This is a genomic window from Chryseobacterium soli (assembly GCF_000737705.1).
Classification (GTDB): Bacteria; Bacteroidota; Bacteroidia; order Flavobacteriales; family Weeksellaceae; genus Chryseobacterium; species Chryseobacterium soli.
In genome coordinates this window covers 1-115,343 of the sequence record NZ_JPRH01000007.1, presented here as the reverse complement: position 1 = coordinate 115,343, position 115,343 = coordinate 1, and the positions used below count along the sequence as shown (strand labels likewise).

Below are 115,343 nucleotides of genomic sequence, written 5' to 3'. Positions count from 1 at the left end.
ATCTGACTGTTTCCTTCCGGGATTTCATACACTGCAGTCACAATATAATTTTTATTATCAAATTTTATTGATTCTCCGGCAGCATTGGTTGTTCCAAATAATTTTTTAGCCGTTTGTTTAGAAACAGCAATGGAAGTCTCTGTTTTCAGAGCACCTTTTGCTGACCCTGAAATAATAGTAAAAGGGAAAAAATTAAAGAAGTTTTCCGATACAGTAATACCATCCTGTTGAAAAGCAGTAGTGTATTTTGTAGCCATCTTATATCCGCCTCCCACATTAGTGAAAAGAAGATAATCTTCCATTTCAGGAATCCTTTTTAAGGCATTAAAAGCTATAGGATAGGATATCCCTCCTCCATATGCTTTATCTTTTTTATAATAAGCCTGATAGGTATAGATCTGGTCTTTTTTGGGATTCCATTTTTCATAGGATTCCTCGTCATTCCAATGCATCAGGATCAGCATAAATCCTGTAAGTCCTATCGTAAGTCCAAAGAGATTAATGAGGGTGGACAACGCATTTTTTTTATAATTGATCAAAGCAATTTTGAGCCAGTTTTTGAGCATACTTGTAGTGTTGTAATGAGTGATATTTGACCTTAATCGTTCTTGATGGATTCGAATTCTTTAGCATCTGCTTTTGCAAAGACATCTTTTCTCTGGGAAGCATGCTCTTCGTTAAAAATTTCGCCGTCTTTCATATTGATAATCCGGGATGCAAATCCTGCATCGTAGGAAGAGTGCGTCACCATCACAATCGTAGATCCTTCCCGATGAAGTTCTGCGAGAAGGTTCATCACTTCATTTCCGTTGGAGCTGTCAAGATTTCCGGTCGGCTCATCGGCAAGGATAAGTCTGGGTTTCGTTACCAAAGCTCTTGCTACGGCTGCCCTTTGCTGCTGTCCACCTGAAAGCTGCTGAGGATAATGCCTGGCACGGTGGGCAATATTTATCTTTTCCATAATTTCTTCCACCTTTCTTTTTCTTTCGGAGGAAGAAATTCCGTTATAAATCAAAGGCAGTTCAATGTTTTCATATACGGTAAGCTCATCAATCAGGTTGAAATTCTGGAAAATAAAGCCTATATTTTTTTTACGGACGTCGGATTTTTTTCTTTCACTCAGTCCTATCATTTCAGCTCCTTCAAACTGGTAAGAACCGGCAGAAGCTGAGTCGAGAAGCCCGAGGACACTTAAAAAAGTAGATTTCCCGCAACCGGAAGGTCCCATTATGGCCAGAAATTCGCCTTCTGTAATATTGAGATTCACTTCGTTTAAGGCATGGGTCTGTACATCTTCTGCTTTATAAATTTTTGAAAGATTATGGATATTGATCATTGTAATGTATGTTTAAGGGTAATGTTTAATAATATTGAGGATGGCTTTTTATGACCGGTGGTTATCGAGGTCTAAAATATTCATCTTTTTACTTTTTAATGGTAAGGATTTCATATTTTTTCAGATCTGAATAATCTGAAGTAATTACGGTTTCTCCAGCCTTTAGCCCTGATATCACTTCATAATACAGTGGATTTTCTCTTCCTAGGCTGATGGTTCTTTTTTCAGCCTGATTTCCTTTGACGACAAATATCCATCTTCCGTTAGTGTCTTTGGAGAAACTCCCTTTAGGAATCATCATGCTTTGGGTATCGGCTGAAAGTTTTAATTTCACTCCGAAAGTCATTCCTATTTTCAGGTTTTCAGGTTTTCTTTCGGTAAAGGTAAGCTCTACTGAAAACTGTCCGTCTTTTACTTCCGGCAGAATTTTCGTAATCATCACTTCGTCAGATTTACTGTTATTATCAAGCGTTCCTTTGATCCCGGTATGAAGTTTATTGATGTAGTATTCATCCACTTTCGCTACAAGTTTGTATCCGTCCATCAGGTCGATTTTCCCGATGCTCAATCCGCCCGTCAGGTTCTCTCCGAGTGAAATATTGAATGATGAAAGCCTTCCGGAAGCCGGTGCCGTGATAAGGAAATTATTTTTGTTGGAACGTAAAATCTGAAGACTTTTCTCCATCTGTCCTATGGATGTATTAACCGCAGACATCTGGGCATTCCTGGAGTTTTTCTCCGTTGAAAACCCTTTTTCTATAATCGATTTTCTTTGTTTCTGGTACGTAAGGTTCTGCATACTGATATCGTAATCTGTTTTTTTACCAATCTCGGCATCGTAAAGACGTTTCTGAAGATTAAAGTTCTGCAATGCCGTATTATAATCATTCTGGGCTTGCAGCAACTCCTTATCCTGAGTAAATTCCTGATTCTTCATTTCAAGAAGCGTACTCCGCATCTGGCTGATCTGCTGCATAATCCCAGTTTCCTGGTTCATATAATTGAACTCAGTATTGGGATTGTAGACCCTGGCAATAGGCTGACCTTTCGTCAGCATAGCTCCATCCTCGGCGAAAATTTCCTTCACTACTCCACCTTCCAGTACATTCACCAGTGAAGAATTAAGAGACTGCGTCTGTGCTGTAACCATAAGCATATCTTCAAATTTTCCATAGGTTACCTGGTCTGTCCGGATATCTTCTGCGGAAACATTGTACGTTTTTTTCTGTCTTATAAAATACAGGCTGCAAACCGGTATAATGACTACAACTGCCAATCCGATTAAAACAAATTTTAATTTCGATTTCTTTTTTACTATTTTCGTATCCATATTGAAGATAACTCATTTTGTTACAATGAATTACACAATGCAAGTGCCAGAAAATTATAAACCCGTAAGTCTCTGACAATCTGCAATACTTGTATAAGCAACAGAAAGCTTACTGTTCATTATCGGACACTTTTTGTCCGGAAGTGAACACTTTAATGAAAAAAGAATTAGTTTTAATACAGTCAATACAAAACATGCGTAAAAAAGAAGCCCACATTCTGATTGTGGATGACGAAGAAGATATTCTATTCTCTGCAAGAGTCTGGCTTAAAAAGTTTTTTTCAGAAGTGAGCTGTCTCAGCAAGCCTGCCCAGATTCTGAAATTCATGACTGAAAACCAGGTAGATGCTGTCGTTCTGGACATGAACTTCAGAAAAGGTTTTGAAAGCGGACAGGACGGTCTTTACTGGATGAATGAGATTAAAACCCTCGACCCCAACCTTCCTATTATCCTGATGACGGCTTATGGTGAAGTGGAACTGGCTGTAGAAGCGTTAAAAAACGGTGCTTCAGATTTCATTCTAAAGCCCTGGAACAATGAAAAACTCTATGCTTCGGTAAACCTTGCTGTAGATATTTCAAGAAAAAACAGAAAGCTCAGCCAATGGGTGAATGTGAACCAGAAAAGTAACCAATACCAGCTGGAGACTTATTCTTCAAAAATGAAGGAAGTACTTGAACAACTCAGAAAGGTAGCCCCTACAGAAGCCAATGTTCTGCTGCTGGGAGAAAACGGAACCGGAAAATATGTACTGGCAGAATCCATTCACGAACAATCGGAACGAAAGAATCAGCCTTTTGTTCATATTGATCTGGGGAGCATTTCCGAAGGGCTTTTTGAATCTGAACTGTTTGGATATAAAAAAGGAGCTTTTACGGATGCCCATCAGGATTATGCCGGAAAAATTGAAAATGCCCAAAACGGAACGGTATTTCTCGATGAAATCGGAAACCTGCCGGTTCATCTGCAGACGAAACTTTTAAGTTTAATTCAAAACAGAAAATTATCCAGGTTAGGAGAATCGAAAGAGCGTTTATTGGATGTCCGTTTTATTTTTGCGACTAATGAAAACCTTAAAAAAGCAGTTGCTGAGAACCGTTTCCGGCAGGATCTCTATTACAGGATCAATACAGTGGAAATTCAGATTCCGGCTTTAAGGGAAAGACCGGAGGATATTGGTTTGTTAGCCCATTATTTCCTGGATCGCTACAAGCAAAAATACCACCAACCGAATCTCGAACTCACGGATGATTTACTGCTGACCTTGGAAAATTATCCCTGGCCGGGAAATATCCGCGAACTGGATCACTGCCTGGAAAGAAGTGTTATTTTATCTAATGATAATCATCTCCAGCTGCTAATGCCAAAGCATGAGGAATATGAAAATACCATCGTCAACCTCAACATTGAGGAAATGGAAGAAGTTCTGATCAAAAAAGCGTTAAAAAAGCATATGGGGAATATTTCTTCAGCTGCAGAAGACCTGGGACTTTCGCGGGCTGCATTGTACAGGAGAATGGAGAAGTTTGGGTTGTAGGATAATAAGGAGCCAAGATTTTAGATTTTAGACTTTAGACTTCAGATGTCAGATGTCAGACTGTTGGTTAAGGAAAGTATTGTTACATTGTTACATTGTTACATTGTTACATTTAAAAAATATATAGAAATTTATGAATAAAAACGGGTATCTGTGGGTGATTTACAACCTTCTTGCCATTACTAGTGGTATTGCAGCATATCATTTCTTTTTAGAAGGAAAATGGTTTAATACCTTGCTTTTTGTAGGGCTTATAGTCGTTTTTGTGACTATGGTTTATTTTTCGCTTACTTCACAGGCTTCCAAAGCAGAAAAAATCATTCTTTCCATCAGGAGAAAAGATTTTTCGTTATTTCCCACGGAGGAAGGTAATGAGCTTGTGGACAACAGTATCCGTTTATATTACCAGAGCAAAGAGGAGCAGCTTTCCCTATCTTCCTATAAACTCCTGTATGAAAGTATCCTCGATCATATGGAAACAGGGTTGATGATTCTTTCTGCACAGTATGAAAAGTGGAATGTATTTTATGTGAACGGGGCTTTTCTCGAAATTTTACAGATTCCCAAGTACAACAGCTGGGAGTTATATGCCTCAAAAGTTCCGGAGTTTTATAAGATTATTGAGGATACGGGCTATAACAGTTCTCAGGATTTTTTTGATATTTCTATCCACGGAAATTCCAAACAGTCTTTTTCATTAAGGACAAAACAGGTAAAAAATACGCAACATCATTTCTATATTATCACCTTAGAATCCGTACAGAAAATTATCGAACAGAAAGAAAAAATGGCCTGGAACAACCTAATGAAAGTGATTTCGCATGAACTTCTGAATACACTAACCCCAGTCAACAGCCTGATCCAGAACCTGGAGTACATCAGCAACCAAGAAAGCATTGATAAAGAGGACCAACAGGAGATGAAAGACAGCCTGATGATCATCAATTCCAAATCCAAACAGCTTTTGAATTTTGTGGATGATTACCGCCAGGTAGCCGAACTTCCAAAACCTATCCTGGCTCCTGTATCGCTTAAAAATGTGATAGATTCTGCTGCCAGTATTTTAAAATCTACACTTACACAACACAATATTCGGATGATGATGGATATTGAAGATTTCAGGGTTTCTGCAGACGAAAAAATGATAGAGCGCAGTCTTATTAATCTTTATCTGAATGCTATCTTTGCCGTTTCCGAAAAGGAGCATAAGGTTATCAAAACCAGTGTAAGATCTCACAATAACAGGATTGTAGTAAGCATTACAGATAACGGGACCGGTATTACAACTGAAATTAAGGACAAAATATTCCTTCCTTTTTTTACTACGAGAGCAGGAGGCTCCGGAATTGGGTTAACGCTGACTAAAAGTATTATGGAAGCGCATGGCGGATACCTTAACTATCAGGCACTGGAAGAAGGAAGTGCTTTTGAATTATGGTTTTTGAAATAAGCAATCCCAATGATTATCAATACTTTACAAAAGATCATTCGTAACTAGTTGAAAGAAGTTCTATCGTATATTGGAAATCGCAAAGGCGCAAAGCTATATTTTCTAATGTTTTAGTGTTAAGGCGCGAGAAAATCAAAGATTTTCAGCAAAATGGTATGCAAAATTTGCAGGTATGTACAATTAATCTCTGATACAACTTTACCTTTTAAAACTAGTTTCAACAAAAATCTACGATCCTGCTGACATACTGTTGTCACAGCTCTGCTCTACTTTTGTATCAATATTTACATGATCAATTCCAAACCGTATGAAACTAACTTCATTAAGAATTATTACAAAAGACATCCAACAATCTGTTGCATTTTATGAAAAAGCAATTGGATTAACGGCTCAATGGTATACCGAAGATTTTGCAGAGCTTTCTGCCAACTCTATCACCTTAGCCATTGGAAGTACCTGTACTATGAAAATGTTCGGGGAAAATCTGACAGCATCAACTGGTAGTAAAAACAGTATTATAGAATTTCTAGTCGCCAATGTTGATGATGAATATGAAAGGATTAAAGAGATCACAACCGACATCATTCAGCAGCCGACTACTATGCCGTGGGGCAACCGATCGCTTCTTTTTTGTGATCCGGATGGAAATTTAATTAACTTTTTCACTCCTGTAAGTTCCGATGCGATTAAAAAATTTAACTAGCATTTTAGCCTCTTGAAAATTCCGTCTCAGAACTGAGGCGGAATTTTTATTTTTTAAAAGAGACAATTGCTAGGAGTTAGTGTTATATGAGTTTTTTATCAAAAATGAAAAGATAATCAATATGTTTCCTTTTATTTCTTAACATTCCCCCTCATAGAATCATATAAGATCAGCTTATTCCTGGCAGCTTTATAAAAATATACGGGATACATCGTATCATCTATCACAAGATCTTTGAATGTAAACGTATCCAAATTTCTTTGTTTATATTCTTTAATAAAGTTCTTCCCTATCTTATTTTCATCAATAATATAAGTTGGTTTTAAATTTTTGTCTGAATAAATCCCATATGAACTATTTTCCCGTTTCACTCCTCTTGACTCTAAAGTAACAGATAGCAATGTATCTTTTTCATTCTTATCTATGATTACTTCAAAAACATATTTTGCGTCTTTCGGATTAATAAATATTCTTTTTTTCTTTATTTCATCATCAGAAGGAATAGGATTTTTTTTCTGATAATCAAGAAGTACAATATATAAATTATCATTTAATCCTGATTCGTTTTTATGTTTTTTCTGGCAGTTGAAAAGGAATACCCCCCCTATCAGTAATATCATTTTTTTCATTTTTTAGTATTTAATTATGCATACTGATTCTTTTCACATAAATGATCCGTTATTTAAACATGTGAATCCTCTACCGATTAAAGGTTATTCAATTTAAACACTGAGTTTCTTCAATGCTTCCATCGCCCTTCCCCCATCCTCTTTCGCTACAAAAATATGATCATGAAAGTAGGCAGCTACGACATTACAGCTGATGTTTTCGTGCTTCAGTGCATTGGCAAAAGCGGCTGTTAATCCTACAGCTTCCAGTGAAGAATGTACATTGAGGGTAAGCCAGGATGAAATATAATTGTATTTTAAATTCCATTCATCAGCAATAGATTTCTCCAAAACCACTGTAACAGCTTCTTTTTCTCGAAAGAAAAACAACAGCTTTTCCATATCTGGAATTTGGCTTACGTTTTCCACGGTAGAGAAAACATAGTCACCATCATTCAATACAGGTTCCATGTTTTGCAACAGTACGGTAAGATTTTTTTCTCCTGACATTTTTTTCCTAAAAGTAAAGATTATGGTTCAGGATTTATTTATCAATTGATAAAAAATACAGTTTTTGAATTAAAATATTCCAAAACATAAAAATGCATCGCTATTTTATCGTACTTTTTCAATTCATCCATTTTGAGTATTTTCGTTTCTTTGAAATCGTATTTTGAACCCTACTTCCGGAATATTTTATCATTAATTACCCATGAAAATCCATTTGAAAAAATTTAACGAAATTCAAAATCTTTTACAATTAAAATTGGGTGCAAAAGTAAAAGTTGAAGAAGAAAACGGAAGCACATTTCTATCTATAAAAGATTCTAATTTATGGCTTTCAGTAGATCATTCAGAATTTACCGTTGGATTTGGGCTAAATCACACCCATTTTAGTGAAGAATATGGAAATTTACAAAACGGAATCAGGCAGGTTTTTGATTTGCTGACCAGTGAAGTGAGGGTAACCAAATATATAAAAGGGGAAACGGTTTATAAAGCAATCACTGAAATTAAAACGTCTGATTCCAACATAGAAAACTTAGGAATAACAGGTATTTTGATATATCCTTTTTGGAAGAAAACCAGAATTGAAACTTCGTATTTTGAAAGAATAATTAATAGGGATGACCTTATCCCTGAAATAGATCTGATTTTAAGATAATAAGCTTAAACCTACTATTCTTGAGATCCCTTGTGAAAAAAATATAAAGATTTGCTAAAATAATCTTCAAAAACTTAAAGGATAATCAATGATTTATCCTTTAAGTTTACTGTTCAATACTTTTACTGATATTGTTCAATCTTAGCCTTAGGTCTGTACTTTTTATCCAGCTCACGAACAAGTTCTATTGTCGTTGCAGAGAGAACATAGGCATTTTTGTCTTTTTTCGATGCTTTATCGTACAGGTAGATAAACTTGAAAGGATCTTCAATATGCTTGATCAGTTCTTTTTTATAACCTCCTTTTTCGATGATATTAGACATATAATATCCCGGAACGTGCCCGCTGGTGTTCCAATTATTAATGAGTTTATTCATCTTTAACTTAGACCGGTCTAAAGGTTTTACAGATAATAAAGAATCAATATTTTTAAGCACCTTTGCTCCGTCTGTAATGAATTCTGCAGCAGTTTCCCGCTGAAATGGCAATAGCTTTACCGCGTCTTTGCCCATATATCTTTTATCTGTTAAATCAGCACTTCCTTCATTCAGTATTTTCTGAAGTAAGTTTACAATAACAGCATCCTGATCTTCCGCTTCAAATACAAGCTGAGGCCTCAAAAAATGATGAAATTCGTGACCTCCCATTGCACCCATCTTATTGGTATCTTGAAAATAGGCCGCGATAAGGGTGAATATCATCCAGTCATTCTTAATGTGAGCATCATTATGTATCGGAATGATGGTCACTTTGTGTTCAGGAACTGTTTTGTGGTTTTGCTTGGGAAGCATCTGATAGGTATATTGATAGCACGTTTCAAAATAGTGCTTAGGATCTTTCTTGATATCGGTGAGATAAGCCTTCATCTGGTCTTCATTCACCTTATATTCATTCACAATATAGATCCACCAGTTTTTTAGAGGCTCTTTCAGTCTTTCCTGTAATGCCACACTGTTTTTTGGCATATAGACTATTTCCATGCTCTTTCTGTAATTTTCTATATAAGCACTGTCGACTCCCTGATCATTCAGATATACTTGTATTGCTTCATTTTTTAAAAAGGTATTCCAGGTTTTTTTGTCAAGAGGTTTATTATTTTTTAAGTCTGCCGTAATTTTAAAATATTCCCAGCAGGAAGTATCATCAAAAGTTTGAGAATACATCGTCTGAGAAGATAAGAAAGCAAACAAAATGAATATAAATTGTTTAATCATTGATTTATTTTTTAATGAAATGTTATGTAGTTAAAGTATAATAAAACACACTGAGACTGTAAGTATGTTATCTGAAATCCAGCATCTGACATCTAAAATCTATTACAATCTTTTTAAAACTCTAGCAGCATTCGTATTGTTGGGATTTATGTCCAGTACTTTTTGATAATTCTGTTTCGCTTTTTCCTTTTCTCCAGCTTCCAGATACGCTTCCCCCAAACTGTCAAATACATTTTCACTGTTAGGATATAGCAGGGTATTTACACGAAATATGTCAATTGCTTTTGTAAGTTCTTTCTGTTGAAGTAAAGCGTAACCTACTCCATTCAGATAGTTTTCAGAAAGGAGATGATGATAAGTATCTTTCGTTTTAGCTCTACGGTATGCCTCTGATCCTTTCTCAAAATGGCCTTCCAAAATCATTTCTAAAGGAGTTTTTTCATTATCCGTCATCAGCGAATTTGATGAGCGTATCGTTTTATCGCCCAGAACCTGTACCAATTCTTTTTTTCCTGTTTTTTTATTTTTTTCAAATTTCACGGTATAGTCCCAATCACGAAGAGTAAACGTATTATCCCCTACTTTAATCAATTCTGCAGGAGCTTCTACATTATTCACTGCCATCAGTTTTCCTTTTTCACGGTAAATTTTGTAAAAACCATAGGTATCAGATTGGTAGCGCCCAATGTTGTTGGTAAAATCCTGCTGGGTTACCGACATCACTTTATAAACGGGAGGCACAAAATTCGGCCATTCATAAACCGTTGCCACAGAACGGATCAGCTCTTCAATAAACATAGGCTTATTGGTATTGGTTAAAATCACCATTCCATCACCGTTAGTTTTATTTCCGATGAATTTGCCGGAAAAACCTTCATTATCACCTCCATGGCTGAAATAGACCTCTCCGCTTCTATTTTCGATGAAAATACCTAATCCCATGAATGGATCAATGAAAGGAGTGGTAAATTCTTCTGCTATTTTTTTTGAAATAATGGTATGGCTTTTATCGTTCAGCGTATTTTGAAGATCAATAACAAACTTTGCATAATCTTCAGCGGTCGTCCACAATCCTGCGGGTGCCATCTCAGGATAGGTGTGGTATTTCCCCTGAACTTTAGACCCATTTGCTGAATAGGCGGTAGCAGCCCATTGAGACAGCGCTTCCGGCAAAGGCTGGGTGTAGGTGCTGTTTTTCATATCCAGCGGCACAAGCACTTTTTCTTTCATAATCGTGGCAAAATCTTTCCCCTCAATATCTATGAGCATTTGCTGCATGACGCAATATCCGCCGCCACCGTATCGGTAAGGACTTCCGGGTGCTTTATCCACTGTAATACCAGGAGAATTGGCCGGACTTTGGCCGTTCAGTACCTGAAGCAACGTAGGAACAGGTTGGCCAGCTTCATATCCTAAAAATCCACTCACGGTAAGACCCGCCGTGTGGCTTACAATATTTTTAAGGGTAACTTTCTTTTCTTTGGTGAATTCATTTTCAGGAACTTTCCAGGATTTCAAATAGGTATTTACATCAGCATCAGGATTTATTTTTCCCATTTCCACTTCCTTTAATGCGGCGTAGGCACTTACCGGTTTGCTCATGGATGCAGCCTGAAAAAGGGTTTTTGAATTAACAGGAATCTTAGTATCCTCATCGGCTACCCCATATGTTTTGCTCCAGATTACTTTAGAATCTTTAATAACGGCGATGCTCACTCCGGGAATATGATAATATTTCATCCGTGATTCAATCGTCCAGACCGGATCGCCTTCAAAGCGTACGGCAGGCATTAATCCGGATTCTACTTTAGAAATTTCGTTTTTTAATGAAGACTCATTCTGTGCAGAAACCTGTTGTATCATTATTCCGAAAACGAGCGTAACATAAAAAGAAGTTTTAGCCTTCATTGTATTTCATGGTTTGTTGGGCTAAAAGTAGATAAGTTTTATGGATATATCTGTATGCAATTTAACAATTAGTAATGAATTAATAATATGAGTGTTATGTACTCAAAAATGGAACATTTTCAATAACTATAAGAGAAAAAGTTCACTTTACAAGGATAATTAACACAACTTTAACTTCTATTGTAAGGTAATTCAGCATTTATATCAATACATAAAACCATACTTTTGTAATCTAATAAAAGAATGAAAAAGATGGGGTTATTTGATATGTTTACCCAAGAGATCGCAATGGATCTTGGAACCGCTAATACACTAATTATACATAATAATAAGATCGTTATCGATCAACCCTCTATCGTCGCTATTGACCGTACTACAGGAAAACCCATTGCAGTTGGTGAACAAGCCAAGCTTATGCAGGGGAAAACCCATGAAAATATTAAGACCATACGTCCGCTAAAAGATGGAGTGATTGCAGACTTTCATGCTTCTGAGCATATGATTAAGGAATTTATTAAACAGATTCCAGGTATCAGAGGTCGGTTTATACAGCCTGCACTCAGAATTGTGATCTGTATTCCTTCCGGAATTACCGAAGTTGAAAAAAGAGCTGTAAAAGATTCTGCACTGAAGGTAAATGCCAAGGAGGTAAAACTGATCTATGAACCGATGGCTGCTGCAATTGGAGCAGGAATTGACGTTCAGAATCCTGAAGGAAATATGATTATTGATATAGGGGGCGGAACAACTGAAATTGCAGTAATAGCACTTGGAGGAATTGTTTGTGATAAATCTCTGAAAATAGCAGGAGATGTATTTACCAACGATATTGCTTATTTTTTAAGATCGAATTACAATCTGTATGTTGGGGAAAGAACCGCCGAAAGAATAAAAATAGAGATCGGTTCGGCACTGGAAGAACTGGATTATCCTTTGGAAGATATTCCTGTACAGGGAAGAGACCTGATTACGGGTAAGCCAAAAGAAATCATGGTGAATTATAAAGAAATCTTCAAAGCGCTGGACAAATCTATCATGAGAATTGAAGACGCCGTTTTGGAAACCCTTTCTCTTACTCCACCGGAACTTGCCGCAGATATCTATAAAACCGGGATCTATCTTGCAGGAGGAGGTGCCCTGCTTAATGGTTTAGCCGATAGAATACACAGAAAAACAGGACTGCCTGTATGTGTAGCCGAAGATCCTTTAAGAGCAGTAGTCCGTGGAACGGGTATTGCCCTTAAAAATATCAATAAGTTCAGGTTTTTGATGAGCAGTTAAAACTCGTATCATTAAACAGTACTAAAAATCATCATTTCATCGGATATACCCTATCCGATGAGATGTTGTGGATACTTATATCATCTGTTTTCAAACCTCAAAAAACACCATTATTTTTGCCGATAAGAAGTGTTTAAAAAACCCTTTTATGCCGGCTCATTGAGGGATATTAATTATCTTTGTATACTTTTTTAATCCATTATGAATTCTCCAGATTATATCCTTCCTGAACAGCTATTGAGTATACTTTTCAGGTCACCCAATGCCACAGCGGTATATACTGGTGATGACATTACCATTATCAGTGCCAATGAAGCTATGCTCAAATTTTGGGGGAAAGATCGTAACGTTATTGGTGAACATTTCATTAACGCTCTTCCAGAACTTTCAGGACAACCCTTTCTTGATATTTTAAAAGAAGTATGGAGATCCGGGGAAACATATATTGCCAAAGATTATCCTGCCATTATTGAAATTGATGGCGAGCTTCAGCACTTTTATTTTGATTTTGAGTACAAAGCAATATGTAATGACAATGATAAAACGGCTTATATCCTGCATACCGCTTCTGAAGTATCAGAAAGGATGGAAGCCAGAAAAATGGTCAAAGAGAAATCAAAAGCAGAACAACAACTCACTCAGGATCTTGTAGATCTGAACGAAGAATATATCGTAACCAACGAAGAGCTTTTACACATCAATGCCAAACTTGAGGCCGTCAATAAAGAACTCGTTTATTTTAAAAACCAACTGCAGGAAGTCAATGATACCCTGGTTCAAAGTGAAAATCGTTTCAGATCGCTTGTAGAGCACTCCCCTGTTGCCATGGCATCGCTTAAGGGAGAAGATTTTACAGTAGATGTAGTGAATGGTACTATATTGGAAATCTGGGGTAAAGACCGTTCTGTAGTAGGCCTTCCTCTGCGTATAGCGCTTCCTGAATTGGAAAAACAGCCTTTTTTGGGGATCCTCAAAGAGGTTTATGAAACTGGCAAGGAATTCTACGGACAGGAACTTAAAGTACAGCTGATGGTAGACGAAAATCTCACTGAGCGTTATATCAATTTTGTGTATAAGCCCATCTCCGGCACAGATGGAAAAACGACTACCATTCTCGTGGTAGCCTCTGATGTTACCGATCAGATTAATGCCCGGGAATCCGTTCGTGAAATCAATACCCGTCTGGAAATTGCAATGGATGCAAGCAGCCTGGGATCTACCGAAGTAAATCTTGCAACAGGCATCATGCTGAGCACCGATCAGTTCAAGCGTAACTATGGTTTTTCTCCGGAAGAAAATTTCACATATGCCGACCTGTTTGAAGCCATATTCCCAGAACACAGAGAAAGAGTCAGAGGATTGGTGCAGGAAGCGATCAAGGTAAATGGTATTTATAAAACCGAATACCCAATTAAATGGAGGGACGGCTCTTTGCATTGGATAGAGGCCCACGGACGTCCTAGGTATGACGAAAACGGAAATGCTGACCGGATGGTTGGGATGACGGCTAATATCACAGAAAAAAAGCTTTTTGAACAGCGTAAAGATGACTTTTTAAGCATTGCCAGCCATGAACTGAAAACTCCGATCACTTCGCTTAAAGCATCGCTTCAATTGCTGGACAGGATGAAAAACAAACCTTTTTCAGAAACCCATATCAGGCTCATTGAACAATCTGGAAAGAGTGTAGAAAAAATAGTTGTCCTTGTCGATGACCTTTTAAATATGAGCAGACTGAGTGAAGATCAGCTGAAGCTTGAAAAAACAACGTTTAACCTTCATGATATGCTTTCTATGAGCTGCAACCATGTCAGAATGGAAGGCAAATATGATCTTATCATCCAGGGAGATCAGCATCTGGAACTGTATGCCGATGAACACAGAATTGACCAGGTGGTGATCAACTTCGTGAATAACGCTGTAAAATATGCGCCCCATTCTCAACAGATCCATATCACAACAGAATTGCTGGATGGTTATGTGAAAGTGTCTGTCCGGGATTTTGGAAACGGAATCGATGCCAAGGTACTTCCCAATCTTTTTGACCGTTATTTCCGGGTAGATCATTCAGGGAAATCCTATTCAGGGCTTGGTTTAGGGCTGTATATCTGTTCAGAGATTATCCGAAAGCATGGAGGCCAGATTGGTGCTGAAAGTGTAATTGGCGAAGGAAGTACATTCTGGTTCACGATTCCTGTTTAATAATGTTCTCTATGTGGAAGAAGGCGGTAACCAACAATCTTTTCAAAACCTTATCGGCATTGCAATGCCCGGTCTACTTCATAGAAGGAAACGGCGATCAGCAAAAATCCCATTATCTTGTTGAAGATTATTATAAGTTGTTAAAAGCACCGAAAAAAGATCTTTTTTGGTTTGAAAAATCAGGACATACTGTTTTTAACAGCGAACCGGATAAACTCCAGCAGGTCATCATTGAAAAAATACTTCCTGAGACTTTTCAATAACTCTTTCAATATTCAATAATAAAGAAATTCACTATTGCGGTATTGGCGGCGGAATAAGTCTTTGGGTTTTGGTCGATAATGTTCCAAGAAATGCCTCTAACTGTCTCATTTCTTCATCTGTCAGTTCCAAAAGCCTTACAATCTCAGATTTATGAGAGGTCAGCGTAATTCCGTCATGAACCGTCGAGCGATATGGAGAGGGTTCTGGATTTCCTTTATTATACAATTGTATCACCTCAGCAAGCGAAACCATAGATCCGTTATGCATCCAGGGTCCTGTTTTCGTCACTTCTCTTAAACTAGGAACCCGGAATTTCCCGGCGTCTTCAGGATTTTTTGTTACAAGATATCTTCCCAAATCTTCCTGTGGTGAGCCTAATAAAGAAGTTCCTATATTCTCAAAACGGCTGTCGGAAAAATATCCGGAATTATGACAGCTGATACAATTGGCCTTGGTACGGAAGATATGAAGTCCCATTACCTCATCATCAGAATAACGATCTATTTTACCATCTATAAATTCATCAAATTTAGTCGGCGGGCTTTTAACCGTTCGTTCAAAAGTAGCAATAGCCTGGGCAATTCTCTCTTTGGTCACGGTTTTACTGCCAAAAGCTTTCTCAAATAAACTTTCATATCCTTTGATCTTGGCAATTTTTCCGGCAGCTATTTCAATGTGACCATTCATTTCCCGCTGATCCTGGATCGGCATATGAGACTGTTCTTCCAGCGAGCCGGCACGCCCATCCCAGAATAATGATGTGGCATAGGCAGCATTAAGAATCGTCATTGAATTTCTTGTTCCCAACTGTCTGTCATGACCATAAGACAAAGCTCTGTTATCGGTCCAGCCCAGTTCGGGATCATGGCATGAGGCACAGGCAATCTGATTGGAACCTGAAAGTCGCGGATCAAAGAAAAGGGTTTTTCCTAATAATGCTTTCTCACTGGAATATGGATTATCTGCCGGAAACTGAACTTCCGGCAAATGTCCTATCTCTGAAAAATAAGGTTTTGCTTCCGGATCAACCAATGGTTTAGGCCATTTTGAAGTATCTCCTGAAGCATATAATTTTCTGAGTTCGGCGATAAAAGAAGCTTTTTGGGTAATATCTTTCTGAACCTTACTGCTGAAACAGTTGTTCAGAAGGAATACCATAATCAATACAACCAAAACCCAGCTTAATATATTCTTCATTTGAGCTTCGCAAAAAAGGAGTTATTGTTAAAATTAAATTTTAACAAAGAAAAGCATTTTAAAGCATAATTACTGGTGTAAGAATATACAATTTACACCAGACTTTATGGCCTCATTATTCTGCTGTTATTCTGAATATAACGAAGGAAATGAATAATCTAATCTATGAAAGAGGTTTCTCCTTCGCCAGAAGGACAATCCATGTACATAATCTTATTGATTGTTTAATCAGCTATTCTTACTTATACTTCACTCCAATACCCATAAAAAAATTCCTCCGTTTTAAGAGGAATTTATCTTACTGCATCTCTGCAAGGATGTTTTTAAGCTGTCTGATGTATTTTCCAAAATAGTACGTAAAAGTATACTTGCTCACCACATAATGGAGTCCGAAAATTCCGGCATAGATCAGGACCCGTAATGGAAAAACAATATTTTTCAACGTTTCAAGACCCGGAACTAAATCCAACCTGTTATTTCTGATCAACCCTTCAATTCCTATGATCAACAGAGCAAAAATTACCCGGTTGACAATAAGATAGATCCGATTGGTGCTGATGAGTTTTTTTATTTTATTTTGAATATCATCTTTCACGGAGCCATTCATTTCTTCCAAATCAGTTATTAATTTTAGATTAAAATAATAATACAGGGTTGTCAAAGGCAGGATCACTAAGCCCATCCAAATCAAAATATGATGTTGAGCATCCGGCATTTTAACGGCTACAATCACTAAGAAAGCGAATAAAATCGGTAACATTTTAATTTGCTTCTGTACTTTTTTCTTCAGGCCGGCTAAGGGAGATTTCATTTCTTTTTTCGTGGCAGAAATGATGTCGAACTGATCCCGGTTTACATCTACGGAAATGGTATTCCAGCTATTTTTCAAGGTATCTAATTCCATATTATTTGTTGTTGGTAAGGGTTCTTAATTTGTCTTTAATTCTGTTCATTTTTACTCGAAGAGTAGCATTGCTGATTCCTAAAATTTCTTCCATCGCATCATAAGATTTATCTTCCAGATACAGGATCACGATGGATTTTTCAACATCATTAAGCTGTTGGATAGCGGTATGTAATTGCTGATGCTGCTCTTCTTTGAGCCCAATATCTTCTTCATACGGCATTTGGATATTGTACAGTTCTACTTCGCTGGTTTGTATAGCCCGTTTTTTCCGGGTAAAACTTGCCAGGGCTGTATTAATGGCAATCCGGTAGAGCCAGGTACTGAATTTTGCTTCGCCTCTGAATTTGGGATACGACTTCCACAACTGTATGATAATATCCTGATATAAATCCTGAATATCATTGGGATCATTTTTATACATCCGGCAGACTTTATAGATTACAAGTTTGTATTCTTTGAGTCTGGCTTCAAATTCTAGTTCTAGATCTGTCTTTTTCAAAAGATATTGATTTGGCTATTTGTTTCCCATTCCGAAAAAATGTTACAGGATTGGAAAAATTAATGAAATAATTATTCATGAAATTAAAACTTCGGAATCTTTCACCTCAATTTCAAAGCAACAAAAAAACCTTTACTTAATTGCTAAAGGTTTTATATATTCCGAAAATTTCCAATCAGTAATTTTTCTGATTATTCTGAATCAAGATATTTTTTAAGGTCTGATATACTTTTGATATGGAGTTCCTCAGCCTGTTTTTTACGCATCATCAGAGCATAGGAATTATTAAATCCCAGTGGCTGCAGCCATTGAATCCCGTACTGTTTCTGAAATTCTTCACTGACGTACTGATAGGTTTTTTCAGGACTTTGAGTAACGGTATGAATGGTTTGTTCTGTGGGTTTCAACAAGACTAATAACCCTGTCCCGGTATATTCGGGATAGAAATCTATGCCGTCGTTCAGTAAAGCATCGAAACAGATTTTCGTACCTCCCAGTCCTGTTTTGGTTTCTACTTTATAGTCTGTATAGCCTTCAATCAGCATCTTATAAATTTCTGTGAGAATATATTGCTCGCCAAAAATCTTTGATCCGATCCGTATCGTTCCGGCATTTCCCTGACGGGATATTTTGTATAGTTTGGTCTTCAGTAAGAAGTCTTTGGCTATTTTTTCAGGAGTCTGATGAAGATAATCGGCTCTGTAATTGAGATCTGTCATCACAGTATCGCTGAACTGACCTGCTAGCAGGTTCAGTGTTTTTTCAAGATCAGGAAATTTCTGTAATGTTTTCGTTTTAATGATTGGAGCTGCAAAATAGGGAGGAAAGATTTTTTTATCATCTTCCAACACATATAGGTCAAAGGCTTTGATTCTTCCATCCGTAGAATATCCGCTGATGAGATCCAGCTTATTTTCATAGGCTGCTTTGTACATTACGGCATCATTCACAACCTTGGGATGGGCATTGAGTCCATATACAGACCGTAATCCCAGATCACCATCCTGTCTGCCCATAAATTCAGGGGTAAATCCGGCTTTAAGCTTATCTTCCGAGCGTGTTGTCAGCCAATACGCTGCTCCTACGATTACAAGAACCAATGGCACGATATACCACAGTTTACGGAATTTCTGATATCCTGACCGTTGCAATAATGCAATCATCTGATCTAATATAATCGCAAGTAATGCTGCGGGAATGGCCCCTGCAAGGATCATATTCGTATTATTAAGAGAAATTCCTCCAAAAATAAATTCTCCTAATCCGCCTGCGGCTACAAAAGAGGCTAAGGTTGCTACCCCGACATTGATGACTGCCGCCGTTCTTATGCCGGCAATAATGACGGGCATTGCCAAAGGGAGCTCTACTTTTAAAAGCATCTGCTTTTTGTTCATTCCCATTGCTTTTGCCGCTTCAATCACGGCAGGATCTACTCCTTTTATTCCTGTGTAGGTATTCCGGATGATGGGAAGAAGCGCATAAATCAATAATGCAGCAATGGCAGGTGCAGCACCGATTCCTAAAACCGGTATCATAAAACCCAGCAGCGCAATGCTTGGAATGGTCTGCAAAACACCGGCTATTCCAAGGACAGAACTGGATATTTTTTGTTTTCTTGCAATGAGGATTCCTAAAGGCAACCCGACCACAACCGCCAGCAATAAGGATAAAAAAGTAAGCCCAAGATGTTGAATAATCTGAGTTCCTAATTTTTCCTGCTGTTCAGCAATAAAGGTCCAAAAGCTTTGATTTGTCATGCTACCTGTAATTTTCTGTACTCACTGAATGCTTTGGTCAAAGTATCATACCATTCTATATTGTTGTGGTCCGCACTCAGCTTTTGTAAAGCGGCCCAGACACTTGTATCCTTAGTGAATTTATAGGTATCATACAATTGTTGCCCATTGATAAGAAAAGGATGCAGATCCTGTAAAGCAGCCACCTTATATTCAAGTAAAAGCCGGCTTTCCTCAAAAAATTCTTTTACAAAATCATTTTTGGAATGATAAAGCATTTCTTTTGGAGTGCCGATCTGTACAATTTTCCCTTTATCCATCAGGCATATTTTATGACCGAGCTCAAAGGCTTCCTGCACATCGTGGGTAACGAGTACAATGGTTTTGTTTTTAAGTTCTTCCAGGGATTTGAATTCTGAATGAATTTCAGCTTTCGTAATATTATCTAACGCTCCAAAGGGTTCATCCATCAACAGAACGGGGGTATTGGCAATTAATGCCCTTGCAATGCCTACGCGTTGTTGCTGTCCTCCGCTCAATTCATGAGGAAATCTGTTGAGAAGATCACCGGAAAGATGCAGTTTATCCATCAGTTCTTCCGTTCTTCTCCGGATATCTTTTTGATTCCATTTTAATAATTCCGGAACCACGCTGATATTCCTTCCAATGGTATAATGAGGAAACAGCCCTGAGTTTTGCATCACAAAACCGATGCTCATGCGAAGGTCTTCTATCTTTCTATTACGAATATTTTCACCATCAATCAAAATAGTCCCTGAATCTGATTCTATCAGACGATTGATCATTTTAAGGGTTGTTGTTTTCCCACAGCCACTGGTACCCAGCAATACCATTATTTCCTTATCATTGGCCTGAAAGGAAATGGTATCTACGGCAGCTCTTCCACCAAAATATTTAGAAATGGATTCTACTGTAATCATAAGCTGATATTATCTGGCAAGCCTGATTCCCGTAAACTGCCACTGCAGCCTGGCATGAAAGAAATTACGGTAGGTATTTCTGCTGTGTCCGGAAGGGGTCGCCTCTGATGCACCGCGCAATACCATTTGATTGATCATAAATTTTCCGTTGTATTCTCCTACTGCTCCGGCTTCTTTTTTAAACCCGGTATAAGGCAAGTAGGCACTTCCGGTCCATTCCCAACGGTTTCCCCAGTTAAAATGGTCCGATGCTACCTCCCACTCTGCTTCTGTAGGCAAACGCATCCCTTTCCAGGAGGCATATGCTGATGCTTCATAGAAATTGATATGACAAAGGGTTTGCTCAAGATCGAGTTCCTGCAATCCATATAAGGTATACTGCATCCATTTTCCGTCTATGGAATGCCAATACAACGGGGATTCTGCTTTGTTTTCTTTTACCCAATCCCAGCCCTCTGCATGCCAGTGTTTAAAATCATGATAGCCGCCAGCTTCCATAAATTCAAGATATTCTCCATTGGTTACGGGATGGTTTGCGATTTCGAAATCATGAAGGAACACTTTATGTCTGCCCAATTCATTATCAAAACAAAATCCATCTCCCTGAAAACCGATTTCATAAATACCTTCGGAGAATGGGATCATTCCGGAAGCTTTGCTTATTTCTGCTTCAGGACTTTTTTCTTTTGTATAAGCTGGAAACAGAGGATTATGTCCTAAAATATATTTAATATCGGTCAATAATAGTTCCTGATGCTGCTGTTCGTGATTGAGACCCAGTTCCAGTAAAGGTTCAAGGGCTTGTTTCATGTGCTCGCTTTGAAGAAATATTTCCATTTGCTCATCGACATATTTCCGGTAACGATAAACCTCAGAAACAGAAGGACGGCTTAAATTTCCCCTATCAGTACGGATTACCCTAGCCCCGATGGTTTCATAGTAACTGTTGAACACAAAGTTATACTGAGGATCAAAAACCGTATACCCCGGAAAATTCGGAAGCAATATGAATGTTTCAAAAAACCAGGTCGTATGGCCTAAATGCCATTTTGGAGGGCTTACATCTACTATGGGCTGTACGACGTAATCTTCAATTTCCAGAGGAGCACAAATGGCTAGAGAATGATTACGGACCGCTGTATATTTTTTTACGGCATCAATATTTTTGGGACTTGCTATCATCTTTTTATATTTAATTGTTTACTGTACTTTCCATACGGAATCTATGAACCATTTTTTAGAGTCTTTTATTTCTCCTGCAATGGTAAAGCCTGACCTTTCTGCCAGTTCTTCTATATCTGATTCGGAAAATTTCTGGGAAACTTCCATATCAATAAGTTCGTTTTCCCTGAATGTTATGGTCGTATCATCAATGGTTACCTGCTGGTCTGTAAGGCTTACCAGATAGCTTCTGCAGGCTCCGCTCACCGGATCATAGGTTTGGTAATGCTGAAAACTTTTCAGATCAAAATCTGCTTCCAGTTCACGGTTGATACGGGTCAGAAGATTAAGATTAAAATCTGCAGTGATCCCGGTTGTATCATTATAAGCATCTAAAATGGTATGGGGATTTTTCTTCAGATCAAAACCTACCAGTACACGGTCTCCGGAAGTGAGACTGCGGTTCAGGTGCGTACAGAAATCATGGGCTTCCCGTACTTCCATATTGCCGATATTGCCTCCTAAAAAAAGGACTACTTTTCTTCTGGAAGAAAGTGCTGCTGCTTTATCAAGCATGTCAAAATACTCACCTTCTAAGCAGACAATGTCTAAACCGGGTATTTCCTTTTTTAATTTCTGATCCAGAATTGATAAAATATTTCCTGAAATATCAATCGGCATATAGGTATAGTCTATTCCATTTTCAACGAGGTATTTCAGCAGATAGGAGGACTTCATGGCATCGCCTGCTCCAAGCTCGATCAGATCAAAAGGTTCATCATCTATCGTGATAAGACTGGCAATTTCGGCTGTTTTATTTTTGAATATATCCAGCTCGCACTGGGTGAGATAATATTCGGGCATTGCCATAATTTTCTGAAACAGATGGTCGCCTTTCTTATCATAAAAGTACTTTGAAGACAGTCGCTTAGGATCTCGTGTTAAACCTTCCAGTATATCCAGACGGAAGTTGGTAACGCTAGGACTGCTATTTTCTATTTGAGAATTTATATTTCGTTTCAAATTCATTTTTTGCGATTTTCATATGGTTTGGTAAGTACTACTACAATCTTGCCATCCCCTTCATTACTTTGATAAAAGTATACCGCTACATTCTCATTAAGATAAATATACGTTTTATTCCTGAACCCCTGCTTGTGCTTTACGGCCGTGCTAAATATAATATAAAACACTGATTATCAACAAATATAAAAATAAACCCTCTGTATTTCCAATATTTTTTTACTGTTAATTACCTTCTGTTCCGGATAGTAATTATTAATAAAATAATCGGACGTGATATTATAGAAATAAAATATCCTTGCTGGAGTTTTTCAAAAGTTTTTCAAGCAATGAATTAAACTTTCAAGCAAAAAGAATAATGTTTTTGCCTGAAATATTGTTTTGTTATGAAAAAACTTAAACTTTTTTACGACATATCGGATACAAGTTACTATGTTCTTTATAGAGCTCCTGGCAAAGATTTATTTTTTAAGTTAATTAGGTTAATCCAACAATGCTTTCCAGAGAAATAGAGCATGCAATGTTTTTAACGAAACATGAAAGGGATAAAGCAATTGAAGAAATGGAGGAGTTTGTTAAAAACGAATTTGAAAAATTAAAAGATGGATTTTAAAATTAAAGCACCTACTAAGGTGCTTTAATTTTATTTTTTTAATAGATCAAGTTCAATTATATTATTGTCTTTTTTTATTCTTTCTTTATTTAGCTTTTCCACTAACATCATATGTTCAATTCTTTTTTCTTCAGATTCATAATATATTTTACCACTCATGGCATTTTGTTTAAATTCTTTTACAGGATCTTTTCTATACTCCTTATAAAATTTAACAAAATCGCTAAAACTAAGATTTTTAGTATTTGTTCCTTTATCTACCTTACTTTCATATGGGTTGTTATTATTCTTTTGTACTCCTTTTAATTGGAAAACATGATACTCTTTTGAATCTCCAATTTGAACAATTAATCCCGGTAAGCCTCTAAATTTATATGGACCATCACTAAATGGTATTTCCTCAGTAAACCAAGCCGTCCATTGTCTACCTGCAAAATCTAGTACTGCTTTTTGACATTGATACTCCCCAATCATCTTTTTTTCAGGGAGAATTTTCCAATTTAAAGGTCTTTCATCAACTATTACAAATTTATAAGAAGTGGAAAATTCTTCTGTAATTAATCTTGTCTTTACATCTGAATATTCTTTTGTAACAATATATTTAGTCTGAATACTAGGGTCTGGCATGGTCATAATCCCTTTTTTAGCATCAGCAATCATTACAGAATCAGAAATGATTTTTTTTTGACTTAGAAAAACAGATTTATTGTCTCTAACCTCTAGAATCATATCTTCATTTATTATATTATTTTTATTGAGAGTATCTGGTATTGATCTATAATTATAGGTAAAACGATAGTTTTGACCATAAATAATAGAAAAAGAACAAAAGATTCCAAGTATTAGACATTTCAAAAATTTCATATTTACTTTCTATTAAAAACACCCTAAAAAAAATTCTAGGGTGTTAGTGTTAATTTTTTAGCATGCTACCGCATATGATCCTGTACTACAAACAGGATTACTATTAATATGGACACAAGCGCTACACGCATCACTATTGTTTGAGCAGCATTTATAATTCCCTCCCTGCCCTTCTAAACCAGCTCTTGGTCCTCCATTAATAATTTCACCACCACTTAAATTTTTAAGTTGAGATCTAGATAGTTTTTTTAAATTTTTCATAATAATTCTGTTTTTGAATTCTGGATAAATATATATATAAAATTTTATTCTCCACTACGGGAATCCGTATTTACTAAAACTTTGTTATTGTGTAGAATACAAGCAAGTTGAAATAACGTTTTTGCTTTATATTTTTCTTTAATTTGATTTAATTTCTTTTCAACTGAACTTTGACTATTTGGGTTAATAGCACTTTTTTTTAACTGATTTGCAATTTCAGCTTGAGTTAATCCTTGCTGCAGGTTCTTAACTCTTCTATTTCATCCATGAGATAAAATTATTAATGTGTTACACAATATCCTTATGGTTAACCTCATACAATAGAAAAATCCTTGCTGTTTCCAGCAAGGATCGTAAGGAATAACTGACCTTTTTTTATGTATTCAAAAAAATAGATCACCAGATTTTTTTACTGTACAATTTAATCTTTCATGTATTTCGCTACCTTTTCTTCCAGATCATCCAGATTGAATGGTTTTGCAATATAATCATCTGCCTGAGCACTTTCCGCCAATGCAGTGATATCGCTATTGGCCGTAATGTAGATCACCGGAATTTTCTTAAATTCTTCATTACTTTTCAACAGCTTTGTAGCTTCTACCCCACCAATATTAGGAATCCAGTTGTCCATCAGAATAACATCCGGCTGAAACTGAGAAACTTTCTGTATAATATCGTGTGATGTTTCTGAGATTTCCACTTCGTAACCACCCTCTTCAAAAATGATCGTTATTACTTCCAGAATAACTTTGTCATCGTCAAAAATTAAAATTTTCTTCTTGCTCATATCAGGCTATTTTTAAATCTTTAGGTATATTATATTGTTTGTAACTGATTAATGTGTGCTGCCAACTCATCGGACATAATGATAAGATCGTGGATGCCTGCTGCTACGGCATGTTTTGGCATATAACTGACTTCTGCTGTCTCCGGATCCTGGATCCAGACTCTTCCGTTATTTTTTTTAATGTATTCCAAACCTTCCACACCATCAGCGTTGGCTCCTGACAACAGGATACCGACAAGGCTTTCTCCATATATCTCTGCTGCTGATTTGAAGGTGACATCAATGGAGGGCCGGGAATAGTTTACTTTTTCTGAACTGTCCAGAGAGATAATTTTTTTATCTTCAAATAAGACATGATAATCAGCGGGGACTATATAGATCTTATTTTTCTGAATTTCTGTTTTGTCTTCAGCTTCAATGACCTCCATGGATGAGAACTGCTGTAACAGCGTAGGTAAAATACTTACCGAATGTGCCTTCCGGTGCATCACCAGCAGAATAGGAAAACCGATCTCTTTATTGAGTTTTCTGGTCATATCCAAAATGACCTGCAGACTTCCTGCAGACCCTCCTATTATGACCAATTCGGTATTCTTCGTTTCCATTCTTTATTAATAATTAACTATGATCTGCTTTTTTCCATATTTTCTGATCTTCAATCTGATGATAAAATTTCCCTAAATTAGAAAATCTCAAAGTTTCTTTGGAACCTAAAGCCAGATAGCCTAAGTTTTCCAAACTTGCGTCAAAAAGATTGAATACGCGCTCCTGCAGTTCTTTATCAAAATAAATCAATACGTTTCTGCAGATAATCAGCTGAAAGCTGTTAAAAGAACTGTCTGAAACCAGATTATGGGTAGATAAGATCAGTTTTTCCTGCAGGCTTTTGTCAAACCTTACACTGTCATAATTGGCGGTGTAATAATCTGAAAAATCCTGTTTGCCACCTGAAAGCATATAGTTTTCTGAATACAATTTCATCTGCTGCAACGGAAAAACCCCTGCTCTTGCTGTTTCCAGAACGGAGGGATTGATATCTGTCCCGTAGATCAGTGATTTGTGGTACAAATTGGCTTCTTTCAGTAAGATGGCCATGGAATAGGCTTCTTCTCCTGTAGAACATCCGGCTACCCAAATCCTGATGAGCGGATAGGTCCCTAATTGCGGTAATATTTTCTCGCGTAATACTTTGAAAAAATAAGGATCACGAAACATTTCCGTTACATTCACTGTGATTTCTTCCACAAAATGTTTCAGGTATTCCGGGTCATTGAGTATAGTGTACCGCAGCTCTGCAAAGCTGGTGAATTTATCAATCAGACAGATACGGTTGACCCTTCTTTTAAAGGAAGCTCTACTGTACAGGGAAAAATCATACCCATACAGTCTGTAAACGTCTTTTATCAGGCATTCTACCTCTTCGTCTTTTACAATACTCGGCTCCAGCATCTAGGATAATTTTTGGATAGCAGTTATCAACTGATCTACATCAATCGGTTTTTTCACATAATCCTGTGCTCCTGCGTCCAGGCATTTCTGACGGTCTTCCGGCATTGCCTGCGCCGTCACTGAAATAATCGATACATGACTGATTTCCGGTGTATTGCGAATGATACGGATTGCTTCATAGCCATCCATTTCGGGCATCATCATATCCATCAGCACAACTCCAATCTGGGGATCTTCCTGTAAAATCTTAATGGCTTCCTGAGCCATTGTACAGCTTTCCATCTTATAACCCCGGGCTTTCAGGGTTAATTTCAGTGCAAATATATTACGTGGATCATCGTCCACAATCAAAATTTTCTTATTCATCAGAATTGATCTGTTTAACTTTCATATAACCAAACACGCAGCAATGATAACAGCTGATCAAGATCTACAGGCTTCGAGATATAATCTGAAGCTCCGGCTGTAATGCATTTCTGGCGGTCGCCAATCATGGATTTTGCGGTTACGGCAATAATCGGCAATTTGGCAAACATCGGTTTTTTTCTTATTTCCTGTATGGTTTCATAACCATCCATTTCCGGCATCATCATATCCATTAAAATAACATCAATATCCGGATGGGCTTTGATCTGCTCCAATGCCTGTTTTCCGTCCATGGCCAATACGACTTCTACTTTGTATTTTTCAAGTGCTTTGGTGAGTGAAAATATATTTCGGACATCGTCATCGGTGATGAGTATTTTCTTTCCACTCAAGACTTCAGTTAATGATCCTAATGTTTTATTTTTAATGGTTTCTATCGAGCTGTTCTTTTCCTCCACCAAATGTAAAAATAATCCTACTTCATCCAGGATACGCTGATAAGAATGCGCTGTTTTTACGACAATCGAATCTGCATACTGCTTGATTTTAAGCTCTTCTGCCTGGGATAAATTATTTTCGGTAAAGATGATAATCGGAAGGTTTTCTAATCCTTCATAGCTTTTAATGGATTCTACAATCTGATAGCCATGTCCTTTGGAAGCTCCCACTTCTAAAATTACGCAATCCACATCGTTGGAAGTCAATGCTTTTACACTGTCTTCTACATTATTTTCTACTGCTAATGAAATATTGAAGTTGCTTAAGAAATAGGATAAAGCACTGGCGTGTTTAGAATTTTCCTCTACAATCAGAACCTTTTGAGGGGATCTGCGAAGGGCTTCTTCAATTTTCCTGAAGACATCAGTCATCTGTTCCAAAGCTACCGGTTTGTTGATGAAATCAATAGCTCCTTTCATCAGACTTTCTTCTTTTACATGCAGTGATGACATCATATGCACGGGAATATGTTTGGTCTGAGCATTGGATTTTAATGCGTCCATTACCTGCCAGCCGTCTTTTACCGGTAACTGAACATCGAGTAAAATGGCCAGCGGATGATATTGCAGCGCAGCAGATAAAGCATAATCTCCTCTCACGACCACTACTCCTTTATAATCCTGTCTGTGGGCGTATTTTAATAATGCTTTAGCAAAATTGGTATCGTCTTCTACAATTAAAATAACTTTATCCCCATCCTGTATATTATCGCGGTCATCTGCTACATCTTCCGGTATTTCTAATGCATTGACAGAAAGTGAAGCTTCAGTGTTCGGATAATCGATGATGTTTTTAATTTCTTCTACATCTTCGCGGATAATTTCCACCAATTCCTGGTCCTGCTGGATATGAACAGGCTCTAATTTCCCGTCAACCGGAATGATCAGGCTAAACTCACTTCCTTCATCAACCTTACTTTCCAGCAATAATTCTCCGCCTAATAGTTTGGCAATTTCACGGCTGATGGACAGTCCTAATCCTGTTCCCCCGAATTTTCGTCGGGTAGATCCGTCTGCCTGCTGGAATGCTTCAAAAATGATTTTCTGTTTATCTTCTGCAATTCCGATTCCTGTATCTTTTACACTAAAAATAATAAAATCTTTATTCTTAGGGTCTTTTTTAATCGTAAGGGCAATGCTTCCTTCGGTTGTAAATTTCAATGCGTTTGACATCAGGTTGAGCAATACCTGGTTTAGTCGTAGTGGGTCTGTTTCAATGCTTTTTCCCACCTGCTCTTCTATCTGAATATCAAACTGAATTCCTTTTTCTTTCACCAGAGGATTGAATAAATTCTGAAGATCTTTTACAACATCCTCAATCACAACATTTTGATATTCCAGGGTCATTTTCCCTGATTCTATTTTAGCAAGATCTAATATTTCATCAATCAACGTTAACAGACTGCTTCCGGAACTTTGAATTACTTTCGCTGATTCTATCTGGTCTTCGTTTAGGTTCTCGTCAGGGTTTTCAGCCATTAAACGGGAAAGAAGAAGGATCGAGTTCAGCGGAGTACGCAATTCGTGTGACATATTCGCCAAAAACTCAGATTTGTACTTGGTACTTAATGCCAGTTCTTCTGCTTTTTTCTGGATTTCTATATTTCGTTCCGCAATTAGATGATTTTTCTCTTCTAATAATTTCGAGCGCTCTTCCAGTTCCGCATTGGTCTGCATCAGCTCTTCCTGCTGTACTTTGAGTTCTTCTTCTGAAGCCTGCAGTTTTTGGGTTTGTGCTTCTAATTCTGTATTCAGATTTTCAAGTTCAGAATGCTGTACCTGAAGTTCTTCAGACTGAGCCTGTGTTTCTTCTAATAGGCGCTGTTCTTTTTCACGGCCTCTTGCGGCATTCAACGCAATAGCAATATTTCGGCAGCCTTCTGTGAAGTAATTAATTTTATCCTCGTCAAAATTATCTGCAGCACTTACTTCCAGCACGCCGATGCTTTGCCCGTCCAAAATAATCGGAACCAATAGAATTCCGTTAACTTTCACTCTGCTGCTTGCAAAAGTAATCGCAAAATCATTTTCGTTAAGGTCATTGTATACCTTTGCCTTTCCTTTGATAAAGGTTTGTCCTACCATTCCTTCTCCCGGTTCGAAGAATTTTTTCATGGTATTTTCCAGACCGAAAGCAGACTCCAGTTTTAATTTTCCATCATCTAACAAATAAATGGCTCCATTGCTGCAATTTGCATATTCAATGATTTGATATAGAGAATCGTTCGTAACGTCCTTTACGGATCTGTTTCCCACCAAAGTTTCATTTAACAAGGCAAGACCTTTCTGATGCCAGTCGCTTTTATTGATTTTATCGAAAGATTTTTTCAGAGAATCGGTCATATGGTTAAGAGAATCTACCAGATCTCCAAGATCATCCTGCGAGTTGTCTTCGGCTCTCTGGCTGTAATCACCATTCGCTACTCTGTTGGCCACCTGCTGAATAACACTTACCCTTCTGCTAATTTCCAGATCTTTCGCCTTTAATGCTTTTTCAAGCCTATCTCTACGGATCAGATCTTTACGCAACTTAATGTATAAAAACAGAGTCACAGCAATTGCTGCCAATGCAGAAAAAATGATAAACAGAACGGTAGTATCAGATGAACTGTTAAGATTTTTATTCTTTCTATCCACCTGGTTTTCTTCGTACTTTACAAAATCCCGGACCAGCATACGGCATTTGTCCATATAAGCTTTACTCAGCAACATCTGCTCCTGAGTCATTACAACTCCTCTTCGCTTATTTTCAACAAGCTGTTTCAGATTACTGATACTGGTGACCACATTTTGCTCTAAAGCACTGATCCTGCCCAGCTGGCTTTTATCTGTAATCCCTATTGTTTTAGCACGCTCAATTGCCTTAGGACATTCTGTTAAACTGCGATTATAAGGTTCTAAAAAACTATCTTTCCCTGTTAACTGATATCCTCTGTTACCCGTTTCAGCATCTAAAAGAGCGATTAACACATCTTTTACTGCGGTTACCGAGCGACGGCTTTTGGACAGGTTTTCCCTATGCTCCATCTGCCTTTGGATACTGATATATGATGCGGCTGAACTTGCCATTAAGATTAATAAAGACAGTCCAACCCCAATTTGTAGATTTCTTATGATTTTTTTTGGCATAAAAAATTAGTTTAATGGTAAGGTAAAATAAAATGTAGACCCTTCACCTACGATACTGGATAAACCTATGGTCCCGTGATGCTGTTTGATAATTTCGGAACAGATATAGAGTCCTATCCCCATACCCTGAAATTGTAGTGATGATTCTTCTACACGGTAAAATTTACGGAATACGGCATCCTGTTTAAAATCCGGGATTCCAATTCCGAAATCGGTAATGCTTACTTTCACTTCATCTTCATCCGCAAATGTCGTTACGATGACCTGGTTATTCTCAGGTGAATATTTAATTGCATTCGTTAAAAAGTTGATCAGTACCTGTTCGATACGGATTTCATCGAAAGGGATAAGAAGATCCGGTACTACTGCATGATGCTGTATTCTGACTTTATTTTCTTCGTGGGTCTGCAGAATGGTCTCAATGGCATTATCGATCACCTTTTCAATATTGGTAGGCTTTTTATTGATCTTCAGCTTACCGTTTTCTATCTTGGAAACATCCAGTAAATCGGTAATTAAAACATTCAGTTTTTCGATCTGATCCTGCACCTTTAGTACGTAGTTTGCTTCCGGGCTTTCTTTATCAAGCTTCAGTTTACGGTCCAGCAGCTGCATATAAGCCTTAATGCTGGTAAGAGGTGTTTTCAGCTCGTGGCTGGCAATACTCAGGAATTCATCCTTTTCTTTTTCCACTTTCTTTTGATCGTCGATATCGGTAAAGGTTCCTACCCAATTTTTAACAATATCACCTTCGTAAACGGGAGACATTCTTAGTAAATGGTAGCGGTAATCACCCGTTTCTATATTTTTGATCCGGACTTCTAATTCCAGCGCTTTGCCTTTCTTTCTGCACCGTTCAAATTCTTCCCTGATATTGAGATCATCGGGATGAGCTTCCGGAAAGTCCTTATCGGTAGCTGAATATTGGTACCATCTGCCATTGACAAAATCTACAATGCCTTCTCCGTTTAAGGTAAATGCTATTTGTGGCAGCCCTTCCAGCATTAAATGAAAGTGATCAATTTCAGATTTCATGGTGACCTGCGATTCTCTTCGCCCCTGTACTTCCAGTTCTAAACTCTGCTGAGTTTTTTTCATCGCAAGACTTTGTTCCTGCAAATTGTAGAATGTTTTGACTTTGAGTAAAAGAATTTCCGGGTCTACCGGTTTGGTTACATAATCCATCCCCCCGGATGCATATCCGCGCGTGATGAATCTTTTTTCGGTATTTACCGCAGATAAAAATATAATGGGTATTTCTTTCGTCTTACTATAGCCTGCAAATGTTTCTGCGACCTCAAATCCATCCATACCAGGCATTTGAACATCCAAAATAATCAATGCATAATTATTTTTCAATGCTTTACCCAGTGCTTCTTCACCAGAATTAGCTGTATCAACAGGGAAATCTTTGGATTCTAATAATTTCTTTAACGAATAAATATTGTTCTGGTTATCATCAACAATTAAGATCATAAAACATAAAATAATCTAGTGAATAGTTCATACTTCCTTAAGCCATCAAAAATACTGACAAAATTCCAAAAAATGGGTTATTTTTTCAATATTATTAAGCATAAAAGAATATAATACAATAAAAAATACTAGTAACTATTTTATTTATTGAAATTAATTTAAATTAATGATTATTTAATGATGATAAGTTAAAATGTTTACCGATACGATCTTTAATGGCAAACTTTATGCATTAATGATAATTATCCGGTTTTGCTTCTTAGAGAGATTATGGAAGAATAAAAATACATATTACGGTTCTTCAGCTTATGGATCAAAGTCCCAATGAGGGTTGTCCGGCTCCAGCTGATATTTTAGCTTCTTTACAGAATTTCTTGTTACTGTAAATGGTTTTAGCGTATAGCTTTTTCATAACAATTGAATACTCCTTTGCGAAAAATCACTGTTCCCACAAATTCATATCTTTTTTTCAGATAGACTAAATTGGCCGTTTCATTAAGAGAGAATGCATCTAACCGAATTGATTGATAGTTGTTTTCAAATGCATACTGTTCAGCATATTGTATCATGGTACTGGAAACTCCCTTTCCCTGAACTAACGGGCTGACAAACAGACGGTGGATAATAAGGAAAGGTGACGCGTACCTCCAGCTTAAAAGATTGTATTCTTCATCACAGGACTCGTTCAAAACCATGTAGGATACTATTTCTCCATTTTCAGTCAATACCCATCCTACCTGAGATTCAATATCTCGTTTAAGTATGTTCTTATTGGGATATTCTGCGTCCCATTGGTCAATGTTATTGTTATGCATGTCAGCCTTTACAGCTTCTAATACTTTTTCGATTTGAAACAAATCAGCGGGTATTGCTTTTCTAATCATAGATTGCCAGGTAACTTAATTAATACTATCCTATTTCTATCAGCTAATTTAGGGAATAATTAAATGCTCATCATTAATATTCAGTTTTTATCAAACCAAAAGCAGGATTTATTTTAAAGTGCAATCATGCTTTGAAATGTAAAATCAAATTTTGATATGTTGTACTCATTTCATGATTCCAACATTAGTCTATTGTTTTGTCTATACTATTTTAACAATGGCTTTTAGTGACTGTAAAATTGGATTGTCTTACCGCGTTATTTTAACTATTAAAAATGTTGAATAAAATGTTACTGTTACTTACAAATATAAAATGATATACTTCACGAAAAACAATCAGTATATTTGTATAAGACACTTTCTTAAAATGCTGACAGACAAATTCGGAAGAACAATAAATTACCTAAGACTGGCCGTTGTAGACCGGTGCAATCTCCGCTGTACCTACTGCATGCCGGAAAATGGTCTTACGTGGATTAAACAGAAAGAATTAATGACTGATGAAGAAATGCTCAGAATATGTTCTGTTTTTGCAGAATTGGGAGTCGATAAAATCAGAATAACCGGCGGAGAACCTTTTGTAAGAAAAAACATTATTAATCTTATTGGCAACCTATCCCGCTTGGAAGGGATTACTGATCTCAGTTTAACGACCAACGGTCTTCTTACTGAACAGTATATTCCGCAGCTCAAAGAGTTTGGCGTAAAATCGGTCAACCTCAGTCTTGATACTTTGGATGAAGAACGTTTCTTTACCATTACCCGCAGAAAAAGCTTCAATACCGTAATGAAAACACTGGAAGCATTATTGGAACATGACATCAAAGTAAAAGTCAACACTGTGGTAATGGAACATCAAAATATTGAAGATATCATTCCCCTGGTATTGCTCACTCAACAACTTCCGATTGATGTACGTTTCATCGAAGAAATGCCTTTTAATGGAAATGATGGTGATATTTCCCTGAAATGGAACTATCCTCAAATTTATAAACACATCCGTGAACATTTCCCTGAAATAGAAAAAACAGCAGATCCTAAAAGTTCCACATCATACAGCTATAGAATTCCTGGATTTACGGGCAATATAGGAATTATTGCAGCATACACCCGTTCATTTTGCGGAGACTGCAACAGGATCCGAATCACTCCTTCCGGCGTTCTCAGAAGTTGTTTATACGAAGGCACAGGCATCAATTTGAAAGATGAAATGCGTTCCGGGAAAACAGATGAAGAACTCAAAAACAGTATTATCAACTGTATACAAAACAAATCCAGAGACGGATGGGAAGCTCAAAAACTGAGTTTAACCGAGTCACAAATTCATCAATCAATGGCTACAATAGGAGGATAAAATGGAAATGATCACCGTACAACAGGCAGAAGATATCATCATGTCTCAATATCAGGATTTTGGTAATGAACCAATTTCTTATGAAGCTGCATTGGGAAGAGTGCTGGCAGAAGACCTTTTTGCAGACCGGGATTTACCGCCTTTTAACAGACCTACTGTAGATGGTATTGCGATCAGGTATGCTGCTTATGAGAAAGGGATCCGATCTTTTGCTATTAAAGCTGTACAATCTGCAGGCGAACCTTCTTTATCTGTAGATTCAGAAAATGAATGTATCGAAATCATGACCGGAGCGGCACTTGACCATTCAGTAGATACTGTTATCCGATATGAAGATATTTCAATAGAAAACGGCATCGCCAGCGTCAATATTGATATTAAAAAAGGTCAGAACATTCATCTGAAGGCAAGAGATAAAAAAATGGGAGACATTCTGGTGACAGCTAACCAGATTATTACTCCTGCCATTATCGGCATAGCTTCATCTATCGGAAAAACCATTTTATCGGTAAAAAAACTTCCAAAAATTGTCATCATTTCTACAGGAGACGAAATGGTAAGCGCAGCATCTGTTCCTACTCCATTTCAACTGAGGCGTTCCAATGGAATCACCATTCAGACTGTGCTGGAAAAATATAAAATTCAGGCAGACATTCTTCACCTGAACGATGATTATGAAGACATAAAAAAAGAAATTTCCCGCTGTATAAATGAATACGACGTACTTCTTATGAGTGGCGGAGTTTCCATGGGAAAATTTGATTATTTACCCAAAGTATGTGAAGAACTGGGAATAAAGAAACTGTTTCATAAGATAAAACAAAGGCCGGGAAAACCTTTCTGGTTTGGTAAAAGCCAGCATCAGAAACTTGTTTTTGCTTTTCCCGGAAATCCAGTCTCTGTATTTATGTGTTTACACCGGTATTTTATTCCCTGGCTGGAAAAATCGCTGGAAATTCCGGATTCCGGATTCCAGTTTGCTGTTTTACAGAATGATATTGATTTTCCTTTTCCGCTTCAGTATTTTGTACAGGTAAAACTCAGTGTAAATTCATCCGGCCAGCTAATTGCCAAATCAGTTGACACTAACGGATCCGGTGATTTTTCACATCTTGCGGACACCCATGCTTTTATAGAACTGCCTATGGAACAGACTAGTTTCAGAAAAGGAGAAGTGTATACCATATGGAAATATAATTTTTAAAAAAATTTATGAAAGATTTTTCTCATCTCAATAAAAAACTGGAACCTGCCATAGTTAATGTAAGCGGAAAAGCAGTTACCCATCGTAAAGCTATCGCTAAAGCAACCGTAGAACTTCCAGAAAATATTTTACAAAAACTAAAGGAAGGTGATTTTAAAACCCCGAAAGGATCCGTTTTTCAAACTGCTATCATTGCGGGAATAATGGCTGCAAAAAAAACGGGCGAACTCATTCCGCTTTGTCATCCGATAGGTCTTGAAAACTGTGAAATAGATATTGAACTGACCGACAGCCATGAAATTGAAATTTACTGCACGGCAGAAGTAGAGGCTAAAACAGGAATTGAAATGGAAGCGCTTACAGGCGCTTCTGTAGCTGCATTAACTATTTATGACATGTGTAAAGCCATGAGCCATGATATCATCATTAAAGAAATTAAATTAATCGAAAAATCCGGTGGGAAAAATGATTTCAGAAGAACATAACAGCATTCCTTCCATTAACGGTTTGGTACTGGCGGGTGGGAAAAGCAGAAGAATGGGAAAAGCAAAAGACCTGCTTCACTGGCATGGAAAGGAGCAGCGTTATTTTGCAGCAGATCTGCTCGCTTCATTTTGTGATGAAGTTTTTATTTCGTGCCGACAGGATCAGCTGGAAGACTTCGATGAAGAATACAATGCGCTTACTGATACTTTTCTGAATATGGGCCCTTTTGGAGGTATTCTTTCTGCACTGCGCTCTCAGAGGGATAAAGCATGGCTGGTTGTTGCCTGTGATATGCCTTTACTGGATGAAAAATCATTGCAGATCTTATTAGAATCACGGGATCCTGAAAAAGTGGCGACTACCTATAAAAGCCCTTTTGATGGTCTACCTGAACCATTAATTACGATCTGGGAACCCAAAAGCTATCCTCTTCTGCTGAATTTTTTAGGAATAGGAAATACCTGTCCCAGAAAGGTTTTAATCAATAGTGACACCCTTATTTTAGAACCGCATAATCCTGATGCTTTAATGAATGTGAATACTCCTGAAGAGGCTGAAAAAGCACAGGAATTTCTGAAAAAACAATAAAAAAATCCATTAATTCACGAATTCAGTTACTGAGATACTTTCGTGAGCACGAGGTAACAAAAAGAAATAAGTATGAATCACCCGTTTGAACGCTATCAATGCCAGATGGTTTTACCGGAATTTGGTATTTCTTCCCAGGAATTACTTCAAAATGCCAAAGTTCTGATTGTTGGTATGGGAGGTCTCGGCTGCCCTTCAGCACAGTATCTGGCCTCTTCCGGCATAGGTACGATTGGCATTGCCGATGATGATATTGTTTCTCTAAGCAATCTGCACCGGCAGATTTTGTATACTCCGGATGACGTCGGATTGTTTAAAGTAGACGTTGCTGCTAAAAAATTAGAGCAACAAAATCCGTCTGTTTCGGTTCAGCCTTATCGTTTGAGGGTTTCTTCTTCTAATGTAATGGATTTGATTTCAGAATTTGATCTGATTATTGAAGGAACGGATAATTTTGAAACGAAATGTTTACTGAATGACGCCTGTGTTTTGGCTGGAAAACCCTTAATCTACGGGGCTATTTATCAGTATGAAGGTCAGGTAAGTGTTTGGAATATGTTACAGAAAGATGGTTCGTATTCAACGAATTACCGTGATGTATTTCCTAATGTTGAAGAGTCACAGGTTCCCAACTGCAGAGAAGGCGGAGTGATTCCTACCCTTGCCGGAATCGTCGGTTGTATGCAAGCCAATGAAGCCATCAAATATGTAACCGGTTCTGAAGGTATTTTAGCCGGAAAATTATGGATGATGAATGTGATGAGCGGCAGAACTCAAATTATTAAGTTAAGAAAAACCTCAGCCGCAATTACAGAACTGCAACAAACTATTCCTTTGATAACCTTTGAATATTTTAAAGAAAATCAGGGAAATTTTAAAATTATAGATGTACGGACAGCACAAGAACATCAGGACTTTAATATAGGCGGGGACAATATTCCCGTGGAAAATCTACATGACCATTTTCAGATTATTTCTGCTGTATCCCAACCTATTGTAGTCTATTGCCAGTCCGGAAAACGCAGTGCAGAAGCTGCCAGAAAAATTAAAAAAACCTTTCCGGAAAAAGAAGTATTTTCCCTGAAAGGCGGTATCGGAAAACTCCATCCATAATCAGTCTATAATATTTTGAACAGGTTTTTGTGAAGTAATAATCTGCTCTCCGGCCAGTTCATGCATGGTTTCATCAATCATATGACACATACTGTTCAATGCCAAATCATTTGCTTCTGTACCAAACGGATCTTCAATTTCATCTGCGATGGCTTCAAAGGCCACGAATGTATAGGCTACAAATATCACAATAAACGGCATGAACCAATCCAGCGTATCAACCAATCCAAAAGGCAGCAGCGCACAGTAAATATAAACTGTACGATGTAATAAGACCCTATAGCTGTAAGGAATGGGAGTAGAAACAATTCTTTCGCATCCGCCTACTATATCTGCAAGTTTATCTAAATTTTCATCAAAACGGGCCTGTTGTATGGTATCAATTTCACCTTCGTCTTTTGCTTTCTGAACCCATTCTGCCATCAATCGCATAAGGACAATAGGCTTATATTTTGCTTTCATGACCAGTTCCAACTTCTCTTCATCCAGTCTTTGCTTTAAATCATCATAAGAATCTGTTTTCCTAAGCTGATGTTTGAGGGCAAATATAAAAGAGCTAAGCATCTGAATAAATTCAGAAACCGAAGATAGATCTTTTCTTTTTTTCAGGGTCAGCGTCTGACGTGTCAGTGACCGGGCTACGTTTAGTAATGCCCCCCATAATTTTCGTCCTTCCCAGAATCTGTCATAACTTACATTATTACGAAATCCTAAAAATAAAGCCAGCACAAAACCAAACAACGTTAATGGGGCCGGATTGAGCGGAATTTTAAATGAAAAAATAATCCCATGAAGATAGGCTACCCCCAGAGATAATACAAAAAGTAGGATAAGGCGTGGCAACAGCCGTGGTAATACAGATCCATGCCAGACAAAAAGCATTTTGAACCAATGTTCTTTTTTTCTTATAATCATATGATTTCTATAATCGCGTCTGGAAATTAATCTTTAACGTGTCCTATTATTAGTGATTCTACCTGGTAAGAGCTGCGGGCAGGCTTTTTCTCGCCCTCTGCAATCATACGAAGCGGACCTTTTTTCTCCAATAATGGTTTGCCGTCTACTGTATCTGCAATAATGACATTTTTTTCTGCAATAGAAGCGTCAAGTTCTGCCAATGAAAATAAAACCCGGTATCCATCTGTGCACTTTACAAGCAGATATTTTGAAAGGTTTTCTCCATGAAGTTCTTTCCCTGAAGGTACTCCGGCTTTTGCAAGAATATCGGAAACAGCTACCCCAGTAGATGTATGTACATTTCCTTCTTTATCTTTTAATGAAGCTTCTTTTCTGGGCATTTTTGAAAGATCTGATAAAGAAAGTTCCAATGGTTGCTGCACTTCACCACTGACCTTTAATTTGTATGAAGACTGGGTAAAAGCAATCCCTGAAGCTAAAAATAATGGTAATAAAAATATTTTTTTCATGTATTATTTTTTTTAAAACTATGAACGTTGAACAGCTCCTTTATAGAGCATTTCGTCCACTTTTTTGTACACTTCCGGATCATGTTTTTTTATTTTGATCTTCACATATTTGGAAGCAGGCATATTGCTGTCTTTCACTACATTATTTACTGATACCAATACATTGGTTTCCGGGAAATAAGTGACTGTATTCTTTTCCGGGATCTTATAGGAAACAATAATAAACAGAGGTGCCACCCTTTCTATCCCATCATCATAATTATAAAGATCTACTTTATCTCCAGCTTTAAATCCAGCCTTATCAATATCTTTTTGGTTCATAAATACGACACGGCGCTCATTCTTAATACCCCGATACCGGTCATCTAATCCGTAAATAGTGGTGTTAAACTGATCATGGGTACGGGTGGTAGCCATCATGTATTCATCATCGGCCAGCTTATTATCCGGTATTTCCGTTAATGTAAATGGAGCACGCCCTCCCAGTTCCTTAGAGAAATATTGTTTATCCCGTGCAGCATTGGGAAGATAGAAACCTCCTTTTTGACGAACACGAACATTATAATTTTCAAAACCCGGAATACATTGCTCGATGTCATCCCGTACTGCATCATAACTATCGTGGTAACGTTGCCAGTTGACCACAGATCTTTCGCCTAAAGTAGCCATTGCCATGCGGCAAACGATCTGGGTTTCATTCACCAGATTATCTGATAAGGCATCCAGCATTCCTTTTGAATCCTGCACCACTCCCATGGAATTTTCTGTCGTCACAATCTGTATTTCACCATTCACGATATCTTTATCACTTCGTCCGTAGGTTGGCAGGATAAGTGCTTCCTTCCCATGAACAAGGTGCCCCCGGTTCAGTTTGGTGGAAACCGATACAAGTAAATTCAGTTTTCGTAGTGCGTGTGCTGTATAGGTAGTATCCGGCGTTGCTGACACGAAATTACCTCCCATACAAAACATCACTTTTATTTTTTCTTCATGAATCGCTTTGATAGCTCTTACCACGTCATAACCATGTTTACGAGGTACTTTAAAACCATAGAACTTTTCAAGACGGTCAAGCTGTTCATCTGTGGGCTTTTCATCAATCATCATGGTTCTGTTTCCTTGTACATTGCTATGACCACGAACTGGGCAAACCCCTGATCCGGGTTTTCCTATGCTTCCTTTCAGTAAGAGTATATTGAGAATTTCACGGATCATATCTACGCCATTCGGCTGTTGGGTAAGTCCCATTCCCCAGCTCACAATGATTCTTTTTCTGGACGCTATCATTTCTGCTGCCTTATAAAGATCTTCTTTGGCAACTCCTGAAAGCGTGGCCAATTCGTCCAGATTATAATGATCAAACTGTTTCAGGAAATCAGTATATCCTACCGTTTTTTCTTTAATAAACTGATCATCGAATACTGTACCCGGATTTTTATTTTCAAATTCAATTAATATGAGCTCAAGGGCTTTCAGCAGTGCCATATCACCGTTAATCTTTACCGGCAGATAAAGGTCCGCAAGCTGGACGCCTCGTTTAAGGATATCTTTAACACTTTGTGGATTAACAAATCCCATCAAACCGGCTTCCGGCAGTGGATTAACAGCAATGATTTTAGCTCCGTTTGCTTTTCCTTTGGCCAGAGCGCTCATCATTCTCGGAGCGTTGGTCCCCGGGTTTTGTCCTATGATTATAATAAGCTCGGCTTCGTAAAAATCTTCCAGGGTTACTGTTCCTTTACCAATTCCAATCGTTGGACGCAATGCAGATCCTGAGGTCTCATGGCACATATTGGAACAGTCGGGCATATTATTGGTTCCAAACTCTTTTGCAAATAACTGATACACGAATGATGCTTCGTTACTCGTTCTTCCGGATGTATAAAAAGCGGCTTCGTCCGGAGATTCCAGTGCATTGAGATGTTCTGCTATTTTTTTGAAGGCATGATCCCAGCTGATCGGCTGATAGTGGGTAGCTCCTTCCGGTAAATACATTGGATCTGTAAGCCTTCCCATTTTACCAATCTGATAATCATCTAATTTAGCAAGATCATAAACCGAATTTTGTTTAAAAAACTCTGGGGTAACTTTTTTAGTGGTTGCCTCTTCTGCCAGTGCTTTTGCTCCATTCTCGCAATATTCACCCAGTACTGAACGTTCATCGTCAGGATCCGGCCATGCACAGCTGGGGCAATCGAAACCTCCCATCTGATTCATTTTAAATAAAGCCCGCATTCCTCTGACAGGTGTTTTTTCTTCTAATAAATCACTAAAAGCAGCGATCACAGCAGGAATTCCTGCCGCTGATGTTTCAACATGACTAAGCTTTAGGTCAAGTAATTCATAAGGGTTTTCGGCACTGGGCTCCTTATTTATTTCTTGTTCTATTTTATTTTCATCAATTTCTTTCATTGCTTTTTATTTTGGGATTATCAGCATTTAAGATTTGGGTTTGGATAGTTATCACTTTGGTCCTCCAGCGTATTATCAATACACACAAAGTCCTTTTCCACAAGCAGTTTAATCTCGCCCGTTTGTCCGTCAAAGCCTACCCTGTCTGTTGATACAAACTCTTCAACCATTCGCTTAGGCATTTTCATCACCATTCTATTTTCAATAAATTCGGCAGACAACACTTCATCATCTGTTCTTTCTATTGCGTAAATGAACGGTCTCTCCACAAACTGGGTAAAGCTGGAAACTATTCCGCTTTCTCCTAATTCTGCAACTTCTGACTGCGTCAGACGAAATCTTATTGAGTTATCTTTAATTCTTATTTTCATTTGTTTATTCTTTTGACATGTATGCAGACTACTTTTGGATAATCTCGAGGCTACTGCTTTTATGATAGATATTAAAACGGTTATCTCTTAAAAATCCTAATAGTGTAATATCAAATTCTTTTGCTAAATCCACTGCGAGACTGGATGGAGCTCCTATTGCTGCAACTATAGAAATACCAGCCATTGCCGCCTTCTGAATCAGTTCAAAACTGGCTCTTCCGCTTAACACCAGGATTTTCTGTTGAAGTGGAAGCATATGGGTGAATAAAGCATGTCCAATAAGTTTGTCTAATGCATTATGTCTTCCGACATCTTCCCGTAAAGCAAGCAGATTGCCTTCTAAATCAAAAATACCTGAAGCATGTATTCCTCCTGTTGCACTGAAGTTATTTTGAAAAGACTGTAGTTTTTCCGGTAATTGATATAAGGTCTCAAACGTTACTTTCTGATGAGATTTTTTGAGATTTTGAAAAGAAGTCACCGTTCGTATTGATTCAATAGATCCTTTTCCACATACACCACAACTGGAAGTCGTATAAAAGTTTCTGTCTGCTTTCATCAATTGAGGAATGAAACCGTCCGCAAGCTCAACAATTACAATGTTTTCACGGTTTCTGGAACATTCTGCCTGAGAATGATTTACACTTTTGACTTGTTCACCGCCGGAAATAATGCCTTCTGTAAATAAAAAACCTACGGCAAGTTCATTATCATTACCTGGTGTTCGCATCGTCACCGATATATTTTTGCTTTCTTTCCGGTCTTCAGTACGATAGGAAACCCTTATTTCCAAAGGTTCTTCTACAGAAATATCATCAGCATAGAAAAAACTTTTGTTGTCTTTAACTTTGATAATCTCGATCTTCTGTACTGATTTATTTTCCGATGTATTGGCTTTCATCTACATAAAGGACTTGTAGAGTAAATATACGAAATTTTATTTCTCAAAATTATGGATGGGCAGAAACCCATTCATCCCCATCTTCAAAAACTTCTTTTTTCCAGATGGGAACTTTCTGTTTTACGGTATCAATAATATAACGGCAGGCATCAAAAACAGCATCTCTATGTCCGTCACTTACAACTATGATCACTGCAGCATCACCGGGATATAAGATTCCGATACGGTGATGTACCACTACATTCCGTACGGAAAATAAAGAAATAGCTTTTTCCACTATTTTTTGTATTTCTTTTATTGCCATAGATTGGTAGCATTCGTATTCAAGACGGATAACAGGTTTATCTTTGGTCTTGTTACGAACCGTTCCTATAAATGTTGCAATACCTCCGCTGCCCAGATCCTGAGCTATCTCAAGACAGTGAATGATAGAAAGCGGATCTTCTGTTATTTTTATATCAATCATACCTTTATCCTCCACTTACAGGAGGAATTATTGCTATTTCGTTTGTACTGGTTATCACCTGATCTTCTTCTGCATATTCTTCATCAATGGCAATAAAATAAGAATTCAGCTTTTTAAGCCCCGGAAAATCTTCTTCCAGGATATTTTTTAACTGACTTACAGTCAACCATTCATCTACCTCGATTTCTTTTTCTGAGGTTCCGAAAATATCTTTTGTTATTCCGAAAGCTAATATTTTTAGTTTCATTGTTAATTTTTTAACCCGGATTTACCAGTATTTTATTAAAATATTTATCCCCGCCACCAAAACAAGAACCGCTGTCATTCTTTTGATGACTAAAAGATTCCATTTCAGAGACATTCTAGAGCCTATCTGCCCACCAGCAAATACGGCCAGACATAAACTCAAAATTCTGAAATAATCTATATCTACAGATAATTTCGACATCTGTCCAAAAATACCTGATATAGAATTCACCAGTATAAATACACTGGACGTTGCTGCAATTTTCCGGGGTGTATCCCATTTCAGCAGATTAAGTAAAGGGGAGAGAAAAATTCCGCCGCCAATTCCTACCAATCCGGATAAAAATCCTATCCCTCCACCCAGAAAACTATTTCTAAGAATTGATGGTTTGGAAGCTTCTGCCAAATTCTCTTCTTTCTTCACATCTGTTTTCACCCATAATAGTACAGCAGCGATTACTAAAGTGATTCCCAAAATTAAAAAAAAGGTTTCCTGACTGATTTTTAGTATAGCTCCCAAATAGGCCATAGGCACACTGGCAAAGGTAATGGGAAGTATTTTTTTCCAGTCAATCTGTTTGTTTTTAATATAAATATAAACACCGCCTACTACCACGATAACATTACAGATCAATGCTGTTAAACGTATCTCCTGATACGGAAGACTGTACATCGCCAAAACAGCCAGATAGCTGGATCCGCCGCCAAACCCTACAGAGGAATATACGAAAGCAATGATTAAAAAAAATAAAAAAATCTCCCAGTGCCCCATAACATTTCACCAATTATTTCTATTACAATAATACTGATTTTACTATTTATTTTATGTAAATCCACCAAAACTAAATGGGGTAATTTTCAAAAAAGCAATCGAAAAAAAAGATTCGGCAAAATAAAATGTAAAATTTCCGACTTCTATGTTCTTTTATACCTACAAGATCAATAGTCCGATGTCTATTTTTCCTAAAAAATAAAATATCACAAATAAATATTTTTAAGATAATTTCACTTCAGTTAAAGAAAATTTATTAATTTCGGATAGAACTAAACCGAAATATTATGAAAAATTTAAAAAAAATCGAAAGACAGGAAATGAAAGCAATTAGCGGAGGTATTAACTGCCCGGGTGGTCAGCTCTGTTTAATCAGCGGGAAATGGCAATGCATGCCGTACGACGGATGTGGTGGTGGAAACCAGCCCTAATTTTTAAGTTTACCTAAATTATTTGATTATGAAAAATTGTAAAAAAATTTCAAGAGATCAGTTGAAAAGTATCAATGGCGGAGCATTAACCTGCTCTGAAGCATGCTGTCCGCCTCCGGGAATAAAAAGATGTCCCTGGGTGGTTTGTGTAGCACCGTGTGATATATTAAGTTAAGAACTAAATTCATTACCTAATAAGTGAATTAGTTGATGAAAACTTTCATACCTAATTAGATATGTATTTACAAAAAAATGCACATCATTCAGGAATAAAAAAGGCTTAGAATCAAAGATTCTAAGCCTTTTTTAGGAGTGTGATATTCGAAACCAGATTCATTGACCATCTGAAAATATTGTTCAGATGCTCCGAATATTTTTCCAAATCTCCGGTAATATCGCCGTGTTGAAAATATCGAAAAAACATTATCACGGATAAAGTATGTTTAGAAATAACATTCCAGGATCAACAAATAGTGGAACACCTCCCATTCTATCTCCGTTTTCCATTGATGAATTAGGCTTCACGTTTATGCTAACTAAAAAAGTAACAATAAAATGTAAAATAAAATGGTTACCATACCTATACCTACATAGAGCTTGTTTCGCTGGTATTTTATCAAAGCAGTTATAAATAGGATCAAATTGATAACCATGATGAAAAAAATAGTTAAACCACCTATTTTTTCTCCAAGAGTATAGACGTAAATTTCAGTTAAATAGCCAGTTTCAGAATGACTTTCATTGTCTAACTTCAAGTATATATAAGGTATTTTCACCGCATTATTCATTCTTTGCTGATCGGCCCTGAATATATAAAAAGACGCTTTCCTTTCTTCAGCAGGCTTAAGTGTAGGATTTTCCCAATAGATATCTGGTAGTATACCGGCAGGTGCGGGCAAATAAATATTTTTTAGTTTATCTGCTCTGAACATACTCCCCAACCCTGAAAAAGTTCTGCTGAAAGTAGCCTTGCATTCCGTAAACTTCTGAATATATTCCACATCAGATCTGGCTCCCCTACTGATTTTCTTGGATACACTCATAGTAGCCGTCATTTTTATCAGTTCTTTATCTACATCCTTTGTGCACCCGATGGTATATACCAAAAACAAAACAGGTAACAACAAGGATGAGATAAGGCAAATGGTATATTTCATAGGCAATTGCAATTATAGGTTCTCCAGCTAAATTTTCAGTATTATTTAAAAGTCACTAATTTATCCAATCATACTGCTTACCACCGATATGTCTACTTTACAGTATTATAATCTTATCCTTACACCTCCAATCTTTAAGAAACCTGCGTCTACAGAGTGTAAATAATTCTGTTTTAAACAGTTAATTATTTACAACTTCTTGCAATTTTCGCACCACAAAACGCCCACAATAGTAACTATTACTGCTTCAATTCAAAGATGTTAGGTAAGTCTTATACTCCAATTTGAGTATTCATTTTGATGATTATTTTAATAATGGTTTAGATATGTATTATCGTTTACATTAACATCTGATTATCTTTTGCAGTTGGTAAACTCAACTATACTCACTAACCCAAAGGTAACAATTAACAAAAAAATGTCTTTTTAATTTTTTTATCATTTCAATATAACTATTAAAATCAATGTATTATATTTAATGTAGAAATTTTTTATAAAATATGTAAATATTTTTTGACAGTTAAATTTTAGAATAAATACTTATACAATTGATAAATGGAGCGGGTAATAGTTGTCAGCCACCTCAGGACAATAATTATTGTGCTTCCCTTAATATGTGTATAGATCAGGTTGCATTTTTTAGCCTAAAATACTGTGCTCGTATATGCCCTGTACCTTTGGAATGATAAAAACATATTCTAAATGACAACGTGACCCAAAAAGCTTAAACAGAATAGAAAAATCCAAAATACCATTTATTATGAAAAATTTAAAAAAATTAAGCAGAGTCGCACAAAAAGAAATTATTGGGGGATATAACCAATGTGGTGCACCCTGGGCACCAAATCAGGGATGCGGACCCAATCAATGCTGCATAGGAACTGCTTGTCATCCTATTTCTGATGCGGGCCAGCAATGGGGTCTATGTAATCCACCAGTTGAACCACCTTGTTGTGAGTCTTAAAAAAAATAGAGCTTATGTTGGTAAGCTCTATTTTTTTAGATATATGGTAGATATGATCCTTTACAAATTTGTATTCCGCCTGTAGTATTTTAGTTTCTTCACTTCTTTCCTATAAAATCGTCCCACGGGAATAAATTCTGTCCCAACCTCAATTTTGATAACAGAAAATGAGGAAATTTTCCGCTATTAGCAATGTAAGAATAGTGAAATCTTATCAATATATTTCCAGGAAGCAAAATTCTGCAGAGCCGAAATAGTATAGCGTATGAGCAACTCTGAGTTAACCAGCTTTATTTTCACGTAGTTTCTTGGGCTCTCATTTTTTCATTCTTTGCCGAAGAATAATAAATCCCATTATAATAACAGCTACAGCTAACCCATAAATAATATAATTTTCTAACATTTCTAATTAACTTAAAATTTAATATTTTTATACAAATTGCGTACTTCATTAAATTAATGGACCTTACTTTTAATTAAGGTAAATGATAGATTCCTTACGGATAATACTATAAACCAAAGCCTTTATATTCATCCCAACACCTATTGAAACGGACAAAAAGGTGGCTAAGGTAATTTGAACAGCCTAGCTTGTCTAGATCAACTTTTTATTAAAAATATAATAAAAGACTTTATAATCAACCACTTTCCCACATAAGAAATTTACATATAATTTTTTCTCATAAATCCCTAATAAATGACGGGAAAGTATATAAACAATCTGTTTTTCTTCAGTATAATCAGGTATGCTAATTTTATAAAACTCTTCTATTTCAGCTTTAAGAAGATGTAAAAAACTATCTTTAGATGTAAGCATAGCAATTATTTAGGAATGAGTTAATATTTTTTTCTGAAATTGATGCCCTATAATGAAAATATAGATTTTATCCCAATTGTGAATTTTCTACAAAGCTTTCCGATAATGGTGTATTTTGATAGGATTTTTTTTACTGCCTTATTTTAATCGTCTTACAGAAACCTGTGTAATAGGACCAGAACCTGTAGAACCTGTGCTTAAATACTTGAGTGTGTAATCTTGTGTATTTATAGCTCTAAACGAATAGGTATTTGCTGCCAACATCGGAATTGAGGTAATTAAAGTATAAGTTTGCAATCCGCCGGTCGGCGATACATAATTGTCATTTACTCTTGCCACCCACAGTCCAGTGGTATTGTTCCATATTCCAATAACGGGTGATGTTCCATTGGTCGTAGAAATCTGCACATTCATATTAATCTGATAAACCCCGTCAGCAGAAACTTTAAAAGAATTGGTTGTAGCCGTTCCAGCATAAAGATTTTCATTATCAATAATTTCATTATTGAGGTTACCAATGGGATTAGCTACAGTAGCCCCGGGAGACCCAACGGCTGTAAAGTCAGCAGTCATTTGAACAGTAATTTCCTGTGCAACTAAAAACTGTCCATTAACAGCTATTACTGTCCCTGTTGATGTGGGAACACCTGCTAAAGTTTGCCATGAGGGTGCTGCGCCTGGTCCATTTGATTTTAGAACTTGACCAATCAGGCCTGCCGAACCTGCAGTATTACTATTACCTCCAACATTAAGTTCATTTGTAACTTGTAACGAACCATTCACATGAAGACTTTTTTGAGGGGTTGCTGTACCAATACCCACTTGAGCATACATGGCCGAATAGATTGAAAGGATTAATAAAAAAAATATTTTTTTCATTTTTAATGTATTTTGATTAAAATAAATTAAGATTAAAAGCAGTCTCCATTTTTCTTACCATTTTGAGGGATCAACAAGAATGAGGAGGAGACTGATTACATTATTCATTTATGTTTTCAGAATTTAATGTCTCTTATAGAGTTATATTCCAGTATTTATATTTCAGTATCATTAATTTATATGGATTATCAACCTTGCCTATTATTTGCATGTAATTATCATTGGTCATTTGACAACAATTAAATATTTTATAATGCAAAAAAGCTATTTTAATTGATTTTTTTATGTCCCAAAGTTCCGGCATTTCGATTTAAAATAACTTCAAATACCCATCGAATTATATCGATAAACAGGCAGATATTTGTCGATATAATTATAGTTAGTTCGTACACCATTGCCCTACGTGATCCATTCAATTGTTCTTTTTCATACATTTGCATTACAAATTGACTGTTATGAAAAAAAAGGTTGTCCTTATTCAGGATAACGAAGATATCCTGGACATCATGGAACAGGTATTGGAGGACGAAGGTTTTGATGTTACTCCTTCGTTAACTACTGAGCCTATTGATAAAATTGATGAGATTGAACCTGATGTCGTTATTGTAGATGACCACATCAAAGGAAATAAGAAAGGATCACAGGTTATTGAAGAACTAAAATCTGATGCTGAAACGGAAGATGTATCGGCAGTACTGACTTCAACATCTCCTGACGTTCCAAAAAAGGCAAAGGAATGCAAGGCTGACGATTATATCGAAAAACCCTTTGATATTGACCATATGATAGATGTAGTTAAAAAAAATACTTAATTGTAACTAATGATTTCGCCTTATTTCATCTTTAAGTTTTAATGTAGAGCGCATCATAATTCTTTCCTTGTTTTATGATACAGCTTGACCATTGGTCGTTGCAGGATTCTCACCATTGGAATAATAGATAATTCACTGCAAGACAGTTTATAAACAGAGGATTATTTTTTACCTTCTTATGCCTGTAAGCACAATAAATTCTTAAAAATGAACGTGATAAATTGGCTAATTCATTAAATTAACAAATAATAACGGGAACACAGACTACATAATATGAAACTACGTACAATATCAATTTTGGCGGCCAGAACAATCTTTCTGGCCATCATCCTTTTTTCTTGCAGAGGAAAAGCGAAAAGTACAAGTCAGGAAGGCAAATCGGAAGTTCCTGTTTCTTTTTCTAAAAAAGAATTTGAAACATTTTTCCCGAACAGAAATCGATTTTACAGCTATGAAGATTTTGAAAGGGCGGTATCACATATGTCAAAAATTAAGGTCAAAATTGAGACAAGAGGAAAATGGATATATAAAATAACCAGAACGGATAAGCCTACAGGTGAATCAAAAGTGATCAGACAAGATAAAGAATGGGATGAGCCATGGGCTAAGGACAAAGGCTATGACTCATATACGGTTGATTATGCTGATTTCGGTACAGTAAAAGGTTCTGATTATCAGAAAAAAGAAATAGCAGCGTTTTTCGCCCACATTGCCCATGAAACCCGGAATGGAACGAACGGTAAATTTGATGATGGTCTGATGCTTAAAAATGAAATTGACACCACTTTAACATACATCGTTCCAAATGCAAATTATCCTGCTGTAGATGGGCAGAAATACTACGGTCGTGGCCCTCTTCAACTGAGTTATAATGGGAATTTCGGTTTTGCCTCTGAATGTATATTTGGTGATAAGAATATTTTATTAAAAGATCCCGGAATGGTTTCCCGCAAGGCAGATGTTGCCTTTGAAAGTGCAATATTTTATTGGATGACGCCTCAGGCATCGAAACCATCCTGCCATGATGTTATCATAGATAACTATAAAACATCCAGTGATAATGGTAGAAATGGATTTGGTTTAACTATCAATATTATTAATGGTGCTTTGGAATGTAACAGGGGAGAAAATAATGAAGCTATGCAGGATAGAATTTCTTTTTACAAGCACTTTCTTAAGTTACTGGGAATAGATGATAAGAACTGTGAATGCTCATGTGGCAAGATGAAACCATTTCCAGCATAAACAAGAAGCAAAATGGACAATTTTGAATATTTGAGTAAAAAATAATAGTTTACCCTGCTGAAAATGACTTACTTTTTACAGGATACGCTCAAATAAAGCTGGATAATTCTCTACAAAACCATCCTTATCAACCACTAGAACCGCTTTAAAATCCGTATCGGTATTTTCATACAAATAACGGTTGTCATCTAATTGAGTATAGCACTGACGAACGATCTTAAGTTCATTTTTTAAAATGTCTATATACAAAACTTTAACCTCCTGAAGCGTGAAAAACTCAGTAAATAATTTCTTAATCGGCAGTGTGTTAGTTAATGGGGTTAACGAAATATCAATAAATTTAAAATCAGCGAAGTCAAGGATGTTATTTATTTTCCATTTATCATCATGCTTTTTACCCGTGATTTTCCATGGAACACCATTAATATCGGCATCAATCATAAAACTTTGAAGGTTCCACTGTTGATCTAAGGAGATAACATAACGAACCTCATAGGTTTGCTCGTGGGCACAACCAATGATTGTAGAATTAATAATGACCTGATTATCGGATTGCTCGATTCTGCAAAGTTCCAATGACGTATTATCCTGCCCTTTCCAAAGTATCCTCATATTGTTCTCTGTTCACTAGAATCCACAGATAGAATAGTGATTCCAGCGAATACTTCTTTTATCCAGTAGGTTGATCTGTTGGGAATTTACTCATATCCATGAAGAAAACCTCCCAGGTATGACCGTCAAAGTCTTCAATTGTACGTTGTACCATGAAGCCATAATCCCGAACCTCATTAGGTTCTATTCCACCAGCCTTTAATCCGTTAGACATAATATGATTTACTTCGTCGACACTTTCAGCCGATAATGAAAAAAGCCCTGCAATTTTTGATTTTGTATCTGCAATAGGTTTTTTTGTAAAACTTGCGAATTTTTCATGCGTCAAAATCATTACAAAAATATGCTCGCTCCAAACCATACATTTTCCTGTATCATCTGAAAATTGAGGGTTAATTTTAAAGCCCAATGCAGTATAAAAATCCGTAGATTTTTGTAGATCCTTTACTGCGAGATTGATAAAAATTTGTTTCGCCATTTTTAATGATTTATTATTTTATTTTCTTCAATGTATCAAGGTATTTTTCTTCACTCTTTGCCTTTCTTTTTTAATAAAGCATAAGCAATATAAATTAACTTGTCTAAAGTTACAAATAATTACCATATGGACTAACATTGAAGAAGTTCCCTTAAAATCAGACTTTTGAAGTGTGCGACGATTTTTTATGATTCAAGATAATTATTAACAAGATTAATTTCATCATGTAAGGGTACTAATCTCCCCACATTACTGTTTAAGGAACTCCTCAGCAGTTCAGCCAAAAGGTCAATTGCCCCGTCTTGCAGAATTTGGGGTTTCTAATACGAGAAATTTTATTCTTATTTTCCAACTAAAATTACCTGTAAAAAATGCTGAAAACCCCCAATAAAAGGAAGCTAAAAATCATCCAATCAGCTGAATCTTCCAATAGGTCGTTATTCTTCTAATTATTTTCAATACACAAAGTTTTTAACGCTTTAGTAAAGATATTCCTCTAATGCAGATTGAGCAAATAAAACTACATGAACGAAGAATAACAGCAGATGAGTGCAGCCTGCTTTTTTGATCTAAAAAAAGGAATGTTTTTTTTAGAGAAGTTGTTTTTAATATCTAATTTCGAATATATGGGAGCCTTAACCTAAATAACCTCCGTAAGATTTTTGAATCATCGATTGGGATTTTGGATTTTTCTTTAATACATAATTAGATTACTATAATTGAGTCACTTGAAACATTTAATTGGGAGCTTAATCAGTAACATGCCATTTCATGCAGGTTGTTTCCTCCCAATTTTCCTCAAAATATTTTTGCTTTGATAATAAAAATCAACAAAATAATAAGCAACCTAAATAATTTTTCATGTTTTTATTAAAGTTTAAATGTAAGATGTAATGGGGTTGAGATATTGAAACAGCGACAGACAACTGCCGGAATTTTTGCGCACAAAATTTGGTATTGCTATAATTCTTAAAGTAATCTGTCACTGTGTAAGGTATAAGTATACCTTTTTACAATATCCACTATCGAAATGATCTGTTGTGTTCAATTTTAGGGGAGCTAATAGCTTACTGATGTTGCCACAACATCCCTGACTGACTTGGGAATTAACTGGCTTATCGATTTGTTTTGAGTACCTAAAATTTCTTTTTAATGAACTTATTAAGCAAGGAAGATAGATTTTATTTTATTTTTTATTTCCGTTCATCATTTTGTTTCTGAAGCAGTAGCTACTTCTGAAAGGTCAGTAGTACGGTACAAATACTCTACCGGAGTATTATTTCCTTCTTCAGAATGAAATCCCGGTACTTCCATGCCTTTTATGATACCGTTTTTTATACTTTTAAAATTAATTTGTCTTTCTGCAAGATCACCTCCTCTATCAAATGAATATTTATATTCAAGAACACCATTATTATTGATGAAAATAGCATAATGTGCATCCCAATTATTCCCACCCTGGCGTCCTTCTATAGAAAAAGGCATAATGGCATCATCCTGATGATCACCATTCAGGTCACCAATCAGAATCGGCCGTTCCGAATCAAAAATTGAACCACCCAAACCATCCGCCTCAATACCTAACTCTTTAATAAATTGGTCAGTTGTTACCGTTTTCTTAAAAGCAGTAAGCACTGCAATAGTGTCAATAACAGGAATTTTAACATCCGTTACGAGACTATCTTTTTCTTTTACGGCCGTTTCCTTGGTAATAATGGTATCAGTAACCTTCTTATTTTGCTGACTTCCCTTTTCATTGGGGCTGCAGCTTAAAATAGTTACAGCCAATAGCAATGAAAAACATATGTTGTTTAAGCTCATTTGATAATGATTTAATAAAGCGTACTGTTCAATATCGTTACTACAAAAGTATGTAAAACTACTACTGTAGAAAATCCCTACTTTCAGCTAATTTATGCAATTATAATTTCGAGATAAAAATAGACTGCGATCGAATCCACTTTTTATTGTTGTTGTAAATTAGATAACATTCACTGTCTTCTGGATCTATTAATTCAAATTGCACTTTCAATTTGGAGTTGCTACACGGATAACTCATGAGGATTAAAATTAAATGATAAGTAGTTACGGCGCTTCGGATTACATTTTTGCCTCGTTTTCTACTTCGAGAAACAGAAACAAAATGGCTTTCGTTTTTATTTTTTTGTTCGTTCAGTTAAAACTTCTTTTAACATATTGGTTCCGTTAATAGCCGACGGAAATCCTGAATAAATACTCATCAAAATCATAATTTCTTTTATTTCGATTTCGGTAAGACCGATGTTTAAACCTGCGTTGATATGAAATTTCAGTTGCGGTTTTGCGGTTCCTAAAGCTGTTAAAGCTGAAATTGTTGCAATTTGCCTGTATTTCTCACTCAAATTGTTTCTTGAAAATATATCTGCATACCCGTACTCAAGCATGAATTTTACCAAATCGGGTGAAAAGTCATTATATGCAGATTTTAACTTCTCTACCTGAAGACTGTCTAATTTTGTTAATTCTTGTTCTCCTAATTTTAACCTGTCCATTGTTATTTTGTCGGCGGTTTTTCCCACTTCGTCTTTTATTCCGTGCTTTTGCCTTTCTTCTAAAACTCCTTTCAAGGTGTTCATTGCATTTATGCAACTCGGAAAGCCCGAATAAACGGACATTTGCATAATCACTTCCTTTACTTCATTAATTGAGCTTCCTGTATTTAATGCTCCATTGATATGTACTTTTAGTTGCGGTTCAGCATTTCCCATTGCTGTTAAAGCTGCAACAACGGCAATTTCTTTGGATTTCAGGTCAAGCCCGTTTCTCGAATAGATGTCCCCAAAACCATATTCGATAATGTACATTCCTAAATCTGGCGAAATATCTTTAAGACTTTCGATTACTTTTTCTCCTGCTTCTCCATCAATTTCCTGGAGTTTCCCCCAACCTTTTTTAAATCTTTCTGATTGCATATTTTCCGATAATTTTATTTGTCCGTTTACTTTCACTATTAATAAAAGTAAAAACGAAATGATTATAGTATCTTTCATTCTTTCTTCCAAAATTAGCGGTAAAGTGGTACATGATGTTAGGACTTCTATCGGTTTTTCAGGTACTTTTCCTGAAAGTTTGAAGGTGAAAGATTGGATTTCTTTTTAAAAATCCTTGAAAAATAAGAACCGTCTTCAAATCCAAGCTGGAAAGCAATTTCACTTGTATTTAATGATGAATAAAGCAAAAGTCTTTTGGCTTCCGTTATTTTAAGATCCAATTGAAGTTGTTTGGCAGTAAATCCTGTTTCTTCTCTGCATAATTGGTTTAATGTTTCGGTCGAGATGTTGAGCTTTTCTGCATATTGCTCAATTGTAAAATTTTTATCATAATTTTCAGTAATCAGTTTCTTATACTGAATAATTGTATTGTTTAGTTTGTGATGATGTGTTTCGAAATTGAATAAAAGTGAAAACAGATAAGGAATAGCAACTAATTGATTGTTGTTTAAGGACATTCGTTTGAATATTTCTTCAATAAAAGGAATGTCATTTGTTGTTAAATCAACAAAAGGGAATGAAAAATCAATGTTCATTTGTTTCGCAAAATGTTCTTCGATTAATAAGAAATATCCCTGACTGTCAATTGAATAGTTCCAATTGTGAATTTGTACCGGATTAATTGTGAAAATGCGGTTTGGTAGAATTTCGTATTCATCAAAATCGATTACATTTATTCCGCTTCCTTGTGTAAACCAAATCACTGAATAAAAGCTGTGCTTGTGCGGCCATTCAATATCAGGGTCAGGTGTATCTTCAAAAACGCCGACATAGTATGCTGCTGGTTCCGCCAGGTTAGTAATTATGTCGTTAATTTGATAGGTTTTCATTTTAGTATGGCATTCTGTTGCAATAGCTACTCACTTCCTTATATCCTTTTCGAGAAATTGTCATTCTCTCGTTTAGCATTTTAAATATCATTTGAATAGTTCATTATGGGTCTTGCCGGGCAATTGTCAGCCGGGTTACATGCTGTATTTATTCTTTCCATTTAACGTAATTAATTGTTCCGTTTTCGTTCCAATCTATTTTCAAAGTATCTTTTGTCACTTTTTTAATTATTCCAACACTCACAAAATCATTATAGTATACTTTGAGAGAATCTTCGTTTATGATGTATGGCATATCTCCATTTCCATCATAATCTACAACATAAAAGGATTTTTTATTTAAGTCAAAGTCAGCGTGAGGTCCTTCAGGATCATTTGTCCAAATTCCGAAAAGTAATTTTATATCAAATTTCGATTTGATTATTTTACTCTCATTCGGACGGTCAACATGTTGTACACTTTCAATATCTTTGTTTTTTTTAGAAACGATTTCTACAATTCTATTTTCTTTTTTTGGTCGTATTGAATGCTCAATATTTATTTCATTAGCAGTTTCTTTTTTCTCGCAAGAAATTGCAGTTAATACACAAATAATTAATACGTATTTCTTCATCATTCTTTATATTATAGCTTGCAATGTTTACAGCTTGATGGTACAGAGGAAAATCGAAGCATAAAACTCTTATTGGTAATATTTATTTCTGTTCTGCCAATTCTTTCAGCTTTTTATTCATTTCTTCAAATCCTCTTTTTGTGTTGTTATCAAGTTGTTTTTTAAATAATGGGACAAGTATTCCTTTAAATTTTTCACTTTGCCTAAAAGTTATTGTTCCGTTTCCGTTGTCAATAAGTTCAAATTTATGTTCGCCGTCAAAAAGTCCTGCAAACAGTAAATGACCAAGCCAGCTTAATTCTTTATCCTTTTTAAATGTAAGAATTTTTGGGTTAAAAGTCATTCCTTTTGATTCTGGTGGTTCTATAGTTACTGTAATTTTGTTTCCTACTTTTACTTCGCCTTTTATTGATTTTATGAATGGATTCCAATTCGGATAATTGTCAAAGTTGGTGAGAATTGACCAACTTTTTTCAGGAGTGGAATTGATTAAAATTTCTGTTTTTATTTCTTTTTCCATTACTGTTGTATTTAATAATGTGATTAAAATAACTATTGTTAAAATAATGGTTGTTAAAATAATTGTCTTTAAATATTTCATTTTATTTCGTCTTTGAGATACGTTACAAAGATCTAACAGAAGAATTATTCTGCTCTTGACAAAAATCAAGAAATTACGAAAGTTGTCTTCTGTTCTATGAAATTATCTTACCAAACAGCCTTAAGCAGATTTGATTAAATGGAGCATTCAACAGTTCCATATTCCATCAAAAAGCATAACATTATCTCAGCGCCAAAGAAAAAGATGCAGACCGTTTTATCTTAAATTATATATAAATTAAGCGAAAAATTAACCTATTTATATGGTGAAGAATACCTTGAAAATCTATACAAGCCATAGACTAAAGTAAAGAAAAAGTAATTTTTAAAATAGTTTTTTTTAAAGTAAATTATTCTGATGATCAGTGATAGCTCACATCTTTTACCTTTGTCTTAAATGATTAGAGCCGATTATCATTCCAGCGGTGCTGCATAAAGTCACTACATTTTTTATGTCGTATTCAGGATTACTTACAATAACTTTATAAGAATAAGAAATCCAAGAATTTCATCATCAAACGGATCTACTCCAAACTATAAAGTATCTATCCACTTGTAAAGATCTGTATCAGCAGATATTCCGAATGATTTCCTCAGCCTGCTTTTCCTTGTCTGAACGGTACGCACAGAAATATGATTGTATTCTGCTATATCTTTTGTAGTGAAGCCTAGCTTGAGAAGAGCACATAATTTAAACTCCTCGGAAGTAATATCAGGATTTATTTCCATGAGGTTATCATATAAATTTGGAAATGAAGATTTTATTTTGGGTATGAAAGCAATATCATCATTCATGGCCAGTTTTACCAGATTCTCCAAATCCATATCGTCTTTTCTGTTAAGCTTTGCACGCATATCAGAGATTATTTTTTCACTCCTAAGAACCTTCTGATATAATTCCAAGACTATAAAGTGTTTTAATATTATAAAATATCCGAGAATCGACAGTCCTGAAAACACTATTATAAAAGTAACAAGTCTCTGGTTTTTTAAAAACTCTAAATTTCCTGCCTTTCCAATACTGAATATCCTGAAATCATAATAATGACTTATGAGAAATAAAACAAATGCAGTAACAAAAACAATTATGATGTACTTCGATGTTTTTCTTGTATTAAAAATAAAAAGCGAAGCAGTAAAGAGCAAAAAATAATATAATGATAAACCATTTTCAAAACCTGAAGTGGATGAAAAAAAGAAAACCAACAGCATGGACAGTTCTATACCGACCAAGCATACCAGCATATTTTGGCGAGCCTTTGTAAAAAAGAAAAGAAGGAGAAAAATAGCCCCCAGTACAAACAAAATCCAAAAATAACTCTTGAATCCAAACAGTAAATCTCTGAATCCGCTCAAAAGCAAAACAACACCTATAGAAAATGCAAATAAATTTAATCTTCGGGCGTCAAGTCGCTGAAATCTGTCCGCATCGGGATCAATATGTAGATTCTCTATATAATTCAATATTCGACGTAGCATTTTTTATAAATAATTGTAAAAAGATAATACTTATTTATTGATAAACTTTAGGTTTTAAAATTAATTTTCTGTAAAATCAAAAAAAACGCTACAATTCATAGACTACTATATATCAATAAATTATGATTAAAATCTTTTTTAAGAAACTTCAAATAGCATTCCCAGGATGCTTTCTATTAAAGAAAAAACCACGTGCTTTTTTTATACGACAAAGCGTTTTTTCCATTTGGTTACTGTATTACGGCTTAATTTAAAATGGAGGGCAAGCTGCTTATTGTTGAGTTGATTTTTTTTCTGATAATCAAGTATTTTAAGAATATCTGTTTTTCTATATGAACGGTGCCTTTGGTTGGCTGCAAAAGTTTCTTTGTCCGGGAAACCGAAAATTTTTTCATTCAATTCTATAATATCCACAACAGATAAGCTTTCTTTCTGTAATAATCGCATACAGCAATCTCTTTTATCCGGAAAATCTTTTATAATGATGTCAGTATAGATTCTCTTATAATCAGGGATTAATTTTTCCATAAGTAGTTTTTATTTTAACTTCATATACCTTTTCTTCTTTGAAATATATCAATAATGCCTTTGTTCTTCCTAACCAACTCTTAGACAAAATATAGAACCAGAAATCGGCGGGATAGTAGTTAAAGTCCTGTTCAAGAAGTTCTGTTATCTCTTTTTTGGATTTTCCCATCAGATAACTATATTTATTTTTTTTCATCTTTATACTTGCTCATCCACTTATAAAGAGTTGTTTTTGGGATTTTATAATGCTCTATTACTTCAATTTTTGACATTTCTCCTGACTGCATTTGTCTCAGAATGAAATTAATAACTTCTTTTGTATACATGTTTTTTCGGAACTGAGGTAAGATTGTTTTTTTATATTTCTTACTTTCTGCACTTTTGTTTGCCGGAGCATACAAGATCAAATGCTGTGAATACAGTCTGAAAAAATCATATTCTAATAGCTTGCTCCATTTCAACAGATTTTCTGTTTCTATACTTTTTGCTTTGTACATTCCCTTTATTTCCTGTTCTGTACATTTCATAAAATTACAGATACGGGAAAGTTCTATCTCGCGTGCTGCAACTTCTTTTTCAATCAATGGTCCTATTGGAATCTCTTTAAAGTTCATTTGCTTGTGTTTTAGAATCCTACAGATTTTTAGTCTATCCTTATTGTATAGATGTATGTTTAAACCGGAAGATGAATGCATCTGCCGGATAAACTAAATTTAAGGAGCCTTAATTTGTTCTATTTTTATATATACTTTCATATCACTAGGATTAGTTCCGGTTGGCCCGCTATTAGCTCCTGCCATTACAGTTACAAGATAAGCAGTTTTTGTAGCTCCTTGCTCTATCCAGCTGTAATATCTAAATTCCGGGCCGTTATTAGATCCCTGATAAATACCCGGATCTGCCCAATTTCCTCTGACTGATGTTGTGGCTTGATTCCATGTATTATCAGTTGTTCCTCCCCATTGATTTGGAGGAAGCATAACAGAATTTCCAGAATCATTTGTAGTTCCGCCTCCATAACCTCCAAGCTGATTATACATCAGAATTTTGTTTGCTGTTGCATTATTTCTTATCTGTACATCTGCATTTTGTACCTGATTGGTATTATTGGTAGCAGTTCCTGAAGTCTGGTCACTATGTCTCAGAAATGCCCTCACAGTATAGAGACCATCAGGAGTAGTAAGGGCTACCTGAAAGCCTCTGGTATTAGTGCCTGGATCTACAACATATTTCAGAAAATCCATTGTTGACAACACCTGTATATCAGCCCTAACTTCCTTCCCTACTGTAACACTGGAGCAGGAATTGGTAATTGATGGATTTGCCGTATAAAAAGGGGTAAGGTCAAATGATATCCCTGTAGGGGCCTGTTGTGCCGCAGTAGGTGTTCCGCTTATATTGAAAACCAACGAGCCTGATCCTTGTTCGAATGTTCCCGCGCTTAGAGTTGATGTTACTGAAGGATTCCCAACAGAAGTTAGAGTCACACCATTATAGCTTCCACCGTTACCGAGAACATACGGAATTTTGAGGATTGTTCCTGCCCCAATAGCAGTTCCACCTGTGATTGACTGTGCTGGATCCAGATAGGCTTGTGTACATTGTAATGTCGCATTAGGTGCAACAGAAGATCTATTGTCGATCCTTCTCCATTCCATACCGTTCCAGAAAAAATACCCCTCTGTAAGCGAAGTTGGAGAGCTTGCTGTATTATATACCAATAATCCTTTTGGCTGATTGGCAATATTGTTATCTCCATCTGCATTCAGATCCAAAGTGGCAGATGTTAAGTCAATTCTTGGTATCAAAATACCTTTGTTGGATGCACTCACATCTAACGCAGCATAATTGTTTGGCAATGTACCAATACCTGTAGCAGCTTTGTTAGTTACAATAAAATCATCTGCTAGTTGTGCTGCAGTGGGAGTTCCTGTGGCAGCATTGTTTTTGCCACCATCTATAATTGAAAACGCCCTGTGGATTTTGTGTATTAATACCCACCTGTCCGAAAGCTAACGAAGCAATCGTTAATGCAAAGATTGTATAAAATTTATTTATCATTTTGTGTAATAATTTTTAGAAGAATGGAAAAGAGTGTTATAATAACTCCTTTCCTGAGTTGATATATTTGACTTTGTGTTTTTATTATATAGTGTATTTAAAAGAAGGAGGAGTAACAGGAGGAGGACGGATCTGTATCCCTAATAGAAAAGTCCTTTCGAATAATCCTGCTTTGAAATATTTTTTTGGAAAAACTTTATTTTCGTATACAGCAAACATCTTATATTTATTCTGTAGTACTCCTTGTTTTTCCTTAAAAGGATTGGTTATGATAATGGCAATATTTCCTGATTTCTCATGAGAAACTATAACAGAGCTTTCATTTTCAGATATAGAGATTTCCTATTTAGCAATCAATTTTAAAACCTTCTTATCTGTTTTCTTGTTTTTAGATTTTCTTACTGCTTTAGCAAAAGAGGCCGGTGATGACTTTTCTTGAATTGGAGAAGAAAGCACAACCACTTTTATATTGGAAATTAGTTCCGGATTATGTACTGTAGTGATGTCTTCTACATAGAATAAAACCGGACTATTTTTTTTCTCTGTTTGAAAAAGAATACTGTCTTTTACATGTAGACTACCACCTGTTCCGATGTATAATTGTGCATTGATATTAAAAAAAGAGCATAGTAAAAGAAGCATACCTGATGCTTTTTTCATACTGTAACTGCTTTTCTTTAAATACATTTTCACCTCTTGAGAACTAAGGTGCAAGATTAATTCTATTTTGACCTGTAATAAAGGAATGAGATACGCTGCAGATACTTTATCAGTATACTTGAGCATACTACACAGATACGATCAAAAATCCAACAAAAACACAAAATACTCATTATCAATAATTTAAACCATGTAACGTATTTTAATTTTGAACTTATATGATATTCTCAAAATGCTGACCTAGACAAGAATCTTGTAGAAGTATATTCTATTTCAAGATAATAAAGACTCAAATTTATGGTATCCGGAAAATCAAACTTATTAGTAATTTCTGCTGAAGAGGCTATTTTATATTCCCGATAAATTGGGCAATTCACTTGAAGTAGTATGATATACATAAAACAATATGATTTTCAAAATAGTACAATTCATTGCTACAAATAATATCCCGTATTGCGTTTTAAACAATAGAATTTGATGTGTCCCGGTTTTCTTCAAAAAAATAAAAGAACAATTTCACCTTTTGAGGTTACCAATTATATAAATCTTTATAGACTAATAAAAGCCTTCAAATATAATTTGAAGGCTTTTATTCTTATTTTTCATAGAAAGAATAATTTTCATTTTTTAACAAAACAAGCTTTTTCTTACTAGAATCATTTAATTCCTTTTTTAGTCTCATTTACCCATTTTTCAATTTCCGATTGATCAGACAGCGAAAGTTTTGCCTTCTGGTGAATAGCTGTGTAAGAAGTAAGCGGCATTTCGCCCTCTTTTACCGTTTTTACGATTTCATCTAGTTTCTCAAGCTTTTTATCAGAGCTATAGGTATTGAATTCATCAAAATTCAAATGTCTTTTTCCGGAATCCACATGATCAGACAACCACCATTTCACCGGCTGCACCTTACTGTACCAAGGATAAGAGGTATTGTTGGAATGACAATCATAGCAGCTCGTTTTCAAAATGGTTTGAACTTTAACAGGTATTGTATAATAATTTTCAATGGCATTGGCAGAGTGGTTCGGACTGACATTTCTTTTAACATCAATAAACTGAATACCAATGAACAATAACAATAGTATGATCAATATATTTTTTGTAGTAAAAAAGGATTTATTCATTATTTCTTAGATTTTTGGATTTATATTTTTTTTATTATGCAAGCAGAATTATTCTTCTTCGCTTGCGGTGTTTTTAAGTTTCATCAAAAGTGTGTATGCATTTTTGGAAACAATTTTTCTGTTCTTAAAAACCTCGACATTTTTAATTTGGACAAAACCGTTTTCAGATTCTCCCAACATTACAGGAATCATTTTATAAGTTTGCTTCTTTTCCTGAACAAAAACATAGTTTTCACCTTCAAAACTGACAATACTCTCTTCAGGAAGTGCATTGGAAAATGATGTTTCAGTCTGAATCTCAGCGTTCATATACATTCCTGGAGTCAGGTTCTGATCATACTGCTCAAAATGGCAATGTACATCTGCTGTTCCGTCTGCATTGATATCTTTGCTGATCAGAATGATTTCTCCATCATATTTTTTATCCGGCTGTGTATTGGTATATGCTGTAAATCTTTGTCCTATCTTCAACATTTCAAGGTCTTTTTCATACACTTTAAGATTCAGATGAATATCATTGGGATTAATAAGTTCAAATAAAACATCAGACGGATTGACAAACTTCCCTATATTCACATGTACTTTGCTCACAAAACCATTGATTGTACTGTATACCGGAACACTTTTCCTAATGTTTCCTGATGTTAAACTTCCCGGATTGATATTGACGAGCTGAAGCTGCTCTGCCAAAGTATTCATCATGATCCTTTGGCTGTTCATTTCAGACTGAGCCTGCTGCATTACTTTATCACTGCTTGCCTGGCTCTGGTTTAGCTTTTTCTGTCTGTTATAATCCAGTTCTGCAAAATGAAGTTTTGATTTTGCCATCAGATAATCCTGCTGAAGCTGGATAAACTGAGGATTTTCAATAACAGCAATCACCTGCCCTTTCTTCACCTGCATTCCGGGCAAGAGGTCAGTACTTTTCAGATACCCTCCCAATGGAACGCTTACAGAAATCATATTCTGTGGCGGAACATCTATTTTCCCGTTAACTTTAAGTATTGTGGAAATATTCTTTACAGAAAGCGACATTGTTTCTATGGGAGTATTACTGATCTGCGCATCGGTAAGTACAACCCTACTTTCATCTTTGGGAGAGGCCAGCTGCACTACAGCTTCTTCTTTTTTATTGCACTGGACCGCAAAAAAGAGGAAAGCCATCAATAAAACTGAGTATTTATTTTGAATTAATTTTGACATAATTTATTGATTTAAGGTGATGTATTCCAGTTCAACAATGCTTGTATTAAGATTCCAAACTGCATCTGTATAATTATTTTTAATACTGATCGCCTGATTGGCAAGCATTACAAATTCCAGATAATTGATTTCTCCGTTGATGAACTGTTTTTGAGCAGTTTCAAGAATGGTATCAGCATTTTTCAGTTCATATTTCTCGTACTGAGAAACAATTTCCAGGTTTTTCTGCTGAATCTCTGAGAGTTTTTTATACTGATTATTTAATGTAAACTGCGCATTTTGCCAATCATTTTGAATGACCGATTCAGCAATTTTTGAAGCTTCAATTCTTGCTTTCTGGCTTCCCGAAAATATAGGAACAGAAACTCCCAGCTGAAAAGAGTGAAATTGAGGTGACGCATTGTACACTTTGTCATCCGCACCCATTCCGCGAAAGCTATTCAGGTTATAGGCGAGTTGCAGTCCCGGTAATAATCTGGCTTTTTCCAAAGCAGTTTGTTGCACAGATATATTTTTTTGCTGTTCTAATATTTTTAAAAATGGATTACCGGAAACATCACTTTGCAAACCGGAAGGAGAAAAAACGCGGTCTCCCTCGGGAATTAATTCTGTTTCTGAATTAAGAAGCCATTGCAACTGCAGCTGCAAAGTTCTAAGTTCCTGTTTTACCTGCTTAATCTGGATTTCAATAGCTGATTTTTGATTGGCAGCAGTCGCTTTTTCTAAGACATTACTCTCTCCACTTTTCAATCTTAAAGTTGCTTTGTCCAGAAATTGAGAATAAAAATCTAATGATTCATTCAGAATTTTTACCTTTTCCTGCCAATACAGCATATTGTAGAATGTAAGGGTTACCCCTTTTTTCAGCTGATATTCTTTCAATGAAATATTGAGTTCACTTTTTTTCCATTCCTCAGTGTACAGATTTTTCTGTCTTTTGTAAACGGTGGGAAATGCAATGTTTTGGGAAATCCCGAACTTCATATCACGATACGCACTGTTAATCTGTCCGTAATCTGCAGAAATTCCCGTCTGAGGAATATCTGAAGAAGATTTGATCAGTGCTTTGGCATATTCTGCTTTTAATTTTTCACTTTTCAGGCCTCTGTTATTTTTCAAAGCTATATCAACAGCTTCATTTAAAGTGATTTTAGTTTGAGATTTCATAGTACTTCCTGTTAAAACAAGAAAAATGATAAGAACGGGTGTTATTCTATTTTTTCGATTATTTTTCATCTTAAATCCTTTTTCAATAGTTACATAAAGCAGAGGAAGCACAAAAAGAGTAAGCAAAGTTGCAATCAACAGACCCCCAATTACCACCGTAGCGAGTGGCCTCTGAACTTCTGCTCCTGCTCCGTTACTTACTGCCATCGGGATAAATCCCAGTGAAGCAACAAATGCAGTCATCAGAACAGGTCTTAATCTTGCTTCTCCCCCATCAACAACAATTCTCACAATATTTTTAATTCCGTTTTTGTACAATCTGTTGAATTCTGAAATCAGTACGATTCCATTAAGGACAGCCACTCCAAAAAGAGCAATAAATCCTACACCGGCACTGATACTGAAAGGCATTCCTCTGGCAGCCAGCAAGAACACTCCTCCAATAATAGAAAGTGGAATCGCCGTATAAATCAAAAGACTTTCTTTAACCGAATTAAAAGCAAGAAACAACAGCACGAAAATTAAAACCAAAGCAATCGGTACTGCAATCATCAGCCTGGTTTTGGCATTTTTAAGGTTTTCAAAAGAGCCTCCGTACGTGACGTAATATCCCGGAGGAAGCTTCAGCTGTTTGTCCACCTTAGCCTGAAGTTCTTCTACAATCCCCTGAACATCTCGGTTTTTGATATTAAAACCTACCACAATTCTCCGCTGTCCGTTCTCACGCTGGATTTGGTTAGGACCATCTTTGATGTCGATATTGGCAAGCTGTGAAAGCGGAATCTGGTTGCCAGCTGGCGTGGGAACCAGTAAATTCTTTACATCTTCCAGATTCTTACGGTCATTGCTGTTTAATCTGACCACCAGATCAAAGCGCTTTTCCCCTTCAAAAACAAGGCCCGTGCTTTGCCCTGCAAAAGCGGTATTGATAACTCTGTTAATATCTCCAATAGACAGATGATACTGCGCTATAACAGCTCTGTTGTACTGAATAATAACTTGCGGAAGACCTGAAACAGGTTCAATATAGAGATTTTGGGTTCCCTTCACTGTATTTATTATTTTCCCAAGCTGATTGGCATTTTTAACCAATGTTTCTAAATTTTCTCCGAATATCTTCAGAACAACATCCTGTCTAGCTCCTGTCATCAATTCATTAAAACGCATCTGAACGGGATATTGAAAGCCGACTGTAATCCCCGGAACATCTTCTAAGGCTTTACTCATTTTCCCGGAAAGCTCCGGAAAGGTTTTGGCGGAAGTCCATTCGCTTTTATCTTTCAGAATTACCATCATGTCAGAAGCATCCATAGGCATTGGATCGGTGGGAACTTCCCCACTTCCTATTTTGGTTACCACTTTCTGAACTTCCGGAAACCGGGTTTTAAGAATGTGTGCTGCTTTTTGTGTACTTCCAATCGTGGTTTTGAGATTACTTCCAGGCAAAACTCTGGTATCTACAGCAAAATCACCTTCCTCCAGGGATGGAATAAATTCACCTCCCATTCTGCTCAGAACCACAACGGCAAGAATAAAAAGAACCATGACAATACTGAAAATGGTTTTCGGAACTCTTAATACCTTCAACAAAGTCTTACGATACATTCTCTCAGCTTTTGCCATCAAACGGTCTGAGAAGTTCATTTTGTGGTTTATTTTTTTGCTTAAAATAATAGAACTCATCATCGGAATATAGGTAAGCGAGAGAAGAAATGCTCCTAATAAGGCAAAGGCCACGGTCTGTGCCATCGGTTTAAACATTTTACCTTCGATACCCTGCAGCGTTAAAATTGGCAGATAGACAATAAGAATAATGATCTGTCCGAAAACAGCACTGTTCATCATTTTTCCAGCAGAATCTATGACTATGGTATCCATTTCCTGTTTTGAAACTGACAGCGCTTTCCGGAATTTGGCATTATGGGTAAACTGATGCATGACCGATTCTACAATAATCACAGCTCCGTCTATAATCAATCCGAAATCAAGTGCTCCCAGACTCATTAAATTACCACTTACCCCAAAAAGATTCATCATACATACTGCAAAAAGCATCGACAGAGGAATGACTGAGGCTACTAATAAACCTGCACGGAAATTTCCTAAAAACAAAACAAGTACGAAAACCACGATCAAGGCACCTTCCATTAAATTTTTTTCAACAGTACCAATGGCATTGTTTACCATTTTAGTTCTGTCTAAGAAAGGCTCTATCACAACTCCTTCGGGTAAAGTTTTCTGGATCTGCAGAATCTTAGCTTTTACATTTTTAATAACCTCGCTGCTATTTTCTCCTTTGAGCATCATCACAATAGCACCAGAAACTTCACCATTATCATTATAGGTCATTGCTCCAAATCTTGTTGCATACCCATACCTCACATCTGCAATGTCTCTTATAAATAAAGGGACATCATTGTTCTTGGTGGAGATAGAAATATTCTTGATATCGTCAAGATTTCCAACTAACCCTTCGCTTCGTATGTATAGAACCGTAGGTCCTTTTTCTATATAAGAGCCGCCCGTATTCTGATTATTGGTTTTCAAGGCATCGAAAACATCCGTAATGGTAATTCCGTACGCATTCAGTTTATCAGGATTTACTGAAATTTCATATTGCTTTAGCTTTCCGCCAAAACTGCTGACTTCCGCAACTCCTTTTACTCCAAGCAACTGTCTCCTGACAATCCAGTCCTGCAGGGTACGAAGCTCCGTAATATCATATTTGCTTTCATATCCCTTTTTGGGGCGGACAACATATTGATAAATTTCACCCAGTCCTGTTGAAATAGGTCCCAGCGTGGGGGTTCCTATATCCGGAGGGATTTGATTCTGCACCTGCTGCAGCCTTTCTGCAACCTGCTGTCTCGCCCAGTAAACATCTATATCATCATCAAAAACGATAGTAACCAGTGAAAGGCCAAACCGCGAGAAACTGCGGATTTCTTTTAACCCTGAAATATTACTATTGACCTGTTCTATGGGAAAAGTAACGAGTCTTTCGATATCAGTCGCTCCGAATGAGGGAGCGGTTGTTATCACCTGAACCTGATTATTGGTAATATCAGGCACTGCATCTATTGGCAACTGGGTTACCTGATAGGTTCCTACACCGATCAGTCCAAAAACCAATAGTATTATAATGAGTTTATTCTTTACAGAAAACTCAATGATTTTTGTAAGCATAAATAATTCTGTTAATCTTATTTGAAATAAATAGTATTTGCTCCTATTCCTGCCAGAAAAGCATGTAAACTCCTATTCTTATCAAAAGAACAAGAAAACATGAGGTGATTAAGTCCAGCCAAATCACAGCAGGATAAGAGCCCAACGCAAATGTGTTGAACCGTAAAAACATACGGAAATGATTAACAGTATTTAGGAGGCTGCCATATAGAATTTATAGCATCTTTATCATAAAAAGGTTCATCATAAGAATAAATTTTCTCGTGATGATCTGTTATGATCTGCTTTTTGACCTCAAATGTGATATTAGGACTTATGGTAAAAAGAAGAGTAAGGGGAGAAGAATGAACGATGAAAGGTAGCTTTTGATCGGTCTGATAGTCCGCATCTTTGACAGGATGGTCATAATGCATCTTAAGAAAAGACATAAGAGTCATTTCTGCATTCTGTTCCTTGTGTTCCATAAAATGCTCTATAAGGACAGGAATTTTCAGCAACTGATATAACTCAGTTGTCGAAACCAGATAAAAGGAAAGTAATATTATGGAAATGAACTTTCTCACAATACAAAATTAGTTTTTTTTCTTTTCAGAATGATTTTAAATAACCTCTTTATTCATGTCAGATATCAGATTTTCATTAACGTTAAAAGATATAATCAATCTCTGTTTTCTAAATTATTATTTTTCTCAATAAATAATTTTTTCCATTTTGTAACTGTATTTCTGCTTAATTTGAAATACCTTGCTAATTCTGTATTATTACATTTGTTTTTACTCTGATATTTCAATATTTGTTTAATAGCTGTTTCATTATATGCGCGGTGTCTCTGATTGAATAGCTCTGCATCAAGTTCTGAATTACCAAAAATCTTTTGGTTGAGTTCTAAGATATCCAACTCCGATAAACTTTCTTTTTGAAGTATGTTTTTACATTGGTCCATCTTCTCCGGAAATTTTTTATGTATAATATCCGAGTAAATTTTTATGTAATTCGGTTTTATATTTTGTATTTGTTTATCCAATTGTCAAGTGTTGTTTTAGGAATTCTGTATTCAATGATAATTTGTGATTTGGTTTTTTCACCGGAAGTAATCATTTCAAGAATAAAGAGAACGACTTCTTTCGTATAAATGTTCTTACGAAACACGGGAAGTAAAGATTTCTTTTTTCCTTTAATTATATTTTGATTCAAGTTGTTGTTTGACGGAGCATAGAGCAATAAATGCTGAGAATAAATTCTAAAGAAATCGTATTCCAAAAGTTTACTCCATCGTAATAAAATTTCTGTACTCAAATCTTTTGATTTGTACATTTCCGTTATTTCATTTTCTGTACAATTAAGAAATTTACCGATTCTTATAACTTCTATTTCTTTTTCCGAAACTCGTTTTTCTATCAATTCCCCAATATGGATTTCCTTGAAATTCATTTTTAGTATTTTATAAAATTATTTTAATTATCATAATACTTCTTTGAGTAACTTGTTGCCATTTATTTAGTTAAGGAACTGATATTGATGCAAGTTAAATTTGTATTTAATATTATTAAATTTTGTATTGATTCAACTTAAGAAGAATTACAGAGTGTAGAAGATGTACTTTTTCACTCTGTAATTTAAAAAAAGTAGAGTAATAGAATTTTTATGCATGCTAAAAGACCCTCCCGTAGGTCATCTTATCCGTGATATTCTTATGCTAGTTCACTATATAAATACTGAGAAAGATGGTCACCGGGTACCATATAAAGCTCCCGTATGTAGTGGATATATAAATAAAATTATTACATATTTCTTATCCAGACATTAAAATCTATATCAGCAGAAAGATTTAATTTTTTTCGCAATCGGTATTTTTTCGATTCAACAGTCCTCAATGAAATATGATCATACTCTGCTATTTCTTTATTAGAAAAATTTAACTTTATAAAAGCACATAACTTTATATCATTTAAAGTAAGATTCTCGTATTTTGAAGTAAGATTATTATAAAATTCAGGATATACTTCCTTAAAGAGGATAATAAATTCAGGACTGTAATTCTTTGCCAGTCTAATTACTTCATTAAATTTTTTATCATTAAGCCTCCCAGTAAGTTCCTCTGTAAGTACCTTTTTTTCTTCAATCGTCTGTTCTTTCTTTTTAAGTAGCAGCTTTTGTCTTTTGCTTTTGAAATAAAAAAATGAAATAATTAAAAAAGAACATATCAGAATTAAAGTATTCAGATATTTATAGTCAAGCAAACTGCTTGTGATTTCTTTGTCTTTTTTTTCTACAATCTGAGCGAGTACAGCTTCCACTGCCTGCTTGTTGTGAAGATCAATAGAATCACTTATACTCTGATATTTATACAGATATCCGTTAGCTTTCGCTATATCAAATTTATTTTCAGTATAATAATTACCCAGGACTTTATAAAGATGTTTTTCCGCATCTCCATCTCCAATGGCAATAGCATTTTGTAATGCTTTTTCATAACATTCAATCGCTTTCTTTTTATTCCCATTCTTATCCATGAGTTTACCCAATACCTCCAAGGCATCATGCTGATAGGAAACATGATACTTTTTTAGAAGTCCAAAAGCTTTTTGAAGATAAAATTCTGCTCTTTGCAAATCATTAGCAGCAATATATTCATCAGCTTTTTGAGTATAAGTAGTATACAACATGTGGTACACTTCTTTTTCATTCATTTTTTTTAAAATACTCTCCTGAATTTTTAAGTGTTTCCAAAGAGAGTCTTTTTTATTTTGCATCTCAAAAATCTGACTCAAATTTTGATGTCCCCAGACAAGGGAAAAATTTCTTTTAAGAGTATCCTTTATCTTATAGGAATACTGTATCTGCTTATGAAATTCTTTACCAGCAAGCTGATACATTTTAAGGTTTCCGTATGCTCTTCCCCGCAGGCGGCAGACTTCTGTTTTGTAATTAACTGCCGTATCAAAAAAAGGTTCCTGTTCTGCCTTTTCTAAATAATAAAGACCTTCATTATAAGCACCAACTTCAAGTAAAACTTTAGCGATATAAATACAGCTAGCCGCTTTTCCTTTTGAATAATTGATCTTTTCAGCGATCTTAAGGGCATGGTTTGCTTTTTTCAGTGATTCATTAAACTTTATTTCATTAAAGTTTTTCAAGGAATTTTCAAGTATTAGATCTATTTGTTTCTCATTATTTGCTTGCGCATGGAAAAATGATGTAATCATAAAAACAATACATATATACAACTTCATATTTTCTAAGAATAAAAGTGTTATTGGCTATCTCTCTTCTCAATATTTTTCAACCTGAAAATATAATCTCAGGATGAAAAAAGATTCATTAAGGTACAGACAGCTGCTGCATTGAAAAATTCCTGTTTTCTATCAATGAATTTGGTACTGCAATCCGAACGCTTGTGGTTGGGAAATCTCCTGCACCGTAATTCATTGTTAAATAAACACGGTCTCCCGCATTCAAATGGACGATGCAATTAACATTAATTGGTGAATTGGCAATCTGGGCAACAGTATTACTGAAGTTCCCTCTGTTCCCGCCGACAATATTGGAGATTGCAGTACCATTTTTAGTGATATTGAGATTAATTCCTGTCCATTGATTGGTGCCGGATGGCGCTCCACCGCTTCCGAAATAAGCATAGCCTTCTATTTTATAGACACCTGATTCCAATATCTGCCAGTAATCCCCTGCGTCATTCCATGTTACTGATCCGCCCTGATTGACAATCATATCACCTAATGCAAAAGGAACAATCTGGGGAATACTGTTATTAAAGTTTGTGAAGGCAGTTCCAGTATAGGTTACCTGGTCAGTAGCTCCAAGTGCAGCAATAGTTGATGTAGTTTTATCAATAAAGGTGGACAATTCCCAGGTTGTTCCAGAAACAGTGCCCCTGCTAATCAGCATAGCATACCCAGCTGGATTGAGCTTAAAATTGGCTACTCCAGAACCTGTCTGATTATCAATGAGCTCAGTCCCATTGGCTGCGATAGTAAGCTGCGCACTTCCTGTATTTTTAATGTAATAGACTCTTCCCTGTATATTTCCTGCTGCCGGTGCAGCGGCAGTAGCAGCAGGCAAGGTAAATGTAGCGGCAGTACTACCGTTAAATGCCATATAAAAATCGCTAGCTCCTAATGTCGTCGATGTAGAGGACAATTTATACTGGCCGGCAAAAGATCCATTGACGGTAAGTGTACTTCTTGGTATAGCAGTATTTATTCCAACTTGCGCATGCAATAACGCAGTAAATACGAATGGACTTAAGTAAAGTAATGATTTTTTCATTTTGTTTAATCTTTGTGTGTTTAGAATATTAAATACCTGAATTTGAAACCCTTGTATAGTACTCTATCTGGGAAAAGAGTGACAGGAAATATTAAATACTATTTTTTTTCATTTGTTTTTAGAATCTTCATTAGGGTATTTGCCTATTTTAAAGCTTAGTTACAATTAAGTATCCATAATTATCACTTCCATTGGGCTGATTCATAAAACATGACTGGGTACTGTAGCTGTCTCCTCCTGCATAGTTAACAAATAAAGCTACTTTTTCGTTCGCAGCAGTACTTTGGTAAGCTACAACAAGCTTTTGTGGATTTGCATAAGCATAGCTATTAACGTGAATTCCTCCCGATGCATTTCTTCGGGCTATAGCATAATCCCTGAAAATTGTATTAGTAGAATAAACAGAACTTCCATTGCCAGCTGTTGCAAATAATGTATTTATAGCCACTTGTCCAGTATTCGAAGATGTTGTTGGCAGCCCATTACAGTATGCAGTTTGATACATCTCAAAAAGATAAACACCCGGTTCAGGGATTGTTAAATAGCTGATACTGCTTACAGACTGAGCATTAACAGTTCCTGAAGCATCTGTTCCGAATCCAAAACCTGCTGTATTGCCCTGGACGTCTGATCCGGCTGGAAAAGGTATGTTGGTGTAAACATTTGTATTGTAAAGTGAAAAGTTACCAAAGGATGAGCTCCGTTTAAAATAAAAATATTGGGTTGATGTAGGCTTAACTTTAGCCGCCCCGGCAGCATCAACGGCCAACGGACTATAAGGAGATGACAAAACAGGTAGATTTTCGTGCTTTATATCTGTCTTTACATGCCATAAATCAGTAGGTGAAGAAGTTCCTATATTAATACCAGTATTACCGTTATTGTGAATTTTGAATAATTCCGAATTATCTGAATTATTAACTTCTAAAGCTTTCGTTCCCAATGTATTCCCATTTGAAATAATATCTAAAGCCGCTGAAGGATTACTTGTATTAATCCCCATCTGTCCCCACACCTCAGCACAAACCGAAATTAGAGTTATTAAAAAAAACTTTTTCATCATTAGTGAATCATAATTTAGAAATATTCATTGTTATCTTATTGGATAAACCGGGAGGTGTGGCAAAAGAGCAAACATTTGAAGTAAAAGTATCTCCAAAGCCGTAGTTTACAAAAAGTGCTATTTTTTCGTTTGCAGCCGTTGTTTCAAATATCAAGAAAACAGTGTGGGGAAGTGCAAAATTGTAAGGACCGGCAATGACAGTACCGGTGTCATTTCTTCTGGATAAACCATTATAACGTACTACAGCCTGCCTGCTGTAACTGGTACTTGCAGAACTTGCCTTGAATAAAGCTGTTCCTATTCCCAGCATGTTATTTGAAGAATCTGCAGGGCTTCCGGTACAGGATGTATAATAAGTTAGATTTATTTTGTACACACCGGGATCCGGAAATGAGAGATATCTTACATTTGAGGATGAAATAGCAGTACTGTTTACATTTAAAGTAGCCGAAGCATCAGTACCGAATCCGGCAGTAATGGTATTAGTAACGGATTGGGCAGAAGTAAGTGGAATATTGGTGTAAACCCCTGTATCTGAAAGTGGGAAACCAGATGTTGTAACGGATGATGCCATCTCCATATAAAGATATTTGGTGGGCTCCGGAACATATGTTCCAACTGTTCCATCACTCTTTATAGCCAGAGGAGATAAACTTCCGGAAACAATGGGAAGGTTCTCATACCTTATACTTCCGTTAGTATGCAGCTTTGCCGTGGGATTAGCAACATTGACTCCGACATTTCCGTTGTCAAGAACAGTAAAAATTTCTGTTCCACTGGAGTTGTTTACTTCAAGTGCTTTAGTTGCATTCGTGTTTCCTTTAGATTTAATATCTAAGGTGGCCGAGGGATTAATTTCATTAATGCCTACTTGCGCAAGTACAAATGGTGACATCAGTACACTTGCAAAAAATAGTATTTTTTTCATTCTATGCTGTTTTAGGTTAATAAGGTAACATTGTAGAAAATGAACCAGTATGGTCTAAATTCTGTTGTATATAATATCTTTATGTACGACAGATACGAAGACAGAAAACACACCTTCGTTCAAATGATAAATGACCGGGATACAGTAAAATATTTTTTCCATCGCTTAAATAATCAGTTAGTGTTTATTAATTTTTATAACAAACAGCTGTTTTGAATGAATGTAGAATTGGATGCTGTTTGCTTAAAATTTTCGTAACAAATCTATAATAATGGTTTAAAAAAGTTGATACTGCATTTGCACTGCAACAATTAATAATTTGATTAACAGTATTTTAAATTAACCCTTCTTTGTTTGTTTTTTTAATACTTTAGTTTAAACACAAGAATTCATTAATGTTCCATAACCCATTTATTAAAATCTATATCACCGGAAAGGTTCAATTTTTTCCGTAACCGGTATTTTTTTGATTCAACAGTCCTTACTGAAATGTGGTCATACTCTGCGATTTCTTTATTAGAAAAATTTAACTTTATAAAAGCACATAGCTTCAAATCATTTAAGGTAAGATTCTGATATTTTGAAGTAAGATTATCATAAAATTCGGGATATAATTCTTTAAATCTGTTTATGAAAGAAGGATCAGAATGTATAGCAAGATGAATCAATTCTTCATATCTATTATCCAATTTTCGTTTAAGTTCTTCCGACTCAAGTACCTTCTGATCTATTACAGCATCTTTTAGTTTTTGCCGGGTTTTATACCTTTTATAAATAAGGTAAATTACAATAGCACTGATAAAAATAATAGTGAAAATAATATAATAAAGATTGCGATGGGTTCTTTTTTCATTTTCTTCCTGCTCAGTAAGCATTTTCTCAATAACCGTATTAACAACTGCTTTTGTTTCTTTTTGTAAGCTATCATTCAATTTAGAATATTTTGATAAATATTCATTTTCCTTATCAAGGTTATTAAGTCCCTTATACGCCTCTGCAATTAGTTTATAGGATTCTAAGTCTCTACTTCTTAGCTTGGCTTTCTGAGTAATTTTTAAAGAACTTAGCAGGTATTCCAGAGCTTTACCATAATTCCGCTTCTCTATATTCAACCTGCCAAAAGCCCGTAAGACATTAGCCTTGCCCTCAAGTGGAATCTGTTTTGTGAACAGTAAATCATTTGCTTTATTAACGTAATACTCCGCAGAATCAATATTATGGTCTTTATAATGCCTTTCTGCAATAGTAATATACAGCATAGGCATTGGAGACCTCATGCATTTATGCTCAGTACTGTATACAGAATCCATCATTCCCAGAAATTCAAAGCTCGATCTTTTCCAGTCATAAATAGAATAAATTCTTTTTTCCCGTTCTTTTCTGTTTTTGATTTTTTCAGCAAACTCCAAAGCTATATTAAAGGACTTGATGGAACGCTCATATAACGCCAATGAGTAATAGTTTTTACCATAGGTATAATGTAAATAAGCCAACAATTCATTATCATCTTCTTCTTTTTTAAGTTTTACTGCCGCAATTTCGAGAAATTTCAAACTTTCCTGGTTTCTCTTCATTGCATTCAGAATACTGGCAATATTGATGCATCCTCTAATTTCACCTTTTTTATAATCTATTTTTTTACTTGCTTCAATAAATTTTCTTTCCTGTACAATCACTCCATTAAAATCACCTTCTTTTACCATCTTACTAAAGGCCTTGGTTTGCACGCTATCAATTTCAATGACATTAGATTGGGCTTTAAATTCAAAAACAAAAAAAAGCAGAATAAAAAGCAGTATTAAATTTGCTCTTTTAATGATTGAATAATTTATCTTTTTGAGTAGACATGGTTTCATAAACATCACATTTTTAAATGGAGTAGATATATAATGAAATCTGTAAATTTATCTATTTTATAAGTATAAAATACAGAAATAGCATCATTTTAATTAATTATTTACATAAAAAAAATGAATATGTATAAATATTAATTATCACAATTACATAACTGCATAAAAATGAAAGATTGGTAACCGGCCATTGATTTAATTAATACAATCCTAAAAGTGGCTATTTGATTATTGAATGAGCCTAAAAAGTGATTGATAGTGTTTTTAATTACTGTTGCTTTTTCAATCTCATAGTTTTTATTGGGTTATCATATCTGAATGATTCTGCAGCAGCATGATTCAGGATACGCATTCTCTGAATCATTACTTCCTGCTATAGTAGAATTTTCAAATGATATTCTACAGATTAATGTGGCAATTGATCTCTGAAGTATCCATACACCCAAGTCCCTAAAACAGCGCTCAACAAAGTGATAACAACCGCAAAAGTTCCTGTCCCGATTTGTGCAAAAAGAGGTCCGGGACAAGCCCCTGTAATGGCCCAGCCGAAACCGAAAATCAATCCACCATAAATTTGTCCTTTATTGAATGTCTTAGCAGCAATTGAAATAGGTTCTCCATAAACGGTTTTTATTTTGAATTTTTTAATCAGCCAGACAGAAATCATTCCTGTGAAAACCGCACTTCCGATTACTCCATACATATGAAACGACTGCAAACGAAACATTTCTTGAATTCTGAACCAACTGATAATTTCAGCTTTTACAAAAACAATTCCAAACAAAATACCAACAATTAGGTATTTTAAATTGTGATACCACCTGTGTTGAATCTGGCTTTCGTTGATACAAATACTGTCCTGATGATGTATATCTTTTTCTTTTGTCATTATTAATATATTTAGAGTGAAAGAATAATTGGCAGAATGATATTTGCCATGAAAAAACCACCAATCATAAAACAAACTGTTGCTACTAATGATGGCCACTGCAGGTTAGAAAGCCCCATTATGGCGTGTCCGCTTGTGCAGCCTCCGGCATATCGGGTTCCGAAACCAACCAAAAATCCACCGATGACCATCAGGATAAAGCCTTTTAACGTCAACAGACTTTCAAAATTCATCAGTTGTGTCGGGACAAGATTGCTATAATCGGTAATGCCGTAGGTTGCCAATTCTGCTTTAAGTTTAGAACTAACTATAATTTCTCCTGGATTCATAAGAAAATGAGCGGCAATCACTCCTCCGAAGAAAATTCCTACAACAAAAAATAAATTCCAGGATTCTTTTTTCCAGTCGTATTTGAAAAAATTCACATTGGCAGGAATGCAGGCTGCACAAATATGTCGCAAAGAAGAACTGATCCCAAAAGATTTATTACCTAACATTAATAAAGCCGGAACGGTAAGGCCAATCAGCGGACCTGCAATATACCAAGGCCAGGGTTCTTTTATTATATCTAACATTATTTTTAATTTAAATTACTTCAAAACTTTACTTTGGCAAATGAAATTGGTTTTAGGAATACTGGTTTGTGCAATTGCATTAAATCCGCCTTCAATTTCAGTAAAATTTCGGTAGCCTCTTGCCTGAAGAATGCTCGCCGCCATCATACTTCTATAACCACCTGCACAGTGTAGATAAATAGGTTCATTAGTGTCTAGATGATTAATCCACTCATTGATATAAGCTAAAGGCTTATTATAGGCTTCATCAACGTGCTCTGCGCTGTATTCGCTTTCCTTTCTTACATCAATGATTGTAACATTTTTACCCCTAATTTCATTTTCAAACTGTTGTGCAGAGATTCGATGAACCTTGTCTGTTTCTTTGCCACTGTTTTTCCAGGAATTGAAACCTCCTTTCAGAAAACCTAAAACATGGTCAAACCCTACTCTACTCAATCTTGTAACCGTCTCTTCCTCATTATTTTCATCGGTGATTAATAAAATCGGCTGTGTTACATCTACAATCAAAGCGCCAACCCAAGGTGCAAAATCTCCGTCTAATCCAATGTTAATGGATTGGGGAACAAAACCTTTCGCAAACTCATCATTACTTCTCACATCAAGAATCAAAGCTTCTGAATGTTTTACTATTTCCTCAAATTCTTTGGGAGAAAGCGCATGAAGACCTTTAGACAAGACCTCATCAAAACTGTTATAGTCTTTCTTATTCATCGCCACATTCATCCCAAAATAGGACGGTGGAGGGAGAAGTCCGTCTGTAACAACTTTTACGAAGCTTTCTTTGTCTTTCTGATTCAGTGCATAATTGGTTTTCTTTTGATTTCCCAACGTGTCAACCGTTTCTTTCTGCATATTTTTCCCGCAGGCAGAACCTGCTCCATGAGCCGGATAAACAATAATTTCATCGTCTAAAGGCAGAATTTTTTGGTATAAACTGTCGTAAAGAAGTCCAGCCAGTTCTTCCTGAGTCATATTAGCCGCTTTCTGAGCCAGATCCGGGCGCCCAACATCGCCAAGAAATAAAGTATCTCCACTGAAAAGAGCTTTTTCTTTACCGTTTTCATCAATTAATAAAAAGGAAGAGCTTTCCATCGTATGCCCTGGTGTATGCAAAACTTTGATTTTGATTTTCCCAACTTCAAAAATCTGATTATCTTCAGCTATAATGGCTTTAAATTTAGGCTTTGCAGTTGGTCCATACACGATCGGTGCATCCGTTTTTTTACTTAAATCAACGTGACCACTTACAAAATCAGCGTGAAAATGGGTTTCAAAAATGTATTTTAATTGTACCTTATCTTTTTCAAGTCTGTCGATATAAGGCTGAGTTTCTCTTAAAGGATCAATGATCGCTGCTTCGCCTTCAGAAACGATATAATAAGCTCCCTGAGCCAGACATCCTGTATAAATTTGTTCTATTTTCATTTTTCTATTTTATTGATTGCAAATTTCTTTTTATAATTTTTCTCCTACAGCCACTTTTGTTACATAAGAATTTTTAAAAGAAAAGTTCTTTAATAATGATGTAAATTCCCATCACCAGAATAAACCAACCGAACGCAGGTTTCAGTTTTTTACCATCAATTTTCTTTGATAATTGTGAGCCAATGATGATTCCGACAACGGCAATTGCGGAAATTCTTCCCAATAAATTCCATTCAATCTTGACGTGATTCATTGATGAAAAAAATCCGATCAGAGAATTTAAAGAAATGATAACAAGAGAAGTTCCGATAGCGACTTTCATAGGTGTTTTCAACAGATTGACGAGTGCAGGAATAATCATAAAGCCACCACCAGCTCCTACCAGACCTGTTAAAATCCCGACAACAGAACCTTCTCCTGCCGCCAACAGTGTATTGCTATTTTGTGAAGGAACTATTTCTGTTTTTGATTCCATCTTTTTTTGAATCATTTTATAGGAAGCGGTGATCATTAACCCTGCAAATAGCAACAGAAGAAAAATGTCTTTGGTTACCATAAAGTTTCCCATTCTAAAAACTTCATCGGGAATTAAAGGGAGAAGAAAATTTCGGGTAACGAAAATGGAAATGATTGATGGAATGCCAAAAATAAAAGCAGTCTTAAGATCGACCAGGCCTTTTTTTAAATAAGAAAATGACCCCACCATACTGCTGATTCCGACAATAAAAAGTGAATACTCTGTTGCCAAAAAAGCATCAATTCCGAAAAGATAAACCAAAACAGGAACGGTAAGAATGCTTCCGCCACCGCCTATTAATCCTAAAGAAATACCGATAAAAACCGATGCTGCATAACCAAAAACTTCCATTTTCTTTAACTTTTATAAAGCAAAAATGGAAATATCTCTGATGCTGTACAGCTACTTTTGTTACATAGGAAAATTATATAGAATCTGAAAGGATGATTTTGTTTCTGCCCAGTTTTAGTTTTCCGGAATCTTCCAACTGTTTCAGAAGTCTGGACACTACTACTCTAGCCGTACCAAGCTCGTTGGCAAGCTGTTCGTGTGTAATAATTATTATTTTTGACTGAGACAGCTCTGATTTTTTATGGAGCAGATTTAATAACCTTTCATCCACTTTTTTGAAAGCAATAGCATTGATAATATCCAACAATTCTTCAAAACGTTTATGATAAAGCCTGAAAATATAATCCAGCCATTCCGGGTATTCTTTGATGAAAAGAGAAACTTTTTCCACAGGTAAAAAGAGGATTTCGGAATCTTCTTCCACTTCGGCCTTTACAATACTTTTCTCATTGTGCATTCCACCAAGAAATGACATAATACAACTTTCACCTGCTTTAATGTAATACAATAAAATTTCTCTGCCGTCTTCTTCTGTCCGGATTACTTTTAGCAATCCTTTCATTACAATCGGTATCGAGCGTATGGAGGCATTCTCATCCAGAATAACATCACCTTCCTGATATGCTTTCCTGATACCGTTTTGGTAAAGTTTATCGATTAGTTCTTGAGAAGAACCGAATTCAGAAGAAAATATGTGATGAATCATTAATTAATACTATAGGCCGAATGTACACTTTATTTTATAATTATAGACACGCAATCCGAGTTACCATTGTACACTGCAGCATTTTGTAGTTTAAAATGGACGTCATCGACATAGTCAACAATGAACTGGAAAGGATTAAAATGGATTTATACGAACGTTACTGAACCCTTTCAACAGAATCAATCCATGTAATCAAGAAAAGTTCTTTACTAAACATAAAGGATTCCTTCACAGCAATTAAAAATGTGAAAATGGAATCCGGAAAATATAAGGTAGTGTTTGATACAAAATACCCATATCTACTGTATGCAGAAACTGTTGTGAAGTAAATAGGTTCACTAATTTCTACTTCCTCCACTTCATATTTCTTCTCGGGAAATTACCCGATACGGATGCATTTAAGTAAGGTAATATATCATCTCAATTCATGATGTGAAAGATAAACTCAGCTAATCTTATCAAACTGCACATTCCAGCATCTCGCCGTATACTTTATCAAAGTAATTGCTCAAGCATACTATTCTTTCATTGTTAATAGGGTTTATATACTTCATAAACATTTGCTCAGTTCCATGGCCTGTGGCTTCCATTAAAAGAGGGGTCGGAATTTTCCCGTAGAAATTTGTGGCAAAACTTCTCCTTCCTATATGACTGGTTAAAACCTGCCACTTTTCTATTACAACATCTTTAACCCGGTGTCCACTGCGCTTTCGGGCTTTGATAAACTGAGCGAGCCCGGCCAGCATTGCCACCTGTTTAATCTGCTCATTATATTTCTGATAGTAAAGTGGTTTAGGAAAATTCCCTTCATTTCTCCTGATGACATTCAGGACCGTAGGGTGAAGAGGAAGAACAATTTCTTTACCTGTTTTCTTCTGTACAAAATTAATACAGCTTTTCCCGTTAATATCTTTCAGTTTTTCCCTGCCAAAGTTCATGAAATCAGAAATTCTCTGTCCTGTATAGCAGCTGATCAAAAGCCAGTCTCTGGCATCTTTTAATTCATTTGGAAAATCTGTGGCTTTAATTCTTTTGATTTCTTCTTCCGTAAGCGTAATTACTTCTTTATGCTGTCTTTCCCTGCGTATCTCAAGCTCTCTTACGGCAGTTCTTATGCCCTTACGCTCAACAAAATTCAGTATGGTCTTCACAAAATGTATGGTTCTGTATATTGTATTTTCACTGTATTCCTCGTCCTTTCCAAATACAATAAAATCTTTAACGAAATCCGAATTGATATCTTCTATAAGCAGATGCTTCATCATAAAACCCTCAAACCTCTGGATCAGTCTGCAAAAAACATTATATCTTTTAAATGTTGATGGACATATCATTTCCTTTCGGGATGAGATGTAATTCTTCAAAAAATAAAGCAGAGAATTCTCAGGATAGATTTCTTGCTTTTCTATACTTATTTTTTGAATTTCTTTAGACAAAAGCCTTTGGCTGATAAGCTTTTTTTGCTTCTGTCTTTCCTTGATATATTCTGTAATTCTGATTTTAATACGGTCTAACCTGGCATTAAGCTTTTTGTATTTTTTCAAATAAATATTTTTTGGACGCTGTTTTGCAAAATCCCATTCTTCTTCAGAAATCCTAAGGCATGTACGAAACTGACAGTTGATACTATGCTTATCATCAGTAAGGCTAACATGAATATTTTTAAGAAGGGTATTTTGAGGTAGAAAGAATTTGATTGTCATTACTGGAAATTTAAAATATTAATTACCAGCGAATTTAATACAAAAAATAGTCCTGACTAGACTACTATTTTTAACAAAATTACACATTTTTCGTTAAAAACCAAACTTTACTAAATTATTGTCTAACAAAACAATAATGACTTTATATATCCACTTTACAAAATAATAAAATAGTATAAAAATCACTTTTTATGCATTATTATTTTGTATTAGTCAAAATAAAAACAGTATGAAAGAGACTAATAGAACTAAAAATTAGTCTAGTCAGGACTATTTATAAAAAAATAAAACTTAATATTTTTAATTATCAACACCAATATACCAATTATGTTATGAAAACAAAACTGATTATTTCATCCTGTCTTATATTATTATTTATTAATGTAACAGCCTACTATAACTCTTCCGATAAAGAGGTAAACAGAACTGAATACAGTATCAACAATGAAAATAAAACTGGAGAAAACTTGAAACCCAATACCAATAAAATAAAGAATAATACAATACAATCAGTTTCAAAGTCCAAAGATTCCCTTACAAAAACATTACATCAATCTGAAAAGAAAGAGCAAAATAAGCACCCTAAATCTCCTCCTGAACCGGATAAAGAGGTCTATGCTGCCGAGGTCGACATGTTTATTCCGGTTCTACTGGCTATTGCTGTTGCTTTCATCATTTATTTCTCCATGTTTAAAAAGACCAATCATAAAGACTAAGTACTGTAAAATAATAGATATCGTGAAATTAGACAACAGAAAAAGTACAACCCTACTGAGTTTTGGCATATTATTATTCATTGCTTTAGATGCATTTGTAATCATGTTTTGCAGTATGCTGTCCTTTACATATAGCACAGTAATTTTAAAAACAGCTATTTTTATCATGGCTGTCTTGCTCATCATATTATCCAGAATCAGAATTTTTGAATTTGAGAATTCAGGTATGGTGATCACTATACAATACCATCATCCTTTTCAAAAAAAATGGATGGTTCCTTTCATAGAATTTCCCACCCATCTGTTTCATGATTTTTCCATTAAAAACAATTGCCTTTATTTAACCTTAAGAAAAGAAAATGAGGAATTTATTGATTTTAAAGTCAGGTTATACAGGATCGGCAGTGCCCAGATCAAAAAAATACAACAAGAATTTGAAGAAATAAAAAATTGATATATGTCTATAGATTTCAAAAATATACATATCGGTGAATTGATTCATCAATGTGTTCATGAGTCTTCTGTCGATATTGACCGGATATGCTCTTTTATGAAACAAGGAGAAGAGGAGATACACAAAATGTATACGGCAGAGAGTATGGAAACGGCTGTTCTTTTACGCTGGAGCAAATTGCTGGAATATGATTTTTTCAGAATTTACACCCAACATCTTATATTATATGCACCTCCATCTTCTGCCGGCTATAATATGGTTACAGATAATAAAAATTCCCAGCTTCCAAAATTCCGAAAAAATATTTACACCAAAGAGATGATATACTTTATACTGGAAACAATAGAAAAAGGAGAAAAAACCACGCTTCAGGTCATCAAAGAATATGGCATTCCTAAATCTACACTCTTCCGGTGGATTAAAAAATACAACCGTTAAGATAAGATCCAATACGTGTTATAAAATGAACTTCTACCCCCTTTTTTATAGATAATATATGAAAACGCCCATTCCGGTAAACTACAAAAAAATATACATGGATATCATCACAAAAAAATTTCCCGAAAAAAAAGTAATAATGAAATTCCTGGCCGGTAAAGAGGAATTATCGGTTTTAGAGGTGATCGATATCAATAAAAAAATATTTGAAAACGAAGATCAGTCTGACCAAATCTTCAATCAGAAACTTCGTTCATATAATACACATGCAATCCTAAAAATACTCGACTACCAAAAGAAGCATCAATTAAATAATTCTCAGCTGGCAATTCATTTCAAAATGAGTAGAAATACCATTGCAAAGTGGAAAAAGCAATTTTTATAATAAATTTAGATTTAATATAAAAAAAGTAAACTTAATTAATATCATTAATTTGATTCAAACTAATCTTCCAATAATCTTTGGAGCCCATACACTCTTTTACAGTATTTTCCATAGTACCAAATACTTGTAGATAAATTTCCGGTGTTATAATATAATTTAAATACATTAAACTACAGTTTTCAGCTGTTCCACAAAATAAGACGGTGTAAAACCTGTTTGCTGTTTAAAAGCATTAACAAAAACCCTTGGCGTACCATAGCCGCACTCTTCTGCCAAAGAGGCTATTTTATATTCCCGATAAATTGGATTTTCATAAAGATTCTTAATAATATAGTTGATGCGAAGCTCATTGATATAACTTGTGAAGTTGTGATTTTTATAGGTTTTTATTATTTCTGAAAGATATTTTGGATTGGTTGCAAGGCTATTAGCCATCCAGGTAAGGCTCAAATCCTTTCGAAGATACTTCTTTGAAGTCTCAAATTTTTCAAGCTTTACGAGTAATACCTTTACTGTTTCATCAGTAATTGTGATAGCAGTTTTTATTCCATTGTTTTTATTATGTCTGTCTGAGCTTTGTTCTATTTTATTAATTTCGTTTTCATTTAGTATTTTACCAATCAGATCTTCATATTTTTTGTGAATAATTTTATGGCTTCTTCGTCGGTATATCAACATTCCTCCAGTCATTAGGATAAGGATACCGAAAGAAATGGCAGCGATTCTTGTAATCTTTTTCTCGCCGTTGATTTTAGTGTCTGAAATCACTTTTTTTACAGGATCTTCCACAGCTTGCTTTTCTACGGAATTAATACTATCATTCAATTTTGAAAAAAGATCAAGATATTTTTGAGAGGTAGAGTTATCACCAATCCCCAGATAAGATTTCGCCAAAACCATATAACCCACTCTTCGGTTATAAGGCATGCTGCTAGATCTCTCCATAGCCAGCATATTCTCACCATATTGTATTGCTTTCCTGTAATCTTTTTTCATTTGATACAATTCTTGAAGTGCCTGATATAAATCGATTTTAGTTTCCAGATTTACTTCTTTCTTAATTAAATGAAGTTGCTTTAAAGCCTGCATAAAATAGAATTCAGACAACTTCACATTTCTTCCTTTATTTTTGGAATCCCGGAAGTGAATTCCTAGGTTCATATTTATTGAGACCAACATATCAAGCTTTTTGTCTAAAGGAACCTCCTTACTAGTATCACTTATTTTCAATATCTCTTCCTTGCTTTTTTCCAGATAATACAAAACCTTTTTATCTGACTGTCCCTGATAATACGGAGCCATATTATAATAAACCAAAGAAGTCTGATAATACCTCTGATCTGGTTCAGCAATCAATATTGCATATTTCAGAGCTGCTTCATACTCCTTTAGGCTCTCATCATATATCCCCAAATTTTCAAATAATATCGCCCTTTTATTGCATAAAGTAGATAATGTTTTATAATCTTCCTGGCTAAGTGCCAAATCTCTTGCTCTATTTGATATTTCCAAGGCCTTTTTATAGTCATAAGCTTCGGAATAGATCAACATTATATTTTTTGTTGCATTCAATTCCCCTTTTTCACACTCAACAGCCTTAGCGAGATCATTAGCTTTTTGAAACAGTTTGAGAGCTTCTTTACTTTTCCCGTTGCTGTTGAGAGAAGTTGCCTGATCTATTAATTGATCTATTTTTTTATTTTCAGGACATAAAATTGTTTCAGCATTTGCGATAGAGAAAAAAAGAAAAAAAAACAAAGAGATATAATTAGTGTGTAATCTTTGAAAAAACTGATAGCCTGTCCATTCAAGGCAAGATATGTGCAAAGATATTTTTTTAGACATAAGTTTATATTTCATAATGGTTATTATTTCTATGCTTCTGACGGCCAATAACTTTAAAACATGCAATAAAAGACCTTCTTCAAACTTCATTTTTGGCCCATGCAGCATTTAATTGAAGTAACAGGACTCCTTTTGCTTTAAATCTATGGCTTCTTTATTCTTTTCGATTTATTGCCGTTTTTCAATAATCATCCCTTTCATCATGGATTCGTAATCTACCTATTTTACATTTTGGGAAATAGCTAAATAAAATGATAAAAAATAAATTGGTATTGATCAATAATCCTCATGAAATTCAGTCTTTATCCTATAAATTTTATTCATAATTATCATTTGCACAAATTTAATGAAATATAAAATGAAAAAATTCGAATACCTATCTGGGATCATTTTTAAATCTTACACAAACAAAACAACAAAACATAACTTATTGATTTTCAATATACATATTTTGTAAAATAGATTAATAAGCATATGAATCTTTCCGAATTATTCCAGTATTAAGTTTGTACAGGTATTGTTGTAATCATAATATTGCATCAAAATGATAACCGATTCTGAAAATAACATGATGAACCAAACCTTCTCTCTTCATACACTTGGAGGGAGGAGGTTTTTCTTATTCATCTTGTTGTTAATCAACTTTCAGATCATACAGGCCATTTGTGTCCATAACGAAGCTCCTTTATCAGACTCTACATCAACTTTTATAGTTGTATCAGAGGGTACTATAATTTCAGGGATGGAGCAAGTACATGTTTCCCAACCAAAAAAGGAAAAAATAGAGAAAACTTTCAAAAGAAAGAATTTAACCGCATCCAACAAAAGGAACCAGAAAAAAGAGAAGATTTTTTCTCAAAGAGTTGAAAACAGCCCTAAAGCCGTATCAATATTCATCAGGAATACTCCATCAGAAAAATCCCTATTGGCTATTTCCGACCATGATAAGCAGATTGTAAGTCCCAATCAGCATACGATGAAATTCCTTCTGTTTGGGTCCGAAAACAAAACACCGACATTAGTTTATTTACTGGACATTTTTCTGAAAAAGGTTCATAAAGATCAATGGCTTTCAAACCTAAAGTTTTTCCGAAATTTCAACCGCCCGCCACCATTCATCAAAAGAGCTACTGCTTAATTCAATTCATCAGGCAGTTCCCATCATTTTCAGCGAAAAATTCAGCATGATTCATCCATTTCGCCGGGCTTATCCGACGCGAACAGGCAGTATCATGTATTGACCCAAATAAAACAGATGATGATATTTCAAATCATAACGTAAAGAATATCACACGGCAAACCTAAGCCTAAAAAAAACTTGAAAGAATAAAAACACATCAGGGTTCATCCTGACATACATTTAAGCACCTCTTAAAATGAAAAAAAAAACAATTTTACCAGCAACATTCCTTATTAGTATCACTGCTTTCGGACAAGTAGGAATCGGTACTGCAAACCCGCATCTCAGTGCTTCTTTAGAACTGGCTTCAAGCAACAAGGCACTTTATCTAAATAGAGTTCCCAATACTTCAGTAATAAACGATCCGCAATCCGGAATGGTTATATATGACCTGACCGATAAATGTGTAAAAGCATACCAAGGTAATCCGGCAGGATGGTCTGGATGTATTATAGGAAACAGCGGACTTGTAGGCGCAGTTACGAGTATTAATTGTGCTGGCGCTTATTTTACACCCAATTTTGCAACAGTGGGTCAACCTTATACAGGAACATTAACTGTTCCTTACACCGGAGGTAACGGCGGAGTATATCCAGCCCAAACCACTACTGTGAATGGGCTCACATTCAACCTTCCTTTAGGTGTTTTTGCCACCGGAGATGGCAATGTGGTCTATAATGTTACCGGAACTCCTGCCACAGCCGGAACTACCACAGTAAATATTACTATTGGAGGACAAAGTTGTTCCGGAGCTAATGCTATATCCCTTACCGTAAATCCCGCAACAGGCAATCCCGGTGGTGTATTACCCGGAACAGTTACATTGGCACAGAACAATAAGTATTGGATAGCCTCTATATATGATAATGATTATCTGCCTTACACAAAGCCTACAGCGCCAGCCAACACGTCTGTAATAAATGCTGATGGTAATACAGATACATTGGTTGATGTACAGGGAAGCCTCACCACTACTGGCATTACCGTATACATTCCGGCTACCGTAACAGGAAGTGGCGGACTTGTTGCACCATGGAGTAATACGATTACCATTCCGGCAAATCTTACACAGGATGGTATATCCAGACAAGTACAATTATCCTGGGCTGCACAAACCCTTACAACCTCCAGTACTTCTATTACCGCTACCCTCAAATCCATTGGCGGAACCTTGAATGCCAAGAAATTAGACATTAATGCAGGAATAGGGAATGATTATCTGGGATTGCTATTAGGTACTTTCCAATATCCATACAACCAGGCTGGGCTACTCACTACTTATCAACTGCGTGACATACCGGGCATTCCGGACAGAATGTTTGGGCAAATAGACAATAATAACAAATATGATCATAATTTTCTTTATCTGCCAATACAGGCAGAAGACGGCAAAATATGGCTGAACAACAACCTTGGGGCAAATTATGCTAATCTGGATCATCCGGCATTTAACCTTACCCAACAGGCAACGAGCACCACAGATGTAAATGCTATGGGTTCCCTCTTGCAATGGGGTAGGAAAGCCGATGGGCATGAGCTTCTAGAAAGAAATATTAGTAATTCAAGTTATGGGACTTTTAAATCAGGAGTTGTATATGGACAGGTAGCAACCTGGAGTCCTACCTATCCATATAGAATATTTTCAGCTCCTAGTCACGTTCCTAGTGAATGGACATCAGCTACTGTACCACCAGCAGGAAACAGATGGCTTGCTTCTTCCTCCAACAATCCGTGTCCTCAAGGCTTCAAAGTGCCTGTAAAAGTAGAATGGCAGGCAGAAATTACGGCTGCCGGAAGTAATGGTCTATATTCAACTACCCAAAAGTTAAAATTAACTTATGCCGGAGAGGGTTTTGATGATACGGTAATATTTAACCCAAGCGTTCCCGTCTATTCGGTAGCAGATGGTTATAATGGTACTCAAACATATACTGTAATGAATAGTTCTGTTGTTGGACCTAATATAGGCAATTGTGAAGTAGATAAGGCCAAATCCGTACGTTGCATTCAGGAGTGATGAGCATGCCCAATACGGACAATAAAGATATATATAAAGACACCAAACCTTACTAAATATTATGTTCTGGTTGAAGTTTTTGAAACAGTCATAACTTTTGCCAAATGACTTCTTTCCTATAAAACAGAAAGCCAACTAGCCATCAATACTAAGGTTTGGTTTACTCTGAAACCAATAAAAAATCACTAAATGAAACCTAATAATATATTTAAAAGAATAATGACTGGCATTGCACTCATATTCGGGTTCCTCTCCTATAGTCAGGTCGGCTTAGGCACCCCAACTCCACACCCCAGCTCTGACCTTGACCTCGGTGCTGACAACAAGGCACTTTATCTGAATAGAGTATCCAACACCACAGTCATCAACGATCCGCAACCAGGTATGTTGGTCTTTGATACGTCCGAACATTGCGTAAAAGCATACCAAGATGATCCTCCAAAGTGGTCCGGATGCTTGGATTCGGCATCCGGTACTGTTTCAGGATTTACTTGCTCGTCTGCATCATTCACCCCAGCAACGGCTACTCAAGGGGCTGCATATACAGGTACACTTACAATACCCTACACTGGCGGTAATGGTGGGACTTACACGGCACAAAGTTTCACCCAGAATGGATTGACATTTACCCTTACAGCCGGAAACTTCAGCATAGGAACCGGAAACCTGGTATACAACATCAATGGTATTCCCATTGCTTCCGGAACGACCTCTGTAAACATAATGGCAGGAGGACAAAGCTGCAACGGATTGACGTTGAATGTAAATCCATAAGAATAACAAACCATCCTTTTTTGGAAAGAACAATATCAAGAAAGAAAACATTCCATTCATATAAACCTAATTAAAAATCATGAAAAAACTACTTCTACCCATAGCAATTCTACTTGCTGTAACGGGTACTGTAAAGTCTCAGATTGCCATAGGAAAATCGACAGTGACCAATGCTTCGGTATCCTTGGAGTTTGCAGATACAGAAAATCGGGGATTGATACTTCCTTACGTAGAAACGAAGACAGGAATTACCGAGAACGGTACGATCATTTATGATACCACCGACCACAAAGTAAAATACCTGAAGGATTCCGGTACGTGGACCGATTTAAGTGTTGACAACACGGGAACAGCAAACATTTCGCTCCAAACAAGCAAAATTGAATCTACAACGGCAAAAACAGCCATCGGATCAGCAGCAGCTACAGACGGCACACCGGGAGTATTGGTTTTAACTGATACCAACAAGGCGATGATATTACCTAAAATGGCGAGCCCACATGTCAGCATTATTAACCCTGCCCCCGGAATGATGGCTTATGACACCGTGAAGAAACAAATAGCTGTATACAACGGTACAGTTTGGAGTTTTTGGAAACCTTAAACCAATAAAAAATGAAAGAAATACAGTTTTACTAGTCCCATTCTTTAAAAACACCCTTTGTCGGAAATCCGGCTAAAAACTATAAAATCATGAAAAAACAAACCCTCTTTTTCTTCATATTCCTGATTATGGGTAATATGATGATTCTGGCACAAAACTGCAACATCAATGCAGGAGCCAATGCCGTCATTTGCGGTACCTCTGCCAGTCTATCAGGAAGCCCCGGCGGAAGTACAGCTGGAAGTCCATTATGGACTCTAGTATCCAAACCTTCCGGTGCACCGGACCCGGTTATTGTAACACCCTCAGGCTACAATACCAATGTTACAGGAATGACTTCGCCCGGAAATTATGTATTCCAGATTGCCCAAAACTGTACTACAGGAACAGCTACCTCACAGGTAACTATTACAGCACCAGGTGATATTTCTTCGTTTACTGCAGGACCTGACATCACCAATGTTTCTGCCATTACAGGTACGGCAACCTTAAATGCAGTAATACCGGCAGGGTACACCGCATCGTGGACTTATTACAACATTTATAATAAGGAATTTTATAGTCAAACCACTACCACAAATGCAACCATGTCTAATACGACAACGGCAACTCCTACCCTGACCCTTGTAAAGAAAGCTGATCATGACATTGATCCGGCTTATCGTGCAGTATTAAGGATAACCTCTATCAACAATCCAAACTGTTGGTACGAAGATGATGCTATTGTCAGATTCATTCCTAATCCTCAAATAAGTCTTCCTGCAACTCATAACAGATGTTATCCTTCAACAGATACCAACCGGTATATCAATTTGAGCGGAACTTCTCCAATGTTTGCAAGCAATACGGCAAACTCATCGGGAAATCCTGCATTTGGGACCACCGTGACCATTAATGTCATCAGTCAGCCGGCTGGAGGTAATATTTCATTTTATCAGATAAGGAATAATTCAATGTACTTCAATGGTGTAAATGTTACAGGAAGCTATGTATTCACCATCACTGTCACCAATGCCAATGGAACATACACTACTCCTCAGATTACCTATAATTACAATGGAACAGATCCTAAACTAGTAAGTTTTATTGATGCTTCCCATCCTGAACAAATGCAATCTTACTATGCAAGTGGTAGTGGTGGCGCTGTATACTGCAATATGGCAGGAAAAACAACACCTATCACTTTCTATTTCAAGGTTGATCCTTCAGACCCGGCAACGCTTACCACAGCAGTTAGCAATTCCGGGATTGTCCCTCCGGGAGGAAATCCTTCTTTGGTTTTGAACGGAGCTGGAACGATGAACAGAAATGTAGTAGCAACACCCCCTGCCGGAGGTTGGCGAGTGGGAACCTACATCGTTAATTTATCAATCAAAAATGGAACCTGTGGTAATAGTCAGGATTATTATATTCATATTTCAGATGGCAGCCGTCCGAATGTGACGGTTCCTAATACTACAATATGTTACACTGGTTCCGGTGTTGTGACCGCTACAGTTCATTTACCTACGGTATATCAAGGAGTAGTTAACACCAGTTATCTTCAGGAGTTTTCCGGCAAATATGACTTTACCCTAGTATCTAAGCCAACCGGAGCAGCCAATCCTGTTTATGAAGCCAGTAATCTCAGAACATTTACCAATACCTCTACCACGATAAGTAATCTGGATAAGCAAGGAGAATATGTCTTCAAAATAAAAGCTGTTCCTAATGCAGGAGGTGTGGATCCCGGATTCATTGATAAAGAATATGCCTGCTCAGGGACTTCTCCGGAGGGTACATTTTCCATATTTGTATCCCCACAGGTCAATGCCAATGCAGGATCCAATCAAACCTTAGCAATAGGCGCATCACAAACTTCCCTCAATGGGAATAATCAAGGCATGTCATCTACAGGTTTATGGACCATGATCTCAAAGCCAGCCGGAGCTGCCGATCCGGTGATTGCAACGCCGTCAGCATACAATACCAATGTTACCGGGCTTACTTCCTCCGGCAGTTATACTTTCCGATGGACGGTTACCACAGGTAGTTGCAGCAGTACAAGTGACTTAACAGTTTCCGTTACTGCTCCGGGGCCGGGAGGTGTAAGTGGAGCAGATTTCTGGGTAAAATCAGACGATGCCGGAACTATTGCTACTGCCTGGAAAGACAACTCTGTTAATGCAGACAATATCCCAAATGTGGGCGGGGTAATCTTATCACCAGCAGACAGAAGTCATAACTTTTATCCCTATACTACGGGGTATTCTTCTTCTAAATTCTTTTACAATAATACTTCGGTAATGAATCCATTGGGGAATGTAGAGCTTCCGAATACCAATACCTCTATTTTCTCAGCAGCGAGACCTACAGCAGATAACGGAACAGGGCGTATTACAGGGATCGATGATGATGCAACCTATGCTGCAGAGCCTGGAGTTTCAATTGCGAACGGAAAACCAAGACAATACGAATATTTTAATACAGTCACTTCAACGGATTTTTCAATACCTTTCAATACCGGTATTTCCAATATATTCTCTGCAATAGCGAAATAATACGGTTGCCAACGGAGGCACATCTGCTATCACAGGAGGAGAGAAACGATTAGGACTAAACGGTTCTTATGAATCTTTTTCCGGCTTTGGTGCAGGAAATAAATTCCAGATTTATGGGCGTAATCTAAGGATTGGTCAAGCAGGATGGGATGCTCCCGGTCCTTTCCCTGGTGACATTATGGAGGTTATTTGGTACAAACGTACACTGACAACGAATGAACAATCAAGGATAAATTCCTATCTCGCTGTAAAAAACGGGGTTACACTAAACGAGAACTATCTTTCTACCGACAATAATATAATATGGGACAGAGCCAATAATACGGGGTATAACAACAATATCTTCGGTATTGGAAAAGATAATCTTACTGTATTGCATCAAAAACAGTCAGGAAGTGTAAATAACGGACAAAAGCTTGTTATTTCCACAACAGGATTTGCGGACACTAATGCTGCTAATAGTACAGGAATAGCCAACGATCTGCAATACCTTATCACAGGAGACAATGGTCTTCAACAAATCCTGAACACGCCATTAGTATACACAACAGGAATGAATGGAGAAACCAATCATCGTTTTGAAGCGATCTGGAAGGTTCAGAATACCAATGCTGTAGGAACTGTGACGGTGGCATGGCCTAAAGGGGTTAAAAACCTGTATCTGGTACAGTCTTCCAGTTCTGTTTTTGATGCAACGTCTACTTTCACCCCAATGACAACGGAAACAACCGTAAATGGTGTAGTATACAACATAGCCAATGTAACATTAGCTAATGGGCAATATTTTACATTTGCAGGATATTTATACGCTCCTGGAGGGGTTTCCGGAACAGATTTCTGGATCAGATCTGATGATGCAGCAGATATCGCAACCGCATGGAAAGACAATTCCATCAACGCTAATGATATTCCTGCCGTAGGAACGTGGGCTCTTTCTTCAGCTGACAAAGCCCATAACTTCCATCCGTATACTACAGGATACAGCGCTTCGAAATTATTCTATAATAATGCTTCAGTAATGAACCCTACCAATGGAGAGCTGCCTAATATTTCTCATTCCATTTTCTCCGCAATAAGACCTACCACGGCAGGAACCGGACGTATTACGGGAATTGATGATGATGCAACCTATGCTTCTGAACCTGCAGCCTCAATTGCCAATGGAAAGCCAAGACATTATGAATATTATAATGTTACCACCTCAACGGATTTTTCTACAACCTTCAATATCGGTGTTTCTAATGTATTCTCAACGATAGCTGATAATTCTGTTGCCAACGGAGGAACATCTACTTTCTCGGGTGGAGAAAAAAGATTAGGATTGAATGGTGCTTATGAAACAACTACCTTCAACAACACGAATAAATTCCAGATTTATGGTCGTAACCTAAGGGTAGGTCAAGCCGGATGGGATGCTGCCGGTGCTTTCCCTGGTGACATCATGGAAGTTATTTGGTACAAACGTACCTTAACAACCAATGAACAGTCAAGAATCAATACTTACCTTGCTGTAAAGAACGGTGTTACCCTGAGTGAAAATTATCTTTCCACAGACAGCAATGTGATTTGGGACAGAACCAACAATACCGGATACAATAACAATATCTTCGGTATTGCAAAAGATGAGGTCACTGTATTGAACCAAAAACAGTCAGCAAGTGTCAACAGTGGTCAGAAGCTTGTGATCTCTACAACAGGACTTGCCGAGAGTAATGCATCCAATAATACTGAGTTACCAAGCAACCAGCAGTTCTTAATGGTTGGAGACAATAATCTGAAACAAGGGCTGAAAATGCCTTTAGCTTATACGAGCGGAACTAACGGTGAAACGAATTTCCGTTTTGAAGCAATTTGGAAAACCCAGAACACAAAAAATGTTGGACAAGTAACAGTTGCCTGGCCAAAAGGAGTCAAAAACCTGTATCTGGTGCAATCTCCGGATGAGATGTTTGATACAACAGATAGCTTTACCCCAATGGCAACGGAAGTTACCATCAATGGAGTGATCTACAACACAGCCAATGTAACCTTAAGTAATGGACAGTTCTTCACTTTTGCAGGTTTCGGACGTGCTCCGGGAGGGGTTGTGAATAACCTTTCCTATTGGTACCGGGCTGATAAAGACGCCGTTAACACAGGAGACGGAACAGATATTACGGCATGGACGGATCAGTTCTCAGGAACTACTTCAGCACAATTAGGAACCAATGCCCTGCCAAAATTCAAGTTGGGTGCTGCCAGTTATTTTAACTTCAACCCTGGAGTCAACTTTACTGCAAACACTCAAACTATTGGAAATACATCAGTAAGAACCTTTGGCAATAATACCTATGATATCTTTATCTTGACAAAAGACGGACTATCAAACCCTGGCAGTAATGGAAGAATATTTAGCTCTTTATTAGACAATTCTAAATTAAGTGGCAGTATCAACTATTGGGATGGCTTTGGTGATATGTATGACAATAGAACAGAAAGAGTGAGAGCCGATGAAGGGTATAGATATCTTGCTAATCCCGGAGGAATACGGTCAACAACTATTCCAAGCATTGTATATCACAATCTATTAAATACCACTACTGGTAAAGGAATCAACGGAGGTGTCGTTTCCATGAGTGGAACACATACCTCCATAGACTTTCTAAACGGAGGACATACCTTCGGTTCTACGCAGATAGGCTCCAATGGAAGTGATAATGGAGGTTTTGTTGGAAATCTGGGAGAAACGATTGTTTATGGAGAAGGTAACCTTACAGTTACAGAAAGAAGAAGAGTAGATTCCTATCTTGCCATCAAATATGGTATTACGCTGGGACAGGTAAATACAGACCACTATCTGAATACAGATGGAAATATAGTGTGGAATGGAGCAGCCAATACCACGTTCAACAATAATATCTTTGGAATATCTCGTGACGATATTGAAATGTTAGAACAAAAGGTATCGAAAAGTGTCAATGCAGGAACGATTCTTACGATGGCCACAATCAATGATTTTGCGTCTCCGAACCAACTTGCAGCAAGAACAGGATTTACGAATGATAAAACATACTTCCTGCTTGGAGATAACAATGTTACAACAACACCACTTACTAACATCATGATTGCCGGAAATACACTGCATAGAATCCAGAGAACGTGGTTATCTCAACGTTCAAATACTCCTGGAAGTCTATACTTCGAGGCAGACCTTTCAGCCTATGGAGTGGCATTCTCAGCCGGAAACAATATTCAAATGATTGTAGCAGATGATGCAGCTTTCACAATAAATGTAAAAACAATCAACGGAATATTTACAGGTGGCAGATGGGTATTTATGAATGATTTCAACGCTGATAATACTCTAAGATACATAACATTTGCTGAAGGAAAAACCTCCTGCTATAAACCAGGTGCTATTGCTACCACCGGCAATCCTGCATTACCTACAAAAGTAGGAATTACCGCTCTTGGAAGAGCCGGCGCCGGAAGTACAGACAACTGGCCAATGGTAAGACAAGGTGGCTGGCTGGCTCTGGAAGCAAAAACAAAAGGTTTTGTTCCGAACAGGGTTAAGTTCAATGCATCCAATCAACCTGTTGCTGCTGATGGAATAACTCCTGTTATTACAACTCCTGTAGAGGGTATGATGGTGTATGATATTACCAACAAATGCATGAAGATGTACACTCTTAAGGAAGGTGATGCAACCATGGCCTGGCACTGTATCTCCACACAAACTTGTCCTGATTAGAAAAGTACAGGTTCAATAATTGATAGAAACTTAGCTCCGGAAAGTATTGGATGGAACGGGGCTAAGACTATCAATTTTAGTCAATTAACTGTAGTTGACTGTGGTGAATTATATAATAAAAAATAAGTAATACCATGATACAATGAGCAATAAAGCATTTATATGCTTACAGCACTTTAGTCATGAAAACCACATCATGATAAAAACGTGTAACAATAACAAATCAACAATATTTTATTAGTAAGGCATTTATGAAATCAATATCATCCAATTATTGATTTATAACAGAATAATGTCCTTCCCTCTCCCATTAAAAGTAATACTGCTTATGACTACAAATTTTAAAAATATTCATATTGGAAAGTTAATTCATCTGCGCGTTAAGGAAAGCAACATCGACTTAACCCGGATCTGTAACTTTATGAAATGTACAGAAATTGAAATCAATGAAATGTACATACAGGAAGACCTCTCCACTAATATCTTACTGAGATGGAGCAAACTGCTTGAATATGATTTCTTCAGACTATATTCGCAGCATTTGATCCTCTATGCCCCACCTTCTGCTTCAATCCGGGAATCCGCTATTTCAAAACTTCCACACTTCAGGAAGAACATCTATACCCGGGAAATAATAGATTTTATTATGGAGATAATAATTAAACAAGAAAAGACCAAGCGACAAATTACGGATGAATACGGGATTCCTTATACCACTTTATGTAAGTGGGTAACAAAACATAATAAATAACAGCATCAAATCAGAAATCAGAAATGGAAAAACAGAATCAACCTAATTATAAATTGATCTATTCAGACATCATTGAAAAAAAATTCCCTCATAAGAAAGCAGAATGCGAAAAATTATTAGGAAAAAAAATACTTTCTGCTATGGATATTATGGAACTTAATAAAAGAATTTTTGGCACCAAAAATCAAGATGCAAAAAAGATCAATCAAAAACTTCGTTCCTACAATGAAACAGACATAATGCGTATTCTTGATTACCAGAAGAATCATAGAATGAATAATGTTCAGGTAGCAGAACACTTTGGATTGAGCAGAAATACAATGACCAAATGGCGAAGGATATTTTAGTAAAATTCAGAATATCAATCACTTGTACACATCTATAATAATATGCATGTTAATCTTCCTAATTGCGCGCTAAGGCCATGGCGTGGATGATAAAAATAATAGCTGATAAAACCGGAAAAAATTTACAATAATCTTCCGGAAAAAATCTCTCCGGCATGATCATCAAATGATCTCATCTCCTACACTAACAGTTTGGACATTGTATGTTCTTCGTATGTCAGGTAATTTAGTAAGCTATTCAATTAAGCCATGCACACTCATTTCATTGGAAACTGTATATTCTTGAAATGATGCCAGTAAAAATGGGAAAAGACAATGATAAAATAAACTAAATAGACAGTAATATTATCGGAATCTAAGAATATTTTAACGTAAATAATCACAATTATATGAAATGAAATACAACAATAATTAAATATAATTATACATTAGTATAAAAACTAAACCAAACTTACACAATATGGACAATGAAAATTTTAGTACCCTTGAACTTCTTCGCCAGCAGTTCAGGTACCCCTTCCCTACTTTAAAAAATCCCAATGCAGAGCAATTACAGCAGATTACCGAGAATCAATGGATCGACGGAGAATATCTCTGGTTGTATGAGCAGAATCCTGATCTTAGGAAAAAGTACAAAAAAACCAAAACAGCACATATTGCCGCTCAATGGTTTCCCACTGCTCCTCCTGAAAAGTTCAAACCCATCTGCAGATTAATGCTATGGACTCTGTACAACGATGATCTCTATGAAGAAAGTGAACCGGAAGATATCGGACATGTACACACCCAGTCTATTGCGATATTAAAAGGTGAAATAGCCGCTAAGGATTCAGGAATACCTTTAGGACCTATGCTGGCTTCTTTAAGAGAAGAACTCCTGGAATTTATTCCACAGGAATCAATTGCACGTTTTACACAAATGATCAGCAGGTATTTTACGGGATTAGAAACGGAATTAAGATACAAGAAAAATAAAGCTTATCCCAGTGTGAGCGAATGTATTGCCTTGCGTGAAAATTCTATATGTCTCTATCCCTTTCTACAGCTTACGGAGTTAGAAACAGGAATCGTGCTTCCACCGGAAATTCATGCACACCCTGTCATCATTCGCCTGCAAACACTCGCCTGCCATCTGGTCACTTTTTTTAATGAAGTACAATCTGTACTGAAGGATGAAGCAACTGACAGCATTTACTACAATATCGTAAAAGTGATCCAACACGAACGGCAGATGTCCCTCAAAGAAGCCTGTATTGAAGACTTACGTCTTCACAATGAAGATCTGAAAGAATTTTTAGAACTACAAACTAATCTTCCTGATTTTGGGATCTGGCAGGACGCAGTGATCAACTGGGTACATTATATGAGCATGGTTTTGAGCGGATGGAAAAATATATCTACAAAACTGGACCGTTATACCGCAGCTGAATTTCCTGGAGCAGCAGAGCTAAAAGCAAAGCTGAATCAGGTTCAATAATACTTTGTGCAAGAATATTTTTAATTTAAAATATCCTATCAAAATAACAACCTATCAAACATCAATTTATCACTTTAATTCTAAAAAAATGAAACCAGAAGATTACAACCCGTCGAATTACCTACCTCAAGGTTATTACCCTTGGCCAGATAAAATCAATCCGAATGTGGAACAAATGGGTATTGATTACAGAAACTGGATTGATACTGATTATGTATATTTATCTGAAAATATACGTGAACGATACAAGAGCATGAACCTGCACAAGTGCTCGGCAAGAATGTATCCTTATGCAAGTTATGAGCGCGTAACACCTATGCATCGATATGTTGTTTTCCATACCATATTTGATGATCAACTTGAATATTCAACCGAAGAAGAGGTCAGTAGATATTGCGACCGACTCGTAGCAATATTCAGAGGAGACAGCCTTACTCCGGAAGATCCCGGTTATTTCATCCAAGCCGCCAAAATCAGAGATGAATTTGGTGCTTTTATGCCTGATGAATGGATGAAACGCTTGGCAGATACTTTTTACACCGTTACAAGATATGGTGCTCAAGAAGAGGCAACTTATAAGGCAACCCAAACAGTACCTTCACTTGCACTGTTTAAAGTACTCCGTGAATATTCAATTGTAATATTCCCTTATTTCTATCTGGTTGATGCAGAGTTTCATACCTTTTTAACAGAAGAGGTAGAGCGACATCCTGTGATACAGCGTGTCCGATCCCTATGGTCCAGAATTATTGCCTGGCAGAATGATATCCAGGGATTGAAAAAAGAACTAAGCAAGGACACCGAAGTTATGAATATCGTTATCGTCTTACAGAGAAACTATAACTTATCATTAGAAGATGCTATGACTGAAGCCATGAAAATTCATGATGATGATCTTGCAGAACTTGTTGCTTTACAGGAAGACCTTCCTGATTTTGGGAAGTATCAGGAACAGGTAAAACAATTGTTCCTAGGCTGGGGCAGCCTGATACAAGGTCTGAATACTTTTTACCTGATAGATACAAATCGTTATGATCCTGAATGCTTTGCATGGCCAGATAGGGAAACTGAAGATACATCACTTTAGATTATAACTGATTCCATCACAAAAATTATAAACAACGATATATACTGTATTGGCACAATATCAACCAACAGCTCCATAGCAAAACAGCATCAATCTTGATGCTGTTTTTGTTTTAACCATTTTTTACGATGTATTCGAAAAATAATCAATAAAACCTCCCATAGAGGACCATATAAACATGCAGTACATTATTAGTGTCCTAAATGCCGGACAATAGAAAAAAACTCCTGTAGACCCATTTGAGGAATAATAGACTGCCACGTTTTACTGAAGATACCACTGTGCCTTTAGAAACTGTCAATTTGGCAAATATTACTGTACTTTTTATAATCATTAGTTTTTTTCCAATCCCCTGGATATTAATTAGTTGCTAAAAAATTCAATGTTAGATTGAAGCGCTGTAAAGTATTGTTCAGATATTTGTAGATAAATAAATTACTGGCAATATTATAACGAACACACTTTTCATACAAAAGTTATACTTGCGATTTCTGAATTATTCTAAGTAATTATAGATTTTTTTTATTTTATAAATAATACTATATGATTATGAATATTTTATTATAATTAACAATTCAAACGTTTTCAAATAAATATCTACCGTACATATCATGAAATTGGAATATATTTCTGAATTTATCTCATAACTTTGCAAGTGAACATTTAATGCCCAAACAATAAAAACTACTTACCAATTAAACCACCTATTATTTCAATGAAAAAATCACTTTACCTTTTTGTACTGTTTTTTTCTTTTTATTCAGCAGTTGCACAGAACAAACAATCCGGCACCAGATCACAGACTGAAGTTATTGACAAAAAATTAAAAGATATTACAAAAGAAATTAATGAACATAATGGTGACCCAAAACAACAAGAAGAACATTTGCTTTACTTAAAAAGAACCTCCGAGAAATTAAAGTATGACTAGGGAATTTTACAGAGTGGGAGTCTTATAATGATGCTATATGGAAATCAGAGTCGAAGTAAAGAAATAATTGAATTAGGCACTGAGCTAAAGAAAGTCGCCCAAGGCAAAAATGATATTGATGGTAATATCTCAAATATATATCGTAGAAATGCACTTGCATTAGGCGAGCTGGGTTTGGATGATGCAAGTATGAATGATTTTAGAATAGCTCTTAAATTCATACAAACTATTGAAAATAAAGACAAGAGATTGTATTATCTTTCACTATGTTATGAAAATATGACTGTCTATTATGAAAATAAACCGTTTGCTAGTAAATTCGGAGATTCACTTCTATACTTTCGTAAAAAGAGCCTTAGTGCTGCAAAACAAATAAGAGACAATAACGGTACGGTATCAAATGACCTAAAATATGACCAGATCGCTTTTGATAATATGGCTATTGGCGTATCTTATCTGTCCAAAGAAGATACTAAGGCAAATATAGCGTCTGCAGAAAAATATCTTTTAGAGGGTTTAAAAATACACGAGAATGAAGAATACAATATACCTTCTACAAATAAAATCACGATGCTAAATCAGGTAAGCTGGCTATATTCAGAAAAACAAGAATATCAAAAGTCCATTGATTATGCTCTACGTGCGTTAGAATTGCAAAAAAAAATCGTAATCCTCACAGTAGAATGGAATCTTTTGAATTTCTTGCTGATTCTTATATAGGAATTGGTGATAAAGAGAAATCTAAACTTTATTTTGATAAATTTACTCTTCTTAAAGATAGTTTAAATTTTGCATCTAAAAATGATTCAGATGCTACCATTAAAAAAATGGTAGCAGAAAAGATTAATGAACATAATGCCATTTCAAAGAAACGATTAGTCGTTATTGGCAGTCTGATACTTATTGCTTCAATAATCACAATTATGCTCTGGAGAAGAAAAAATAAGAATCTTCATAAGAAATACGAAATAATGATTTCTAAAATACATAGCAGCAAAGAAAATTCAGCTGTAACATCCTTAGAAATCATAAAAAACAATGATACTAAAAGTTCCATAAGCATTCCGGACGATACCGTAAAATCTCTGCTTAAAAAATTGGAAAAGTTCGAGAAATCTGAAAAATATCTAAAAAAAGAAGCTAGTTTAACATGGCTTGCTAATAATCTCAATACCAACCCTAGGTATCTTTCTGAAATTATTAAAACCTATAAAGACAAAAGTTTCACCAATTACATTAATGGACTAAGAATCGAATATATCATTAAAAAGCTTTATGAAAACCCTATTTACCGTGAGTATAAGATCAATTATCTTGCTGAAGAATGTGGTTATATGACTCCACGGGTTTTTGTAGCTGCTTTTAAAAACGAATATGATGTAACTCCATCCTATTTCATTGAGAAACTGAAACAAAATGAAGTAAATACGCCTGCATAAAGAATTATAAAAGACTATAACTTCAATAAAAAAATAACTTTGCCTTTTTATTGTACTTTTTTCTTTACAGTTCGCTGTTTCCCAACACGCAAAAAAAGTCTGATTGGGGTTTGCTTTGTCTACATTAAATACTTGAAACTAATTTGCAATAAACTTTATGTCATTATAAAATATTTAGCATTTAAAAAAAATTCAGTGATTAAAAAGCGCTCTGTAATTCAGATTTAATTTGGCTCAACAAAATAAATCATCGAGAAAAGTATTTGAAGATACGCTCGTCTTGATCATAAAAAGCCAATGCACAAAGCCTATAAAAAAAGGAGACGTTTAAATATAAACGTCTCCCTAAGCGGGATGGGCGGGAGGCCTGTCGAACTCCTTATACCATTTCTATTATTTCTAAATGGAATTAAATAGCTAAAAAACTAGTTGCAATTAAATATATAAATTTCAAAGATACTAAAAACTATATTTTTATCAATATCAGTACTTGATGATTTTTTTTTGAGTTTTTGATCTGAAATGATCAATCTAAATTATCGAAAACCCAAAGTGAACTGGCAATTTTTTCTTCTATATTACAAAAAATCATCAATGATCATTAGCGATAACTAGGCTTTGAGAAGAATGAATTAGAAATTATTCCAACGTATTTTGAAAAAAATGAAGCACCCATCATGCTGAATATAGTTGTCATGAATAACGGATGTATTGTAGAAATAGGAAACTTCCATCACGTAATAAAAGAAATTCACCAATCCTAAATGAATTTAAATTTTAAATTACAGAAATATTTTTTTCCATTTTGCAATGGTATTACGACTCATTTTAAATTCTAATGCTACCTGATTATTATTAAGCTTGTTTTTTTTCTGGTAATCAAGGATTTGCAAAACGGCCTTTTTATCATATGACCGGTGTCTTTGATTTAAAATAACATGGCTTGCTTTTCCAAAAATTTTCTGATTTAATTTTATAACATCCAAAACAGACAATGCATCCTTTTCCAGCAGAGATTTAAATTCTCCCCTTTTCTCAGGATATTTTCTGTCAATCAGGTCATTATAAATACGCTTGTAATCAGGTTTTAATTCTTTTTTTTGTATTTGCTTATCCATTTATGTAATGTTGTTTTGGGAATTTTATAATCTTCTATCACCTGTTTTATACTTTTATCTCCTGATTCTACCAGTTCTACGAGGAAATCTATGATCTCTTTTGTATAAATATTTTTCTTAAATACAGGCAATGAATATTTTTCACCAGATATTTCAGTTCGGTTAAGAGAGGCTGGCGGTGAATATAATATAAGATGTTGAGAGTATAGTCTGAAAAAATCATATTCAAGAAGTTTCGACCATCTAAGAATGATTTCTGCATCTAAAGATTGCTGAGTGTACATACATTCAATTTCTTCCGCACTTAAGTTGAAAAAATTACATACCCTTGCTATCTCTATATTCGTTTCAGCGACTCTTAAGTTAATAAGATTTCCTATATGTATATCTTTATATAAACTCATTATTCTGATCTATAATCTTTGTTAATTCATTTTTCAGACATAACTGCTGAGCGTTATTTAATCTGTAGAAATTGAAAGACTGCTTATGAATGGAATCTTTGATCACTCCTGCCCGTCTAAATGATATTTTAAGATTTGTGGTAAGAAAAGTTCTTTTTATGTTGTATTCGACAAGTCTTTCTTTTGGGAATTCAGTTAACATCTTTGAGTTATGTATGTGCTCTTTAATGAAGGGATGCGAAATAACAATACTGAGAACTTCACTTGTGCTATCCATCTCAATTTTATGAGTAACGACCAGGTTTTTGAGCAGCCATCCCATTACTAAAAAAAGAAAAATAAGCAGTAATACTATTTCTGATACATTAAAGAAAACAACAAAAAAAGTGAGGCATAGAAAAGTAAATATTGATAAAAAACTGTTTATTAATAAAAATGTTCTTGCGTTTTTAGAATTATTAAACTTCATGAGGATACTATAATCTCTTGATAATGTTTTAAAATGTTGCCTTCTTTATTTAATTTATATTTGAAGTTGTGTTTTTAGATGTTGACGTAAAAAAAAAGAAGGCAATTAATTTTTTATTTATCTCTGCCACTTCATAAGCAGCAGAGATATTAATCATATGATTTTGCTAATCGAAGCTCTTACAATAGATGGTAAATCTTTAATTTGATGCCCAGAAAGACCAAATAGAACCATTAAAAAAAGCTAACCTTTTAGCACCTGTTTTATTGACGTACACCATCATTCCAGGAGAAGGACTGGGAATATTATTCACATCATTTACAACAGGGATAACCATAGCCTGTGTTGTTGATTCTAATACCAATACGCCGTCTGCAGAACTCGTATTGGAACCAATAATAACTTTTGCGTTAGCATTTTCACTGTTATTTGTTTGCTGCGCAAGAGCCGTATTGATATTGCCATCTCTCCCGCTTAAATCCTGCCAGATCCCATTGTAATATTTAATTCTGGCCTGTGAAGGATTGGAGGCATCCAGTAATATCGTTCCGGGAGTCACACCGGCAGGCAGACTTTTTACATAAGGTAAAATAATACCCTTATTGTTTGTATTTGCAAATTCTAATAATACCGAAGTTTTATCAGTTGCCGTCCCTATTGCATCACCTATAATAACTTGGGCAAAAAATATTTTGTATAGAAGTATCGAACTTACTATTATTATTTTCTTCATATGTGTAACGGTTTATTGTTAATTTAAAAGGTTAATTACGGACAAGATGGGGTTGAAAAGCATTTCCATGCACCATCACTGTAGATTTTCAGACATTTTGCTGTTGTGTCATAAACCATCATTCCTTCTTGTGGAGCAACGATCGCAGATAATCCGGCAGTAGAAACTCTCGACACTACAAACCCTTTGGTATTGGATTCTAAAACAGCATGCGCTGATTTTCTAATCATGGGCCAATTTCCGGTGTCTGCTCCAGCTCTTTGCTGTAATGTTATACCATATTTCGTATCTATGCCCGTAGTCATATTGGTCGCAGGATTATAACAAGAACAGTTTCCTACAGTTACATCTAATTTTGCTTCGCTGACACAGCCGCTTACATCTGTATAATTATAAATAATTTCTGCGGTACCCACTGCTCCATAAACAGCAGTAGCAAGTCCTGTATTAGGATTAATCGTAATTAAGCTGGGATTATCTGAACTCCAAATTCCTCCGGCCAGAGAATTGGTAAACTGATACTGTGTAGGATTGCTGCTCATATTACTGCACATGGTTGTTACACCGCCTACCATTCCAATGCCCGGTATTGTTGGAGGAGCCGGCGCAAATGTTATATCATCAATCGCAATATCATTTCCATCGCCTCCAATTGAATTATTCTTTAAAAAGATTTCGCCTACTGTTGAAGTTGCAGTAAATGTGAAGCTATATCTCTTCCAGATAGTTGAGGAAATATCCCCTGTATTAATAGAAGCCAATAATGTTCCCGTACCAGGATCTACTATCCCCATCGTAACATTAGGACGTATATTGAAGGATGGGGCCAAATCTGCCACCCAAAAGGCAAATTCATACTTTGTCCCTACAGACAGTCCTGTAACCGTTTGCCTAAAGAAATCGTCTGTTGCATAGGATGCATTAAAGAGTGCAAAATAGCCATTAGGGTCATTAGGAGTATGGTTTAATAAAGGAGGTACCGGTCCGCCCGCAAACCAACCGGCGCTGGTTTTAGCCAGGGTATAATAACCATCTGCAACCTGTCCGTTATTAAAATAATGGTATGCTGTAAAACCATTTATTGGACTGCCATAGGTACCGGAACCCTGTCCAAAGGACAATATGTAATTTGTAGCACACACAGCAGGGGTTGCTATTGAATTTTCTAAAACATTACTATATACTACATTAACCACTTCATTAGCCGAAACATTGACTGTAGAGGTAGAATTAGCCAGATTGGCAGAACTGTTATTCGTGGGATCATATAATTTGATGTCACTATTATTCCATCCTGAAGGGATTATTTCAGACAATTTGTAAACTCCCGCCGGAACCGGAATCATAATAGAATTGCTATTTTCACTGGTTCTTACTCTTTCATCATCCAGCCAGTCGCCTGTAGATGTTCTAGCATAAATCGTATGCTGAATAATTTGTGGGTTGTTTTTATTAATAGACCAGACCTGATCACCTGCTCCCGCAGTAAGACCGAATAAAAATCTTGACTGAGGGCTGGTAGTCCATGTACTACCGCTGTACTGATAAATGGTTGCCCCATAATTTGCATATATACTTCCATTATTGCTAATAGCAATATCACGGGCAGTATCCTGAGGGTTTCCTGCAGATCCGTTGGCTACTATAGCCGGAACTGCCGAAGCCGGGTTTGAAGAAGCAACTTTATACACATTTCCATCTCCATTAGTTTTTATGAAAACAACATCTCCCGTGCTCGGATATACATCTAACCGAAACGGAAGATTCGTTCCATTGTTGGTTACATTAGAAAAAACCGCCCAGGAATCATTAATTCCATTCCCGGTATATTTATAAATCATCCCATCATTTCCTACGGCAACTATAATTCCCCCAGGTCCCCCAGAAGCAACATCCAGAATTGCCACGTTAGAATGGGACGCAGGTGACCAAATCACTGCAGAACTCCCGTTATTATATAATCCCACGGCACCTGATGCGTCAGAATATACTGCGGTATTTTGTCCTATACCATCTACAGATTTTACATTGGTAACTGTGGTAGCGAGCCAGGTAGAGCTGCCCACCGGCCTCGTATAAAGTGTTCCTGCAACAGTATGTACTTCTGGTACGCTAATGCTGTTATTAACCACAGTCCATAACTGTCCTTCTCCTGTCCCATGGCTGTTTCCTAAATCAAATGAATTAAACCCGTCTGGTTTATCATTTAATGTAAAATTGGAAACAGGAAGCTCCCCAGAATCAGTTAAAGTAAAATTAAAATTAAGCGAGGCTACCTCGCTTATAGCTTTTTTATGAACATAAATATATCCATTTTGTGCCCTCATATTTTTAGTAAAAAGGCAGAGAATAATTAGTCCGTAAATCTTTTTTTTCATTTTTCTTAGAGTTGTATTTTTTTTGATTGCGATTGTTTGTTAATTAATCATTCATTTAATTATCAAAGAGTATTTTTAATATTCGTATCATCAAGATATTCGTAGTTAACTGATCATTGTAAGCTTCCTATGAATATTGCTTATTTTTATTTGGTGAGAATATTTTTTCCTCATAGCTAGTTGGGATATTCCAAGTTTCAACAAGAAATCCTACAATACAAAACAGTAGTATTATAAAATTTTACTGTGCAAAACTAGGTTGGATATAAGAGAATGGAAACAAAACCACTATGAAATGGAAGGAATCAAGATAGTCCAAATAAACCATAAAACACTCATAATCAATAATGATTAATTGTAAAATAGCTTTTTAAGAGTACAATGGAAAATTTAAATTTTTGGGTACAGTTAGAAATATAAATGCGTTTACCTAGCCGGTTAATTTAAAGCAGGCCTTCATAAAAAATAAAAAATACGATGGTGATAATGAGCATATGTACATTTTAATTACCAGCGAAATTTATTTTACGGATAACGAATATAAATATCGCTGAAGACAGAACAGCATGAAAAACCATCACCTAAACAGCCGAGCTGAAAATGTGTATGTATAGATTTTTATTAGAAACATTAGCCGTGAGGCTTTTAAGATCTATTTTTATATTCGTCGGTTAAAAAACTGATATATTGGCTGGGAGAAATATTCTTAATGGATTTAAAAATACTCCCAAATTGACTATGCGAATGGTAGCCACACATATCAGCTAATACAGAGATTTTGTATTGTAATAAATGAGGATTATCATGAAGTTCTTTCACAATATAATTGATTCGCTGAGTATTAATATAATTGTAAAAATCTGAATTCCTGTATTTTTTGATAATATAGTTAAGATATTTTGTATTGGTTTTTAGCATTACAGACATTTGTGCAGCAGAAATTCCTTTAGTGGTATAAAGCCTTTTCTTCTCAAAAGCCTCCAGATTTTTCAGAATTTCCTTTTCCGTTTCTTCGCTTATTGAAATTTTTTCCTTTGGAGAATCGTTTGTTTGAGATTCCGGAAAAATACTAGACTTCACAACTGGATTTTTAAGTTCCTGAATGATTTTCTGATATCGTAATTTTATTTTTTTATTTCTTATTTTATAAATAAAGAGGCTACAGATGATCAATACAATGATGATACAGATAAAAATAATAAGACTTAATTTTATATTTTCTCTTTTTTCTTTTATAGTATTCTTATTCTTAATCGTTTCTTTTACTGTTAAATCTCTTGTAACTGTAATTTGAGAATTGGTAATATCAGAAACAATTTTTGAAAATTTAAGCTGATCTGCGGGAGTATCTATATTTGCTTCTAATCTATTCTGTAAGATTTGCTTAATGACAATTTTATCTACATTTGGATGAGAATAAGCCAAGTCGAAGTTTTTTCTCGCCTCGGACAAATGATTATCTTTGACATTAATAAGTGCTTTATCCAATAAATAAAACTCATATAAGTTTATAGGAGATTTATCTTTAATTCTTTTGAGAGCAATTTCAGTTTTTTCTAAAGTTTCTTTAGCTTCATCAATTCTACCACATCTAATTTGTTCATAACACAATTGCACCAGCATTGCAAAATCGAACATATTCTTATACTCTGTGTTTGGTATTTTTCTGATATGCTGAATATATTTTTTTCTGCTATCTGCTGCTTTACAAAAATTGTCATCAATATCAAAAATTTTTGCCTGAGTATATAATAAATTTGCAGTCTTAATAAATGGGCTTGATTCCTTATCAAGCTCTTTTACCAATTCCCACGTTTCCTCAGATTCTACTATTAGTCCTGCTCTACGGTATGAAGTTATAAGTGAATATAATATCGTTATTCGATTTTGGGTAGAGTCGCTCTTCTTAATAAGAGAATCTGCTTTTTGCAAAATTTTTACAGATTCCAAATAATTTCCTTGTCCATACAAGCAATCACCCAAATTAGAGTAAGCAAGAGCTTTTTCATAGTCATTCTGTGCATATTTGACCATGTTTTTCGCTCTTATTAAAAGCTTATCTGGATTATATAATTTATCATTGTATTGTTGATAGAATAATTTTCTCTTATTTGCATCAATCTTAACTTGAGAAAAGCCTTGTGCAAACAAGAAAAAAAAGCCAATATTGAAAAAAATTTTTATGATTTTACGCACTGTTGTAGATGTTAATTCTATTGCCTGTATCAATACAAAAGCTAGATACAGTTTTGAAACTAATATAATTGATGATTTTTTATTCCTTAACTGATCTATCAAATCCAGGGCCACCTATTTATTCTGTATCATTATATTTTACAAATAAACCTTAAATTAAAAATGGCTTTGCCCACGTCACTTCGGAAGTACACCTTCGGTAATCCTTAGAATTTTGAGGTTTTCCATCTGTATTTCACTGTCTTTTCCTCTGGTTAAGACAATAATATTCTGAGCCAGCTGACCGGGTGCAAATTCATAAAACAGTATCTGCATCTTGTAACCATTTGCCAGATACGCAATCGTCACAGCGCTAGGTATTCCTTTATCAGCAAATTCAAACGAAAAAATCCCATCCATGACCTTTAACCGCGATGCATTTTTTGTAAGCACCTCTATCCGTACATTTTTGATCAGCTTCCCTTTTGTGTTCTCTACACGTCCGGAAAAATAAGCAGGCTGCTGAGCACTCATCATGGAAAAACAGCAAATGAAAAAAGGCAGAAGCAATAGAAAATTCCGGTATCTGGTCATGTCATTAATTTATCGCAAAATACAGCATAACTTCTAATCCCACAATTAAAATGATTACCTCCTAAGATTTCATAAAGTTTTTTGTTATAATTTCTCTTGTTGAAATATTTCTGACTTAAAAAAAATACTCTCTTTTTCCCTTGTTGTTTTAAAAGGTACTTTCTTTCTGATAAATCTTTTTGACATATATGATATCTGATCTTAGGTTCATGAGATTAAATAATTAGATTAAGAAATCTTTTTTATTTCCCAGTCTAGTTTTTCATAAGTATATCTCTTTTACTAATACTTATGCTAAGTTAAATAATTTCTAAATGTCAGAATGTATCAGATATTAAATTCTGTATCAGCTATTTACTATTGAAGAGCAAATAAAGGTTAAAAGCTCTCAAGCCAATAGTAAATAATACAGAGTGATATTGATAATATGGTAATCTGTTTAAAGTTATTCAATTTGATTATGGTTTAATTCAAAGGCTTGTTATAAAAATTCAATCTGGTATTTTGAAAACTCAGGTGAAGACCGAGAACTAGCGAGCGAAATATATTGAGTATTTTCATTCAGGAATAGATTATGAAATATTCAAGAACATCTTAAGCCCGAATAATGATAGAAATAGGCAAAGTTATAATCTCGCTTTTTGTTATTTCACAACTTGATTTTTTATAGTTTTTTTCGTCACTAATATCTTCGACTGTTTTTAAATGGATTATTTTTCAATGAGTTAGTAAAGGTTTTATGAATATTTCTGTCTACAGTTTTTCATAAAAAAGCCTATATTTGTTCTTTATTAAGGGTTCCCATCTTCAATCTATAAATTATATCTTTATGACAAAGAAAAAAGAAAATTATTCAAAATTTTTTAGAGTATTATTTCAAAACTATAAAACATTACATTAATATTCAAGCTAATACACATTCATCATAAAAAACTTATAAAATAGGGAACCTATTAATTGTAAGAATTTAAATTATGAAAAAAATAATATACATTTCAACTCTATTTATGTTAATCAACAATATTGCAATGGCGCAAATAAGCAATTTTTATAAAAAAGAATACTTTATTGAATCAACAGATAATGTTCAGCTTCAAATAAAAGAGATATATGACGTTCAAAATCTAAATGTGAATATTTTGCCATTGATTATGGTTCACGGAGGCGGCCCTGATGCTATTACCTCATTTGATTTAGATACAGAATTTCCGAGTTTTGCCGAAGAACTCGCTTCCAAAGGTATTCATCTTTTTCTTCTCAATATTCGTGGATGGGGAAAGTCAACATTACCTGAGTACAACCTGTCAAATAAAAATCTTATTATTGGAAATGTTGATGAAGCCAGTGCAGATATTCAATCTGCTTTAAATTGGATATCTGCAGAATTCAAATATCAAAAAATCAACTTATTTGGCTGGGCGACAGGCGGACATTGGATTAGCTATGCTGCAATAAAAAATCCAAGCAAAGTAAACAGTATTATTAGTTTAAATAGTTTATATGCAATAAATGGCAATTGGTCATCACATAAATTTTATGCTTCTCCTGATGACAACATGAAATACAATAAATCATCATTATTTAGAGAAACTCCAAAAGAAACCCTTACTGCATCGTGGACAAATACGATTCCTGTTCAGGACAAAACAAAATGGAGAAATCCTATCATTGAGGAAGCATACAAAAAGCAAGCGTGCCAGTACGGCATAGATACTAATGTTTTCAAAGTTCCGGGTGGTTTTCAAGAGGAAAGTTTTTATATGGCTTTAGGTAAAAAATACTGGAACGCCAAAAATATCTCCGTACCTACGATGGTCATACGGTCTGAATATGATTTTTGGTCAAGAGAAATAGATTTAATTGCGTTTAAAGATGATTTTCCCAATGATATAAGATCAGAATTTAAAACCATAAAGGGTACACATTATCTGTTTCTCGACAAAGATGATAAAGGCAAAAAAGAATTGATTGATTTGATTTTGAAATTTATAGAATAGTTTTTTCTGATAAAATCTGGTTGAATTACAACATATTCTTCAGACAAGCATCTCAACTGATTTTGTACGGTGATTATTTTATTAAGGTATACGATGTTATAAATTTTTCAAATTTTATTTTGATAAATCCAATTTACACCAATTAAAGAAGAGAGTTGATATTAAATTTCCTAATAAATCTAAACATCCATGATAGAAATATTAGGCAATGATATACTTCTATGTACCAAAATTTTTAATTTCACTCCAAAATATGACATATCACAATTACACTTGAATTATCTCAAAATAAAACTATTCCAAAAATACTTTATACAGGGCACTGCCAAAAATTGTTATGACGCTTTACTATAATAGTTTCTAAAATAGGTTTTACAAGAGATACTGTAACTTATGCAATATTCATATCTGGTAACCTTCACCATGTATTTTTCATGTGAAATATCATGCTGACAATTTTTTATCAAATAATAGACTTCCACTATTGTTCCTTTTAATGATAAAATTTAACAGATTAAGTTGATAAGGTCTAATTTTGGCGAGCTGCAATGTTAGACTACTGTATAACAAGACACTTGCAAAATTAATATATTTACGAAATGGCATTAACAAAAATAAACGGCATTGATTTAAACATCAATATAAAAGGAAATGGGAAACCATTGTTGCTGATTCACTTTTTAGGTGGCAATCAAGAGCAGTTAGATATTATAGCAAATCCACTTTCTAAACATTTCAAAATAATCACATTCGATATTCGGGGACACGGACAAAGTGAAAAACCAAAGGAATATACTTTGCAAGACCACATAAATGACGTGCTGAGCATTATGGATTTTTATAATATTGAAAAAGCGTATCTGCTTGGTGTTTCAATGGGGAGCTATATCGCGCAAGGTGTTGCTATTGCAGCACCTGAAAGGATTGAAAAGCTGATATTAACTGTTCCGAAATCAAATGGACTTACTTCATCTGTGCAAATATTGTTCAGTGAACATGCAGAGGAAATTAAAGGAAAAAATTTTCACGAAACTATTTTAACCTTGCTCAAATATTTCGTGTATAATACAGACATAATGCAATACCACCTTGATGTTTTTGAAACGGATTTAACACCTGAACAATTTGCAGCCGCCAATAATGCCTTAACAAATTTTGACTTCAGGAAGGGTTTACCAAACATAACAGCTCCCACGCTTGTAATAAGTGGAAAATATGATGGTTTAAATCCGCCAAAAGATGGACAGGAAATCACAACATTAATTCCAAATGCAACATTTACGGAATTACAATTTTCAGGACACGCCCCAATATATGAAGAAACCGAAAGGTATTTAAAACTGGTAGAAGATTTTTTATTGAACTAAGTAACATACAGACAAAAACACGGCTGTAATTGTAGTAATCTAAATAGCTGCTTAATAATCACAAATAACAGTAATCGTCATTTTTTTTAATATCTTTAAGATACAAATGGAACCAGCCTTTTATGTTTTAAAAACTGCCATTAATTTCGCCAGCATTTTCTTTTCCTCTATTGTATCAAGTTTAGTGATTTAGAAATTAAGATTCATAGAGAGTGGAAAAGAGATTGGTGAGGTTTACTTATGTTTGAGCATACTTATATAGCATTCTCCACTCCACTCGGCAGACAGATTAATAGCCAATTTGGCCCGGAATAGTAGGGGCCACCTTCATCGAAATACATATTATCCTAGATTTTCAATATATACTAGTAGCTTCTTTGAAGAATGTTGATGATATTTATGAGTTACAAAATTGAATGGTTAAACGAATATCGAACACATAATGATGATGAATAGGGGTATTTTAAGGCCGATGTTTTTTTATTATGGTAAATGCTGAAAAACTCGAACACTTATTCATAGAATTTTGCTTAAATATAACACATTGTGAATCAATGCACAAAGCCTATAAAAAAAGGAGACGTTTAAATATAAACGTCTCCCTAAGCGGATGGGCGGGAGGCCTGTCGAACTCCTTATACCATTTCTATTATTTCTAAATGGAATTAAATAGCTAAAAAACTAGTTACAATTAAATATATAAATTTCAAAGATACTAAAAACTATATTTTTACCATTATCAGTACTTGATGATTTTTTTTTGAATTTTTGATCTGAAATAAAATCAATCTAAACTAACGAAAACCTTATGGGATTCATATAAAATACTATCTTGAAAAATATAATAATAACCATTATTGAAGATAACCCACGTGACTTGATGCTTTCTTCAGTTCAAAGATGTTTAGATACCCCCTATACTCCGCCTTAAATACTCACTTTTAAAATATTTTTGATCTTATTTCAAATAAAATAATGCTCTTAAAACGTTGATACTACATAAACCATACATTTTATGAAATCAGCGTATTTATATGTCAGAGTCAGTACTGATGAACAAATGAGAAATGGCTATTCTCTCCCAGAACA

General features: G+C 35.6%; 109 protein-coding genes (1 of these 109 running past the window's edge). 36 read left to right on the top strand and 73 right to left on the bottom strand.

From position 1 onward, the window contains the following. From IW15_RS15955 to IW15_RS15945, 3 genes are all read right to left on the bottom strand, one after another. Positions 1–566: the 5' end (the start) of an ABC transporter permease gene (locus tag IW15_RS15955; RefSeq protein WP_034713359.1), read on the bottom strand. Its footprint begins 1,849 nt before the window's first position; 566 of the gene's 2,415 nt are visible here — the first part of the coding sequence; the start codon lies at positions 564–566; its stop codon lies beyond the left edge, outside the window. Between the two features lie 32 nt (positions 567–598). Continuing rightward, positions 599–1,336 carry an ABC transporter ATP-binding protein gene (locus IW15_RS15950; protein WP_034713358.1) on the bottom strand — a complete coding sequence of 246 codons (738 nt, stop codon included), beginning with the start codon at positions 1,334–1,336 and terminating at the stop codon, positions 599–601. An 88-nt stretch (positions 1,337–1,424) separates the two neighbouring features. Beyond that, positions 1,425–2,666 (bottom strand): efflux RND transporter periplasmic adaptor subunit, encoded by a 1,242-nt coding sequence (locus IW15_RS15945; protein ID WP_034713355.1) that lies wholly within the window; start codon positions 2,664–2,666, stop codon positions 1,425–1,427. 194 nt (positions 2,667–2,860) lie between these two features. On the opposite strand from IW15_RS15945, the gene IW15_RS15940 reads away from it, so the two are divergent. The 3 genes from IW15_RS15940 (at position 2,861) to IW15_RS15930 (ending at position 6,357) form a co-directional block, all read left to right on the top strand. Further along, a complete protein-coding gene (locus tag IW15_RS15940) occupies positions 2,861–4,204 on the top strand; it encodes a sigma-54-dependent transcriptional regulator (protein WP_034713541.1) in 1,344 nt (447 codons plus the stop codon). Between the two features lie 133 nt (positions 4,205–4,337). Continuing rightward, positions 4,338–5,654 (top strand): sensor histidine kinase, encoded by a 1,317-nt coding sequence (locus IW15_RS15935; RefSeq protein ID WP_034713352.1) that lies wholly within the window; start codon positions 4,338–4,340, stop codon positions 5,652–5,654. A 307-nt stretch (positions 5,655–5,961) separates the two neighbouring features. Continuing rightward, the gene (locus IW15_RS15930) at positions 5,962–6,357 is read left to right on the top strand and encodes a VOC family protein (RefSeq protein ID WP_034713349.1); all 396 of its coding nucleotides are present in this window, start codon (positions 5,962–5,964) and stop codon (positions 6,355–6,357) included. 131 nt (positions 6,358–6,488) lie between these two features. Here IW15_RS15930 and IW15_RS15925 read toward each other — a convergent pair whose 3' ends face one another. Together IW15_RS15925 and IW15_RS15920 are read right to left on the bottom strand one after the other, a co-directional pair. Beyond that, positions 6,489–6,986 (bottom strand): hypothetical protein, encoded by a 498-nt coding sequence (locus tag IW15_RS15925; RefSeq protein WP_034713346.1) that lies wholly within the window; start codon positions 6,984–6,986, stop codon positions 6,489–6,491. Positions 6,987–7,079: 93 nt separating this feature from the next. Then, on the bottom strand, positions 7,080–7,475 hold the full coding sequence (locus IW15_RS15920; protein WP_034713344.1) for an ACT domain-containing protein: 396 nt from the start codon (positions 7,473–7,475) through the stop codon (positions 7,080–7,082). A 202-nt stretch (positions 7,476–7,677) separates the two neighbouring features. Here IW15_RS15920 and IW15_RS15915 point away from each other — a divergent pair, with 202 nt between their 5' ends. Further along, the gene (locus IW15_RS15915) at positions 7,678–8,130 is read left to right on the top strand and encodes a hypothetical protein (protein WP_034713341.1); all 453 of its coding nucleotides are present in this window, start codon (positions 7,678–7,680) and stop codon (positions 8,128–8,130) included. A 122-nt stretch (positions 8,131–8,252) separates the two neighbouring features. Here the strand turns inward: IW15_RS15915 and IW15_RS15910 are convergent, their stop codons facing one another. Both IW15_RS15910 and IW15_RS22115 read right to left on the bottom strand, forming a co-directional pair. After that, positions 8,253–9,344, bottom strand: a complete 1,092-nt coding sequence (locus IW15_RS15910; RefSeq protein ID WP_131368580.1) for a DUF5700 domain-containing putative Zn-dependent protease — start codon at positions 9,342–9,344, stop codon at positions 8,253–8,255. A 102-nt stretch (positions 9,345–9,446) separates the two neighbouring features. Further along, entirely contained in the window at positions 9,447–11,252 is a 1,806-nt protein-coding gene (locus IW15_RS22115; RefSeq protein ID WP_051882094.1) for a serine hydrolase, read from the bottom strand. A gap of 252 nt (positions 11,253–11,504) precedes the next feature. On the opposite strand from IW15_RS22115, the gene IW15_RS15900 reads away from it, so the two are divergent. From IW15_RS15900 to IW15_RS15890, 3 genes are all read left to right on the top strand, one after another. Beyond that, the gene (locus IW15_RS15900) at positions 11,505–12,533 is read left to right on the top strand and encodes a rod shape-determining protein (RefSeq protein WP_034713537.1); all 1,029 of its coding nucleotides are present in this window, start codon (positions 11,505–11,507) and stop codon (positions 12,531–12,533) included. A 201-nt stretch (positions 12,534–12,734) separates the two neighbouring features. Next, entirely contained in the window at positions 12,735–14,735 is a 2,001-nt protein-coding gene (locus tag IW15_RS22110) for an ATP-binding protein (RefSeq protein WP_051882092.1), read from the top strand. Positions 14,736–14,746: 11 nt separating this feature from the next. Beyond that, positions 14,747–14,998 carry an alpha/beta hydrolase gene (locus IW15_RS15890; RefSeq protein ID WP_185097426.1) on the top strand — a complete coding sequence of 84 codons (252 nt, stop codon included), beginning with the start codon at positions 14,747–14,749 and terminating at the stop codon, positions 14,996–14,998. 31 nt (positions 14,999–15,029) lie between these two features. Here IW15_RS15890 and IW15_RS15885 read toward each other — a convergent pair whose 3' ends face one another. The 16 genes from IW15_RS15885 to IW15_RS15810 all read right to left on the bottom strand — a co-directional run bounded on the left by IW15_RS15885 (position 15,030) and on the right by IW15_RS15810 (position 32,789). Beyond that, positions 15,030–16,196 carry a cytochrome-c peroxidase gene (locus IW15_RS15885; protein ID WP_034713333.1) on the bottom strand — a complete coding sequence of 389 codons (1,167 nt, stop codon included), beginning with the start codon at positions 16,194–16,196 and terminating at the stop codon, positions 15,030–15,032. Positions 16,197–16,494: 298 nt separating this feature from the next. Further along, positions 16,495–17,100, bottom strand: coding sequence for a hypothetical protein (locus tag IW15_RS15880; protein WP_034713327.1), 606 nt, complete (start codon positions 17,098–17,100; stop codon positions 16,495–16,497). A 1-nt stretch (position 17,101) separates the two neighbouring features. After that, positions 17,102–17,602 (bottom strand): RNA polymerase sigma factor, encoded by a 501-nt coding sequence (locus IW15_RS15875; RefSeq protein WP_034713324.1) that lies wholly within the window; start codon positions 17,600–17,602, stop codon positions 17,102–17,104. Positions 17,603–17,793: 191 nt separating this feature from the next. Further along, on the bottom strand, positions 17,794–19,359 hold the full coding sequence (locus IW15_RS15865) for an ABC transporter permease/substrate-binding protein (protein ID WP_034713320.1): 1,566 nt from the start codon (positions 19,357–19,359) through the stop codon (positions 17,794–17,796). Next, positions 19,356–20,279 carry an ABC transporter ATP-binding protein gene (locus IW15_RS15860; protein WP_034713318.1) on the bottom strand — a complete coding sequence of 308 codons (924 nt, stop codon included), beginning with the start codon at positions 20,277–20,279 and terminating at the stop codon, positions 19,356–19,358. The genes IW15_RS15865 and IW15_RS15860 overlap by 4 nt, the downstream gene beginning before the upstream one ends. 9 nt (positions 20,280–20,288) lie before the next feature. Next, complete coding sequence (egtB, locus tag IW15_RS15855) at positions 20,289–21,461, bottom strand: ergothioneine biosynthesis protein EgtB (RefSeq protein WP_034713313.1); 1,173 nt, start codon at positions 21,459–21,461, stop codon at positions 20,289–20,291. A gap of 18 nt (positions 21,462–21,479) precedes the next feature. After that, positions 21,480–22,469, bottom strand: coding sequence for an L-histidine N(alpha)-methyltransferase (locus tag IW15_RS15850; protein WP_034713310.1), 990 nt, complete (start codon positions 22,467–22,469; stop codon positions 21,480–21,482). A gap of 637 nt (positions 22,470–23,106) precedes the next feature. Continuing rightward, on the bottom strand, positions 23,107–23,940 hold the full coding sequence (locus IW15_RS15845) for a GLPGLI family protein (RefSeq protein WP_051882090.1): 834 nt from the start codon (positions 23,938–23,940) through the stop codon (positions 23,107–23,109). 57 nt (positions 23,941–23,997) lie between these two features. Then, entirely contained in the window at positions 23,998–24,201 is a 204-nt protein-coding gene (locus IW15_RS22620) for a bacteriocin-like protein (RefSeq protein WP_131368579.1), read from the bottom strand. 421 nt (positions 24,202–24,622) lie between these two features. Beyond that, positions 24,623–24,988, bottom strand: coding sequence for a response regulator (locus IW15_RS15840; RefSeq protein WP_034713307.1), 366 nt, complete (start codon positions 24,986–24,988; stop codon positions 24,623–24,625). A gap of 29 nt (positions 24,989–25,017) precedes the next feature. Continuing rightward, positions 25,018–25,593: a chemotaxis protein CheB gene (locus tag IW15_RS15835; protein ID WP_034713303.1), complete on the bottom strand. Its 576-nt coding sequence runs from the start codon at positions 25,591–25,593 to the stop codon at positions 25,018–25,020. Positions 25,594–25,606: 13 nt separating this feature from the next. After that, complete coding sequence (locus IW15_RS15830) at positions 25,607–26,437, bottom strand: CheR family methyltransferase (RefSeq protein ID WP_034713301.1); 831 nt, start codon at positions 26,435–26,437, stop codon at positions 25,607–25,609. After that, positions 26,438–26,803, bottom strand: coding sequence for a response regulator (locus tag IW15_RS15825; protein WP_034713299.1), 366 nt, complete (start codon positions 26,801–26,803; stop codon positions 26,438–26,440). Positions 26,804–26,817: 14 nt separating this feature from the next. Further along, complete coding sequence (locus IW15_RS15820) at positions 26,818–30,429, bottom strand: response regulator (RefSeq protein ID WP_034713296.1); 3,612 nt, start codon at positions 30,427–30,429, stop codon at positions 26,818–26,820. A gap of 6 nt (positions 30,430–30,435) precedes the next feature. After that, entirely contained in the window at positions 30,436–31,905 is a 1,470-nt protein-coding gene (locus IW15_RS15815) for a hybrid sensor histidine kinase/response regulator (RefSeq protein ID WP_034713293.1), read from the bottom strand. Positions 31,906–32,297: 392 nt separating this feature from the next. After that, a complete protein-coding gene (locus tag IW15_RS15810; protein WP_034713290.1) occupies positions 32,298–32,789 on the bottom strand; it encodes a GNAT family N-acetyltransferase in 492 nt (163 codons plus the stop codon). A 367-nt stretch (positions 32,790–33,156) separates the two neighbouring features. Between IW15_RS15810 and moaA the strand changes: the two genes are divergently transcribed. The 5 genes from moaA to IW15_RS15785 all read left to right on the top strand — a co-directional run bounded on the left by moaA (position 33,157) and on the right by IW15_RS15785 (position 37,534). Further along, positions 33,157–34,143, top strand: coding sequence for a GTP 3',8-cyclase MoaA (gene moaA, locus IW15_RS15805; RefSeq protein WP_034713286.1), 987 nt, complete (start codon positions 33,157–33,159; stop codon positions 34,141–34,143). A gap of 1 nt (position 34,144) precedes the next feature. Then, a complete protein-coding gene (locus IW15_RS15800; RefSeq protein WP_051882088.1) occupies positions 34,145–35,347 on the top strand; it encodes a molybdopterin molybdotransferase MoeA in 1,203 nt (400 codons plus the stop codon). An 8-nt stretch (positions 35,348–35,355) separates the two neighbouring features. Further along, positions 35,356–35,832, top strand: coding sequence for a cyclic pyranopterin monophosphate synthase MoaC (gene moaC, locus IW15_RS15795; RefSeq protein ID WP_034713284.1), 477 nt, complete (start codon positions 35,356–35,358; stop codon positions 35,830–35,832). Then, positions 35,813–36,421, top strand: coding sequence for an NTP transferase domain-containing protein (locus tag IW15_RS15790; RefSeq protein WP_034713282.1), 609 nt, complete (start codon positions 35,813–35,815; stop codon positions 36,419–36,421). Before moaC ends, IW15_RS15790 begins: the two co-directional genes overlap by 20 nt. Before the next feature lie 72 nt (positions 36,422–36,493). After that, on the top strand, positions 36,494–37,534 hold the full coding sequence (locus IW15_RS15785; RefSeq protein ID WP_034713279.1) for a HesA/MoeB/ThiF family protein: 1,041 nt from the start codon (positions 36,494–36,496) through the stop codon (positions 37,532–37,534). Here IW15_RS15785 and IW15_RS15780 read toward each other — a convergent pair whose 3' ends face one another. Genes IW15_RS15780 through IW15_RS15745 form a run of 8 tightly spaced genes read right to left on the bottom strand, consistent with a single transcriptional unit; the run spans position 37,535 to position 44,129 of the window. Beyond that, a complete protein-coding gene (locus IW15_RS15780) occupies positions 37,535–38,449 on the bottom strand; it encodes a bestrophin family protein (protein WP_034713278.1) in 915 nt (304 codons plus the stop codon). It abuts the gene before it with no gap. 26 nt (positions 38,450–38,475) lie between these two features. Next, positions 38,476–38,961, bottom strand: coding sequence for a molybdopterin-dependent oxidoreductase (locus tag IW15_RS15775; RefSeq protein WP_034713275.1), 486 nt, complete (start codon positions 38,959–38,961; stop codon positions 38,476–38,478). A gap of 18 nt (positions 38,962–38,979) precedes the next feature. Next, entirely contained in the window at positions 38,980–41,373 is a 2,394-nt protein-coding gene (locus IW15_RS15770) for an FdhF/YdeP family oxidoreductase (RefSeq protein ID WP_084681457.1), read from the bottom strand. Between the two features lie 20 nt (positions 41,374–41,393). After that, complete coding sequence (locus tag IW15_RS15765) at positions 41,394–41,744, bottom strand: DUF7009 family protein (RefSeq protein ID WP_034713271.1); 351 nt, start codon at positions 41,742–41,744, stop codon at positions 41,394–41,396. A gap of 28 nt (positions 41,745–41,772) precedes the next feature. Beyond that, positions 41,773–42,645 carry a formate dehydrogenase accessory sulfurtransferase FdhD gene (gene fdhD / locus IW15_RS15760; protein ID WP_034713268.1) on the bottom strand — a complete coding sequence of 291 codons (873 nt, stop codon included), beginning with the start codon at positions 42,643–42,645 and terminating at the stop codon, positions 41,773–41,775. Between the two features lie 49 nt (positions 42,646–42,694). Next, positions 42,695–43,111, bottom strand: coding sequence for a molybdenum cofactor biosynthesis protein MoaE (locus IW15_RS15755; RefSeq protein ID WP_034713528.1), 417 nt, complete (start codon positions 43,109–43,111; stop codon positions 42,695–42,697). 4 nt (positions 43,112–43,115) lie between these two features. After that, positions 43,116–43,358 (bottom strand): MoaD/ThiS family protein, encoded by a 243-nt coding sequence (locus IW15_RS15750; RefSeq protein WP_034713266.1) that lies wholly within the window; start codon positions 43,356–43,358, stop codon positions 43,116–43,118. 21 nt (positions 43,359–43,379) lie between these two features. Further along, on the bottom strand, positions 43,380–44,129 hold the full coding sequence (locus IW15_RS15745; RefSeq protein WP_034713264.1) for a sulfite exporter TauE/SafE family protein: 750 nt from the start codon (positions 44,127–44,129) through the stop codon (positions 43,380–43,382). Positions 44,130–44,416: 287 nt separating this feature from the next. On the opposite strand from IW15_RS15745, the gene IW15_RS22860 reads away from it, so the two are divergent. Both IW15_RS22860 and IW15_RS22855 read left to right on the top strand, forming a co-directional pair. Next, a complete protein-coding gene (locus IW15_RS22860) occupies positions 44,417–44,560 on the top strand; it encodes a bacteriocin-like protein (RefSeq protein ID WP_165585210.1) in 144 nt (47 codons plus the stop codon). 28 nt (positions 44,561–44,588) lie between these two features. Next, complete coding sequence (locus IW15_RS22855; protein ID WP_165585209.1) at positions 44,589–44,735, top strand: bacteriocin-like protein; 147 nt, start codon at positions 44,589–44,591, stop codon at positions 44,733–44,735. 361 nt (positions 44,736–45,096) lie between these two features. Here IW15_RS22855 and IW15_RS15740 read toward each other — a convergent pair whose 3' ends face one another. Continuing rightward, positions 45,097–45,717, bottom strand: a complete 621-nt coding sequence (locus tag IW15_RS15740) for a hypothetical protein (protein WP_131368578.1) — start codon at positions 45,715–45,717, stop codon at positions 45,097–45,099. Between the two features lie 760 nt (positions 45,718–46,477). On the opposite strand from IW15_RS15740, the gene IW15_RS23260 reads away from it, so the two are divergent. Then, positions 46,478–46,681 carry a bacteriocin-like protein gene (locus IW15_RS23260; protein ID WP_034713261.1) on the top strand — a complete coding sequence of 68 codons (204 nt, stop codon included), beginning with the start codon at positions 46,478–46,480 and terminating at the stop codon, positions 46,679–46,681. A 595-nt stretch (positions 46,682–47,276) separates the two neighbouring features. Here the strand turns inward: IW15_RS23260 and IW15_RS15730 are convergent. Further along, positions 47,277–47,498 (bottom strand): hypothetical protein, encoded by a 222-nt coding sequence (locus tag IW15_RS15730; RefSeq protein WP_034713259.1) that lies wholly within the window; start codon positions 47,496–47,498, stop codon positions 47,277–47,279. Between the two features lie 138 nt (positions 47,499–47,636). Next, positions 47,637–48,377 (bottom strand): hypothetical protein, encoded by a 741-nt coding sequence (locus IW15_RS15725; protein ID WP_034713257.1) that lies wholly within the window; start codon positions 48,375–48,377, stop codon positions 47,637–47,639. A gap of 455 nt (positions 48,378–48,832) precedes the next feature. On the opposite strand from IW15_RS15725, the gene IW15_RS15720 reads away from it, so the two are divergent. Both IW15_RS15720 and IW15_RS22105 read left to right on the top strand, forming a co-directional pair. Next, positions 48,833–49,189: a response regulator gene (locus IW15_RS15720; RefSeq protein ID WP_034713255.1), complete on the top strand. Its 357-nt coding sequence runs from the start codon at positions 48,833–48,835 to the stop codon at positions 49,187–49,189. 273 nt (positions 49,190–49,462) lie between these two features. Next, positions 49,463–50,434, top strand: a complete 972-nt coding sequence (locus tag IW15_RS22105; protein ID WP_051882086.1) for a chitinase — start codon at positions 49,463–49,465, stop codon at positions 50,432–50,434. A gap of 75 nt (positions 50,435–50,509) precedes the next feature. On the opposite strand, the gene IW15_RS15710 is transcribed toward IW15_RS22105, so the two are convergent. From IW15_RS15710 to IW15_RS15560, 31 genes are all read right to left on the bottom strand, one after another. Beyond that, entirely contained in the window at positions 50,510–51,046 is a 537-nt protein-coding gene (locus IW15_RS15710) for a putative glycolipid-binding domain-containing protein (RefSeq protein WP_051882084.1), read from the bottom strand. A 58-nt stretch (positions 51,047–51,104) separates the two neighbouring features. Then, positions 51,105–51,524, bottom strand: a complete 420-nt coding sequence (locus IW15_RS15705; RefSeq protein WP_034713253.1) for a VOC family protein — start codon at positions 51,522–51,524, stop codon at positions 51,105–51,107. A 185-nt stretch (positions 51,525–51,709) separates the two neighbouring features. After that, positions 51,710–51,808, bottom strand: coding sequence for a hypothetical protein (locus IW15_RS23230; RefSeq protein ID WP_394331247.1), 99 nt, complete (start codon positions 51,806–51,808; stop codon positions 51,710–51,712). Positions 51,809–52,730: 922 nt separating this feature from the next. After that, a complete protein-coding gene (locus IW15_RS15700) occupies positions 52,731–53,345 on the bottom strand; it encodes a hypothetical protein (protein ID WP_131368577.1) in 615 nt (204 codons plus the stop codon). Between the two features lie 335 nt (positions 53,346–53,680). Continuing rightward, positions 53,681–54,475 (bottom strand): carboxymuconolactone decarboxylase family protein, encoded by a 795-nt coding sequence (locus IW15_RS15695; protein WP_034713522.1) that lies wholly within the window; start codon positions 54,473–54,475, stop codon positions 53,681–53,683. 125 nt (positions 54,476–54,600) lie between these two features. Next, a complete protein-coding gene (locus IW15_RS15690) occupies positions 54,601–55,383 on the bottom strand; it encodes a helix-turn-helix domain-containing protein (RefSeq protein WP_034713249.1) in 783 nt (260 codons plus the stop codon). Positions 55,384–55,531: 148 nt separating this feature from the next. Further along, the gene (locus IW15_RS15685) at positions 55,532–55,999 is read right to left on the bottom strand and encodes a hypothetical protein (protein WP_034713247.1); all 468 of its coding nucleotides are present in this window, start codon (positions 55,997–55,999) and stop codon (positions 55,532–55,534) included. 79 nt (positions 56,000–56,078) lie between these two features. Next, a complete protein-coding gene (locus tag IW15_RS15680; RefSeq protein ID WP_228384381.1) occupies positions 56,079–56,597 on the bottom strand; it encodes an SRPBCC domain-containing protein in 519 nt (172 codons plus the stop codon). Between the two features lie 533 nt (positions 56,598–57,130). Then, on the bottom strand, positions 57,131–57,808 hold the full coding sequence (locus tag IW15_RS15675; protein ID WP_228384380.1) for a helix-turn-helix transcriptional regulator: 678 nt from the start codon (positions 57,806–57,808) through the stop codon (positions 57,131–57,133). A 468-nt stretch (positions 57,809–58,276) separates the two neighbouring features. After that, on the bottom strand, positions 58,277–58,603 hold the full coding sequence (locus IW15_RS15670; RefSeq protein ID WP_034713242.1) for a hypothetical protein: 327 nt from the start codon (positions 58,601–58,603) through the stop codon (positions 58,277–58,279). Next, complete coding sequence (locus tag IW15_RS15665; protein ID WP_034713239.1) at positions 58,584–58,799, bottom strand: hypothetical protein; 216 nt, start codon at positions 58,797–58,799, stop codon at positions 58,584–58,586. Before IW15_RS15665 ends, IW15_RS15670 begins: the two co-directional genes overlap by 20 nt. Continuing rightward, the gene (locus IW15_RS15660; RefSeq protein WP_034713236.1) at positions 58,786–59,217 is read right to left on the bottom strand and encodes a transposase; all 432 of its coding nucleotides are present in this window, start codon (positions 59,215–59,217) and stop codon (positions 58,786–58,788) included. The genes IW15_RS15665 and IW15_RS15660 overlap by 14 nt, the downstream gene beginning before the upstream one ends. A 99-nt stretch (positions 59,218–59,316) precedes the next feature. Then, positions 59,317–60,411, bottom strand: a complete 1,095-nt coding sequence (locus IW15_RS15655) for a hypothetical protein (protein ID WP_131368576.1) — start codon at positions 60,409–60,411, stop codon at positions 59,317–59,319. Positions 60,412–61,006: 595 nt separating this feature from the next. Continuing rightward, positions 61,007–61,324 carry a hypothetical protein gene (locus tag IW15_RS15645; protein WP_131368575.1) on the bottom strand — a complete coding sequence of 106 codons (318 nt, stop codon included), beginning with the start codon at positions 61,322–61,324 and terminating at the stop codon, positions 61,007–61,009. A gap of 656 nt (positions 61,325–61,980) precedes the next feature. Beyond that, positions 61,981–62,448: a heme-binding domain-containing protein gene (locus tag IW15_RS15640; RefSeq protein WP_034713226.1), complete on the bottom strand. Its 468-nt coding sequence runs from the start codon at positions 62,446–62,448 to the stop codon at positions 61,981–61,983. A gap of 48 nt (positions 62,449–62,496) precedes the next feature. Then, a complete protein-coding gene (locus IW15_RS15635; RefSeq protein WP_394331248.1) occupies positions 62,497–63,654 on the bottom strand; it encodes an efflux RND transporter periplasmic adaptor subunit in 1,158 nt (385 codons plus the stop codon). Then, positions 63,655–68,004: a CusA/CzcA family heavy metal efflux RND transporter gene (locus IW15_RS15630; protein ID WP_034713221.1), complete on the bottom strand. Its 4,350-nt coding sequence runs from the start codon at positions 68,002–68,004 to the stop codon at positions 63,655–63,657. A gap of 182 nt (positions 68,005–68,186) precedes the next feature. Further along, on the bottom strand, positions 68,187–68,468 hold the full coding sequence (locus IW15_RS15625) for a hypothetical protein (RefSeq protein ID WP_228384379.1): 282 nt from the start codon (positions 68,466–68,468) through the stop codon (positions 68,187–68,189). Positions 68,469–68,662: 194 nt separating this feature from the next. Continuing rightward, positions 68,663–69,028 carry a helix-turn-helix domain-containing protein gene (locus tag IW15_RS15620; protein WP_228384378.1) on the bottom strand — a complete coding sequence of 122 codons (366 nt, stop codon included), beginning with the start codon at positions 69,026–69,028 and terminating at the stop codon, positions 68,663–68,665. Beyond that, complete coding sequence (locus IW15_RS15615; RefSeq protein ID WP_034713216.1) at positions 69,004–69,435, bottom strand: hypothetical protein; 432 nt, start codon at positions 69,433–69,435, stop codon at positions 69,004–69,006. The genes IW15_RS15620 and IW15_RS15615 overlap by 25 nt, the downstream gene beginning before the upstream one ends. A 350-nt stretch (positions 69,436–69,785) precedes the next feature. Continuing rightward, positions 69,786–71,141, bottom strand: coding sequence for a tetratricopeptide repeat protein (locus tag IW15_RS15610; protein ID WP_165585208.1), 1,356 nt, complete (start codon positions 71,139–71,141; stop codon positions 69,786–69,788). A gap of 184 nt (positions 71,142–71,325) precedes the next feature. Next, positions 71,326–72,291 carry a hypothetical protein gene (locus IW15_RS15605; RefSeq protein WP_131368574.1) on the bottom strand — a complete coding sequence of 322 codons (966 nt, stop codon included), beginning with the start codon at positions 72,289–72,291 and terminating at the stop codon, positions 71,326–71,328. A gap of 148 nt (positions 72,292–72,439) precedes the next feature. Then, a complete protein-coding gene (locus IW15_RS15600; protein WP_131368573.1) occupies positions 72,440–73,351 on the bottom strand; it encodes a hypothetical protein in 912 nt (303 codons plus the stop codon). A 10-nt stretch (positions 73,352–73,361) separates the two neighbouring features. Next, positions 73,362–74,282, bottom strand: a complete 921-nt coding sequence (locus IW15_RS15595; RefSeq protein WP_034713206.1) for a hypothetical protein — start codon at positions 74,280–74,282, stop codon at positions 73,362–73,364. A gap of 392 nt (positions 74,283–74,674) precedes the next feature. Next, positions 74,675–76,138 (bottom strand): helix-turn-helix transcriptional regulator, encoded by a 1,464-nt coding sequence (locus IW15_RS22100; RefSeq protein ID WP_165585207.1) that lies wholly within the window; start codon positions 76,136–76,138, stop codon positions 74,675–74,677. Between the two features lie 400 nt (positions 76,139–76,538). After that, on the bottom strand, positions 76,539–77,021 hold the full coding sequence (locus tag IW15_RS15585; RefSeq protein ID WP_034713205.1) for a DUF6691 family protein: 483 nt from the start codon (positions 77,019–77,021) through the stop codon (positions 76,539–76,541). 11 nt (positions 77,022–77,032) lie between these two features. Next, positions 77,033–77,596 (bottom strand): YeeE/YedE family protein, encoded by a 564-nt coding sequence (locus IW15_RS15580; RefSeq protein ID WP_034713203.1) that lies wholly within the window; start codon positions 77,594–77,596, stop codon positions 77,033–77,035. A 15-nt stretch (positions 77,597–77,611) separates the two neighbouring features. Further along, positions 77,612–79,024: an MBL fold metallo-hydrolase gene (locus IW15_RS15575; protein ID WP_034713201.1), complete on the bottom strand. Its 1,413-nt coding sequence runs from the start codon at positions 79,022–79,024 to the stop codon at positions 77,612–77,614. A gap of 73 nt (positions 79,025–79,097) precedes the next feature. Continuing rightward, positions 79,098–79,892, bottom strand: coding sequence for a sulfite exporter TauE/SafE family protein (locus IW15_RS15570; protein WP_034713198.1), 795 nt, complete (start codon positions 79,890–79,892; stop codon positions 79,098–79,100). A 73-nt stretch (positions 79,893–79,965) separates the two neighbouring features. After that, positions 79,966–80,598 (bottom strand): Crp/Fnr family transcriptional regulator, encoded by a 633-nt coding sequence (locus IW15_RS15565; protein ID WP_034713196.1) that lies wholly within the window; start codon positions 80,596–80,598, stop codon positions 79,966–79,968. Between the two features lie 458 nt (positions 80,599–81,056). Continuing rightward, positions 81,057–82,301, bottom strand: a complete 1,245-nt coding sequence (locus tag IW15_RS15560; protein ID WP_034713193.1) for a site-specific integrase — start codon at positions 82,299–82,301, stop codon at positions 81,057–81,059. Between the two features lie 332 nt (positions 82,302–82,633). Here IW15_RS15560 and IW15_RS15555 point away from each other — a divergent pair, with 332 nt between their 5' ends. The 4 genes from IW15_RS15555 to IW15_RS15540 are packed head-to-tail and all read left to right on the top strand — an operon-like array spanning position 82,634 to position 84,294. Then, on the top strand, positions 82,634–83,017 hold the full coding sequence (locus IW15_RS15555; protein ID WP_034713191.1) for a hypothetical protein: 384 nt from the start codon (positions 82,634–82,636) through the stop codon (positions 83,015–83,017). Positions 83,018–83,039: 22 nt separating this feature from the next. Next, entirely contained in the window at positions 83,040–83,471 is a 432-nt protein-coding gene (locus tag IW15_RS15550; RefSeq protein WP_131368572.1) for a hypothetical protein, read from the top strand. 3 nt (positions 83,472–83,474) lie between these two features. Next, positions 83,475–83,909, top strand: coding sequence for a transposase (locus IW15_RS15545; RefSeq protein WP_034713186.1), 435 nt, complete (start codon positions 83,475–83,477; stop codon positions 83,907–83,909). A gap of 58 nt (positions 83,910–83,967) precedes the next feature. Beyond that, positions 83,968–84,294 carry a hypothetical protein gene (locus IW15_RS15540; RefSeq protein WP_034713182.1) on the top strand — a complete coding sequence of 109 codons (327 nt, stop codon included), beginning with the start codon at positions 83,968–83,970 and terminating at the stop codon, positions 84,292–84,294. A gap of 165 nt (positions 84,295–84,459) precedes the next feature. On the opposite strand, the gene IW15_RS22375 is transcribed toward IW15_RS15540, so the two are convergent. After that, positions 84,460–86,052, bottom strand: coding sequence for a response regulator transcription factor (locus IW15_RS22375; protein WP_165585206.1), 1,593 nt, complete (start codon positions 86,050–86,052; stop codon positions 84,460–84,462). 829 nt (positions 86,053–86,881) lie between these two features. Here IW15_RS22375 and IW15_RS15530 point away from each other — a divergent pair. The 13 genes from IW15_RS15530 (at position 86,882) to IW15_RS22095 (ending at position 103,019) form a co-directional block, all read left to right on the top strand. After that, on the top strand, positions 86,882–87,277 hold the full coding sequence (locus tag IW15_RS15530) for a hypothetical protein (protein ID WP_131368571.1): 396 nt from the start codon (positions 86,882–86,884) through the stop codon (positions 87,275–87,277). Between the two features lie 238 nt (positions 87,278–87,515). Next, a complete protein-coding gene (locus IW15_RS15525; RefSeq protein WP_034713177.1) occupies positions 87,516–89,336 on the top strand; it encodes a hypothetical protein in 1,821 nt (606 codons plus the stop codon). 384 nt (positions 89,337–89,720) lie between these two features. Next, entirely contained in the window at positions 89,721–90,110 is a 390-nt protein-coding gene (locus tag IW15_RS15520; protein ID WP_131368570.1) for a hypothetical protein, read from the top strand. Between the two features lie 79 nt (positions 90,111–90,189). Next, positions 90,190–90,714 carry a hypothetical protein gene (locus tag IW15_RS15515; RefSeq protein ID WP_034713171.1) on the top strand — a complete coding sequence of 175 codons (525 nt, stop codon included), beginning with the start codon at positions 90,190–90,192 and terminating at the stop codon, positions 90,712–90,714. A gap of 89 nt (positions 90,715–90,803) precedes the next feature. Next, on the top strand, positions 90,804–93,254 hold the full coding sequence (locus IW15_RS15510; RefSeq protein ID WP_051882079.1) for a hypothetical protein: 2,451 nt from the start codon (positions 90,804–90,806) through the stop codon (positions 93,252–93,254). A gap of 178 nt (positions 93,255–93,432) precedes the next feature. Beyond that, positions 93,433–96,987, top strand: coding sequence for a hypothetical protein (locus IW15_RS15505; RefSeq protein ID WP_034713170.1), 3,555 nt, complete (start codon positions 93,433–93,435; stop codon positions 96,985–96,987). Positions 96,988–97,315: 328 nt separating this feature from the next. Then, on the top strand, positions 97,316–97,738 hold the full coding sequence (locus IW15_RS15500) for a hypothetical protein (RefSeq protein WP_034713512.1): 423 nt from the start codon (positions 97,316–97,318) through the stop codon (positions 97,736–97,738). 23 nt (positions 97,739–97,761) lie between these two features. Further along, positions 97,762–98,085, top strand: coding sequence for a transposase (locus tag IW15_RS15495; RefSeq protein ID WP_034713167.1), 324 nt, complete (start codon positions 97,762–97,764; stop codon positions 98,083–98,085). A 460-nt stretch (positions 98,086–98,545) separates the two neighbouring features. After that, on the top strand, positions 98,546–99,562 hold the full coding sequence (locus tag IW15_RS15490; RefSeq protein WP_034713164.1) for a terpene synthase family protein: 1,017 nt from the start codon (positions 98,546–98,548) through the stop codon (positions 99,560–99,562). Positions 99,563–99,737: 175 nt separating this feature from the next. Further along, positions 99,738–100,649, top strand: coding sequence for a terpene synthase family protein (locus IW15_RS15485; protein WP_228384387.1), 912 nt, complete (start codon positions 99,738–99,740; stop codon positions 100,647–100,649). Positions 100,650–101,364: 715 nt separating this feature from the next. Beyond that, positions 101,365–101,580, top strand: coding sequence for a hypothetical protein (locus tag IW15_RS15480; protein ID WP_034713161.1), 216 nt, complete (start codon positions 101,365–101,367; stop codon positions 101,578–101,580). A gap of 27 nt (positions 101,581–101,607) precedes the next feature. Continuing rightward, positions 101,608–102,300 (top strand): hypothetical protein, encoded by a 693-nt coding sequence (locus IW15_RS15475; protein ID WP_034713159.1) that lies wholly within the window; start codon positions 101,608–101,610, stop codon positions 102,298–102,300. Beyond that, the gene (locus tag IW15_RS22095; protein ID WP_051882077.1) at positions 102,264–103,019 is read left to right on the top strand and encodes a helix-turn-helix domain-containing protein; all 756 of its coding nucleotides are present in this window, start codon (positions 102,264–102,266) and stop codon (positions 103,017–103,019) included. The genes IW15_RS15475 and IW15_RS22095 overlap by 37 nt, the downstream gene beginning before the upstream one ends. A 782-nt stretch (positions 103,020–103,801) precedes the next feature. Here IW15_RS22095 and IW15_RS15465 read toward each other — a convergent pair. The 7 genes from IW15_RS15465 to IW15_RS15435 all read right to left on the bottom strand — a co-directional run bounded on the left by IW15_RS15465 (position 103,802) and on the right by IW15_RS15435 (position 110,890). Next, positions 103,802–104,137, bottom strand: coding sequence for a hypothetical protein (locus IW15_RS15465; RefSeq protein ID WP_034713157.1), 336 nt, complete (start codon positions 104,135–104,137; stop codon positions 103,802–103,804). After that, positions 104,107–104,541 carry a transposase gene (locus IW15_RS15460; protein WP_034713155.1) on the bottom strand — a complete coding sequence of 145 codons (435 nt, stop codon included), beginning with the start codon at positions 104,539–104,541 and terminating at the stop codon, positions 104,107–104,109. Before IW15_RS15460 ends, IW15_RS15465 begins: the two co-directional genes overlap by 31 nt. After that, positions 104,528–104,743 carry a hypothetical protein gene (locus IW15_RS22615; protein WP_131368568.1) on the bottom strand — a complete coding sequence of 72 codons (216 nt, stop codon included), beginning with the start codon at positions 104,741–104,743 and terminating at the stop codon, positions 104,528–104,530. The genes IW15_RS15460 and IW15_RS22615 overlap by 14 nt, the downstream gene beginning before the upstream one ends. Positions 104,744–105,209: 466 nt before the next feature. After that, positions 105,210–105,743: a hypothetical protein gene (locus IW15_RS15450; protein WP_034713150.1), complete on the bottom strand. Its 534-nt coding sequence runs from the start codon at positions 105,741–105,743 to the stop codon at positions 105,210–105,212. A 35-nt stretch (positions 105,744–105,778) separates the two neighbouring features. Further along, on the bottom strand, positions 105,779–108,121 hold the full coding sequence (locus tag IW15_RS15445) for a hypothetical protein (RefSeq protein ID WP_131368567.1): 2,343 nt from the start codon (positions 108,119–108,121) through the stop codon (positions 105,779–105,781). 645 nt (positions 108,122–108,766) lie between these two features. Beyond that, positions 108,767–110,419: an AraC family transcriptional regulator gene (locus tag IW15_RS15440; protein WP_131368566.1), complete on the bottom strand. Its 1,653-nt coding sequence runs from the start codon at positions 110,417–110,419 to the stop codon at positions 108,767–108,769. 75 nt (positions 110,420–110,494) lie between these two features. After that, a complete protein-coding gene (locus IW15_RS15435; RefSeq protein WP_034713142.1) occupies positions 110,495–110,890 on the bottom strand; it encodes a hypothetical protein in 396 nt (131 codons plus the stop codon). 974 nt (positions 110,891–111,864) lie between these two features. Between IW15_RS15435 and IW15_RS15430 the strand changes: the two genes are divergently transcribed. Further along, entirely contained in the window at positions 111,865–112,887 is a 1,023-nt protein-coding gene (locus tag IW15_RS15430) for an alpha/beta fold hydrolase (RefSeq protein ID WP_034713139.1), read from the top strand. A 599-nt stretch (positions 112,888–113,486) separates the two neighbouring features. Next, the gene (locus tag IW15_RS15425) at positions 113,487–114,254 is read left to right on the top strand and encodes an alpha/beta fold hydrolase (protein ID WP_034713135.1); all 768 of its coding nucleotides are present in this window, start codon (positions 113,487–113,489) and stop codon (positions 114,252–114,254) included. Positions 114,255–115,343 lie beyond the last annotated feature (1,089 nt).

Coding starts and splice junctions, on each gene's coding strand:
- IW15_RS15950 (WP_034713358.1), bottom strand. CDS start 1,336: ATGATCAATATCCATAATCTTTCAAAAATTTATAAAGCAGAAGATGTA.
- IW15_RS15945 (WP_034713355.1), bottom strand. CDS start 2,666: ATGGATACGAAAATAGTAAAAAAGAAATCGAAATTAAAATTTGTTTTA.
- IW15_RS15940 (WP_034713541.1), top strand. CDS start 2,861: ATGCGTAAAAAAGAAGCCCACATTCTGATTGTGGATGACGAAGAAGAT.
- IW15_RS15935 (WP_034713352.1), top strand. CDS start 4,338: ATGAATAAAAACGGGTATCTGTGGGTGATTTACAACCTTCTTGCCATT.
- IW15_RS15930 (WP_034713349.1), top strand. CDS start 5,962: ATGAAACTAACTTCATTAAGAATTATTACAAAAGACATCCAACAATCT.
- IW15_RS15925 (WP_034713346.1), bottom strand. CDS start 6,986: ATGAAAAAAATGATATTACTGATAGGGGGGGTATTCCTTTTCAACTGC.
- IW15_RS15920 (WP_034713344.1), bottom strand. CDS start 7,475: ATGTCAGGAGAAAAAAATCTTACCGTACTGTTGCAAAACATGGAACCT.
- IW15_RS15915 (WP_034713341.1), top strand. CDS start 7,678: ATGAAAATCCATTTGAAAAAATTTAACGAAATTCAAAATCTTTTACAA.
- IW15_RS15910 (WP_131368580.1), bottom strand. CDS start 9,344: ATGATTAAACAATTTATATTCATTTTGTTTGCTTTCTTATCTTCTCAG.
- IW15_RS22115 (WP_051882094.1), bottom strand. CDS start 11,252: ATGAAGGCTAAAACTTCTTTTTATGTTACGCTCGTTTTCGGAATAATG.
- IW15_RS15900 (WP_034713537.1), top strand. CDS start 11,505: ATGGGGTTATTTGATATGTTTACCCAAGAGATCGCAATGGATCTTGGA.
- IW15_RS22110 (WP_051882092.1), top strand. CDS start 12,735: ATGAATTCTCCAGATTATATCCTTCCTGAACAGCTATTGAGTATACTT.
- IW15_RS15890 (WP_185097426.1), top strand. CDS start 14,747: ATGTGGAAGAAGGCGGTAACCAACAATCTTTTCAAAACCTTATCGGCA.
- IW15_RS15885 (WP_034713333.1), bottom strand. CDS start 16,196: ATGAAGAATATATTAAGCTGGGTTTTGGTTGTATTGATTATGGTATTC.
- IW15_RS15880 (WP_034713327.1), bottom strand. CDS start 17,100: ATGGAATTAGATACCTTGAAAAATAGCTGGAATACCATTTCCGTAGAT.
- IW15_RS15865 (WP_034713320.1), bottom strand. CDS start 19,359: ATGACAAATCAAAGCTTTTGGACCTTTATTGCTGAACAGCAGGAAAAA.
- IW15_RS15860 (WP_034713318.1), bottom strand. CDS start 20,279: ATGATTACAGTAGAATCCATTTCTAAATATTTTGGTGGAAGAGCTGCC.
- egtB (WP_034713313.1), bottom strand. CDS start 21,461: ATGATAGCAAGTCCCAAAAATATTGATGCCGTAAAAAAATATACAGCG.
- IW15_RS15850 (WP_034713310.1), bottom strand. CDS start 22,469: ATGAATTTGAAACGAAATATAAATTCTCAAATAGAAAATAGCAGTCCT.
- IW15_RS15845 (WP_051882090.1), bottom strand. CDS start 23,940: ATGAAATTTTTGAAATGTCTAATACTTGGAATCTTTTGTTCTTTTTCT.
- IW15_RS22620 (WP_131368579.1), bottom strand. CDS start 24,201: ATGAAAAATTTAAAAAAACTATCTAGATCTCAACTTAAAAATTTAAGT.
- IW15_RS15840 (WP_034713307.1), bottom strand. CDS start 24,988: ATGAGCAAGAAGAAAATTTTAATTTTTGACGATGACAAAGTTATTCTG.
- IW15_RS15835 (WP_034713303.1), bottom strand. CDS start 25,593: ATGGAAACGAAGAATACCGAATTGGTCATAATAGGAGGGTCTGCAGGA.
- IW15_RS15830 (WP_034713301.1), bottom strand. CDS start 26,437: ATGCTGGAGCCGAGTATTGTAAAAGACGAAGAGGTAGAATGCCTGATA.
- IW15_RS15825 (WP_034713299.1), bottom strand. CDS start 26,803: ATGAATAAGAAAATTTTGATTGTGGACGATGATCCACGTAATATATTT.
- IW15_RS15820 (WP_034713296.1), bottom strand. CDS start 30,429: ATGCCAAAAAAAATCATAAGAAATCTACAAATTGGGGTTGGACTGTCT.
- IW15_RS15815 (WP_034713293.1), bottom strand. CDS start 31,905: ATGATCTTAATTGTTGATGATAACCAGAACAATATTTATTCGTTAAAG.
- IW15_RS15810 (WP_034713290.1), bottom strand. CDS start 32,789: ATGATTAGAAAAGCAATACCCGCTGATTTGTTTCAAATCGAAAAAGTA.
- moaA (WP_034713286.1), top strand. CDS start 33,157: ATGCTGACAGACAAATTCGGAAGAACAATAAATTACCTAAGACTGGCC.
- IW15_RS15800 (WP_051882088.1), top strand. CDS start 34,145: ATGGAAATGATCACCGTACAACAGGCAGAAGATATCATCATGTCTCAA.
- moaC (WP_034713284.1), top strand. CDS start 35,356: ATGAAAGATTTTTCTCATCTCAATAAAAAACTGGAACCTGCCATAGTT.
- IW15_RS15790 (WP_034713282.1), top strand. CDS start 35,813: ATGATTTCAGAAGAACATAACAGCATTCCTTCCATTAACGGTTTGGTA.
- IW15_RS15785 (WP_034713279.1), top strand. CDS start 36,494: ATGAATCACCCGTTTGAACGCTATCAATGCCAGATGGTTTTACCGGAA.
- IW15_RS15780 (WP_034713278.1), bottom strand. CDS start 38,449: ATGATTATAAGAAAAAAAGAACATTGGTTCAAAATGCTTTTTGTCTGG.
- IW15_RS15775 (WP_034713275.1), bottom strand. CDS start 38,961: ATGAAAAAAATATTTTTATTACCATTATTTTTAGCTTCAGGGATTGCT.
- IW15_RS15770 (WP_084681457.1), bottom strand. CDS start 41,373: ATGAAAGAAATTGATGAAAATAAAATAGAACAAGAAATAAATAAGGAG.
- IW15_RS15765 (WP_034713271.1), bottom strand. CDS start 41,744: ATGAAAATAAGAATTAAAGATAACTCAATAAGATTTCGTCTGACGCAG.
- fdhD (WP_034713268.1), bottom strand. CDS start 42,645: ATGAAAGCCAATACATCGGAAAATAAATCAGTACAGAAGATCGAGATT.
- IW15_RS15755 (WP_034713528.1), bottom strand. CDS start 43,111: ATGATTGATATAAAAATAACAGAAGATCCGCTTTCTATCATTCACTGT.
- IW15_RS15750 (WP_034713266.1), bottom strand. CDS start 43,358: ATGAAACTAAAAATATTAGCTTTCGGAATAACAAAAGATATTTTCGGA.
- IW15_RS15745 (WP_034713264.1), bottom strand. CDS start 44,129: ATGGGGCACTGGGAGATTTTTTTATTTTTTTTAATCATTGCTTTCGTA.
- IW15_RS22860 (WP_165585210.1), top strand. CDS start 44,417: ATGAAAAATTTAAAAAAAATCGAAAGACAGGAAATGAAAGCAATTAGC.
- IW15_RS22855 (WP_165585209.1), top strand. CDS start 44,589: ATGAAAAATTGTAAAAAAATTTCAAGAGATCAGTTGAAAAGTATCAAT.
- IW15_RS15740 (WP_131368578.1), bottom strand. CDS start 45,717: ATGAAATATACCATTTGCCTTATCTCATCCTTGTTGTTACCTGTTTTG.
- IW15_RS23260 (WP_034713261.1), top strand. CDS start 46,478: ATGAAAAATTTAAAAAAATTAAGCAGAGTCGCACAAAAAGAAATTATT.
- IW15_RS15730 (WP_034713259.1), bottom strand. CDS start 47,498: ATGCTTACATCTAAAGATAGTTTTTTACATCTTCTTAAAGCTGAAATA.
- IW15_RS15725 (WP_034713257.1), bottom strand. CDS start 48,377: ATGAAAAAAATATTTTTTTTATTAATCCTTTCAATCTATTCGGCCATG.
- IW15_RS15720 (WP_034713255.1), top strand. CDS start 48,833: ATGAAAAAAAAGGTTGTCCTTATTCAGGATAACGAAGATATCCTGGAC.
- IW15_RS22105 (WP_051882086.1), top strand. CDS start 49,463: ATGAAACTACGTACAATATCAATTTTGGCGGCCAGAACAATCTTTCTG.
- IW15_RS15710 (WP_051882084.1), bottom strand. CDS start 51,046: ATGAGGATACTTTGGAAAGGGCAGGATAATACGTCATTGGAACTTTGC.
- IW15_RS15705 (WP_034713253.1), bottom strand. CDS start 51,524: ATGGCGAAACAAATTTTTATCAATCTCGCAGTAAAGGATCTACAAAAA.
- IW15_RS15700 (WP_131368577.1), bottom strand. CDS start 53,345: ATGAGCTTAAACAACATATGTTTTTCATTGCTATTGGCTGTAACTATT.
- IW15_RS15695 (WP_034713522.1), bottom strand. CDS start 54,475: ATGCAATCAGAAAGATTTAAAAAAGGTTGGGGGAAACTCCAGGAAATT.
- IW15_RS15690 (WP_034713249.1), bottom strand. CDS start 55,383: ATGAAAACCTATCAAATTAACGACATAATTACTAACCTGGCGGAACCA.
- IW15_RS15685 (WP_034713247.1), bottom strand. CDS start 55,999: ATGATGAAGAAATACGTATTAATTATTTGTGTATTAACTGCAATTTCT.
- IW15_RS15680 (WP_228384381.1), bottom strand. CDS start 56,597: ATGAAATATTTAAAGACAATTATTTTAACAACCATTATTTTAACAATA.
- IW15_RS15675 (WP_228384380.1), bottom strand. CDS start 57,808: ATGCTGTTGGTTTTCTTTTTTTCATCCACTTCAGGTTTTGAAAATGGT.
- IW15_RS15670 (WP_034713242.1), bottom strand. CDS start 58,603: ATGGAAAAATTAATCCCTGATTATAAGAGAATCTATACTGACATCATT.
- IW15_RS15665 (WP_034713239.1), bottom strand. CDS start 58,799: ATGAAAAAAAATAAATATAGTTATCTGATGGGAAAATCCAAAAAAGAG.
- IW15_RS15660 (WP_034713236.1), bottom strand. CDS start 59,217: ATGAACTTTAAAGAGATTCCAATAGGACCATTGATTGAAAAAGAAGTT.
- IW15_RS15645 (WP_131368575.1), bottom strand. CDS start 61,324: ATGAAAAAAGCATCAGGTATGCTTCTTTTACTATGCTCTTTTTTTAAT.
- IW15_RS15640 (WP_034713226.1), bottom strand. CDS start 62,448: ATGAATAAATCCTTTTTTACTACAAAAAATATATTGATCATACTATTG.
- IW15_RS15630 (WP_034713221.1), bottom strand. CDS start 68,004: ATGCTTACAAAAATCATTGAGTTTTCTGTAAAGAATAAACTCATTATA.
- IW15_RS15625 (WP_228384379.1), bottom strand. CDS start 68,468: ATGGAACACAAGGAACAGAATGCAGAAATGACTCTTATGTCTTTTCTT.
- IW15_RS15615 (WP_034713216.1), bottom strand. CDS start 69,435: ATGAATTTCAAGGAAATCCATATTGGGGAATTGATAGAAAAACGAGTT.
- IW15_RS15605 (WP_131368574.1), bottom strand. CDS start 72,291: ATGAAAAAATCATTACTTTACTTAAGTCCATTCGTATTTACTGCGTTA.
- IW15_RS15600 (WP_131368573.1), bottom strand. CDS start 73,351: ATGAAAAAGTTTTTTTTAATAACTCTAATTTCGGTTTGTGCTGAGGTG.
- IW15_RS15595 (WP_034713206.1), bottom strand. CDS start 74,282: ATGAAAAAAATACTATTTTTTGCAAGTGTACTGATGTCACCATTTGTA.
- IW15_RS22100 (WP_165585207.1), bottom strand. CDS start 76,138: ATGAAACCATGTCTACTCAAAAAGATAAATTATTCAATCATTAAAAGA.
- IW15_RS15585 (WP_034713205.1), bottom strand. CDS start 77,021: ATGACAAAAGAAAAAGATATACATCATCAGGACAGTATTTGTATCAAC.
- IW15_RS15580 (WP_034713203.1), bottom strand. CDS start 77,596: ATGTTAGATATAATAAAAGAACCCTGGCCTTGGTATATTGCAGGTCCG.
- IW15_RS15575 (WP_034713201.1), bottom strand. CDS start 79,024: ATGAAAATAGAACAAATTTATACAGGATGTCTGGCTCAGGGAGCTTAT.
- IW15_RS15570 (WP_034713198.1), bottom strand. CDS start 79,892: ATGGAAGTTTTTGGTTATGCAGCATCGGTTTTTATCGGTATTTCTTTA.
- IW15_RS15565 (WP_034713196.1), bottom strand. CDS start 80,598: ATGATTCATCACATATTTTCTTCTGAATTCGGTTCTTCTCAAGAACTA.
- IW15_RS15560 (WP_034713193.1), bottom strand. CDS start 82,301: ATGACAATCAAATTCTTTCTACCTCAAAATACCCTTCTTAAAAATATT.
- IW15_RS15555 (WP_034713191.1), top strand. CDS start 82,634: ATGAAAACAAAACTGATTATTTCATCCTGTCTTATATTATTATTTATT.
- IW15_RS15545 (WP_034713186.1), top strand. CDS start 83,475: ATGTCTATAGATTTCAAAAATATACATATCGGTGAATTGATTCATCAA.
- IW15_RS15540 (WP_034713182.1), top strand. CDS start 83,968: ATGAAAACGCCCATTCCGGTAAACTACAAAAAAATATACATGGATATC.
- IW15_RS15530 (WP_131368571.1), top strand. CDS start 86,882: ATGGAGCAAGTACATGTTTCCCAACCAAAAAAGGAAAAAATAGAGAAA.
- IW15_RS15525 (WP_034713177.1), top strand. CDS start 87,516: ATGAAAAAAAAAACAATTTTACCAGCAACATTCCTTATTAGTATCACT.
- IW15_RS15520 (WP_131368570.1), top strand. CDS start 89,721: ATGTTGGTCTTTGATACGTCCGAACATTGCGTAAAAGCATACCAAGAT.
- IW15_RS15515 (WP_034713171.1), top strand. CDS start 90,190: ATGAAAAAACTACTTCTACCCATAGCAATTCTACTTGCTGTAACGGGT.
- IW15_RS15510 (WP_051882079.1), top strand. CDS start 90,804: ATGAAAAAACAAACCCTCTTTTTCTTCATATTCCTGATTATGGGTAAT.
- IW15_RS15505 (WP_034713170.1), top strand. CDS start 93,433: ATGGAGGTTATTTGGTACAAACGTACACTGACAACGAATGAACAATCA.
- IW15_RS15500 (WP_034713512.1), top strand. CDS start 97,316: ATGACTACAAATTTTAAAAATATTCATATTGGAAAGTTAATTCATCTG.
- IW15_RS15495 (WP_034713167.1), top strand. CDS start 97,762: ATGGAAAAACAGAATCAACCTAATTATAAATTGATCTATTCAGACATC.
- IW15_RS15490 (WP_034713164.1), top strand. CDS start 98,546: ATGGACAATGAAAATTTTAGTACCCTTGAACTTCTTCGCCAGCAGTTC.
- IW15_RS15485 (WP_228384387.1), top strand. CDS start 99,738: ATGGGTATTGATTACAGAAACTGGATTGATACTGATTATGTATATTTA.
- IW15_RS15480 (WP_034713161.1), top strand. CDS start 101,365: ATGAAAAAATCACTTTACCTTTTTGTACTGTTTTTTTCTTTTTATTCA.
- IW15_RS15475 (WP_034713159.1), top strand. CDS start 101,608: ATGATGCTATATGGAAATCAGAGTCGAAGTAAAGAAATAATTGAATTA.
- IW15_RS22095 (WP_051882077.1), top strand. CDS start 102,264: ATGGAATCTTTTGAATTTCTTGCTGATTCTTATATAGGAATTGGTGAT.
- IW15_RS15465 (WP_034713157.1), bottom strand. CDS start 104,137: ATGGATAAGCAAATACAAAAAAAAGAATTAAAACCTGATTACAAGCGT.
- IW15_RS15460 (WP_034713155.1), bottom strand. CDS start 104,541: ATGAGTTTATATAAAGATATACATATAGGAAATCTTATTAACTTAAGA.
- IW15_RS22615 (WP_131368568.1), bottom strand. CDS start 104,743: ATGTTAACTGAATTCCCAAAAGAAAGACTTGTCGAATACAACATAAAA.
- IW15_RS15450 (WP_034713150.1), bottom strand. CDS start 105,743: ATGAAGAAAATAATAATAGTAAGTTCGATACTTCTATACAAAATATTT.
- IW15_RS15445 (WP_131368567.1), bottom strand. CDS start 108,121: ATGAAAAAAAAGATTTACGGACTAATTATTCTCTGCCTTTTTACTAAA.
- IW15_RS15435 (WP_034713142.1), bottom strand. CDS start 110,890: ATGACCAGATACCGGAATTTTCTATTGCTTCTGCCTTTTTTCATTTGC.
- IW15_RS15430 (WP_034713139.1), top strand. CDS start 111,865: ATGAAAAAAATAATATACATTTCAACTCTATTTATGTTAATCAACAAT.
- IW15_RS15425 (WP_034713135.1), top strand. CDS start 113,487: ATGGCATTAACAAAAATAAACGGCATTGATTTAAACATCAATATAAAA.